General features: G+C 62.2%; 113 protein-coding genes and 1 other RNA gene (2 of these 114 running past the window's edge). 60 read left to right on the forward strand and 54 right to left on the reverse strand.

From position 1 onward, the window contains the following. The 3 genes from rbbA to F7R20_RS07830 form a co-directional block, all read right to left on the reverse strand. On the reverse strand, positions 1–406 hold the start of the coding sequence (gene rbbA, locus F7R20_RS07820) for a ribosome-associated ATPase/putative transporter RbbA (RefSeq protein WP_003206695.1). The gene continues 2,318 nt to the left of window position 1, outside the view; only the first 406 of its 2,724 coding nucleotides appear in the window; it begins with the start codon at positions 404–406; its stop codon lies beyond the left edge, outside the window. Next, entirely contained in the window at positions 403–1,368 is a 966-nt protein-coding gene (locus F7R20_RS07825; protein ID WP_003206693.1) for an HlyD family secretion protein, read from the reverse strand. Before F7R20_RS07825 ends, rbbA begins: the two co-directional genes overlap by 4 nt. 81 nt (positions 1,369–1,449) lie before the next feature. Then, complete coding sequence (locus F7R20_RS07830) at positions 1,450–1,899, reverse strand: EVE domain-containing protein (RefSeq protein WP_003206690.1); 450 nt, start codon at positions 1,897–1,899, stop codon at positions 1,450–1,452. 195 nt (positions 1,900–2,094) lie between these two features. Between F7R20_RS07830 and F7R20_RS31590 the strand changes: the two genes are divergently transcribed. After that, positions 2,095–2,241 (forward strand): hypothetical protein, encoded by a 147-nt coding sequence (locus F7R20_RS31590; protein ID WP_003206689.1) that lies wholly within the window; start codon positions 2,095–2,097, stop codon positions 2,239–2,241. Positions 2,242–2,276: 35 nt separating this feature from the next. Here F7R20_RS31590 and F7R20_RS07835 read toward each other — a convergent pair whose 3' ends face one another. The 4 genes from F7R20_RS07835 to F7R20_RS07850 all read right to left on the reverse strand — a co-directional run bounded on the left by F7R20_RS07835 (position 2,277) and on the right by F7R20_RS07850 (position 3,730). Continuing rightward, positions 2,277–2,882, reverse strand: a complete 606-nt coding sequence (locus tag F7R20_RS07835; RefSeq protein ID WP_003206687.1) for a 5-formyltetrahydrofolate cyclo-ligase — start codon at positions 2,880–2,882, stop codon at positions 2,277–2,279. A gap of 114 nt (positions 2,883–2,996) precedes the next feature. Continuing rightward, positions 2,997–3,176, reverse strand: a non-coding RNA gene (gene ssrS, locus F7R20_RS07840) — 6S RNA. A gap of 30 nt (positions 3,177–3,206) precedes the next feature. Further along, complete coding sequence (locus tag F7R20_RS07845) at positions 3,207–3,524, reverse strand: cell division protein ZapA (protein ID WP_003177364.1); 318 nt, start codon at positions 3,522–3,524, stop codon at positions 3,207–3,209. Continuing rightward, a complete protein-coding gene (locus tag F7R20_RS07850) occupies positions 3,521–3,730 on the reverse strand; it encodes a TIGR02449 family protein (protein ID WP_003177365.1) in 210 nt (69 codons plus the stop codon). Before F7R20_RS07850 ends, F7R20_RS07845 begins: the two co-directional genes overlap by 4 nt. 129 nt (positions 3,731–3,859) lie before the next feature. On the opposite strand from F7R20_RS07850, the gene F7R20_RS07855 reads away from it, so the two are divergent. The 8 genes from F7R20_RS07855 to gcvH all read left to right on the forward strand — a co-directional run bounded on the left by F7R20_RS07855 (position 3,860) and on the right by gcvH (position 12,871). Continuing rightward, positions 3,860–4,414, forward strand: a complete 555-nt coding sequence (locus F7R20_RS07855) for a YecA/YgfB family protein (protein WP_003206685.1) — start codon at positions 3,860–3,862, stop codon at positions 4,412–4,414. A 25-nt stretch (positions 4,415–4,439) separates the two neighbouring features. Then, on the forward strand, positions 4,440–5,774 hold the full coding sequence (pepP, locus tag F7R20_RS07860; RefSeq protein WP_003206684.1) for a Xaa-Pro aminopeptidase: 1,335 nt from the start codon (positions 4,440–4,442) through the stop codon (positions 5,772–5,774). Continuing rightward, entirely contained in the window at positions 5,771–6,958 is a 1,188-nt protein-coding gene (ubiH, locus tag F7R20_RS07865; protein ID WP_003206682.1) for a 2-octaprenyl-6-methoxyphenyl hydroxylase, read from the forward strand. The genes pepP and ubiH overlap by 4 nt, the downstream gene beginning before the upstream one ends. Positions 6,959–7,025: 67 nt before the next feature. Further along, positions 7,026–8,243 (forward strand): 2-octaprenyl-3-methyl-6-methoxy-1,4-benzoquinol hydroxylase, encoded by a 1,218-nt coding sequence (locus F7R20_RS07870; RefSeq protein WP_172681425.1) that lies wholly within the window; start codon positions 7,026–7,028, stop codon positions 8,241–8,243. A 246-nt stretch (positions 8,244–8,489) separates the two neighbouring features. Further along, positions 8,490–9,494 carry an extracellular solute-binding protein gene (locus F7R20_RS07875; protein ID WP_003206679.1) on the forward strand — a complete coding sequence of 335 codons (1,005 nt, stop codon included), beginning with the start codon at positions 8,490–8,492 and terminating at the stop codon, positions 9,492–9,494. Between the two features lie 87 nt (positions 9,495–9,581). Further along, positions 9,582–11,198 (forward strand): ABC transporter permease, encoded by a 1,617-nt coding sequence (locus tag F7R20_RS07880; protein ID WP_003206677.1) that lies wholly within the window; start codon positions 9,582–9,584, stop codon positions 11,196–11,198. Between the two features lie 155 nt (positions 11,199–11,353). Further along, positions 11,354–12,436 carry a glycine cleavage system aminomethyltransferase GcvT gene (gcvT, locus tag F7R20_RS07885; protein WP_003206676.1) on the forward strand — a complete coding sequence of 361 codons (1,083 nt, stop codon included), beginning with the start codon at positions 11,354–11,356 and terminating at the stop codon, positions 12,434–12,436. 51 nt (positions 12,437–12,487) lie between these two features. Then, entirely contained in the window at positions 12,488–12,871 is a 384-nt protein-coding gene (gene gcvH, locus F7R20_RS07890) for a glycine cleavage system protein GcvH (RefSeq protein ID WP_003206674.1), read from the forward strand. Positions 12,872–12,991: 120 nt separating this feature from the next. Here the strand turns inward: gcvH and F7R20_RS07895 are convergent, their stop codons facing one another. From F7R20_RS07895 to F7R20_RS07915, 5 genes are all read right to left on the reverse strand, one after another. After that, positions 12,992–13,312 (reverse strand): DUF2388 domain-containing protein, encoded by a 321-nt coding sequence (locus F7R20_RS07895; protein ID WP_170846005.1) that lies wholly within the window; start codon positions 13,310–13,312, stop codon positions 12,992–12,994. A 65-nt stretch (positions 13,313–13,377) separates the two neighbouring features. Beyond that, entirely contained in the window at positions 13,378–13,827 is a 450-nt protein-coding gene (locus F7R20_RS07900; RefSeq protein WP_003206671.1) for an NfeD family protein, read from the reverse strand. A 9-nt stretch (positions 13,828–13,836) separates the two neighbouring features. After that, complete coding sequence (locus tag F7R20_RS07905) at positions 13,837–14,757, reverse strand: SPFH domain-containing protein (RefSeq protein ID WP_003206668.1); 921 nt, start codon at positions 14,755–14,757, stop codon at positions 13,837–13,839. Between the two features lie 186 nt (positions 14,758–14,943). Further along, entirely contained in the window at positions 14,944–16,728 is a 1,785-nt protein-coding gene (locus F7R20_RS07910) for a GspE/PulE family protein (RefSeq protein WP_003206666.1), read from the reverse strand. A gap of 144 nt (positions 16,729–16,872) precedes the next feature. Next, entirely contained in the window at positions 16,873–17,211 is a 339-nt protein-coding gene (locus F7R20_RS07915) for a hypothetical protein (RefSeq protein ID WP_003206664.1), read from the reverse strand. A gap of 126 nt (positions 17,212–17,337) precedes the next feature. Here F7R20_RS07915 and F7R20_RS07920 point away from each other — a divergent pair, with 126 nt between their 5' ends. Next, the gene (locus tag F7R20_RS07920; protein WP_003206662.1) at positions 17,338–17,808 is read left to right on the forward strand and encodes an Lrp/AsnC family transcriptional regulator; all 471 of its coding nucleotides are present in this window, start codon (positions 17,338–17,340) and stop codon (positions 17,806–17,808) included. A gap of 128 nt (positions 17,809–17,936) precedes the next feature. On the opposite strand, the gene F7R20_RS07925 is transcribed toward F7R20_RS07920, so the two are convergent. Beyond that, positions 17,937–19,304, reverse strand: coding sequence for a CYTH domain-containing protein (locus F7R20_RS07925; RefSeq protein ID WP_003206660.1), 1,368 nt, complete (start codon positions 19,302–19,304; stop codon positions 17,937–17,939). Positions 19,305–19,450: 146 nt separating this feature from the next. Between F7R20_RS07925 and argE the strand changes: the two genes are divergently transcribed. From argE to F7R20_RS07940, 3 genes are all read left to right on the forward strand, one after another. Next, positions 19,451–20,608, forward strand: coding sequence for an acetylornithine deacetylase (gene argE / locus F7R20_RS07930; RefSeq protein WP_003206658.1), 1,158 nt, complete (start codon positions 19,451–19,453; stop codon positions 20,606–20,608). 137 nt (positions 20,609–20,745) lie between these two features. Continuing rightward, positions 20,746–22,044, forward strand: coding sequence for an amino-acid N-acetyltransferase (gene argA, locus F7R20_RS07935; protein ID WP_003206657.1), 1,299 nt, complete (start codon positions 20,746–20,748; stop codon positions 22,042–22,044). Between the two features lie 473 nt (positions 22,045–22,517). Beyond that, on the forward strand, positions 22,518–23,840 hold the full coding sequence (locus tag F7R20_RS07940) for an OprD family porin (protein ID WP_003206655.1): 1,323 nt from the start codon (positions 22,518–22,520) through the stop codon (positions 23,838–23,840). A 155-nt stretch (positions 23,841–23,995) separates the two neighbouring features. On the opposite strand, the gene mntA is transcribed toward F7R20_RS07940, so the two are convergent. Next, positions 23,996–24,382 carry a type VII toxin-antitoxin system MntA family adenylyltransferase antitoxin gene (gene mntA / locus F7R20_RS07950; protein WP_003206654.1) on the reverse strand — a complete coding sequence of 129 codons (387 nt, stop codon included), beginning with the start codon at positions 24,380–24,382 and terminating at the stop codon, positions 23,996–23,998. Between the two features lie 335 nt (positions 24,383–24,717). Here mntA and F7R20_RS07955 point away from each other — a divergent pair, with 335 nt between their 5' ends. From F7R20_RS07955 to F7R20_RS07985, 7 genes are all read left to right on the forward strand, one after another. Further along, on the forward strand, positions 24,718–25,356 hold the full coding sequence (locus tag F7R20_RS07955; RefSeq protein WP_003206652.1) for a peroxiredoxin: 639 nt from the start codon (positions 24,718–24,720) through the stop codon (positions 25,354–25,356). Between the two features lie 309 nt (positions 25,357–25,665). Further along, positions 25,666–26,259: an NADPH-dependent FMN reductase gene (gene ssuE, locus F7R20_RS07960; protein WP_003206651.1), complete on the forward strand. Its 594-nt coding sequence runs from the start codon at positions 25,666–25,668 to the stop codon at positions 26,257–26,259. A 90-nt stretch (positions 26,260–26,349) separates the two neighbouring features. Then, positions 26,350–27,315, forward strand: coding sequence for a sulfonate ABC transporter substrate-binding protein (locus tag F7R20_RS07965; RefSeq protein WP_003206649.1), 966 nt, complete (start codon positions 26,350–26,352; stop codon positions 27,313–27,315). 24 nt (positions 27,316–27,339) lie between these two features. Further along, the gene (gene ssuD, locus F7R20_RS07970) at positions 27,340–28,488 is read left to right on the forward strand and encodes an FMNH2-dependent alkanesulfonate monooxygenase (RefSeq protein ID WP_003206647.1); all 1,149 of its coding nucleotides are present in this window, start codon (positions 27,340–27,342) and stop codon (positions 28,486–28,488) included. Positions 28,489–28,495: 7 nt separating this feature from the next. After that, positions 28,496–29,278: an aliphatic sulfonate ABC transporter permease SsuC gene (gene ssuC, locus F7R20_RS07975; RefSeq protein WP_003206646.1), complete on the forward strand. Its 783-nt coding sequence runs from the start codon at positions 28,496–28,498 to the stop codon at positions 29,276–29,278. Next, complete coding sequence (gene ssuB, locus F7R20_RS07980) at positions 29,275–30,081, forward strand: aliphatic sulfonates ABC transporter ATP-binding protein (protein WP_003206644.1); 807 nt, start codon at positions 29,275–29,277, stop codon at positions 30,079–30,081. Before ssuC ends, ssuB begins: the two co-directional genes overlap by 4 nt. 25 nt (positions 30,082–30,106) lie before the next feature. Next, positions 30,107–30,322, forward strand: a complete 216-nt coding sequence (locus F7R20_RS07985; protein WP_003177394.1) for a TOBE domain-containing protein — start codon at positions 30,107–30,109, stop codon at positions 30,320–30,322. Positions 30,323–30,497: 175 nt separating this feature from the next. On the opposite strand, the gene F7R20_RS07990 is transcribed toward F7R20_RS07985, so the two are convergent. Both F7R20_RS07990 and F7R20_RS07995 read right to left on the reverse strand, forming a co-directional pair. Continuing rightward, entirely contained in the window at positions 30,498–31,130 is a 633-nt protein-coding gene (locus F7R20_RS07990) for a TetR/AcrR family transcriptional regulator (RefSeq protein WP_003206643.1), read from the reverse strand. 522 nt (positions 31,131–31,652) lie between these two features. After that, on the reverse strand, positions 31,653–33,029 hold the full coding sequence (locus F7R20_RS07995) for a glutamine synthetase family protein (protein WP_003177396.1): 1,377 nt from the start codon (positions 33,027–33,029) through the stop codon (positions 31,653–31,655). A 278-nt stretch (positions 33,030–33,307) separates the two neighbouring features. Here F7R20_RS07995 and F7R20_RS08000 point away from each other — a divergent pair, with 278 nt between their 5' ends. From F7R20_RS08000 to F7R20_RS08035, 8 genes are all read left to right on the forward strand, one after another. After that, positions 33,308–34,084 (forward strand): gamma-glutamyl-gamma-aminobutyrate hydrolase family protein, encoded by a 777-nt coding sequence (locus tag F7R20_RS08000; protein WP_003206641.1) that lies wholly within the window; start codon positions 33,308–33,310, stop codon positions 34,082–34,084. A 40-nt stretch (positions 34,085–34,124) separates the two neighbouring features. Continuing rightward, a complete protein-coding gene (locus F7R20_RS08005) occupies positions 34,125–35,483 on the forward strand; it encodes a glutamine synthetase family protein (RefSeq protein ID WP_003206640.1) in 1,359 nt (452 codons plus the stop codon). 58 nt (positions 35,484–35,541) lie between these two features. After that, positions 35,542–36,906 carry an aspartate aminotransferase family protein gene (locus F7R20_RS08010; protein ID WP_013694499.1) on the forward strand — a complete coding sequence of 455 codons (1,365 nt, stop codon included), beginning with the start codon at positions 35,542–35,544 and terminating at the stop codon, positions 36,904–36,906. 182 nt (positions 36,907–37,088) lie between these two features. Beyond that, positions 37,089–38,186 carry a polyamine ABC transporter substrate-binding protein gene (locus F7R20_RS08015; protein ID WP_013694498.1) on the forward strand — a complete coding sequence of 366 codons (1,098 nt, stop codon included), beginning with the start codon at positions 37,089–37,091 and terminating at the stop codon, positions 38,184–38,186. 184 nt (positions 38,187–38,370) lie between these two features. After that, positions 38,371–39,468 carry a polyamine ABC transporter substrate-binding protein gene (locus tag F7R20_RS08020; RefSeq protein ID WP_003206636.1) on the forward strand — a complete coding sequence of 366 codons (1,098 nt, stop codon included), beginning with the start codon at positions 38,371–38,373 and terminating at the stop codon, positions 39,466–39,468. A 61-nt stretch (positions 39,469–39,529) separates the two neighbouring features. Beyond that, on the forward strand, positions 39,530–40,672 hold the full coding sequence (locus tag F7R20_RS08025; protein ID WP_003206635.1) for an ABC transporter ATP-binding protein: 1,143 nt from the start codon (positions 39,530–39,532) through the stop codon (positions 40,670–40,672). Beyond that, the gene (locus F7R20_RS08030) at positions 40,669–41,589 is read left to right on the forward strand and encodes an ABC transporter permease subunit (RefSeq protein WP_003206634.1); all 921 of its coding nucleotides are present in this window, start codon (positions 40,669–40,671) and stop codon (positions 41,587–41,589) included. The genes F7R20_RS08025 and F7R20_RS08030 overlap by 4 nt, the downstream gene beginning before the upstream one ends. Continuing rightward, entirely contained in the window at positions 41,586–42,473 is an 888-nt protein-coding gene (locus F7R20_RS08035) for an ABC transporter permease subunit (protein WP_003206632.1), read from the forward strand. Before F7R20_RS08030 ends, F7R20_RS08035 begins: the two co-directional genes overlap by 4 nt. A gap of 186 nt (positions 42,474–42,659) precedes the next feature. Here the strand turns inward: F7R20_RS08035 and F7R20_RS08040 are convergent, their stop codons facing one another. The 4 genes from F7R20_RS08040 to F7R20_RS08055 form a co-directional block, all read right to left on the reverse strand. Next, positions 42,660–43,001, reverse strand: a complete 342-nt coding sequence (locus tag F7R20_RS08040) for a carboxymuconolactone decarboxylase family protein (protein WP_003206631.1) — start codon at positions 42,999–43,001, stop codon at positions 42,660–42,662. Positions 43,002–43,103: 102 nt separating this feature from the next. Continuing rightward, positions 43,104–45,509, reverse strand: coding sequence for a penicillin acylase family protein (locus F7R20_RS08045; protein ID WP_003206630.1), 2,406 nt, complete (start codon positions 45,507–45,509; stop codon positions 43,104–43,106). 355 nt (positions 45,510–45,864) lie between these two features. Further along, entirely contained in the window at positions 45,865–47,982 is a 2,118-nt protein-coding gene (locus tag F7R20_RS08050; RefSeq protein WP_003206627.1) for a hypothetical protein, read from the reverse strand. A gap of 11 nt (positions 47,983–47,993) precedes the next feature. Further along, positions 47,994–48,482, reverse strand: a complete 489-nt coding sequence (locus tag F7R20_RS08055; RefSeq protein WP_003206625.1) for a CesT family type III secretion system chaperone — start codon at positions 48,480–48,482, stop codon at positions 47,994–47,996. A 187-nt stretch (positions 48,483–48,669) separates the two neighbouring features. Between F7R20_RS08055 and F7R20_RS08060 the strand changes: the two genes are divergently transcribed. Continuing rightward, the gene (locus tag F7R20_RS08060; RefSeq protein ID WP_003206623.1) at positions 48,670–49,797 is read left to right on the forward strand and encodes a transglycosylase SLT domain-containing protein; all 1,128 of its coding nucleotides are present in this window, start codon (positions 48,670–48,672) and stop codon (positions 49,795–49,797) included. A gap of 135 nt (positions 49,798–49,932) precedes the next feature. Here F7R20_RS08060 and F7R20_RS08065 read toward each other — a convergent pair whose 3' ends face one another. Continuing rightward, complete coding sequence (locus tag F7R20_RS08065; protein ID WP_003206621.1) at positions 49,933–51,090, reverse strand: EstA family serine hydrolase; 1,158 nt, start codon at positions 51,088–51,090, stop codon at positions 49,933–49,935. Positions 51,091–51,318: 228 nt separating this feature from the next. Here F7R20_RS08065 and F7R20_RS08070 point away from each other — a divergent pair, with 228 nt between their 5' ends. Next, positions 51,319–52,533, forward strand: coding sequence for a cytochrome P450 family protein (locus F7R20_RS08070; RefSeq protein WP_003206620.1), 1,215 nt, complete (start codon positions 51,319–51,321; stop codon positions 52,531–52,533). A 184-nt stretch (positions 52,534–52,717) separates the two neighbouring features. On the opposite strand, the gene F7R20_RS08075 is transcribed toward F7R20_RS08070, so the two are convergent. Further along, positions 52,718–53,314 carry a GNAT family N-acetyltransferase gene (locus F7R20_RS08075; protein ID WP_003206619.1) on the reverse strand — a complete coding sequence of 199 codons (597 nt, stop codon included), beginning with the start codon at positions 53,312–53,314 and terminating at the stop codon, positions 52,718–52,720. After that, a complete protein-coding gene (locus F7R20_RS08080; protein WP_003206618.1) occupies positions 53,311–53,862 on the reverse strand; it encodes an RNA polymerase sigma factor in 552 nt (183 codons plus the stop codon). Before F7R20_RS08080 ends, F7R20_RS08075 begins: the two co-directional genes overlap by 4 nt. Positions 53,863–54,181: 319 nt before the next feature. Between F7R20_RS08080 and F7R20_RS08085 the strand changes: the two genes are divergently transcribed. The 12 genes from F7R20_RS08085 (at position 54,182) to F7R20_RS31595 (ending at position 65,318) form a co-directional block, all read left to right on the forward strand. Further along, positions 54,182–55,309, forward strand: coding sequence for a TyeA family type III secretion system gatekeeper subunit (locus F7R20_RS08085; RefSeq protein WP_003206617.1), 1,128 nt, complete (start codon positions 54,182–54,184; stop codon positions 55,307–55,309). Beyond that, a complete protein-coding gene (sctV, locus tag F7R20_RS08090) occupies positions 55,306–57,393 on the forward strand; it encodes a type III secretion system export apparatus subunit SctV (RefSeq protein WP_003206615.1) in 2,088 nt (695 codons plus the stop codon). Before F7R20_RS08085 ends, sctV begins: the two co-directional genes overlap by 4 nt. A 157-nt stretch (positions 57,394–57,550) precedes the next feature. Beyond that, positions 57,551–58,444, forward strand: coding sequence for an FHA domain-containing protein (locus F7R20_RS08095; protein ID WP_003206613.1), 894 nt, complete (start codon positions 57,551–57,553; stop codon positions 58,442–58,444). Further along, positions 58,444–59,802: a FliI/YscN family ATPase gene (locus F7R20_RS08100; protein ID WP_003206612.1), complete on the forward strand. Its 1,359-nt coding sequence runs from the start codon at positions 58,444–58,446 to the stop codon at positions 59,800–59,802. Before F7R20_RS08095 ends, F7R20_RS08100 begins: the two co-directional genes overlap by 1 nt. Continuing rightward, entirely contained in the window at positions 59,789–60,208 is a 420-nt protein-coding gene (locus F7R20_RS08105) for a YscO family type III secretion system apparatus protein (protein WP_003206611.1), read from the forward strand. The genes F7R20_RS08100 and F7R20_RS08105 overlap by 14 nt, the downstream gene beginning before the upstream one ends. Then, positions 60,201–60,770, forward strand: a complete 570-nt coding sequence (locus tag F7R20_RS08110; protein WP_003206609.1) for a hypothetical protein — start codon at positions 60,201–60,203, stop codon at positions 60,768–60,770. The genes F7R20_RS08105 and F7R20_RS08110 overlap by 8 nt, the downstream gene beginning before the upstream one ends. Next, positions 60,767–61,870: a type III secretion system cytoplasmic ring protein SctQ gene (sctQ, locus tag F7R20_RS08115; RefSeq protein WP_003206607.1), complete on the forward strand. Its 1,104-nt coding sequence runs from the start codon at positions 60,767–60,769 to the stop codon at positions 61,868–61,870. The genes F7R20_RS08110 and sctQ overlap by 4 nt, the downstream gene beginning before the upstream one ends. After that, entirely contained in the window at positions 61,867–62,520 is a 654-nt protein-coding gene (sctR, locus tag F7R20_RS08120; protein WP_003206605.1) for a type III secretion system export apparatus subunit SctR, read from the forward strand. Before sctQ ends, sctR begins: the two co-directional genes overlap by 4 nt. Positions 62,521–62,529: 9 nt before the next feature. Next, on the forward strand, positions 62,530–62,784 hold the full coding sequence (gene sctS / locus F7R20_RS08125) for a type III secretion system export apparatus subunit SctS (protein ID WP_003206603.1): 255 nt from the start codon (positions 62,530–62,532) through the stop codon (positions 62,782–62,784). Continuing rightward, a complete protein-coding gene (sctT, locus tag F7R20_RS08130) occupies positions 62,784–63,581 on the forward strand; it encodes a type III secretion system export apparatus subunit SctT (protein ID WP_003206600.1) in 798 nt (265 codons plus the stop codon). Before sctS ends, sctT begins: the two co-directional genes overlap by 1 nt. Before the next feature lie 15 nt (positions 63,582–63,596). Beyond that, positions 63,597–64,697, forward strand: coding sequence for a type III secretion system export apparatus subunit SctU (gene sctU, locus F7R20_RS08135; protein ID WP_003206599.1), 1,101 nt, complete (start codon positions 63,597–63,599; stop codon positions 64,695–64,697). Positions 64,698–64,814: 117 nt separating this feature from the next. Further along, a complete protein-coding gene (locus tag F7R20_RS31595) occupies positions 64,815–65,318 on the forward strand; it encodes a hypothetical protein (protein ID WP_003206597.1) in 504 nt (167 codons plus the stop codon). A gap of 155 nt (positions 65,319–65,473) precedes the next feature. Here F7R20_RS31595 and F7R20_RS08145 read toward each other — a convergent pair whose 3' ends face one another. The 14 genes from F7R20_RS08145 to F7R20_RS08210 all read right to left on the reverse strand — a co-directional run bounded on the left by F7R20_RS08145 (position 65,474) and on the right by F7R20_RS08210 (position 75,611). Beyond that, positions 65,474–65,923 carry a type III secretion system chaperone gene (locus F7R20_RS08145; RefSeq protein ID WP_003206595.1) on the reverse strand — a complete coding sequence of 150 codons (450 nt, stop codon included), beginning with the start codon at positions 65,921–65,923 and terminating at the stop codon, positions 65,474–65,476. A gap of 45 nt (positions 65,924–65,968) precedes the next feature. Next, positions 65,969–66,346 (reverse strand): hypothetical protein, encoded by a 378-nt coding sequence (locus F7R20_RS08150; RefSeq protein ID WP_003206593.1) that lies wholly within the window; start codon positions 66,344–66,346, stop codon positions 65,969–65,971. 6 nt (positions 66,347–66,352) lie between these two features. Beyond that, on the reverse strand, positions 66,353–66,562 hold the full coding sequence (gene hrpT / locus F7R20_RS08155; protein WP_003206591.1) for an HrpT family type III secretion system protein: 210 nt from the start codon (positions 66,560–66,562) through the stop codon (positions 66,353–66,355). After that, complete coding sequence (gene sctC / locus F7R20_RS08160) at positions 66,559–68,709, reverse strand: type III secretion system outer membrane ring subunit SctC (protein ID WP_003206589.1); 2,151 nt, start codon at positions 68,707–68,709, stop codon at positions 66,559–66,561. The genes hrpT and sctC overlap by 4 nt, the downstream gene beginning before the upstream one ends. Next, positions 68,702–69,139, reverse strand: coding sequence for a type III secretion system chaperone (locus tag F7R20_RS08165; protein ID WP_003206587.1), 438 nt, complete (start codon positions 69,137–69,139; stop codon positions 68,702–68,704). Before F7R20_RS08165 ends, sctC begins: the two co-directional genes overlap by 8 nt. Further along, a complete protein-coding gene (locus F7R20_RS08170) occupies positions 69,126–69,350 on the reverse strand; it encodes a type III secretion protein (protein ID WP_003206585.1) in 225 nt (74 codons plus the stop codon). The genes F7R20_RS08165 and F7R20_RS08170 overlap by 14 nt, the downstream gene beginning before the upstream one ends. Positions 69,351–69,920: 570 nt before the next feature. Further along, on the reverse strand, positions 69,921–70,514 hold the full coding sequence (gene sctL, locus F7R20_RS08175) for a type III secretion system stator protein SctL (RefSeq protein ID WP_003206583.1): 594 nt from the start codon (positions 70,512–70,514) through the stop codon (positions 69,921–69,923). Then, positions 70,492–71,082: a hypothetical protein gene (locus F7R20_RS08180; RefSeq protein ID WP_003206581.1), complete on the reverse strand. Its 591-nt coding sequence runs from the start codon at positions 71,080–71,082 to the stop codon at positions 70,492–70,494. Before F7R20_RS08180 ends, sctL begins: the two co-directional genes overlap by 23 nt. After that, positions 71,079–71,966, reverse strand: a complete 888-nt coding sequence (sctJ, locus tag F7R20_RS08185; protein WP_013694482.1) for a type III secretion system inner membrane ring lipoprotein SctJ — start codon at positions 71,964–71,966, stop codon at positions 71,079–71,081. The genes F7R20_RS08180 and sctJ overlap by 4 nt, the downstream gene beginning before the upstream one ends. 14 nt (positions 71,967–71,980) lie before the next feature. Continuing rightward, a complete protein-coding gene (gene sctI / locus F7R20_RS08190; protein ID WP_003206577.1) occupies positions 71,981–72,355 on the reverse strand; it encodes a type III secretion system inner rod subunit SctI in 375 nt (124 codons plus the stop codon). 59 nt (positions 72,356–72,414) lie between these two features. After that, entirely contained in the window at positions 72,415–73,344 is a 930-nt protein-coding gene (locus F7R20_RS08195) for a type III secretion protein (protein WP_003206575.1), read from the reverse strand. A gap of 60 nt (positions 73,345–73,404) precedes the next feature. Beyond that, positions 73,405–73,614: a hypothetical protein gene (locus F7R20_RS08200; protein ID WP_003206573.1), complete on the reverse strand. Its 210-nt coding sequence runs from the start codon at positions 73,612–73,614 to the stop codon at positions 73,405–73,407. A 93-nt stretch (positions 73,615–73,707) separates the two neighbouring features. Continuing rightward, positions 73,708–74,631: a sigma 54-interacting transcriptional regulator gene (locus F7R20_RS08205; RefSeq protein ID WP_003206571.1), complete on the reverse strand. Its 924-nt coding sequence runs from the start codon at positions 74,629–74,631 to the stop codon at positions 73,708–73,710. Positions 74,632–75,035: 404 nt separating this feature from the next. Beyond that, entirely contained in the window at positions 75,036–75,611 is a 576-nt protein-coding gene (locus F7R20_RS08210) for a DUF6436 domain-containing protein (RefSeq protein ID WP_003206570.1), read from the reverse strand. Between the two features lie 108 nt (positions 75,612–75,719). Here F7R20_RS08210 and F7R20_RS08215 point away from each other — a divergent pair, with 108 nt between their 5' ends. Continuing rightward, positions 75,720–76,667 (forward strand): alpha/beta hydrolase, encoded by a 948-nt coding sequence (locus tag F7R20_RS08215; RefSeq protein WP_003206568.1) that lies wholly within the window; start codon positions 75,720–75,722, stop codon positions 76,665–76,667. Between the two features lie 96 nt (positions 76,668–76,763). Here F7R20_RS08215 and F7R20_RS08220 read toward each other — a convergent pair whose 3' ends face one another. Continuing rightward, positions 76,764–77,507 carry a DUF2059 domain-containing protein gene (locus tag F7R20_RS08220; protein ID WP_003206565.1) on the reverse strand — a complete coding sequence of 248 codons (744 nt, stop codon included), beginning with the start codon at positions 77,505–77,507 and terminating at the stop codon, positions 76,764–76,766. A 140-nt stretch (positions 77,508–77,647) separates the two neighbouring features. On the opposite strand from F7R20_RS08220, the gene F7R20_RS08225 reads away from it, so the two are divergent. Both F7R20_RS08225 and F7R20_RS08230 read left to right on the forward strand, forming a co-directional pair. Continuing rightward, entirely contained in the window at positions 77,648–78,280 is a 633-nt protein-coding gene (locus tag F7R20_RS08225; protein ID WP_003206563.1) for a 2OG-Fe(II) oxygenase, read from the forward strand. A 1-nt stretch (position 78,281) separates the two neighbouring features. Next, a complete protein-coding gene (locus F7R20_RS08230) occupies positions 78,282–78,773 on the forward strand; it encodes a DUF523 domain-containing protein (protein ID WP_003206561.1) in 492 nt (163 codons plus the stop codon). Positions 78,774–78,915: 142 nt separating this feature from the next. Here F7R20_RS08230 and F7R20_RS08235 read toward each other — a convergent pair whose 3' ends face one another. Further along, the gene (locus F7R20_RS08235) at positions 78,916–80,289 is read right to left on the reverse strand and encodes a GTPase/DUF3482 domain-containing protein (protein WP_003206558.1); all 1,374 of its coding nucleotides are present in this window, start codon (positions 80,287–80,289) and stop codon (positions 78,916–78,918) included. Continuing rightward, the gene (locus F7R20_RS08240) at positions 80,282–81,649 is read right to left on the reverse strand and encodes a DUF2868 domain-containing protein (protein ID WP_027912909.1); all 1,368 of its coding nucleotides are present in this window, start codon (positions 81,647–81,649) and stop codon (positions 80,282–80,284) included. Before F7R20_RS08240 ends, F7R20_RS08235 begins: the two co-directional genes overlap by 8 nt. An 86-nt stretch (positions 81,650–81,735) precedes the next feature. Here F7R20_RS08240 and F7R20_RS08245 point away from each other — a divergent pair, with 86 nt between their 5' ends. After that, the gene (locus F7R20_RS08245; protein ID WP_003206554.1) at positions 81,736–82,248 is read left to right on the forward strand and encodes a dihydrofolate reductase; all 513 of its coding nucleotides are present in this window, start codon (positions 81,736–81,738) and stop codon (positions 82,246–82,248) included. 119 nt (positions 82,249–82,367) lie between these two features. Here the strand turns inward: F7R20_RS08245 and F7R20_RS08250 are convergent, their stop codons facing one another. Next, entirely contained in the window at positions 82,368–83,759 is a 1,392-nt protein-coding gene (locus F7R20_RS08250; protein ID WP_003206553.1) for an L-cystine transporter, read from the reverse strand. A gap of 243 nt (positions 83,760–84,002) precedes the next feature. On the opposite strand from F7R20_RS08250, the gene F7R20_RS08255 reads away from it, so the two are divergent. Beyond that, positions 84,003–85,058: an HAD family hydrolase gene (locus tag F7R20_RS08255; RefSeq protein WP_003206551.1), complete on the forward strand. Its 1,056-nt coding sequence runs from the start codon at positions 84,003–84,005 to the stop codon at positions 85,056–85,058. A gap of 181 nt (positions 85,059–85,239) precedes the next feature. Here the strand turns inward: F7R20_RS08255 and ilvD are convergent, their stop codons facing one another. The 3 genes from ilvD to F7R20_RS08275 all read right to left on the reverse strand — a co-directional run bounded on the left by ilvD (position 85,240) and on the right by F7R20_RS08275 (position 89,650). Beyond that, positions 85,240–87,081 carry a dihydroxy-acid dehydratase gene (gene ilvD / locus F7R20_RS08260; protein WP_003206549.1) on the reverse strand — a complete coding sequence of 614 codons (1,842 nt, stop codon included), beginning with the start codon at positions 87,079–87,081 and terminating at the stop codon, positions 85,240–85,242. Positions 87,082–87,802: 721 nt separating this feature from the next. Beyond that, positions 87,803–88,999, reverse strand: a complete 1,197-nt coding sequence (locus F7R20_RS08270; RefSeq protein WP_003206543.1) for a class I SAM-dependent rRNA methyltransferase — start codon at positions 88,997–88,999, stop codon at positions 87,803–87,805. 111 nt (positions 89,000–89,110) lie between these two features. Continuing rightward, positions 89,111–89,650, reverse strand: a complete 540-nt coding sequence (locus tag F7R20_RS08275; protein ID WP_003206541.1) for a type 1 glutamine amidotransferase domain-containing protein — start codon at positions 89,648–89,650, stop codon at positions 89,111–89,113. Positions 89,651–89,883: 233 nt separating this feature from the next. Here F7R20_RS08275 and F7R20_RS08280 point away from each other — a divergent pair, with 233 nt between their 5' ends. The 3 genes from F7R20_RS08280 to F7R20_RS08290 all read left to right on the forward strand — a co-directional run bounded on the left by F7R20_RS08280 (position 89,884) and on the right by F7R20_RS08290 (position 92,075). Continuing rightward, positions 89,884–90,699: an HDOD domain-containing protein gene (locus F7R20_RS08280; protein WP_172681424.1), complete on the forward strand. Its 816-nt coding sequence runs from the start codon at positions 89,884–89,886 to the stop codon at positions 90,697–90,699. Between the two features lie 30 nt (positions 90,700–90,729). Beyond that, entirely contained in the window at positions 90,730–91,542 is an 813-nt protein-coding gene (mutM, locus tag F7R20_RS08285; RefSeq protein ID WP_003206537.1) for a bifunctional DNA-formamidopyrimidine glycosylase/DNA-(apurinic or apyrimidinic site) lyase, read from the forward strand. Between the two features lie 212 nt (positions 91,543–91,754). Then, on the forward strand, positions 91,755–92,075 hold the full coding sequence (locus tag F7R20_RS08290) for a hypothetical protein (protein WP_003206536.1): 321 nt from the start codon (positions 91,755–91,757) through the stop codon (positions 92,073–92,075). A 164-nt stretch (positions 92,076–92,239) separates the two neighbouring features. Here the strand turns inward: F7R20_RS08290 and F7R20_RS08295 are convergent, their stop codons facing one another. The 5 genes from F7R20_RS08295 to F7R20_RS08315 form a co-directional block, all read right to left on the reverse strand. Then, positions 92,240–92,491: a YfhL family 4Fe-4S dicluster ferredoxin gene (locus tag F7R20_RS08295; RefSeq protein WP_003206534.1), complete on the reverse strand. Its 252-nt coding sequence runs from the start codon at positions 92,489–92,491 to the stop codon at positions 92,240–92,242. A gap of 137 nt (positions 92,492–92,628) precedes the next feature. Continuing rightward, positions 92,629–93,108 (reverse strand): pantetheine-phosphate adenylyltransferase, encoded by a 480-nt coding sequence (coaD, locus tag F7R20_RS08300; RefSeq protein WP_003177462.1) that lies wholly within the window; start codon positions 93,106–93,108, stop codon positions 92,629–92,631. A 115-nt stretch (positions 93,109–93,223) separates the two neighbouring features. After that, complete coding sequence (locus F7R20_RS08305; RefSeq protein ID WP_003206532.1) at positions 93,224–94,819, reverse strand: GMC family oxidoreductase; 1,596 nt, start codon at positions 94,817–94,819, stop codon at positions 93,224–93,226. Between the two features lie 143 nt (positions 94,820–94,962). Further along, positions 94,963–95,508 carry a hypothetical protein gene (locus F7R20_RS08310; RefSeq protein ID WP_003206530.1) on the reverse strand — a complete coding sequence of 182 codons (546 nt, stop codon included), beginning with the start codon at positions 95,506–95,508 and terminating at the stop codon, positions 94,963–94,965. Positions 95,509–95,535: 27 nt separating this feature from the next. Then, on the reverse strand, positions 95,536–96,966 hold the full coding sequence (locus F7R20_RS08315) for a coniferyl aldehyde dehydrogenase (RefSeq protein ID WP_081352593.1): 1,431 nt from the start codon (positions 96,964–96,966) through the stop codon (positions 95,536–95,538). 148 nt (positions 96,967–97,114) lie between these two features. Here F7R20_RS08315 and F7R20_RS08320 point away from each other — a divergent pair, with 148 nt between their 5' ends. Both F7R20_RS08320 and F7R20_RS08325 read left to right on the forward strand, forming a co-directional pair. After that, complete coding sequence (locus F7R20_RS08320; protein WP_003206524.1) at positions 97,115–97,786, forward strand: TetR/AcrR family transcriptional regulator; 672 nt, start codon at positions 97,115–97,117, stop codon at positions 97,784–97,786. Positions 97,787–97,819: 33 nt separating this feature from the next. Further along, complete coding sequence (locus F7R20_RS08325; protein ID WP_003206522.1) at positions 97,820–98,674, forward strand: sulfurtransferase; 855 nt, start codon at positions 97,820–97,822, stop codon at positions 98,672–98,674. A gap of 137 nt (positions 98,675–98,811) precedes the next feature. Here the strand turns inward: F7R20_RS08325 and F7R20_RS08330 are convergent, their stop codons facing one another. From F7R20_RS08330 to F7R20_RS08345, 4 genes are read right to left on the reverse strand one after another with little or no spacing between them, the layout of a single operon-like run. Continuing rightward, on the reverse strand, positions 98,812–99,810 hold the full coding sequence (locus tag F7R20_RS08330; RefSeq protein WP_003206520.1) for a hydrolase: 999 nt from the start codon (positions 99,808–99,810) through the stop codon (positions 98,812–98,814). Positions 99,811–99,841: 31 nt separating this feature from the next. Continuing rightward, the gene (gene rsmD, locus F7R20_RS08335) at positions 99,842–100,453 is read right to left on the reverse strand and encodes a 16S rRNA (guanine(966)-N(2))-methyltransferase RsmD (RefSeq protein ID WP_003206517.1); all 612 of its coding nucleotides are present in this window, start codon (positions 100,451–100,453) and stop codon (positions 99,842–99,844) included. After that, a complete protein-coding gene (locus tag F7R20_RS08340) occupies positions 100,453–101,943 on the reverse strand; it encodes a M16 family metallopeptidase (protein WP_003206515.1) in 1,491 nt (496 codons plus the stop codon). Before F7R20_RS08340 ends, rsmD begins: the two co-directional genes overlap by 1 nt. After that, the gene (locus F7R20_RS08345) at positions 101,936–103,291 is read right to left on the reverse strand and encodes a M16 family metallopeptidase (RefSeq protein ID WP_003206513.1); all 1,356 of its coding nucleotides are present in this window, start codon (positions 103,289–103,291) and stop codon (positions 101,936–101,938) included. Before F7R20_RS08345 ends, F7R20_RS08340 begins: the two co-directional genes overlap by 8 nt. Before the next feature lie 344 nt (positions 103,292–103,635). On the opposite strand from F7R20_RS08345, the gene ftsY reads away from it, so the two are divergent. The 4 genes from ftsY (at position 103,636) to rpoH (ending at position 107,725) form a co-directional block, all read left to right on the forward strand. Continuing rightward, positions 103,636–105,069, forward strand: a complete 1,434-nt coding sequence (gene ftsY / locus F7R20_RS08355) for a signal recognition particle-docking protein FtsY (RefSeq protein WP_003206511.1) — start codon at positions 103,636–103,638, stop codon at positions 105,067–105,069. Continuing rightward, a complete protein-coding gene (gene ftsE / locus F7R20_RS08360) occupies positions 105,066–105,737 on the forward strand; it encodes a cell division ATP-binding protein FtsE (protein ID WP_003177474.1) in 672 nt (223 codons plus the stop codon). Before ftsY ends, ftsE begins: the two co-directional genes overlap by 4 nt. Next, on the forward strand, positions 105,734–106,756 hold the full coding sequence (gene ftsX / locus F7R20_RS08365) for a permease-like cell division protein FtsX (RefSeq protein ID WP_003206508.1): 1,023 nt from the start codon (positions 105,734–105,736) through the stop codon (positions 106,754–106,756). Before ftsE ends, ftsX begins: the two co-directional genes overlap by 4 nt. Before the next feature lie 114 nt (positions 106,757–106,870). Further along, complete coding sequence (gene rpoH / locus F7R20_RS08370; protein WP_003177476.1) at positions 106,871–107,725, forward strand: RNA polymerase sigma factor RpoH; 855 nt, start codon at positions 106,871–106,873, stop codon at positions 107,723–107,725. Between the two features lie 183 nt (positions 107,726–107,908). Here rpoH and mtgA read toward each other — a convergent pair whose 3' ends face one another. After that, positions 107,909–108,631, reverse strand: coding sequence for a monofunctional biosynthetic peptidoglycan transglycosylase (gene mtgA / locus F7R20_RS08375; RefSeq protein ID WP_003206505.1), 723 nt, complete (start codon positions 108,629–108,631; stop codon positions 107,909–107,911). A gap of 73 nt (positions 108,632–108,704) precedes the next feature. Between mtgA and F7R20_RS08380 the strand changes: the two genes are divergently transcribed. The 4 genes from F7R20_RS08380 to trmB all read left to right on the forward strand — a co-directional run. Next, complete coding sequence (locus F7R20_RS08380) at positions 108,705–109,076, forward strand: DUF423 domain-containing protein (RefSeq protein ID WP_003206503.1); 372 nt, start codon at positions 108,705–108,707, stop codon at positions 109,074–109,076. Positions 109,077–109,166: 90 nt separating this feature from the next. Beyond that, on the forward strand, positions 109,167–109,367 hold the full coding sequence (thiS, locus tag F7R20_RS08385) for a sulfur carrier protein ThiS (protein ID WP_018609493.1): 201 nt from the start codon (positions 109,167–109,169) through the stop codon (positions 109,365–109,367). Between the two features lie 54 nt (positions 109,368–109,421). Then, positions 109,422–110,216, forward strand: a complete 795-nt coding sequence (locus F7R20_RS08390) for a thiazole synthase (protein WP_003177480.1) — start codon at positions 109,422–109,424, stop codon at positions 110,214–110,216. A 9-nt stretch (positions 110,217–110,225) separates the two neighbouring features. Further along, positions 110,226–110,482, forward strand: partial view of a tRNA (guanosine(46)-N7)-methyltransferase TrmB gene (gene trmB, locus F7R20_RS08395; protein ID WP_003206499.1) — the start only. It continues 469 nt past the right edge of the window; 257 of the gene's 726 nt are visible here — the first part of the coding sequence; the start codon lies at positions 110,226–110,228; its stop codon lies beyond the right edge, outside the window.

Below are 110,482 nucleotides of genomic sequence, written 5' to 3' on the forward strand. Positions count from 1 at the left end.
AACGCTGCAGATCGGTGGCCAGCAGCAAAGTGCCCATGCGTTGTTCGCAGTCTGCCCGCGATAACCCGAACAGCGTGCCGAAGAAGCGAATGTTCTCGCGTATCGACAGGTCCGGGTAAAGGTTGCCCCCAAGCCCTTGGGGCATGAAGGCAATGCGTCGGTAGAGGGTGTTGCGATGGCGTCGGTCGTCGATCGAGGCGCCGAGCACGTCCAGTTGGCCGTGCTGGAGTTTCTTCACTCCGGCAATCAGCCCCAGCAGGCTCGACTTGCCGGCGCCGTCCGGGCCGATCAGGCCGCAGCGAGTGCCGACGGGCAGGCTGAAGGCGATATCGCTCAACGCCACCTGCTGGCCGTAGCGATGCTCGATGCCCGAGGCGTGCAATGCCTCGTCGAGGGCGGTGCTCATTGCAGGTTGGCCGGCCAGTCGATGGGGGCGGTGCGTACATAGCCGGCACCGGGCATGCCGGGTTTGGCCTGGGGCACTTCGCCGGGTTGGGTCAGGCGTACTTTGACGCGGAACACCAGTTTCTGGCGTTCATCACGGGTCTCGACTTCTTTCGGGGTGAACTGGGATTTGGCCGCGACGAAGCTGACCTTGGCCGGCAGCGGTCGCTCGGGCAGGGCGTCGAGCAGCAGGCGCGCTTCATTGCCCACCGCCAGTTTTCCGGCCACCGAGGCCGGCAGGTAGAGGTTCATGTATTGGTCGTTCGGATCGATCATCAGCAACACCCGGCCGCCGGCGCCCAGCACTTCACCCGGCTCGGCCAGGCGCAACTGGATCACGCCGTCGAGTGGCGCCCGCAACGTACTGTCATCTATTTCACTGGTGAGCTGCGCCACTTGGGCCAGGGTCGCGCCGATGGCCGCATTCGCCGCCGATACCTGGGCCCGAGCGGCGTTGACCGCAGCGTTGGCGGTGTCGACGCGGGCTTGTTGCTGGTCGATGACCTGGCCGCTGGCGTAACCGCGCTTGAACAGTTCCTGGGTCCGCTTGAGTTCCTGGTGAGCGAGCAATTGTTCGCTCTGGCGCAACTGTACGTTGGCTTCGGTGGCGGCAAGGTTCTGTCGGGCACGCACGACTTCGGCCTCGGCCTGATTGCGCTGGGCCTCCAGGGTGCGGGTGTCCATGCGCGCCAGCACTTGGCCCTTGATGACGTTGTCGCCTTCGTCGACATGAACTTCGGCCAGGCGTCCGGGCGTCTTGCTGGCGATCTGGACCTCGGTGGCCTCCAGGCGGCCGTTGCCCATGCTCAAGCCTTCCGGCAGGCGATCGTGGCGTGACTTCCAGTAGCCGAAACCGCCGGCGGCCAGCAACACGGTCATCAAGGCAAAGGCAAAAAAACGCGAGGTACGATGGTTCGTCGACATGTCCGGCATCCTGCGGCTATAGCATCGAAGTCTGCGGGATCAATGACCGATCCAGCTTGATATCCATCAACTCATCGGCGATCAGCGCAGGGCAATCACTGCGGCCCACTGTTCGGCCGTGACAGGCATCACCGACAGTCGCGAGCCTTTCTGCACCAGTGGCATTTCAGCCAGCGCGGTCTGTTGCTTGAGGTAGTCGAGCTTCAGCACGTGGGGAAACGTTTCGACGTGGGCTACGTCGATCGCGGTCCAGGGGTTTTTGTCCGGGCCGGCCTTGGGGTCGAAGTAATGGCTATCGGGTTCCAGCGCTGTCGGATCGGGGTAGGCCGCGCGGACGATCCGGCCGATCCCGGCAATGCCTGGCTCGGGGCAACTGGAGTGGTAGAAAAAGAACGCGTCGCCCACCGCCATGGTCCGCAGGAAATTACGCGCCTGGTAGTTGCGAACCCCGTCCCAGCGTGCCTGGCCGAGCTTTTCCAAGCCTTGGATGGATAATTCGTCGGGCTCGGACTTCATCAGCCAATAGGCCATGATTGCTACTCCTTGGCGGTGTTGAAAAAAATAGTTCAGCGATTTTATGACAAACCGACAGTCGGTTGACGCCAGAGTTTGCGTGTCGGGGCCGGTTGCCGCAAAATGCCGGCCTTCCAAGCTTGACGCTGCTGCACGGCCAATAAGAAAACCGCTGCTGTCATCGTGTGTGATATGCCTTGAGGGGGGCAATCGATGAAACGCAAACCGGATTTGTTGTGGATCTTGGTCATTCTGTTCGGTCTAGGTGTCGTGACCACGGGTTACGCTCAAAGCCTGTGGGCCAACAAGACCGACGCGCCGGTGGAAATCACCCAACCCGCGTCATCGTTCAAACGCTGAACCCGCTTTCCTGGCGCCGCTGATGACCGCGGCGTCTACCCCGCGATATACCATTGCCTGTCGCTGACCGTTCCCTGCAGCGGCACGTCCCAGCTTGCCTGCGCCAATCGTTCGACTTTCTGGCATTCATGGGCCAGCCCCAATAGCGTCGGCTTGCGCCACTGCTTGCGTCGCGCCAGATACGCCAGGCTGCGGTCATAAAAGCCGCCGCCCATGCCCAATCGACCTCCCGCATCGTCAAACCCCACCAGTGGCAACAGCACCAGGTCCAGCGTCCAGACCTTGCGTTGCCGGGCGAGGTTCTTGCGCGGTTCAGGAATACGAAACCGGTTGGGCTGCATTTTTTCGCCGGGGTGGATGCGCTGGAACACCATCTTGGTCTGCGGCCACGGGCTGAGCACCGGCAGGTAAGTAGCCTTGCCCCGGCGTTGGGCTGCGCGCAGCAGCAGGCGCGGATCGATCTCGCCGTCGTTGGGCAGGTACAGGGCGATGTGCCGCGCACGGCGAAACAGCGGATGCTGGGCCAGTTGCTTGTACAGCCCGCGGGCGGCTTGCCGTTGCTGGGCGGGCGTCAGGGCGCGACGGACCTGGCGCAGCAGGCGTCGAAGTTGCGGGCGGGGCAGCAGCGCAGGTTCGGTCATATCAGTGCTTCACGCAGTGGCGATGTCACAGCGTAACCGCAAAACAGGCTGCCCAGAAATGCCGGCGCCAGAAACGACAATGCCAGTCCGCATGGACTGGCATTGTCTGGAATCAGGCTCCCCGGATGAACCGCTGTCGGCTTAGCCCTTGAACCCGAAAGTTCAAGGTGGAAGTTGCAGGGGGCGTTAAGGCTTTCCGTCAAGCGGACATGCACACCGGCCCCAACGTGCAACCCCCGTGGTTGTGCGTATCGGCTCAGGGACATCACCAACTGGCAAGCACCCCAGGGAGTGATGCGAGTATACCCCAGGCAGCCTCGCGAATCAGCCCTTGCTGACGTCTGGATCGGTGGCGAGCACCAGATCCACCCGATCGAGCAGGTCGCGCACCTGTTCACGGGTCGAGCCGCTGACCTGCAGGTCCGGTGTATCCTGGCGATGCAGCAGGTCGTGGGTGATGTTCAAGGCGGCCATCACGGCGATGCGGTCGGCACCGATGACTTTGCCGCTGCTGCGGATCTCGCGCATCTTGCCATCCAGGTAACGGGCGGCGCTCACCAGGTTGCTACGCTCTTCCTGGGGGCAGATGATCGAATATTCTTTGTCGAGGATCTGCACGGTAACGCTATTGCTTGAACTCATGAGTCTTGCTCCAGGGCCTTGAGGCGCGAAATCATCGATTCGACCTTACGCCGGGCGATTTCGTTTTTTTCAATGAGGTGCGCGCGTTCCTCGCGCCAGGTTTTTTCCTGAGCTAATAGGAGTCCGTTTTGGCTCTTAAGTTGCTCGACCCGGTCAATTAGCAGTTCGAGTCTGGCCATCAGCGCTTGCAGGTCGGTGTCTTCCATTGTGTCCACTGAAGATTGTGTCTGATGGAGGGTATGGGTCGCACAGCCTCTGATAGTCTTGGCGAGTCTGTCGATGTAGGATACAAGGCCTCCATTCTAGACATAGCGCCGTCTGGCGCCTAGCTGCCCATGCCCATTCAGAATTCCCCGTATCAAGCATTCGCCACCCTGCTGAGCACCAGCGGTCATCCTGTCTCGCCTGCCGAACTGCATGGCCTGCTGCTCGGTCGCAGCTGCGCCGGTGCCGGCTTCGATGCCGACGGCTGGTTGGCCGACGCCGCCGAACTGCTGGAAGGCGAGCCGGCGGACAACGTCCGCAACGCGCTCATCGGCCTGCAGGAAATGGTCAAGGGCGAGCTGACCAGCGACGACATGACCGTCGTCCTGCTGCTGCCCACTGACGACGCCCCCTTGGCCGACCGCGCCGCTGCGCTGGGCCAATGGTGCCAGGGCTTCCTCGCCGGCTTCGGCCTGACCCGTCGCGAATACGCCTTGAGCGAAGAGGCCAAGGAAGTGTTGCAGGACTTGGCCGCGATCTCCCAGGTCCAGGATGCCCTGGAAGAGTCCGATGACGGCGAAAGCGACTACATGGAAGTGATGGAGTACCTGCGGGTCGCGCCATTGCTGCTGTTCACCGAGACCAAGAAAACCGATGCAGCGGCCCCCAAGCCGTCCTTGCATTAATTTTTAGAGGGAACACCGTCTGCCCATGATTCATATCCCGAAATCGGAATACAGCCGTCGCCGCAAGGCCCTGATGGCGCAGATGGAACCCAACAGCATCGCAATCCTGCCCGCCGCCGCCGTTGCGATCCGCAACCGCGACGTCGAGCACGTCTACCGCCAGGACAGCGACTTCCAGTACCTCAGCGGCTTTCCCGAGCCGCAGGCGGTGCTGGTGCTGATGCCGGGCCGCGCCCATGGCGAATACATCCTCTTTTGCCGCGAACGCAACGCCGAACGTGAGTTGTGGGATGGCCTGCGCGCCGGCCAGGAAGGGGCGATCCGTGACTACGCCGCCGACGACGCGTTTCCCATCACCGACATCGACGACATCCTGCCGGGCCTGATCGAAGGCCGCGACCGGGTGTATTCGGCCATGGGCAGCAACCCGGAATTCGACCGGCACCTGATGGAGTGGATCAACGTGATTCGCTCCAAGGCCCACCTCGGCGCCCAGCCGCCGAACGAATTCGTTGCCCTGGATCATCTGCTGCATGACATGCGCCTGTATAAATCGGCGGCAGAAGTGAAAGTGATGCGCGAAGCGGCGCGGATTTCCGCCCAGGCGCACATTCGGGCGATGCAGGCGGCGCGTCCGGGGCTGCATGAGTTCAGCCTGGAAGCCGAGCTGGACTATGAGTTCCGCAAGGGCGGGGCGAAGATGCCGGCCTATGGTTCGATCGTCGCGGCGGGGCGCAATAGCTGCATCCTGCACTACCAGCAGAATGACGCGCTGCTCAAGGACGGCGACCTGGTACTGATCGACGCAGGCTGTGAAATCGACTGCTACGCCAGCGATATCACCCGAACCTGGCCGGTCAGTGGCAAGTTCTCACCCGAGCAGAAGGCGATCTACGAAGTGGTGCTGGCTGCCCAGGAAGCCGCGTTCGCCCAGATTGCGCCGGACAAACACTGGAACCAGGCTCACGAAGCGACGGTGCGGGTGATTACCGAAGGATTGGTGCGCCTTGGCCTGCTGGAGGGTGAGGTGGAAGCGTTGATCGCCAGCGAGGCCTACCGGGCGTTCTACATGCACCGCGCTGGCCACTGGCTGGGCATGGACGTGCATGACGTGGGCGAATATCGGGTCGGCGGCGAGTGGCGGGTACTTGAGGTCGGCATGACGCTGACGGTGGAGCCGGGCATCTACATCGGCCCGAACAACCGCAGCGTAGCGAAAAAATGGCGCGGCATTGGCGTGCGCATCGAGGATGACGTGGTAGTGACCAAAACCGGTTGTGAAATCCTGAGCCACGGCGTACCGAAGACGGTCGCCGACATCGAGGCCCTGATGGCCGCTGCCCGGACGCAAGTGGCATGAGCCGGGTCAATCTGGCGATCGTCGGCGGCGGCCTGGTCGGCGCGAGCCTGGCGCTGGCCCTGCAGGCCGGTGCCAAGGCCCGGGGCTGGAAGATCATGCTGATCGAGCCCTTTGCCCCCGGCGATGCCTGGCAGCCAAGCTACGACGCCCGGTCCTCGGCATTGTCCTACGGTGCCCGGCAGATTTATCAACGCCTGGGTGTCTGGCAGGAGATTTCCCGCCGCGCCGAACCGATCAAACAGATCCATGTGTCCGACCGCGGGCGGTTTTCCACGGCGCGGTTGTCGGCCATGGAAGAGGGCGTGCCGGCGCTGGGCTACGTGGTGGAAAACGCCTGGCTCGGCCAGTGCCTGTGGCAAGGCCTGGACCCGGAGGTGGTGAGTTGGCGCTGCCCGGCGCAGGTCACCCGCATGGAGCCGCTGGTCGGCGGTTATCGCTTGACCCTGGACGACGAAACCACCCTGGAATGCGACCTTGCCGTACTGGCTGATGGCGGCCGCTCCAGCCTGCGCGAGCAGTTGGGTATCGGCGTGCGCAGTCGACCCTACGACCAGAGCGCCTTGATCGCCAACATCACCCCCAGCGAAGCCCACAACGGCATGGCCTTCGAACGTTTCACCGATGACGGCCCGATGGCCTTGTTGCCACTGCCGGAGAATCGTTGCGCGCTGGTCTGGACCCGTCAGGGCATGGACGCACAACGGCTGGCGGCCCTCGACGAGCGCAGTTTTCTAAGTGAATTGCAGGGCGTGTTCGGCTATCGCCTGGGCACCCTGAAACAGGTGGGCGTACGACATCTGTACCCGCTGGCGCTGGTGGAGGCCGAAGAACAGGTCCGTCCGCACCTGGCGATCCTGGGCAACGCCGCCCACAGCCTGCACCCGATTGCCGGGCAGGGGTTCAATCTGTCCCTGCGCGACGCCCAGGCCCTGGCCGATGCCCTGCTCGACAGCGAAAGCGAGCCTGGGGATTTTGCCGTGTTGCAAGCCTATCGCGAGCGCCAGCGAATGGATCAGGTCCTGACCGTGGGCTTCTCCGACCAGGTCACGCGCCTGTTCGCCAGCAACCTGCCATTGGTGTCCCTGGGCCGTAACCTCGGCCTGTTGGGCCTCGACTTGCTGCCGCCGGCCAAGCGCTGGTTCGCCCGTCAGGCCATGGGGCTGGGGACGCGTCCCGATGCTTGAGGCCGGGGCTGTCATTTCTTTTCATGGGCGACCGATGTCGCCAGCAAAACAGGCTTAGAGCATGGAATTGCGTGCAGATCTGCTGATTGTCGGCGCCGGTATGGTCGGCAGCGCCCTGGCGCTGGCGTTGCAGGGCAGTGGCCTGCAAGTGCTGCTGCTCGACGGCAGCCCGATGAGTGTCAAACCCTTCGACCCCCAGGCCGCGTTCGAGCCCCGAGTCAGTGCCTTGTCGACGGCCAGCCAGCGGATCCTCGAGCGCCTGGGCGTCTGGGACGGCATCACCGCCCGGCGCGCCAGCCCCTATACCGACATGCACGTCTGGGACGGCAGCGGCACCGGGCAGATCCATTTCTCGGCCGCCAGCCTGCACGCCGAGGCGCTTGGGCACATCGTTGAAAACCGCGTTGTGCAGGACGCCTTGCTGGATCGACTGCATGACTGCGACCTGGGCCTGTTGGCCAATGCCCGGCTGGAACAGATGCGTCGTTCCGGTGACGACTGGCTGCTGACCCTGGCCGATGGCCGTACGTTGCGCGCGCCCCTGGTCATCGCGGCTGACGGCGCGAATTCCGCCGTGCGTCGCCTGACCGGCGTTGCCACGCGGGAATGGGATTACCTGCACCACGCCATCGTCACCAGCGTGCGCAGCGCCCGGCCGCATCGAATGACGGCCTGGCAGCGTTTCACCGACAACGGTCCGCTGGCGTTCCTGCCACTTGAGCGTGACGGCCGGCACGACTGGTGCTCGATCGTCTGGTCCACCACCCCCGGTGAAGCGCAGCGCTTGATGGCGCTCGATGAAACTCAATTCTGCAGCGAACTGGAACGGGCCTTTGAAGGCCAGCTCGGCACGGTACTGAGTGCCGACCCACGCCTGTGCGTGCCGCTGCGCCAACGACATGCCAAGCGCTATGTGGCCGAAGGGCTGGCATTGATCGGCGACGCGGCCCATACCATTCATCCGTTGGCCGGGCAGGGCGTGAACCTGGGCTTCCTCGACGCCGCCGTGCTGGCCGAAGTGCTGTTGCAGGCGGCCGGGCGTGGCGAACGACTGGCGGACGTGAAGGTGCTGAGCCGCTACGAGCGGCGACGCATGCCCCATAACCTGGCGTTGATGGCGGCGATGGAAGGTTTCGAGCGCTTGTTCCAGGCCGATCCATTGCCGGTGCGCTGGTTGCGTAATACCGGGTTGAAGCTGGTGGACCGCATGCCCGAGGCCAAGGCGTTGTTTGTGCGCGAGGCGCTGGGGTTGATTGGGGATTTGCCGGATCTGGCCAAGGCCTGAGAGGTGGGTTGGGGCTTATGGCCTCATCGCGGGCAAGCCTTGCTCCCACACAAGCTCTTGCTCCCACAGGTGTGCAATGTGGGACGAGCTTTTGTGGGAGCAAGGCTTGCCCGCGATGGCAGACGCAAAAACACTGCGCATCTCAAAGTTGCAACATTTGGAAATGTGTCCAGCCATTGTTCGATTGAGATGCCAAATGTGAGTCCTTATCATTTGCGCTTCGTTCACAATCCAGAGACCGCTACCATGTCGGCACCCAAGCGCCTGCTGTCCGCCCTCGCCTTGACCCTGATCGGTGCCACTGCCGCCCAGGCCGCCGATGAGGTGGTGGTCTACTCTTCGCGCATAGACGAACTGATCAAACCGGTCTTCGATGCCTACACCAGGAAGACCGGCGTGTCGGTGAAGTTCATCACCGACAAGGAAGCGCCGCTGATGCAGCGGATCAAGGCCGAGGGTGAGAACGCCACCGCCGACCTGCTGCTCACCGTCGACGCCGGCAACCTCTGGCAGGCCGAGCAGATGGGCATCCTCCAACCGTTCACCTCGCCGGTGATCGACGCCAACATCCCGTCCCAATATCGCGCCTCTTCCCACGCCTGGACCGGCTTGAGCCTGCGGGCGCGGACCATCGTCTACTCCACTGATCGGGTCAAACCCAGTGAGCTGAGCACCTACGAGGCCTTGGCGGGTGACGAGTGGGAGGGCCGCCTGTGCCTGCGCACGTCGAAGAAGGTCTATAACCAGTCGCTGACCGCCACCCTGATCGAAACCCACGGTGCGGAAAAAACCGAGGAGATCCTCAAGGGTTGGGTCCGGAACCTGTCCACCGACGTCTTCTCCGATGACACCGCGCTGCTTGAGGCGATCAACGCCGGGCAGTGCGACGTCGGCATCGTCAATACCTACTACTACGGCCGCCTGCACCAGCAGAAGCCGGACCTGAAGGTGAAGCTGTTCTGGCCGAACCAGGCCGACCGTGGCGTGCACATCAACCTCTCGGGGATTGGCTTGACCAAGCATGCACCGCATCCGGACGCTGCGAAGAAGCTGGTGGAGTGGATGACCACGCCAGAAGCGCAAAGCATCTTCGCCGACGTGAACCAGGAATTCCCGGCCAACCCGAAAGTCGAGCCGTCCAAGGAAGTGGCGGCCTGGGGCAAGTTCAAGGCCGATACCCTGCCGGTGGAAGTCGCGGGTAGACGCCAGGCCGAAGCCATACGCATGATGGATCGCGCTGGCTGGAATTAATCCAACTCAGGCACGGCTCCCTGTGGCGGTTGTAAGATAGGTGCCCGCGCGAATGCGCGGGCATCATCATTTAAACGAGAGCACCCCTTGGCCCACCCCGCCCAACGCCGTTGGTACCCCCTGGTCTTTGCCATTGCCGCGCTGGTCCTGTTGCCCTTGAGCGTCTTGCTGCTGTCCTGGCAGAGCATCGACCAACAGATCTGGTCCCACTTGTGGGACACGCAAATGCCGCGCTTGCTGGGCAACACCCTCACGTTGATCCTTGGCGTGGGTGTGGGGGTGACGTTGCTGGGTGTCAGTCTCGCCTGGCTCACCAGCCTGTGTGAATTCCCCGGGCGACGCTGGCTCGACTGGGCGTTGATGCTGCCGTTTGCGATTCCGGCCTACGTGTTGGCGTTTGTCTTCGTTGGCCTGCTGGACTTTGCAGGCCCCGTGCAGACACTCATGCGTGAATGGTTCGGCAGCGGCCTGCGCCTGCCCCGGGTCCGTTCCACCGGTGGGGTGATCCTGGTGCTGGTGCTGGTCTTTTACCCTTACGTCTATCTGCTGGCGCGCAGTGCATTCCTGGCCCAGGGCAAGGGCTTGATGGAAGCCGCACGGGTGCTCGGGCAGTCGCCGTGGCAGGCGTTCTGGCGCGTGGCGCTGCCGATGGCCCGGCCGGCCATCGGTGCGGGCGTGGCGTTGGCGCTGATGGAGACACTGGCGGATTTCGGCGCGGTATCGGTGTTCAACTTCGACACCTTTACCACCGCGATCTACAAGACCTGGTACGGCTTCTTCAGTCTCTCCAGCGCAGCCCAACTGGCCAGCCTGCTGTTACTGGCGGTGATGCTGGTGCTCTACGGCGAACGCCGGGCCCGCGGTGCCCACCGAGCCAGCAACGAGCGTCCCCGAGCCAAGGCTTTGTATACGTTGCGCGGTCTCAAGGCCGTGGCAGCCAGCTGTTGGTGTTTCCTGGTGTTCGCCTGTGCCTTTGTCATTCCGGTGCTTCAGTTGGTGGTGTGGTTCTGGCAACGCGGTCGTTTCGACCTGGACGAACGTTATGCCGGGCTGATCGTCCACACCCTCTACCTGGGCGGCCTGGCCGCGCTGATCACCGTTTGCGTGGCCTTGCTGCTGGCGTTCGCCCGACGGCTGGCGCCAACCCGTCCGATTCGTGCCGGCGTCGGCCTGGCGAACCTGGGCTATGCCTTGCCCGGTTCGGTGCTCGCGGTATCGATCATGCTTGCATTCAGCTACCTGGACCGTGAGCTGGTCATCCCGCTGTCGAGCTGGCTCGGTGGGGCAGGCAAGCCGTTGTTGCTGGGTAGCCTGTCGGCGCTGTTGCTGGCATATCTGGTGCGCTTCCTGGCCGTGGCCTACGGTCCGTTGGAGAGCAGCCTGGCGCGAATTCGTCCGTCCTTGCCCGAGGCTGCACGCAGCCTAGGGGTCAGTGGGCCACGACTGTTTTTCAAAGTGTATCTGCCGTTGCTGTTGCCCGGCACCTTGAGCGCGGCGTTGCTGGTGTTCGTCGACGTGCTCAAGGAAATGCCCGCGACCCTGCTGATGCGCCCGTTCGGCTGGGATACGCTGGCGGTGCGGATCTTCGAGATGACCAGCGAAGGGGAGTGGGCCCGGGCCGCGCTGCCGGCGCTGACGTTGGTACTGGTGGGGTTGTTGCCAGTCATCGGATTGATACGACGTTCGGCCCATCAAAACAGCTAGGTGTCAGTCCCACCTCATGCGGCTACAATGCGCGGCATTCGGTGCGGTCCGTCTGTCGGACCGGGCAACTGAGAACGTCAGAAAACTCCTTTTTTCAGACGTTCGCGTTATGCAGTGCCCGTCCGCACCTTCGCCAAGCCCGGAAGGAGAAACCCATGGGACAGCGTACGCCTCTGTATGACCTTCATCTCGCCCTTGGCGCGAAGATGGTCGATTTTGGCGGTTGGGATATGCCTTTGCACTACGGCTCGCAAGTCGAAGAACACCATCAGGTGCGTCGCGACTGCGGAGTGTTCGATGTATCCCACATGACCGTGATCGATGTCGCCGGCCCCCAGGCCAAGGTTTGGTTGCAGCGTTTGCTGGCCAATGACGTCGATCGTTTGCAGGACACAGGCAGTGCCTTGTACAGCGCGATGCTCAACGAGCGCGGCGGCATCGTCGACGACATGATCATCTATCGTGTCGAGGACGGTTATCGGTTGGTCTTCAACGCCTCGACCCGCGATCAGGATCTGGCCTGGATGCAGGCACAGCTCGGTGGCTACGACGTGCAGTTGCATGAGCGCCCCGAACTGGCGATGCTGGCGATCCAGGGCCCCCAGGCCCGGCAGAAGATTGCCGAACTGGTGACGCAACCGCGTGGGCAGATCATCCAGCAACTCAAGCCTTTCGAAGGTCGCGCCGACGGCGAATGGTTCATCGCCCGGACCGGCTACACCGGCGAAGATGGCCTGGAAATCGTCCTGCCCGCCCAGGAAGCCCCGAGTTTCTTCAACGACCTGGTAGGGGCCGGTATTTCGCCCATTGGCCTCGGCGCCCGCGATACCTTGCGCCTGGAGGCCGGCATGAACCTCTACGGCCAGGACATCAACCAGGACGTTTCGCCCCTGGCCTCGAACATGGCCTGGAGCATCGCCTGGGAACCGGCGAGCCGTCAGTTCATCGGGCGCAGTGCGCTGCAAGCCGAGCTTGCCAGCGGTGTGCAGCACAAATTGGTCGGGCTGGTGCTGGAAGAGCGGGGTGTCTTGCGCGCCCATCAGGTGGTCCGCATCGCCAATGTTGGCGAAGGGGAGATCACCAGTGGTAGTTTTTCTCCTACGCTTAGCAAGTCGATTGCCCTGGCACGTGTTCCGATGGCTACCGCCGACCGTGCCGAGGTAGAAATTCGCGGCAAGTGGTATCCGGTACGGGTGGTCAAACCGACCTTCGTCCGCCATGGCAAAACCCTGATCTAACCTTTTGCGGCGGGCCGCTGGCCGCTGACACTTCTCTTGAGGACACAGAATATGAGTGATATCCCTGCCGAACTGCGTTTTGCCGAAAGCCATGAGTGGGCACGCCTGGAAGCTGACGGTACCGTCACCGTGGGCATCAGTGATCATGCGCAGGAAGCCTTGGGCGATGTGGTATTTGTCGAGCTGACTGAAGTCGGTAAGGTCTTTGGCGCAGGTGACCAGGCCGGTGTGGTCGAGTCGGTCAAAGCGGCTTCCGATATCTATTCCCCGATTGCAGGTGAAGTGATCGCGGTCAATGAAGAGCTGAGCGGTTCGCCGGAGCTGCTGAACTCCGATCCGTATGGCGCCTGGATCTTCAAGCTCAAGCCAAGCGACAAGGCCGAGGTGGGCAAGTTGCTTGATGCGGCAGGCTACAAGTCCGCTATCGGCGAATAAGGACGACTGCACTTGTGGGAGTGAGCAAGCTCGCTCCCACAAGGGTTGGGACAGCCTTGGGGTGTTCACCGGGCAAAAAAAATGCCGCTCGATCGAGCGGCATTTTGTATTGGCCGGGAATCAGTCCTGGGCGACGGCGTTTTTCGCCAGGATAGCGTTGGCCAGTTCCATGTCGGTGGCTTGCAGGCCTGGGTTGTCGGCGCGCACTTTCTGCATCGCCGCTTCCAGGTAAGGGCCCCGAATACCGCCATCACTGGCGACGAAGCTGCCGGCGTCGTCCTGGGCGGCGACGATCAGCTTGTGATCCTTGAAGGTCAGGTAGGTGGAACCGGTGGTCGCACCGGATGAGATGACGTTACGCCAAAACGTGTCGGCCATTGCCGAGCCAACAGGAAGAGACAGCAAGGCTAGGGTAGCGACAGCAAGTTTGAGACGCATGATAGGTGACTCCACTGGGTTAACTATGACGTTGGATTACCTGCGCCTCTATTCAGTTCCATGACCTCTCAGTCAGCCCGCTCCACCTGCAGCACCGCGCCTTCCTGCGCCACCACCCTGACCCGCGTGCCCACGGACGACTCGGGGCCCTTGGCCAGCCAGACGCTGTCGGCCACCTTGATCTTGCCGCGGCCATCGACAATCGCTTCATGAACCTGGAAGACCTTGCCTATCAGCTCTTGCCCGCGCAGGTTCAGGTGCGGTTGATCACTTTGGCGCACCGCGCTGCGCTGGCGTCGCCACCAGTACAGTGCCGTCGCGATGGCGAACAGGCCGAACAACAGGAACTGCAGCTCCCACGGCATCTGCGGCAGGATGAACGTGAGCACGCCGACTGCCGCGGCGGCCATGCCGATCCACAGCAAGTAGCCGCCGGCACCGAACACTTCGAGGATCAGCAGGATGACGCCCAGCGCCAGCCAGTCCCAGTACGACATGTGTTGCAGGAACATCCACATACGCGCGCCTCAGGCTTTCTTGCTGTCGAAGGTGGCCTTGACGATCTCGCCAATGCCGCCGACCGCACCGATGACCTGGCTGGCTTCCAGTGGCATCAGGATTACCTTGCTGTTGTTGGCCGAAGCCAGTTTGCCCAGCGCATCGATGTATTTCTGCGCGACGAAGTAGTTCACCGCCTGGACGTTACCGTCGGCAATCGCCTGGGACACCACCTGGGTGGCCAGCGCTTCGGCTTGTGCCTGGCGCTCGCGGGCCTCGGACTCCAGGAACGCGGCCTGGCGGCTGCCCTCGGCCTCGAGGATTTGCGCCTGCTTCTTGCCTTCGGCGGTGAGAATCGCCGACGCTCGCAGGCCCTCGGCTTCGAGGATCTGGGCACGCTTGATGCGTTCGGCTTTCATCTGCCCCGACATGGCGGCCATCAGGTCGGCCGGCGGGCTGATGTCCTTGATCTCGATCCGGGTGATCTTGATGCCCCACGGCGCTGTGGCTTCATCGACGGTGCGCAGCAGTTTTTCGTTGATACCGTCGCGCTGGCTCAGCATCGCGTCCAGCTCCATGGACCCCAGCACGGTACGGATATTGGTTTGCAGCAGGTTGCGAATGGCGTGCTCGAGGTTGTTGACCTCGTAGGCAGCCTGGGCGGTGTTGACCACCTGGAAGAAGCACACGGCGTCGATCTGCACCGTGGCGTTGTCGGCGGTAATGACTTCCTGGGGCGGGATGTCCAGTACGCTTTCCATGACATTGATCTTGCGCCCGATGCGATCCATCACCGGGATGATGATATTCAGGCCGGGCTTGAGCGTGTTGGTGTAGCGGCCGAACCGCTCGACGGTCCATTGGTAGCCTTGGGGCACGACCTTGAACCCCATGAACAGGATGGCGACCACGAGGCCGATGAAAAGTAAAAGTACACTACCGATCTGCATGACGGTTCCCTGTGCGAATTGAGATGGACCTGCGAGCCCTGAGTGTAGGGCACGCGGCCAGTATCTTCGCTATGTGGGAGCAAAGCTTGCTCGCGATGCAGGCGCCTTGCTTCCCCGGGAGACCGCGTCATTTTCATCGCGGGCAAGCCTTGCTCCCAGAACCTCTCGCCACAGGTGCCGCCACAACTACTTCTGCTCGCTCTGCGGCGTCACCCGCAGCACTTCCTCGACCGTGGTCAAGCCCGCCGCCACCTTTTGCGCCCCCGACAGTCGCAGGCTGCGCATGCCTTCCTTGAATGCCTGGCGGCGTACCGCCAGCAGGTCGGTGTCGGGGTGGATCAAGGCTTTGACGCTGTCGGTCAGTTGCATGATTTCGTAGACGCCGGCGCGGCCGCGGTAACCGGTGTCGCGGCACTCCAGGCAACCGACGGCCTGTTGGGCATTGCTCGGCAGCGGCGCCTGCCAGGGCCGCGTCAGGGTTTGCCAGTCGTCTTCATCCAGGGTCAGGGGGGCCTTGCATTGAGGGCACAGCGTGCGCACCAGCCGCTGGGCCATGACCCCGAGCACGGTGGCCTTGATCAGGTAATGGGGCACACCCAGCTCCAGCAGGCGACTGATGGCGCTCGGCGCGTCGTTGGTGTGCAGCGTCGACAGCACAAGGTGCCCGGTGAGCGCCGCCTGGATCGCCATCTCGGCAGTCTCCAGGTCGCGGATCTCACCGATCATGATGATGTCCGGGTCTTGTCGCATCAGCGCCCGCACCCCGGCGGCGAAGGACAGGTCGATGTTGTGCTGGACCTGCATCTGGTTGAAGGAGGCCTCGACCATTTCAATCGGGTCCTCGATGGTGCAGAGGTTCACTTCCGGCGTCGCCAGTTTCTTGAGGGTGGTGTAGAGGGTGGTGGTCTTGCCGGAACCGGTGGGCCCGGTCACCAGGATGATGCCGTTGGGCTGGCGGGTCATGTCCTGCCAGCGACGCAGGTCGTCGGCGGAGAAGCCGAGTTGGTCGAAGTCCTTGAGCAACACTTCCGGGTCGAAGATCCGCATGACCATTTTTTCGCCGAACGCGGTGGGCAAGGTCGACAGGCGCAACTCCACTTCGCCACCGTCCGGGGTCTTGGTCTTGACCCGGCCGTCCTGGGGTTTGCGTTTTTCCGCGACGTTCATCCGCCCCAGGCTCTTGAGACGGCTGACGATTGCCATCGTGACCTGCGGCGGGAACTGATAAACGGTGTGCAGCACCCCGTCGATGCGAAACCGCACGGTGCCCTGCTCGCGGCGCGGTTCGATGTGGATATCACTGGCGCGCTGCTGGAAGGCGTACTGGAACAGCCAGTCGACAATGTTGACGATGTGGGCGTCGTTGGCGTCCGGCTCCTGGTCGCTGGCCCCCAGGTTGAGCAACTGTTCGAAATTGCTCAGGTTGCTCGGCTGCTGATCGACCGCGGTGGCGCCGCTGACCGATTTGGCCAGGCGATAGAACTCCACGCTCAAGCGCTGGATGTCCACCGGGTTGGCGATCACCCGCTTGATCGGCAGCTTGAGCACGTGGGTCAGGTCGGCTTCCCAGCTGTTGACGTAGGGCTGTGCGCTGGCGACGGTGACGGCGTCACGATCGACCGCCACCGCAAGGATCTTGTGGCGCTGGGCAAAGGCATAGGACATCAAGGGCGTCACGGCCGCGACGTTGATTTTCAACGGGTCGATGCGCATGTAGGGCTGGTCGGCCTGCTGGGACAGCCACAGGGTCAGGTTCTCCAGGTCCAGGCGCTTGCCGGGCCGGCTGAGGTCGTCCAGATGCTGGTTGGCGATGAACTCCAGCGGATGCAACTGGCTATTGGCGCTGTGGCGTCGGCGGGCGTTCAGCGCGGTTTCGGCTGAATCCTGGCTGATGAGGCCCTGGGTGACCAGTTGGCGCAGCAGATCGTTGAGGTCCAGCCAGCGGTCCTGAGTGGCGTGTTTGGTGGACATGCGGGTTCCTATTGGACAATTGCAGCAAAGCCGCGATACAGACGCTTCGGCGTCCTCGCTCGGTCTGCAAAAGAATAGTCCCGACCCCGTAAACCGTTGGGCCACTACCCGACCAATGCGTTACCAGTTCTTGCCCATGGGCGTTCAAAAGACGGCTTGGGCCGACCCAACGTGCGCAATATCAGCGTCTTGCAGGTCCACCGAACAGACGCTGATCAGGTTACGTAATTTTTCAGCGATGACCTGGGCACGGTGCCAGCTCAGCCCATCCATGACGATGTCCAGCGCCAGCACATCGCCGAGGCGCTCGACATGAACCTGCTGCGGCGTCAGGCCCTGCAAGGCAAACAGGTTCAACGCCCGACACAGCAAGTCCGGCTCGGCTTCGGCCACTATCTGGTACTGCACCCGGCAATGGGTATTGGCGGCGTGCCAGACGTCGGCGCGGGGCGGGGCTATGGCAACGGCTTCGAGTGGGGGCATGTTCGGTCTCCTTGGTGGCGGGAGAAATATTTACATGCGAGCTGGGGTATTTCTTATCTAAGATGAGTGATTATGGCGATGTTTTGAATCGCTTGATTCTCTAAATCAATCATTTCGGGTTTGATCATGCACAGCGAACTGGATAGCTACGACCGCAGGATACTGGCGCTGCTGCAGGAGGATGCCTCGCTGTCCAGTGCGCAGATCGCCGAACAGGTCGGCTTGTCTCAATCGCCGTGCTGGCGGCGGATCCAGCGGATGAAGGAGGAGGGCATCATTCGCGGCCAGGTAACTCTGCTGGATCGCAAGAAAATCGGCCTTAACACGCAGATCTTCGCCGAAATCAAACTCAACGCCCACGGTCGTTCGAACTTCACCGAATTCACCGAGGCGATCCGCGGCTTCCCCGAAGTGCTGGAGTGTTACGTGCTGATGGGGTCGGTGGATTTTCTGCTGCGCATCGTCACCGCCGATATCGAGGCGTATGAGCGATTCTTTTTCGAAAAGCTGTCGATGGTGCCGGGGATCCAGGAAGTGAACTCGATCGTGGCGCTGTCGGAGATCAAGTCGACGACGAGTTTGCCTGTGGTGCGTTGAGCTTGTTTCTGCGGTGTTTTTGCTGGCCTCATCGCGAGCGAGCTCGCACACAGTTGATCTTCAGTGGCCACAACATGTGTGTACAACACTGAACCTCTGTGGGAGCGAGCTTGCTCGCGATGGCGGCATCACAGACGCAGTAAAGTCTTCCAGGCCCGATTCTGGTAAACCGCAATCGCCTGCTGCTTGCGCGCATCCAGCGTTTCATCAGTGATCGGTTGGTTGGCCAGTTGCACCAGTTTGTTCAGTTCACCATAGAGGCGATCCATTTCCGGGATCTCCAGTACATGGCGGGCGTGGTGCAGCCAGGCCTGGATGCGTTCGATGCGCGGCAGTTGCTCGGCCAGGTCTTCCGGCTGTTGCTGATAGCGTTGCAATTGCAGGGACGAGGATTCTTCGCCCAGCAGGCGCGGCAGCCAGCTGCCCAGTTGCGCCGCGCCCTGGCGATTGCCACGGGTGTTGCGCTCGGCGGCCCAGCTGCGCGCCAGCAGCCAGCGGGAAGTGTTGAGGGAAAACAGGCCCCAGCGCGGGTCTTGCAGCTCTTCAAGGAACTGTTCCGGTGCCGCCTTGCGCACGTCTTCGTCATCCAGGCCGGCCTGGACCAGTGGGCGCCAGTCTTCCAGCAACGCGTCCAGGGCCAGGCGCAAGTCGTGGGTCGATTGGCGCGGCGCGGCCTGGCCGAGGCTGCTGAGCAGGGCGCGCAGTTCGGCGAGGTTTTCCACCCAGTCCTGCAGCAAGCGCCAGTGGCCGTTGAAACGGTATTGCTCGGCCAGGCGTTGGCTGCTGCCGAGCAGATGCCAGCTCAGCGCGGCGAAGGCGTCATCCAGCGGCGTTTCGGCGGTCAGTTGCGGGGCCGGCAGGCTCAGGGCGTAGCTGCCTGCGTCATACAGGCGATAGCCACGCTCGGCCTTGCTGATGTCGCAAGGCATCAGGGGCAGGGTCGCGGCCAGCTCGGCGGCCAGTTCCAGCAGGGCGGTGGGTTCGCCTTCGCGCAGTTCCAGCTCCAGTTCGCAGATTTCTTCCTTCTGCTTGCCGACTACCACATGGCCCAGGTCCAGGGCGGCTTCGATGACCACCTTGCTTTTGCCACGGCCCCAGGCGATTTCAGCGCGTTCGCGAACGAAATCGGTGGTGAAGATGGCCTTGAGGGTTTTCTTGTCCAGTTCGGCCAAGGCCTCGGGCCAGCATTCGCCGTCGAGCTTCTTCAGGTCGAGCTTGGCCTTGGGCAGGTGCCAATCGTACTCGTTGCGCTCGGACAGGCCGGCGACGCTCTGGCCGCGGGTCTTGAGGGTCTGGATCACCTCTTCGCCGTCGCGACGCAGGCGCAGGGCGACCTTGGCCTGGGCCAGGTCACGCTCCGGCGTGTCGAAATACTGGTTCATCAGTTCGTGGCGTTCCCAGCCACTCTTGTTGCGTTTTTTCAGCAGCGGATGCTCGCGCAAGGCTGCCAGGGTCTCGCGGCTGACGCGGAGTTTGATTTCGGTTTCTTTCTGCATGGCCGGAAAATCCAGGGATCGGGTGTGCAGCCGGGGAAGGTGTGGCTGCCAAGGCCGTGCAGTGTACAGGACTCACTCGCCCTAGGTTTATTCCTGGGTCCAGATGGTTCTATGATGAACGTCAATCTGTAAGCCCGGAGTCAGCGATGCCTTTGCCGTCCATGAAAGATCAATTCGCTGCCCTGATCGCCGCACCTTCGGTCAGTTGTACCCAGCCTGGGCTGGACCAGTCCAACAGTGCCGTGATCGAGCTGCTGGCAGGCTGGCTCACTGAGCTGGGGTTCTGCTGTGATATCCAGCAGGTCAGCCCTGGCAAATTCAACCTGCTGGCCAGTTTTGGCAGCGGCCCCGGCGGCCTGGTGCTGGCTGGTCACAGCGACACGGTGCCGTTCGACGGCGCGTTGTGGCAGACCGATCCGCTGAAGCTCACCGAGGTCGATGGCCGCTGGGTGGGCCTGGGCAGCTGTGACATGAAGGGCTTTTTCGCCCTGGTCATTGAAGCGGTCAAGCCGCTGCTGGACCAACCGTTCAAGCAACCGCTGCTGATCCTCGCGACCTGCGACGAGGAAAGCTCCATGGCCGGCGCCCGGGCCCTGGCCGATGCCGGGCGACCATTGGGGCGTGCGGCGGTGATCGGTGAGCCGACCGGCCTGCGGCCGATTCGCCTGCACAAGGGCGTGATGATGGAGCGCATCGACATTCTCGGGCGCAGCGGCCATTCCTCCGATCCGAGCCTGGGCCACAGCGCGCTGGAAGCCATGCACGATGCCATGGGCGAATTGCGCGGGCTGCGCCTGCAATGGCAACGTGAGTTCCGTAACCCGCAGTTCACCGTTCCACAACCGACCCTGAACTTCGGCTGCATCCATGGCGGCGACAATCCCAACCGCATCTGTGGCCAATGCTCCATGGAATTCGACCTGCGCCCCTTGCCGGGCATGGACCCGCAAGTGCTGCGGGCGGCGATCCAACAGAAGCTGAACCCTATCGCCGAACGCCATAAAGTCAAGATCGACTACGCACCGCTGTTCCCCGAAGTGCCACCCTTCGAGCAGGCCGAAGACTGCGAGCTGGTACGGGTGGCCGAGCGACTCACCGGCCATCGTGCCGAAGCAGTGGCGTTTGGCACCGAAGCGCCTTATCTTCAGCGCCTTGGCTGTGAAACCCTGGTGCTCGGCCCTGGCGATATCGCCTGCGCTCACCAGCCGGGCGAGTACCTTGAAATGTCACGTTTGCAACCTACCGTACAGCTGTTGCAACAATTGATTGGTCATTACTGCCTGACACCGGCCACGGTCGGTTAAATTGCCCCCTTGCGGGGCCGTATTCATCACATGAGGAGAGCGCGCGTGTCGCCAAGCCTGTTCCGACGATAACCACCAGCCCGTTGTGCGTTCTGTTTCGTCTTTTTTTGGCTGTTATTTATTACAGGTCCAGGTTCATGCCCGAGTACGTCAATTGGCTTCGTCACGCTTCGCCCTACATCAACGCCCACCGCGATTGCACCTTCATCGTCATGCTGCCCGGCGACGGGGTGGAACACCCTAATTTCGGCAACATCGTCCACGATCTGGTGCTGTTGCACAGCCTCGGCGTGCGCCTGGTGCTGGTCCATGGTTCGCGTCCGCAGATCGAGACCCGCCTCGCTACACGGGGCCTCACTCCCCATTACCACCACGGCATGCGCATCACCGATGCCGCGACCCTGGAGTGTGTGATCGATGCGGTCGGCCAGTTGCGCATCGCCATCGAGGCCCGCCTGTCCATGGACATGGCGTCCTCGCCCATGCAGGGCTCGCGGCTGCGGGTCGCCAGCGGCAACCTGGTCACCGCGCGTCCCATCGGTGTGCTCGAGGGCGTGGATTATCACCACACCGGTGAAGTGCGCCGGGTCGATCGCAAGGGTATCAATCGCCTGCTGGACGAACGCTCCATCGTGCTGCTGTCGCCGTTGGGTTATTCGCCCACCGGCGAGATCTTCAACCTCGCCTGCGAGGACGTTGCCACCCGGGCAGCCATCGACCTGGCGGCCGACAAGCTGCTGCTGTTCGGTGCCGAGCAGGGGCTTATCGGTGAGGACGGGCGGCTGGTTCGCGAATTGCGCCCGCAACAGGTTCCGGGCCATATGCAACGCCTGGGCAGCGACTATCAGGCCGAACTGCTGGACGCGGCGGCCCAGGCCTGTCGTGGCGGGGTGGCGCGCAGCCATATCGTCAGCTATGCCGAGAACGGTGCGCTGCTGACCGAACTGTTCACCCGCGATGGCAGCGGTACGTTGGTGGCCCAGGAGCAATTCGAGGTGGTACGCGAAGCGGCCATTGAGGATGTTGGCGGCCTGCTGGACCTGATCAGCCCGCTGGAAGAGCAGGGGATCCTGGTGCGTCGCTCCCGCGAAGTGCTGGAGCGCGAGATCGAGCAGTTCAGCGTGGTCGAGCGCGAAGGCATGATCATCGCCTGCGCGGCGTTGTACCAGATCGCCGATTCGGACGCCGGGGAGCTGGCCTGCCTGGCCGTGAACCCGGAATACCGCCACGGTGGCCGTGGCGATGAACTGCTGGAGCGGATCGAAACCCGGGCCCGCGCCCAGGGGCTCAAGACGCTGTTCGTGCTGACGACCCGGACTGCCCACTGGTTCCGTGAACGTGGCTTTGAACCCAGCAGTGTCGAGCGCCTGCCGGCGGCGCGGGCTTCGCTCTACAACTACCAGCGCAATTCGAAAATCTTCGAAAAATCCTTGTAGGCCGCCGTCGGAAAACTTGCTCTGCCGCGATCTTCTTGATTTCAGACAATGAGCAGCTAGTCTGGAACGCGTCAAGATCGCGGCATGCGCGAGCGGTCGTGAACAGGAATCGAAGGCGCAGGAGGCGCGCAAACACAGCTCGTCACCAAGAATTCGCGGGCCTCGTAAATCCCCGACGAATCATCGTTCAGTAATTTCCTGCGTCGCCGATAAGTCATGTCACGGCCTGATGGTGCTGTGATGGCACTCATATGTCGAAACGAGCTGAAAACTGTTGAAACAATTCTTTTTGGAATTATAAAGAATCCATTATCCTGCGGTCCGGTGTAGAGGGGTTAGACCATAGTCGTAGTCATAAATGGTTACGATTGACTTGTCAGTCACGGTCTGGCGCTAATCGCGCATCCGCGGGATCCGGGCGTTCGATCCGGAACCAAAGACACACAAGAATTAGAAAACGAGAGGAGCGAAGCATGAACAAGTCCACCTTGGCCCTGGCCGTGGCTGTTGGGGTTCTGGCGCAGCAGGCAGGCGCCGCTGGTTTTATCGAGGACAGCAAGGCGTCTGTCAGTTCTCGTACGTTGTATTTCAATAACGATAACCGTGAGACGGGCAAAGAGGACCTGCGCGAAACGGGTACCGGCCTCAAGTTCGACTACAAGTCCGGCTTCACGCAAGGTGTTGTTGGCTTCGGTATCGACGCTCAGGCGCTGGTGGGTATTCGTCTCGATGGGGGGGACGGGCGTAACAACGGTTCCTATATGCCAGCCGATACTGATGGTTCGGCGGTACATGATTGGAGCCGTTTGTCCGGCAACGTAAAGGCGCTGTTCTCCAAGACCGAGGCCCACCTGGGTGGCGCCCTGGCGCCTAACCTGCCGATCCTGGTTGCCAACGACAGCCGTCTGCTGCCACAGACCTTTGAAGGTGGCACCATCACCTCCAAGGAAATCGACAACGTCACTTTCAACGCTGGTCAGTTGGAACACGCAACAGGCCGTGCATCGAGCAACAGCACCGGCCTGGCAGTGGCGGGCGGTACCCAGGACAGCAACCAGTTCCGTTTTGGCGGTGCAGACTGGAAGGTCACCAAAGACCTGACCCTGCAGTACTACTACGCCAACCTGCAGGATTACTACAAGCAGCACTTCCTGGGCGCGGTACACGTTTTCCCGATCAGCGAAGGTCAATCCTTCAAGACCGACCTGCGCTACTTCGACAGCAGCTCGGACGGCCGTAACGGCGACGCGGGTTATCAGTTCAACAACAACGGCGGTTATGCCAAGCATGCGGGCGAGGTCGATAACAAGACCTGGAGCGCCATGTTCACTTACACCTTGGGCGGCAGCGCCTTCCTGCTGGGTCACCAGCAAGTCGGTGATGACGGTGGCTTCGTATACCTGAACCAGGGCAACGTGGTGAACGGCAACGGTCGTCCCGAAGGTGCCGGTGGTGCGAGTTTCTACCTGTTCACCGACAGCATGATCAACGGGTTTGTCCGTGCCGGTGAAAACACCACGTTCGGTCAATACTCCTACGACTTCGCTTCCCTGGGCGTTCCAGGCCTGAAAGCCTCGGTTGCCTACCTGCGTGGTGACGACGTCAAATCCGCCACTGCTGGTGGAAGCGATTACTCCGAGTGGGAACGCGACATGCGTGTGGATTACGTAATCCAGCAAGGTGCGTTGAAAGGCTTCGGCACTACCCTGCGTCAGGGTACTTACCGCAGCAGTGGTGCAGGCGACAGCCAGGATCAGACCCGCCTGATCTTCAACTACACTTACAACTTCATGTAAGACGTAGCGAAGTAAAAAAAGCCCCGCCCGGCAGCACGCCGGGCGGGGCTTTTACGTTTTGGGTCAGGTAGTGGGATCCGTCTTGTATTCCTCCCGTATCCGGGGGATGCAACGCTCAATACACGCCGCTTTATTGAATCAGTACATCATCGACCCTACACGATGCCTTTTTCGTGAATGTCCTTGAACAGGCCTGCCCGAGCTTCGTCGAGAGCGGTTTTTTCGCTGAGGATAAAACATTCGAACAACCCCGCCTGTACGTCTCTAGCCCAGAGCCTCCGACCACGGGTCAGGATCTGATACTGCATCACCGTCGTTGCCGCACGTAAATCAAGCAGATCCACTGGGCATCCGGCTATATCCGCCAAGTCCCCGGAAAGCTGCCATAACAACACGGGGTCGACCTGACCGGTCCAGAGCACAGCTATATCGACATCACTGCCAGGCCCGGCGGTTCCCTGTGCATGGCTACCAAACAGGTAAACCGCCAGCAGACCAGAGAGTTGGTTTTGCAGATGAGTCAACAAGGCTTGAGTGTTCATGTTGCCTATCGTAGCCGCTCGTCCTGAAATCGCGTCAATAATTCCGTAATGTGAACACAAAGCAAAAAAAGCCCCACCCGGCTACACGCCGGGTGGGGCTTTTGCGTTTTCGAGTCAGGCCCACCCCTGTAGCCCTCCTCGAAACTTCTCCTCTTTTCAGCAACTCGAGGCCTTCTCGAACCTCGCTGGCGATCTTGTGCCGGTATGCGGAATCGCGCCAGTGAACAGTTTTTTATATTCACTATCGATCTAGATAAATGGATATTTATTCTTTTTAAAGCAAACGAAACCGGTGCAAAGTTGGGCTCACAACAACCTCATCCAGGAGCCGCACCATGAGCCTCAGACTCGGCGACATCGCCCCCGACTTCGAACAGGATTCCAGCGCCGGCAAGATTCGCTTCCACGAATGGCTCGGCGACAGCTGGGGCGTGCTGTTTTCCCACCCGGCAGACTTCACCCCGGTGTGCACCACCGAGTTGGGCCTGACCGCCAAGCTCAAGGACGAGTTCGCAAAGCGCGGCGTCAAGGCCATTGCCCTCTCGGTCGACCCGGTGGACTCGCACCACAAGTGGATCGAGGACATCAACGAGACCCAGAACGCCGTGGTCAATTTTCCGATCCTGGCTGATGCCGATCGTAAGGTGTCGGATCTGTACGACCTGATCCATCCCAACGCCAGCGACACTTTGACTGTACGCTCCTTGTTCGTGATCGACCCGAACAAGAAGATCCGCCTGACCATCACCTACCCAGCCAGCACCGGGCGCAATTTCAATGAGATCCTGCGGGTGATCGACTCCCTCCAATTGACCGACAACTACAAAGTCGCCACCCCGGCCAACTGGCAGGACGGTGATGAAGTGGTGATCGTGCCGTCGCTCAAGGATGAAGAGGAACTCAAGCAGCGTTTTCCCAAGGGCTATCGCGCTGTGAAACCTTACCTGCGCCTGACCCCGCAGCCCAACCGCTGACGCACACCCGACCTGAACCTGTGGGAGCGAGCTTGCTCGCGATGGCGTCGGATCTGCCAACGTCGATGTCGACTGATACACCGCTATCGCGAGCAAGCTCGCTCCCACAGGGGATTTCTGTGCACCAAGGGTTTTGGCCGTTTCGACGGCCTTTTTTTATTGCTTAAAGAGAGTGAACTTCATATCTCTAAACTGCATAACCAAATGAATAAATATGATTTAAAGATATATTGATCCCCTGTTATGGTTTGACCCATACAGCGAGATCGCCCACCGCGAATCGCACGTGACAGTTAAGGAATAGCAGGCATGTTGGTCGTCTCACTCGGTGGCAGTCCCAGCCAACGCTCCCGCTCCGGGGTGCTGCTGGAGCGGTCGCAACGCTGGTTGCAGCAGCAAGGTGTGGAAGTGGTGAGCTATCAGGTGCGCGATTTTCCGGCCGAAGATCTGCTCCATGCCCGTTTCGACAGCCCGAAGGTGATCGACCTGCTCCAGCAGATCGAAAATGCCGACGGCCTGTTGATTGCCACGCCGGTGTACAAGGCGTCTTTTTCCGGTGCGCTGAAGACCGTGCTGGACCTGCTGCCTGAACGCGCCCTGGCTCATAAAGTGGTGTTGCCGATGGCAACCGGCGGCAGCATCGCCCACATGCTGGCGGTGGATTACGCCCTCAAGCCAGTGTTGTCGGCGCTCAAGGCCCAGGAAATGCTCCACGGGATCTTTGCCGAAGACAGCCAGATCGCTTATGGCGAAGGCAACGCCCAGGCGCAATTGGCACCGGCTCTGCAGCAGCGTCTGGACGAGGCGCTGGAACAGTTTCTCAGCGCCATGGCCCGTCGGCCCAGGCCGCTGGACCCCAGTGTATTGAACGAACGTTTGTTGAGTGCTCGCTGGAGCATTTGACCCCCGAACACCCTGATTCAACTCACCTTACTCAGCCGCCAACGGCCCAGCAGGTGCAGCCAAAACCCCACAGCAAAAAGGAGAGGCGCCATGCGCACTGTCATTTTGCGTCGCGGGCTGGTCGCTCTGTTTGCTGCGGCTGTGTCCCTCGGCGTCATTACTCAAGCTCAAGCCGAGACCTTGCGGATCGGTTATCAGAAATACGGCACCCTGGTGCTGCTCAAGGCCAAGGGAACATTGGAAAAACGCCTCGCGGCCCAAGGCGTGGACGTGCAATGGACCGAGTTCCCCGGCGGCCCGCAGCTGCTTGAAGGCTTGAACGTCGGCTCCATCGACTTTGGCGTGACCGGTGAAACCCCACCGGTGTTTGCCCAGGCTGCAGGCGCCGACCTGCTTTATGTCGCCTACGAACCGCCGGCGCCCACCAGCGAGGCGATCCTGGTGCCCAAAGGCTCGGCGATCCAGTCGGTGCAAGACCTCAAGGGCAAGAAAGTCGTGCTGAACAAAGGCTCCAATGTCCACTACCTGTTGGTACGGGCGCTGGAGGATGCTGGCCTGAAGTATTCCGATATCCAGACCGTTTTCCTGCCTCCGGCCGACGCCCGCGCCGCGTTCGAGCGGGGCAGCGTCGACGCCTGGGTGATCTGGGATCCGTACCAGGCTGCCGCCGAACAGCAGTTGCAGGCGCGCACCCTGCGTGACGGCAAAGGCATCGTCGACAACCACCAGTTCTACCTCGCCACCAAACCCTATGCGCAAAAAAATCCCCAGGTCATCGCGACGCTGGTGGAAGAAGTGCGCGCAGTGGGGGAGTGGTCCAAGGCCAATCCTGACGACGTGACCAAGCAAGTCTCGCCGCTGCTTGGCCTACCGGCGGACATCACCCTGACGGCGGTGAAGCGCCAAGGCTACGGGGCGTTGTTCCTCACGCCGGAGGTGGTGGCGGCGCAGCAGAAAATCGCCGACAGCTTCTATCAGCTCAAATTGATTCCCAAACCCTTGAGCATCAAGGACGTGATCTGGACGCCGCCGGCGGCCGTTGCGAACGCGCAGTAATTCGATCCCTTAGGAGACCACTCCATGAGCCTCAATATTTTCTGGTTCCTGCCTACCCACGGCGACGGCCATTACCTTGGCACTGCCGAAGGCGCCCGCGCCGTCGATCACGGTTACCTGCAACAAGTCGCCCAGGCGGCGGATCGACTGGGTTTCGGCGGTGTGCTTATCCCCACCGGGCGTTCCTGCGAAGACTCCTGGCTGGTGGCCGCTTCGTTGATTCCGGTGACCCAGCGCCTGAAATTCCTCGTTGCCCTGCGCCCCGGGATCATTTCTCCGACGGTGGCGGCGCGCCAGGCTGCGACCCTCGACCGGTTGTCCGGCGGACGTGCGTTGTTCAACCTGGTGACCGGTGGCGACCCGGATGAGTTGGCCGGCGATGGCCTGTTCCTCGACCACGAGCAACGCTACCAGGCGTCGGTGGAATTCACCCGCATCTGGCGCCGGGTGCTGGAAGGCGAAACCGTGGATTACGATGGTGAGCACATCAGTGTGAAGGGCGCCAAGCTGCTCTATCCACCGATCCAGCAACCGCGTCCGCCGCTGTATTTCGGTGGCTCGTCGGAAGCCGCCCAGGACTTGGCAGCCGAGCAGGTGGAAATGGTGCTGACCTGGGGCGAGCCGCCCGCAGCCGTGGCGGAAAAGATCGAACAAGTACGGGCCAAGGCTGCGAAATTGGGGCGCACGGTACGTTTCGGCATCCGCCTGCATGTGATCGTGCGGGAAACCAACGCCGAAGCCTGGCAAGCGGCCGACCGGCTGATTTCCCACCTGGACGACGACACCATTGCCCGTGCCCAGGCGTCCCTGGCGCGCTTTGACTCGGTGGGTCAGCAACGCATGGCCGCCCTGCACGGTGGCCGTCGCGACAAGCTGGAAGTCAGCCCCAACCTCTGGGCCGGCGTCGGCCTGGTTCGTGGCGGTGCCGGTACGGCGCTGGTGGGCGATGGCCCGACCGTGGCGGCGCGGGTCAAGGAATACGCCGATCTTGGCATCGACACCTTTATCTTCTCCGGTTATCCACACCTGGAAGAGTCCTACCGCGTGGCGGAACTGCTGTTCCCCCACCTGGACGTGGAGCGCCCGGAGTTGCCCAAGAGCCAGGGCTATGTGAGCCCGTTCGGTGAAATGGTCGCCAACGATATTCTTCCCAAAGCCGCGTCCCAGAGCTGAGGCGGCCATGAAGAAAATCATCCATACCCTCGCGCCCTGGGCGGTGCCGCTGCTGTTGCTGGCGGTATGGCAACTGTCGGTATCGGCCGGTTGGTTATCCACGCGGATCCTGCCGGCACCCGTGGCCGTGATCGAGGCCGGGGTCAATCTGGTGCGCAGCGGCGAGATCTGGACGCACCTGGCGATCAGCGGTTGGCGCGCAGCGGTGGGTTTTCTGATCGGCGGTGGCATCGGCCTGGCCCTGGGCTTCATCACCGGCTTGTCGAAATGGGGCGAACGCCTGTTGGACAGTTCCGTGCAAATGCTCCGGAACATCCCGCACCTGGCGCTGATTCCGTTGGTGATCCTGTGGTTTGGCATCGATGAGTCGGCGAAGATTTTCCTGGTGGCGCTGGGCACGTTGTTCCCGATCTACCTCAACACCTACCACGGCATTCGCAACGTCGACCCGGCGCTGGTGGAAATGTCCCGCAGCTACGGTTTGTCTGGCTTGCGCCTGTTTCGCCAGGTGATCCTGCCGGGCGCCTTGCCTTCGATCCTGGTGGGCGTGCGCTTTGCCCTGGGGTTCATGTGGCTGACGCTGATCGTGGCGGAAACCATCTCGGCCAGCGCCGGCATCGGTTATCTGGCAATGAATGCCCGGGAGTTCCTGCAGACCGATGTGGTGGTGCTGGCGATTCTCCTGTACGCCGTGCTGGGCAAATTGGCCGACCTTGCCGCCCGTGGGCTTGAGCGGGTCTGGCTGCGCTGGCACCCGGCCTACCAAGTGAACAAGGGAGGTGCCGCATGACCGCCCAACAACCTCCGCGCCTGCTGCGTGGCATCCCGCTGGCAGTGCGCAAGCTGCAAAAAACCTTCGGCACGCGCCAGGTGTTGCGCGACATCGACCTGCATATCCCGGCCGGGCAGTTCGTAGCCGTGGTCGGTCGCAGTGGCTGTGGCAAAAGTACCTTGCTGCGGTTGCTGGCCGGTCTCGATCAGCCTACCGATGGTCAACTGTTGGCGGGCTCGGCGCCGCTGAGTGCTGCGCAACAGGACACGCGTTTGATGTTTCAGGAAGCGCGTTTGCTGCCCTGGAAAAAAGTCATCGACAACGTCGGCCTTGGACTAAAGGGCAACTGGCGCCCGCAGGCGTTGCAGGCACTGGAAGCCGTCGGCTTGGCCGACCGTGCCCATGAGTGGCCGGCGGCGCTGTCCGGCGGGCAGAAACAACGAGTGGCCCTGGCCCGCGCGCTGATTCATCAGCCACGCCTGCTGCTGCTCGACGAACCCTTGGGGGCGCTGGACGCACTGACCCGCATCGAGATGCAGCAACTGATCGAAAACCTCTGGCAGCAGCACGGCTTCACGGTGTTGCTGGTGACCCACGACGTCAGCGAGGCGGTAGCGATTGCCGATCGGGTGATCCTGATCGAGGACGGCCAGATCGGTCTCGACCTGCCCATCGACCTGCCACGCCCACGGGTTCGCGGCTCTCATCGCCTGGCGAGCCTGGAAACCGAAGTCCTCAACCGTGTGCTGTCCTTGCCCGGCCAACCGCCGGAACCGGAACCCGTTTCACCCTTGCCCACGCAATTGCGTTGGGCGCAATAACCTCATCCAGACAGGAATCGACACCATGACTATCAAAGCCATCAACGTACGCAACCAGTTCAAAGGCACCATCAAGGAAATCGTCGAAGGCGACGTGTTGTCGGAAATCGACGTGCAGACCGCGTCGGGCATCGTCACTTCGGTCATCACCACCCGCTCGGTCAAGGAGCTGGAACTGGCGATCGGCAGCGAAGTGATCGCCTTCGTCAAATCCACCGAGGTGTCTATCGCCAAGTTGTGAGCGATGCTTGACCCACAGCCCCGGACGGCGTGAGCCCTTCGGGGCTTATCGTTCCCACGCTCTGCGTGGGAATGCCTCTACGGACGCACCGCGTTCGGCTCTTGGGGACGCGGAGCGTCCCTGGCTGCATGCCCACGCAGAGCGTGGGAACGATCAACACTAGGCGTGGGAACGATCAAGCGGAGCGCTTGGGCAGATACGGTGGCAGATACAGCCCCAGGTACGCATCGAACACCCGCATGCCTTCCTCGGCCATGCGCGGGGTGATCTGGCCGTGTTGTTGTACCGAGCGGGCGTAGACGCGGTCGCCCAGTTCCATGGCCAGGGCGAACACGTCGACGTCGCTGGGCAAGGTCGGCAGTTCGAAATGGTGGTTGAACACCTTATGCATCAGGTCGCCCAGCTCGAGGTCGTGCTGGCGGTCGGCCTGGGTGACTTCGGTCAGGCCGTGCTGGGCCAGGATCAGTTGGCGGGCGGCGGCGTCCTGGCTATAGATGGTGAGCATGCGCTGCTCCACCAGCCGTGACAGGTCGTGCCAGTGGTTCAGCGCCGCATGATCGATCGGTGCTTGCAGGCAGGCGCGAAAGGCGGCGTGGACGTCGGCGGTCAGGGCTTCGAGCAGGGCCGGGACACTGGCGAAGAAGTGGTACACGGAAGAAGGTGGGATCCCGGCACGTTCGGCGACGCTGTAGATCGACAGGCTGGCCACGCCTTCGGCGGCAAGCAGCGTACGGGCGGCATCAAGAATGGTGTCGATCCGGGCCTGACTGCGTGCGCGGGGTTTGCGGGGGGTGGCGATGCGCGTCATGGACGTCTCCTGCGGGGCTGCCGGGCATTGTACGAGTCGGGTCCTGTGTTGTCTGCCAGGTCGTCATCGCGGGCAAGCCTTGCTCCCACAGGGAACTGTGATAAATCTGGCTCAGGTGGTTCACCAAAACTCCCACAGGGAACTGTGATAAGTCTGGCTCAGGTGGTTCACCAAAACTCTCACAGGAACTGTGATGAACCTGGCTCAGGTGGTTCACCAAAACTCCCACAGGAACTGTGGTGAACCTGGCTCAGGTGGTTCACCAAAACTCTCACAGGAACTGTGATGAACCTGGCTCAGGTGGTTCACCAAAACTCCCACAGGAACTGTGATGAACCTGGCTCAGGTGATTCACCAAAACTCCCATAGGAACTGTGATGAACCTGGCTCAGGTGGTTACCACAGATCCAATGTGGGAGCTGAGCTTGCTCGCGATCCGCCGAAGGCGGCCATCCAACCAGCATCCATAAAAAACGCCGCACCCCTTTAAGGGCCGCGGCGTTATTTTTTACTGCAACCCGCTTACACGGTATGCAGGTACCAGTTGTACTCGAGGTCGGAGATGGAGTGTTCGAACTCCTCCAGCTCGCTCTCCTTGCAGGCTACGAAGATATCGATGTATTTCGGGTCGATGTACTTGGCCATGACTTCGCTGTCGTCCAGCTCGCGCAGGGCATCGCGCAAGTTGTTCGGCAGGCTTTGCTCGTTCTGCTCGTAGCTGTTGCCTTCCACCGGCGCACCGGGCTCGATCTTGTTGGTCAGGCCATGGTGTACGCCCGCCAGCACGGCGGCCATCAGCAGATAGGGGTTGGCATCGGCGCCGGCGACGCGGTGTTCCAGGCGCACGGCATCGGCCGAACCGGTAGGGACGCGCAAGGCCACGGTGCGGTTGTCCAGGCCCCAGGTCGGCGAGTTCGGCACGTAGAACTGTGCGCCGAAACGACGGTAGGAGTTGACGTTCGGGCAGAGGAAAGCCATCTGCGCGGGCAGGGTCTCGAGCACACCGCCGATCGCGTGACGCAGTGCGGCGTTCTGCTCGGGATCCTCGCTGGCAAAAATATTCTTGCCATCTTTATCAAGAATCGAGATGTGGACGTGCAGACCATTACCCGCCTGGCCCGGATAAGGCTTGGCCATGAAGGTGGTGTCCATTTCATGGTCGTAGGCGATGTTCTTGATCAGACGCTTGAGCAGGACCGCATAGTCGCAGGCCTTGATCGGGTCGGCCACGTGGTGCAGGTTCACTTCGAACTGCGCCGGGGCACTTTCCTTGACGATGGCGTCGGCGGGAATGCCTTGCTCCTTGGCCCCTTCCAGAATGTCCTGGAGGCAATCGACGTATTCGTCGAGGTCATCGATCAGGTAGACCTGGGTCGAGTGCGGGCGTTTGCCGGAGATCGGCGAGCGGGGCGGTTGTGGGCGTCCATTCACGTTCTCCTGGTCGATCAGGTAGAACTCCAGCTCGAATGCGGCGCAGATGGTCAGGCCCAGTTCATCGAACTTGGTCACGACTTGGCGCAGGACTTCACGCGGGTCGGCGAAGAAAGGCTCGCCTTCGAGTTCGTGCATGGTCATCAACAGTTGCGCAGTGGGGCGCTTCTGCCAAGGCTCGTTGCACAGGGTGTCAGGGATTGGATAGCAGATCCGGTCGGCATCGCCGATGTCCAGACCCAGGCCGGTGCTTTCCACCGTAGAGCCATTGATATCCAGGGCAAATAAAGAGGCCGGCAGGTTGATGCCTTTCTCGTAAACCTTGTGGAGGCTGGTGCGTTCTATGCGCTTGCCGCGCACCACACCATTCATATCCGCAATCAGAAGGTCAACGTACAGAACCTCAGGATGTTCCTTAAGGAACGCGTTCGCTTCGTTAAGCTGAACGGCACGCGGGGGTACCGACATGATGCAACACCTTTGTTGTTAAAAATATCAATCATTGATCTCTTCGAAAGCCAGTCAACCCGAACGGCATGCCGAAGTCAAGCAGGGCCTTTTTTGCCCTAAAAAAGCACCTTCAGGGCTTTTTTGAGGCAATTTAGGGCGTTTTTTTCCCTTTAAGGGTCTTGGCGCCCGCGGGCTTGAGCGGGCCGTGTTGTATTTTTTACGGGGGTGTTGTGTAAAAAAATGAACAAGGCTAAGCTCGATTCAAACCCATAACAGCAATAATACCGGGGTGCTTCATGTCTCGCCTGCCGTTAATCGGCGTCACCACCTGCTCCAGGCAGATTGGTCTGCATGCTTATCACATCAGTGGCGATAAATATTCCCGGGCTGTCGCGACAGCCGCCAAGGGCCTGCCCGTGCTGCTCCCGTCCCTGGCGGATCTGCTCCCACCGTCCGATATTCTGGACGCTCTGGACGGCATTCTCTTTACCGGCTCTCCTTCCAATGTAGAACCTTTTCATTACCAGGGCCCGCCCAGTGCGCCAGGCACTGCTCATGATCCTGCACGGGACGCCACCACCTTGCCGCTGATCCGCGCCGCTGTCGAGGCGGGCATCCCGGTGCTGGGCATTTGCCGAGGTTTCCAGGAGATGAACGTAGCCTTTGGCGGCAGCCTGCATCAGAAAGTTCATGAAGTCGGAACGTTCATCGATCATCGTGAAGACGATACTCAAGCGGTGGATGTTCAATACGGCCCTGCCCACGCCGTGCATATCCAGTCTGGCGGCGTATTGGCAGGCCTGGGGCTGCCCCAGCTGATAGAGGTCAATTCGATCCACAGCCAAGGCATCGAGCGCCTGGCACCTGGGTTGCGGGCCGAAGCGGTGGCCCCCGATGGGCTGATCGAGGCTATTTCAGTGCCAGAAGGCAAGGCTTTTGCTTTAGGTGTGCAATGGCACCCCGAATGGGAGGTAAGCTCTAACCCGCGCTACCTTGCGATTTTCCAGGCATTTGGCGATGCCTGCCGAGCAAGGGCAACACAACGCGACGCCGATGCGTCAAACAACGCCTGACGACTAATAGCAGTCAGGAAACTCACGCCTAGAGGCATTTATGAGTAACAACCTCGACCAGCTCACCGATTGGTTGAAAGACCACAAGATCACAGAAGTCGAATGCATGATTGGCGACCTCACCGGTATCACCCGGGGCAAGATCTCGCCGACCAACAAGTTCATTGCCGAGAAAGGCATGCGCCTGCCCGAGAGCGTTCTGCTCCAGACCGTTACGGGCGACTATGTCGAAGACGACATCTATTACGAACTGCTCGACCCCGCCGACATCGACATGATCTGTCGCCCGGACGAGAACGCAGTCTTCCTTGTGCCCTGGGCCATCGAGCCCACTGCCCAGGTCATCCACGACGCCTACGACAAGCAGGGCAACCCCATCGAGCTGTCGCCGCGCAACGTGCTCAAGAAAGTACTCAAGCTCTACGCCGACAAGGGTTGGCAGCCGATCGTCGCGCCGGAAATGGAGTTCTACCTGACCAAGCGCAGCGACGACCCGGACTTTCCGCTGCAACCGCCCATTGGCCGCTCCGGGCGCCCGGAAACCGGCCGCCAGTCATTCTCGATCGAAGCGGCCAACGAATTCGACCCGCTGTTCGAAGACGTCTACGACTGGTGCGAACTGCAGGAACTGGACCTCGATACCCTGATCCACGAGGACGGCACGGCGCAGATGGAAATCAATTTCCGTCATGGCGATGCCCTGTCCCTGGCCGACCAGATCCTGGTGTTCAAGCGCACCATGCGCGAAGCGGCACTCAAGCACGACGTGGCTGCCACCTTCATGGCCAAGCCCATGACCGGCGAGCCGGGCAGTGCGATGCACCTGCACCAGAGCATCATCGACAAGGAAACCGGCAAGAACGTCTTCTCCAATGAAGACGGGACCATGAGCGATCTGTTCCTGCACCACATCGGTGGCCTGCAGAAATTCATCCCCGAGCTGTTGCCGCTGTTCGCCCCCAACGTCAACTCGTTCCGCCGCTTCCTGCCGGACACGTCGGCGCCGGTGAACGTGGAGTGGGGCGAAGAGAACCGCACCGTGGGCCTGCGTGTGCCGGATGCCGGGCCGCAGAACCGGCGGGTGGAAAACCGCTTGCCGGGCGCCGACGCCAACCCGTACCTGGCGATTGCCGCCAGCCTGCTGTGTGGCTTCATCGGCATGGTCGAAGGCATCAACCCGAGCGCGCCGGTGGTGGGCCGAGGCTACGAACGCCGCAACCTGCGTTTGCCGCTGACCATCGAAGACGCCCTGGAACGCATGGAAAACAGCACCACCATCGAGAAATACCTGGGCAAGAAATTCATCACAGGCTACGTCGCGGTCAAGCGGGCCGAGCATGAAAACTTCAAGCGCGTCATCAGTTCGTGGGAGCGGGAATTCCTGCTCTTCGCCGTCTGAAGCGCCGGGCGAGGCTGCTTCAGGCAGCTTCGCCCTCACCGATAAAAGGAGAATTGGCATGACCCGCAACAACCCGCAAACCCGTGAATGGCAGGCCCTGAGCAACGATCACCACCTGGCGCCGTTCAGTGACTTCAAGCAGCTCAAAGAGAAAGGCCCGCGCATCATCACCCACGCCAAGGGTGTCTACCTCTGGGACAGTGAAGGCAACAAGATCCTCGACGGCATGGCCGGCCTCTGGTGTGTGGCCGTCGGTTATGGCCGCGAGGAACTGGCCGATGCCGCCAGCCAACAGATGCGCGAGCTGCCGTACTACAACCTGTTCTTCCAGACCGCCCACCCGCCGGTGCTGGAATTGTCCAAAGCCATCGCCGACATCGCCCCTGAAGGCATGAACCACGTGTTCTTCACCGGTTCCGGCTCCGAGGGCAACGACACCATGCTGCGGATGGTCCGCCACTATTGGGCGATCAAGGGCCAGCCGAACAAGAAAGTCATCATCAGCCGCAAGAACGGTTATCACGGTTCGACCGTGGCCGGCGCGAGCCTGGGCGGCATGACCTATATGCACGAGCAGGGCGACCTGCCGATCCCGGGCATTGTCCACATCGCCCAACCTTACTGGTTCGGCGAAGGCGGCGACATGAGCCCCGAAGAGTTCGGCGTGTGGGCGGCCAACCAGTTGGAAGAAAAGATCCTGGAGCTCGGCGTGGACAACGTCGGTGCCTTCATCGCCGAGCCGATCCAGGGCGCTGGCGGCGTGATCGTGCCGCCGGACAGCTACTGGCCGCGCATGAAGGAAATCCTCGCCAAGTACGACATCCTGTTCGTGGCCGACGAAGTGATCTGTGGCTTCGGTCGTACCGGTGAGTGGTTCGGTACCGACTATTACGGGTTGAAACCGCACATGATGACCATCGCCAAGGGCCTGACCTCCGGCTACATCCCCATGGGCGGGCTGATCGTGCGTGACGACGTGGTCGCGGTGCTCAATGAAGGCGGCGACTTCAACCACGGGTTTACCTATTCCGGTCACCCGGTGGCCGCGGCAGTGGCCCTGGAAAACATCCGCATCCTGCGCGACGAAAAGATCATCGAGCGCGTCCATGCTGAAACGGCACCCTATTTGCAGAAGCGTTTGCGGGAACTGAACGATCATCCGCTGGTGGGTGAAGTGCGCGGTGTCGGTTTGCTGGGGGCGATCGAGCTGGTTCAGGACAAGGCCACGCGCAAGCGCTACGAAGGCAAGGGCGTGGGCATGATCTGCCGGCAGTTCTGCTTCGATAACGGGCTGATCATGCGCGCGGTGGGCGACACCATGATCATTGCGCCGCCGCTGGTGATCAGCAAGGCCGAGATTGATGAATTGGTGACCAAGGCGCGGCAGTGCCTGGACCTGACGCTCAGTGCGTTGCAAGGCTAAGTGCTAGGCTCTGAGCGAGGTGCCTGCAAGGGCCTCGCCCAGCGAGAATAAAAGGCTGGGCTTGTGTTGAAAGCCTGGCCTGTAACTTGCCAGACTACCGGCTGTTCAAGTTGCCCGCGAGCCGGCTACTGAACTGTGGCTAAGAAGAATAACTGGAGCATTTTTTCATGAAGGCATTAGGTATGAAGATAGCTGGCAAGACCCTCCTCGCCATGTCCCTGATGGGCGTGATGGCGGGCGCTGTTCAGGCGGACGACAAAGTGCTGCACGTCTATAACTGGTCCGACTACATTGCGCCGGATACCGTCGCCAAGTTCGAGAAAGAGTCGGGGATCAAGGTCGTCTACGACGTGTTCGACAGCAACGAAACCCTGGAAGCCAAGTTGCTGGCCGGCAAGTCCGGTTATGACATCGTGGTGCCGTCGAACAACTTCCTGGCCAAGCAGATCAAGGCCGGGGTCTACCAGAAACTCGACAAGTCCAAGTTGCCCAACTGGAAAAACCTGAACACCGACCTGCTCAAGGCCGTTTCGGTGAGCGACCCGGGCAACGAACATGCCTTCCCGTACATGTGGGGTTCGATCGGCATTGGTTTCAACGCCGAGAAGGTCAAGGCGGCCCTGGGTGCCGACGCGCCGACCAACTCGTGGGACCTGCTGTTCAAGCCGGAAAACGCGGCCAAGCTGAAATCCTGCGGCATCAGCTTCCTCGATTCGCCGACCGAGATGATCCCGGTGGCGCTGCACTACCTGGGCTACCCGACCGACAGCCAGGACAAGAAACAACTGGCTGAAGCCGAGGCGCTGTTCCTCAAGATCCGTCCTTCGATCGGCTACTTCCACTCCTCCAAGTACATCTCCGACCTGGCCAACGGCAACATCTGCGTAGCGGTCGGCTACTCGGGCGACATCTACCAGGCCAAGTCCCGTGCTGCCGAAGCCGGCGGCAAGGTTAAAGTCAGCTACAACATTCCGAAGGAAGGTGCTGGCAGCTTCTTCGACATGGTCGCCATCCCCAAGGATGCCGAGAACGTCGAGGGTGCCTACAAGTTCATGACCTTCCTGCAGAAGCCGGAAATCATGGCTGAAATCACCGACACCGTGAGCTTCCCGAACGGCAACGCGGCCTCCACGCCGCTGGTCAACAAGGAAATCACCAGCGACCCGGGCATCTACCCGCCGGCAGACGTGCAAGCCAAGCTTTACGCGATTGCCGACCTGCCCGCCGCGACCCAGCGGATCATGACCCGCAGCTGGACCAAGATCAAATCCGGTAAATAAGCCGGCCTGAAGCATCTTCCTGTTGTCGCTGCCATCGCGGCGGCGGCAACAGGAGCAATTAAATAACTAAAAGTTTTGCTGGATCGGTTTATCGAGGGTAAGTTGCGCGCCGGTTTTGTTGCAGGGCCTCTCTTGGCCAAGTAACGGGGGCAACTTGGGCCCAACTATTTAAGAGGACCTCCACGTGCCAGTCTTTTCTTTGTTACGTAACGCCTTGCTGGTCGGCGCCGGTCTGACGCTCGCCGTCAGCGTCCAGGCCGCCTCCACCGTGCATATTTATAATTGGTCGGACTACATCGGCGAGACCACCCTGGCGGATTTCGAAAAAGCCACTGGCATCAAGCCGGTGTATGACGTGTTCGATTCCAACGAAACCCTGGAAGGCAAGTTGCTGGCCGGGCGTACCGGTTACGACGTGGTGGTGCCGTCCAACCACTTCCTGGGCAAGCAGATCAAGGCCGGGGCGTTCCAGAAGCTCGACAAGGCGCAGTTGCCCAACTACGCCAACCTCGACCCTGCGCTGCTCAAGCGCCTGGAAAAGAACGACCCAGGCAACCAGTACGCCGTGCCTTACCTGTGGGGCACCAACGGCATCGGCTACAACGTCGAGAAGATCAAGGCAGTCCTGGGCGTCGAGAAGATCGATTCGTGGGCCATGCTGTTCGAGCCGGAAAACATCAAAAAGCTGTCCAGCTGCGGTGTTTCGTTCCTCGACTCGGGCGACGAGATGATCCCGGCGATGCTCAATTACCTGGGCCTGAATCCCAACAGCGAAGACCCTGAAGACTACAAGAAGGCCGAAGCCCAGCTCCTCAAGATCCGGCCTTACGTGACCTACTTCAACTCCTCCAAGTACATCTCCGATCTGGCCAATGGCGAGATCTGCGTGGCCGCCGGTTTCTCCGGCGACATCTTCCAGGCCCGCGCCCGTGCCAGTGAAGCCGGCAAGGGCGTCGAAATCGCCTATGTGATCCCCAAGGAAGGCGGCAATCTCTGGTTCGACATGCTGGCGATCCCGCGTGACGCCACCAACGTCAAGCAAGCGCATGCCTTCATCAACTATGTGCTCAAGCCTGAGGTCATCGCCCAGGTCAGCGATGTTGTCGGTTATGCCAACCCGAACCCGAAGGCTGGCGAACTGATGGACCAGAAAGTGCGCACCGATGAAGCGGTGTACCCACCGCAAGCGGTCGTCGACAAGCTCTACGTCAACTCCGAGTTGCCGCCCAAGATCCAACGACTCATGACCCGCAGCTGGACCAAGGTCAAGTCGGGTAAATAACGTCAACACTCTTAGGTTCGTCCGCGTGGGGCGAACTGCAAATTCTGTGGGAGTTTCGTAAATGGCAGTTGCCTCCGGCGCCTATAAGAAAGCCCTCGAGGGCGACCAGACACCCAAGCAGGTGTTGGTCAAAATCGACCGGGTCACGAAGAAGTTCGACGAGACGATTGCCGTGGACGATGTGTCCCTGGAAATCAAGAAAGGCGAGATCTTCGCCTTGCTCGGCGGTTCGGGATCGGGCAAATCCACCTTGCTGCGCATGCTGGCCGGTTTCGAGCGGCCCACCGAAGGGCGGATTTACCTCGACGGTGTGGACATCACCGACATGCCGCCCTACGAGCGGCCGATCAACATGATGTTCCAGTCCTACGCCTTGTTCCCCCACATGACCGTGGCGCAGAACATTGCCTTCGGCTTGCAGCAGGACAAGATCCCGAAAGCCGAGGTCGATGCCCGCGTGGCTGAAATGCTCAAGCTGGTGCAGATGAGCCAGTACGCCAAGCGCAAGCCACACCAGCTCTCCGGCGGCCAGCGCCAGCGCGTGGCCCTGGCCCGTTCCCTGGCCAAGCGGCCGAAGCTGTTGTTGCTCGACGAGCCGATGGGGGCCCTGGACAAGAAGCTGCGCTCGCAAATGCAACTTGAGCTGGTGGAGATCATCGAGCGGGTTGGCGTGACTTGCGTCATGGTGACCCACGATCAGGAAGAGGCCATGACCATGGCCGAGCGCATCGCGATCATGCACCTGGGCTGGATCGCCCAGATCGGCAGCCCGATCGACATCTACGAAACCCCGACCAGCCGGCTGGTCTGCGAGTTCATCGGCAACGTCAACATCTTCGAGACTGAAGTGGTGGACGACGCCGAAGGCCACGCGGTGCTGACCTGCAAGGACCTGGACCGCAACATCTACGTGGGCCACGGCATCAGCACCTCGGTGCAGGACAAGTCGGTGACCTACGCCATCCGCCCGGAAAAGCTGCTGGTCACCGCCGAACAACCGACCTGCGAGAACAACTGGTCCAGCGGCAAGGTCCATGACATCGCGTACCTGGGTGGCCACTCGGTGTTCTACGTCGAGTTGCCGAGCGGCAAGCTGGTGCAGTCCTTCGTCGCCAACGCCGAACGCCGCGGCCAGCGTCCGACTTGGGGCGACCAGGTATTCGTCTGGTGGGAAGACGACAGCGGCGTGGTGCTTCGCTCATGAACCTGCGCAAACTCAAACGCCGACTCGATCGAATAACGCCCGGTGGCCGCCAACTGGTCATCGGGGTGCCCTTCATCTGGCTGTTCCTGTTCTTCATGTTGCCGTTCTTCATTGTCCTGAAGATCAGCTTCGCCGAAGCCGACGTGGCCATCCCGCCGTACACCGAGATCTACAGCTACGTCGACCAGAAGCTGCAGGTGCTGCTCAACCTCGCCAACTACGCGATGCTGAGCGAGGACGAGCTGTACATTGCCGCCTACCTTGGCTCGCTGAAGATGGCGCTGATCAGCACCGTCTTGTGCCTGCTGATCGGTTATCCGATGGCCTATGGCATCGCCAATGCCCGCAAAGAGATGCAGACAGTGCTGGTGCTGCTGATCATGATGCCGACCTGGACCGCGATCCTGATCCGCGTCTACGCGTGGATGGGCATCCTCAGCAACAACGGTTTGCTCAACGGTTTTTTGCTGAGCATGGGTTGGATCAGCGAACCGCTGCAAATCCTCAACACCAACCTGGCGGTCTATATCGGGGTCGTCTACTCCTATCTGCCGTTCATGATCCTGCCGTTGTACGCCAACCTGGTGAAGCATGACCCCAGCCTGTTGGAAGCCGCGTCGGACCTGGGTTCGAGCACCTTCAACAGCTTCTGGAAAATCACCGTGCCGCTGTCCAAGAACGGCATCGTCGCCGGTTGCATGCTGGTGTTCATCCCCGTGGTGGGTGAGTTCGTGATCCCGGAACTGCTGGGCGGCCCCGAAACCCTGATGATCGGCAAAGTGCTGTGGCAGGAATTCTTCAACAACCGTGACTGGCCGGTGGCATCCGCCCTGGCGGTGGTGATGCTGGCGATCCTGATCGTGCCCATCATCCTGTTCAACCGCAGTCAGGCCAAAGAAATGGAGGGCAAGGAATGAAGCGCTTCAGTTTTTCAAGCCTGATGCTGGTGCTGGGTTTGCTGTTCATCTACGCACCGATGCTGATTCTGGTGATCTACTCGTTCAACGCCTCGAAGCTGGTGACGGTGTGGGGCGGTTGGTCGATCAAGTGGTACGTCGGCCTGCTGGACAACAGCCAGCTGATGGGTTCGGTGTTGCGCTCGCTGGAAATCGCCTGCTACACGGCGATTGCCGCGGTGGCCCTGGGTACGCTGGCGGCTTTCGTGCTGACTCGCATCACCCACTTCAAGGGCCGCACGCTGTTCGGCGGCCTGGTCACCGCGCCGTTGGTGATGCCGGAAGTCATCACTGGCCTGTCGCTGTTGCTGCTGTTCGTGGCCATGGCCCAGATGATTGGCTGGCCTCAGGAGCGTGGCATCGTCACGATCTGGATCGCCCACACCACGTTCTGCGCGGCCTATGTGGCGGTGGTGGTCTCGGCGCGCTTGCGTGAGCTGGACCTGTCCATCGAAGAAGCGGCGATGGACCTCGGTGCGCGGCCTTGGAAGGTGTTCTTTTTGATCACCATCCCGATGATCGCACCGTCACTGGCGGCGGGGGGAATGATGTCGTTCGCGCTGTCCCTGGATGACCTGGTACTGGCGAGCTTCGTCTCCGGCCCTGGCTCGACGACCTTGCCGATGGAAGTGTTCTCGGCGGTACGCCTGGGGGTAAAACCGGAAATCAACGCCGTGGCGAGCCTGATCCTGCTGGCGGTGTCGCTGGTGACTTTCCTGGTCTGGTACTTCAGCCGCCGCGCCGAAGAAAGCCGTAAGCGGGCGATCCAGCAAGCGATCGAAGAAAGCGCCGCCGACTCCTGGAAACAACCGGAAGTACGCAGGGCAGAGACCGCACCGGTCTAAACCTGTGGGAGCGGGCTTGCTCGCGAAAGCGGTGTGGCAGTCAATGAAAGTGTTGAATGTCAGGCCGCCATCGCGAGCAAGCTTGGCTCCCACAGGGTTTTTGGGTTGCCTATAAATCCGCGGCCAAACGCAGATCCAATGTGGGAGCGGGCTTGCTCGCGAAAGCGGTGGGCAGGTATTGGCCCTTCACTTCTTCAACGCGTCATGGGCCTCCAGCGCGCGCAGGGAGTAGATGTAGGCCGCGCCCGCGTTCAGGGACACCGCGGTGGCGAGGGTGGCGGCGATTTCTTCGCGGGTGGCGCCGGCCTTGATGGCGGCGTCGGTGTGTACGCCGATGCAACCGTCACAGCGCGTGGTGATGGCGACGGCGATGGAGATCAGCTCACGGGTCTTGGCGTCGAGCACGTCGTTTTCAGCCGCGGCTTCGTCCAGGGCCATGTAGGCCTTGACCATCTTCGGATTGCTTTTGCCCAGGGCGCCAAAGGCGCTCTTGATGGTAGGCAGCAGCTCGGACCAGTTATTGAACATAGCGTTGACTCCTAGTGGGAAAGGCGGGATTGCGCCCTTGTAGTCTTGACCATCAATGACGATCAAGCCCGGGTGGCGATGAAAAAGACTTGCGCGCCCGCTTCAGGGCGCCCGTGCCGGCAACAGTTTCAAGGTGCCATGGGTATTGGCCGTCACTTCTTCCTCGGCCAGGTGCGCCTGGTGATATAGCCCTTCTATGTACGCCTCGGCCTGGTCCTCGTAATGCTTGTCGAACGGCACGCCGCTCTGGCCGACGGGGTTGATGGTGACGCTGTGGGTCGGGTCGGCGAAGTCGATGATGCGCCGCGTCGAAGGCCCGTAGGTCACCGGCCAGGGCGCCGGACCGATTTTGGCGGAGAGGTTGTTGGGCACCTCGTGGGTACCCGGTGCGGCGAACGGGCCGACGTTGAAGATCCGGTCCAGCGGCTTTTGCAGGCCCAGCGGGTGGCCGTGGGTCAGGGTGTGGGCCTTGCCCCATTGCCATTGCGTGGCATCGTCGCCGAAGGTGACCTTCAGGTGCGCCAGGCTCTTGTCCCAGGCCTTTTTCACGGTATCGGCACGGGTCTCCGTGCCAAGGGTTGTGCGGTCATCCCACCACGGTGAATCCTTTGAAGCCGCCAGGCGTGGAAGGGCTGCGTCGATCACCCGGGTCGACAGCGCGGTTTCGAAGAGGCCATCGCCCAGTTCATCGTGCAGGGCCGCGTCGGCCAGATTGAACAGGAACTGGTTGAACAGCGTGGCACTGGTGGAGTCCAGGGGGTAATCGCCCGGCCATTGAGCCAGTTGTTCCACCCATTTTTGTTCCTGTGGGTCGCTGACCACTTCACGCAGCACCGGCAGCAAAGGCGCGAGCAGGCGAGGGCCGTAGGCGGTGGTGGTGCCCAGTTGCAGTTTCTGGGTGGTTTCGATGTCCCACTTCGCCTGCTTGTCGCTGAGTTGGTGGTTGAGTTGCTGGCCGCGGTCGGCGAGGTTGTAGTAACCCGGGATCTCGATGCCGCTGGCCGGCACCGGCTGGAAATTGGCCGAGACGATGTAGCCCCGCGCCGGGTTCTCTTCCTGCGGGTTGCTGGTGAACGGATAGAAGCCTTCCTTTTCCGCCTCCGGGCTGCTGCCATCGAGAATAAAGCCGGACTTCACGCCGGCCGGCCGCTTGGGTAATTGCGCGGCGGCCCACCAGCCGATGTCCCCCTTGGCGTTGGCCCACACCACGTTCAGCCCCGGTGCGTGGATCTTGGCCGAAGCGCCACGGGCCTTGGCGAGGGTGTCGGCGCGGTTGAGCTGGTAAAAAGCCTCGAGGATCGGGTTGCGGCTTTCCAGGAATCCCCACCACATGGCGACCGGGGTCTTGCCGGCATTCGCACCGAGGGCGTCGTTGACGATCGGACCGTGGGGCGACTGGCGCAGCACCAGCGTCACTGGCGCCTGGCCCTTGACCGCGATCTGCTGTTCGCTGCGGGTCATGTCCACCCATTTGTCGCGATACCAGACCTGTTCGGGATTGTCCGGGTTGACCTTCTCGGCGATCAGGTCCAGGTCGTCGTTCTGGAACATGGTGATGCTCCAGCCAAAATCCCGGTTCATGCCCAGCGTCGCGAAGGGCAGCAGCGCCTGGTACTGCCCGTAGAGTTCGAACCCCGGGGCCGACAAGTGCGCCTCGTACCACACCGAAGGTGTGGAAAAACGGATGTGCGGGTCACCCGCCAGCAACGGCTTGCCGCTGTGGGTGCGGTTGCCGGAAACCGCCCAGGCATTGCTGCCCTCGAACTGCGGCAGGCCGTTATCAGCCAGGGCCTGCTCGCTCAGGCGGGCCAGGGCATTGAGGTCTTTCCAGTCGGCGGCCGCCAGCGGCAGGCCGCCCTTGCGACCTTCGGCCAGCACGCCCTGAGGCTGCCAGTCGAGGTCGAAAATGTTCAGGTAGTTGGCACCCAGCACATCGCGCACGTAGGTCAGCAGGGGTTCGGTGCGAAAGGCCGCGGCGAAGCTGTAGGCCATGTAGCCGGTAATGCTCACGGTGTCTTCGGCGGTGAAGGGGCGCTTGGGAATGCCTAGCACATCGAATTCCACGGGCCGGGTGTGGCTGTCCTGATAGGCGTTGATGCCGTCCAGGTAGGCTTGCATGGCGATCCAGGCCGGGGATTGTGGGTCCTGCTCGGTCACATAGGCCGCGGCACGCTCGCGGATGCGCAGGCTGCGCATCAGCTTGTCGGTGTCGAGCAGTTTCGGCCCCAGCACCTCGGCCAGCTCACCACGGGCGAGGCGGCGCATGATCTCCATCTGGAATAGCCGATCCTGGGCATGGACATAACCGAGGGCGCGGTACAGGTCGGTTTCGTTCTCGGCACGGATATGCGGCACACCGCGTTCGTCGTAGCGCACCGTCACCGAGCCATGCAGCCCTTGCAGCTGCACCGTGCCCTGGCGGGTGGGCTGCTTGCTGTAGAGGTAGCCGCCCGCGACGATGATCGCGGTGACGATCAATGACAGGAAGGCGATGAGGGTGCGTTTCATGGTGATTCCTTATTCTGGTGACAGCGGCTCCATGGTCCCGCTGTTGATTCCCTGTTTAGCATATGGCTGCTTCCCGGTGCATCGTCCGTCGGAGGGATTTTCTCCAAGTCGCTTCGCGGGCGGGAGTATAGGCGGTGGACGATCTCGGGCAGTGGCTGGGCTTTGGAGGCCGGCGCCTTGAATCGGAAGGCTATCGTCGATCGGCACGGCAATCACGTCGGCCGTCGTCGAAGCGCAAAGGGATATGAGTCGGCGTGTGTCGCGAGGGCCGGCCACAGGAGGTTCCTGCGACCGGCGTAGGAGGGCGTTTCAACCGGTGATCGTCAAGCCATCGAACGATGGCCCGGCGGTTTCATCAGCTTGGCCGGGTAGTGGGTGCAGGTTCGTTGGACGGTCCGCCCTGGGGCCGCGCTTCGCCGCGTTCCGCCAGCTCCATATTGTCGCCAGCGCCTGGGTCTTTAGGCCTCGTGGCCAAGCTCTGAATCCACTCGGCTCCTACGTTGAGCCCCGCGACAGTGGCTTGCGTAGCCAGCTGGCTAGCGCCGCGAGCGGCGGTATAGAGGTTCTCGCCAGCGCGTCCCACACCTGGGGGTTGGGTATGGGGCAGGCTGTCCCGGTTTGGATTGGTGATGTTCTGCCACGGTACGTTTGCGCGTGCGGTCAGGTCGTCCTTGCCGTCGTTCAGCGCTTTGTTTTCCAGCGGTGCCGCCACGCTGTTGGCGAAGAACGGAAGCAGCGTCAGGCCCGAGGAGAAGAAGGTCGTGATGATCTGCTGCATTTTTTCCAGCGTCTCGGCATCTTCCCCTACCGCGGCGGCGTCTCCCACTGCGGTACGCATGGTAATACCTGCGCTTACGCCAACGATCCGGTTGGCATAGTCACTGATATTGGTCATGTTGGTCGGTAGCACTTTGCTTGATTCGGCCAGCGCCTTGGGCAGCAGCTCCTTCCATTCGCGTGTTTCGTTTTTGACCCGATAGGTTGGAATCTTCTCGTCACCGTGGGTTTGAGAGTATTTGGCCACTGCCTGGCCGCCGGCCATGAAGGCGCCACCGACGGCGGAGGCGAGGCTGCGAGCGCCGATGCCCGAGGCACTCACGCTCGTGAACTGATTCAGGGTCTCTCGTACCGCGTGAGCCGCGCCGAAAGCCAGGTAACCGGTGAAGTCGCCGCTGATGGTGCCAAAGTTATTGGCATTCTGTTTAAGCAGGAAACCGGTGCGCTTGTCTTCCTGCGTCTTGTCGATGGCCGCGCGTTGAGGATTAGCGACCCGACGTCCACCCACCGTAATGTCCTGCAGGGCCTTGGGGTATACCGACAGCGGATCAACCTTCTCCAGGCCACTGCCGATGGTTTTGTCGACGATGGTCTGGATTATGGGACGGGCGCTGTCGCTGACCACCTTATGGGCTGCACCCAGGACCGCCGATGTTCCTGCAGCATGTCCGGCGAGGTGCGTACCCGCCAGCTTCTCGTCGATCGCCGCGGTGGCGGCACCGAAGTGAGCCGAGGAAGCGAGGCCCTGCGGGATGCCTGCGTCGGCAAATACCGCCAGGCCCGTCAGGAATCCACTGTGGGTCTTGAGGTCAGCGACATAGTCCTGGCGTCCGACGTTCTTCAGCGCGGTGTCCAAAGTGTCGTTTTTCTTCGTCGCCTTTGCCAGTTCGCTAGGGCTGTTGTCTTCCTGTTCCTGGAAATCGTCAAACTCCTCCTGAACCGTGATCAGTTGGTTCAGTTCAGCAGTCGCCTGGTCTCGTTCGGGCTGGGAAAGGCTCTGATTGGTCATTGCACTGCGCGCATGCTCGATTCGGCTTTCCATGAAGGTATTCAAGCGCGTGGGCATGTCTTGCGTCATGGCTTGCATGATGCCTTTGGCATAACCGCGGAAGGCTTCATGGCTGTTTTGCAGAGGCGCAAGGTCCTTCTCTTCCGTGGTGCTATCGATGACTTCCTGGCACAACGAATGATAGGCGCCAAGGGTATTACCCATGCGCTCGCAGTGTTTGTCCCAGACGGCTTTGAAACCGCCGTCCTCTTTCCTGGCGTCCTCGTTCTTGCCCAGGTACTCGTTGAAGTCCTTGACGAATGCTTCGGTTTCTTCGTGGCCCGACAGCATCGGGTGAGGCGTGCCGCCGAGTTCGGTCAGGTGCTTCTGTACGTCTTGATAGCTTGTGCCTGGCGCGAAGTCCAAGACTGTACCTTCCAGGCTCATATGCGCTCGTGCGTAGCCAATGGGGTCGCTGTTGGGGTTTATGTCACTGAGGTTTCTGAGCTGTCCCGTCAGGCGATGTTGCCTGGTCTTGAGCGTTTGCTGGGTCTGCTCGGTCGGTTTTCCTTCGAAGTGATAAGGCACCAGGGGATTCGTGGAGGGCCGAACCTGCCCCGAGAGGCTGGTTCCCACCGGCGTGATCCGATCGTCCTGCTGGTGCAACGCCGCCGAGCTGGTGCTTCGTCCTACTGATAAATCTGGCATGTCGTGCTCTCCTAGATTGACAGGGCGCTGTTGAGCCCGGTGCTACGGGGGGTGGGTTTGTGCTGGGCGGTCTTGGCGGTGTCGTTTGGGTTGGCGCCGTCGAAGAAGTAGCCATCGCGCCAAATCAGCGCCATGTCGGCGGCACCGCCCATCAGCCCGAGCAGGCGCTCGGCCGTGAGGGTTTCCAGGGGGACGTGGCCGATCAGGATCACCTGTTCGCTGTCGCGGTTGTAGGACAGGGAAGGGCAGAACGCGCCGCTCAGCAGGTACAGGTTGGTTTCCAGCAGCCGTTGCAGGACCGCTTCCCGATTCGCCACCGGCAATGGCCCGAAGCTGCAGTAGATAAAGACGTCTCCCTCACCCACGCCAGGGGTGTGCTTCAGGGAAAAGTCCACATCCTTGACCGACAGGTTCGCCTGCTCGTAGAACGCTGACGGGGTAGGAATCATTGTGAGTTCGCAGAGCTGATCGATCAGCTTGCAATAGGTGGGTGACGCCATGAGTGACCTCGCATTGTCATCCAGGCGCCGACGAGCGCCTGCTGCCCATGGTGAGTGACACCTGCGGCATTTCGGTTCCAACTGCACGCCGCTGCCGTCCGATGGCGATGATCGAGGTGATCGGCGTGGAACCGCTGTCCGGTGATCTGCCACCCAATGGCGCCACCTCATTCAAGGTTGACCGCCCATGCCCCGATCACTTGCACCTTTGCCGGCCCTTCGATTCGTCCCTAAAGGGTTGTCCATGCTGGCCATGGGGACCTTGCTGTATGGCTGCCAGCACCTCGAACCGCAGTTGACCATCGGCGATCCGTTCGCCAACGAGCCTTACCGCTCGCAACTGCGCTGGCTTGAACCGGCGCCTACGGACACGATCATCCAGATCAGCGAGTCATCCCCGCAAAACGGTGGCGGCAGCCTGTGGACGCGCATGCGCCAGGGTTTTTCCTTGCAGGCCAAGACCCAGGGTGTGGCGCGCATCGATGAGCAGCGCCGCTGGCTGATGGATCGCCCGGCTTTTCTCACCCAGACCGGGCGCGCCGGCAGCCGTTACTTGCACTTCATCGTGGGTGAACTGAACAAGCGCAACATGCCGCTGGAACTGGCGCTGTTGCCAGCCATCGAGAGCGGGTTCAATCCGAACGCCCAATCGCCTGCCCAGGCCCTGGGCCTCTGGCAATTCATTCCCGCCACGGGGCGCCGTTATCAATTGCAGCAGCGGGGGGACTATGACGAGCGCCGGGACATTCCGTCATCGACGCGGGCCGCCCTGGATTATTTGTCCTACCTGCACGATTACTTCGACGGCGACTGGCTGCTGGCGCTGGCCGCCTACAACGCCGGGGAGGGGCGCGTACGCGACGCGATCACGCGCAATCGCGCCCGCGGCCTGGCGACCAACTATTGGAACCTGTCGTTGCCCGGCGAGACCCAGAACTATGTGCCGCGGCTGCTGGCGCTGTCGCAGTTGGTGAATACGCCCGCCGACTATGGCGTGAGCCTGGCGCCCATCGCCGACCAGCCGTATTTCCAGATGGTCGCCTTGGCGCAGCCCGTGGACCTGGCGCACCTGGCACAGTTGTCCGGTGTTCATGAGCGAGAGTTGCGCATGCTCAACCCTGCCGTGCGTGGCCGGGCCAGGGGACGCTTGCTGATGCCCCTGGATGCGTCGCACAGGTTGCTGGCCCAGCCGGACATGATCGCCAAGGCCGCGCTGCCCCGCGTGGCCGGTAGCGAAGAACAAGTGGTTGCCTCACCCGATACCGATACGGCCGAGCCGCAAGTGGCGGAGGTGGTAGTGCCGCCAGGGGTGTGAGCCGTTGCTTCCAGAAGCGGAACGCGGAGCGTCCCTGGCGGCATTCCCACGCGGAGCGTGAGGAACGATCTTCCACAACTCCCCACAACCTGATCTTTCGCTTAAATGAATAGCATTGAGCTGATCATCCAGGGCCTACAGGCAGCCCATCGCGACATTGGCCAGGCCGCGTGCGCGTGGGTCCATCAAGACGTAGGAGCCAATGGTGTTGCAGGCGAAGCCGAATGCCACGCCGCGTTCAGGGTCGGCAAACCCGATGGTGCCACCGGCGCCCATGTGGCCGAACGCCTCGTTGCCCATGCCATAACTGCCGTTCGCCACGTCTGGCTGGTTGAGCATGATGCCCAGGCCGAAACGCGTTCGGGTCTGGATGGTCGGGTCGTATTCGGCGCTGTGCTCGCGCAACATTTCGTTGAGCAGCGGTGACTCCAGCAGTTGCCCATCGAGCAGGCCGGTGTAGAACGCCGCCAGGCTGCGAGCATTGCCGTGCCCGTTGGCCGCCGGTTGGGTCATGCGTTTCCAGCCCGCCTCGTTACTGCGCCCCAGCACCATGGGTGGGTTGGCGAAGGCCAGTGTGCTCATGGCGGTCGGCTCGTTGAGCACGTCCGTCAGCACCCGGCCAAACGCTTCGTCGTCGATCTCGTCTTTGGTCCGTGCCATGTAGGCGCAGCGTGCGATGGTCGCGTCGTCCAGGCCGAGGTGGAAGTCCAGCCCGAGCGGCACCGCCACTCGCTGGTGAATGCTTTGCGCCGGCGTCAGGCCATCCACCCGGCGAAGCAGTTCACCGAGGATCCAGCCGAACAGCAAGGGTGAATAGGTTTGCTGTTCTCCGGCTGCGGCCCAGGGAGTTTCCTCGGCGATCAGGTCGGTCATGGTGTGCCAGTCGTAGAGGGTTTCCGGTGCCAGGGGCGTGCGCAGCGCCGGCAGCCCGGCGCGGTGGCAAAGCACCTGGCGCACAGTGATGGATGCTTTGCCGGCGTTGGCGAATTCGGGCCAGTACTGGCAGACCGGCGTGTCCAGGTCCAGGCGTCCTTCGCCGACCAGTTGCATGATCGCCACCGCCGTGAAGGGCTTGGTGCAGGAAAACAGATTGAGCAGCGTGTCGCGCTGCCAATGGCTGTCCGGCTCCGGCCCGGCAATGCCGGCCCACAGGTCGATAACGATTTCGCCGTCAATCTGGATGCAAAGGGCGGCGCCGCGTTCGAAGGGGCTTTGCATCAGCTGGATAAACGCCGCTTTGACCGGTTCGAAACGGGTGTCGCATTGGCCATGGATAGCAAGTGCACGCGTCATGTCAGCTCCACATACGGGTTGGTGTTTCCTTTGAGTGACCGTGGCCGTGCAAACGGTTCACCGACAGGTAGACCCCATGTGGGAGCGAGCTTGCTCGCGATAGCGGTGCGTCAGCCAACATTGAAGTGACTGATACACCGCCATCGCGAGCAAGCTCGCTTCCACAGGGATCTTTTTTGGCGAGCCCTGCCACTCAGGAGCAATGATTGATGCCCCTGGAGAGTGTTCATGGCTTACGAACGTACCCTTGATTTGAATAGCGACGCGTTTCGCGGCGAGGCTTACCGGCATTATGCGGCGCTGCGCCAAGCGTCCCCGGTGTTCTTCAGCCAGGCCGAAGGGCAGCTACCGATGTGGTACGTCACCGGCGCTCGGGAAGTCGAGGAGGTGCTGCTGGACAACGAGCGCTTCGCCCGTGACCCGTCGCGGATCGATGCGCAGTTCGCTGCGATGCTCGGCGGTGAGCAATCCATCGCATTTCTTAACGACCACATGCTCAACCGCGATGGCGACAGTCATCGCCGCTTGCGTCGCCTGGTCAACAAGGCGTTCACCTTGAAGGCGGTGAACGCCCTGCGGCCGCGTATCGAACAGATCGCCGAGACCTTGCTGGAGCCCGTGCGGTCGAGCGGGCAAATGGACGTGGTGGGCCAATATGCATTCCCCTTATCGATCACCGTCATCGCTGAGCTGCTCGGCGTCCCCGCACAAGATCGTGACGATTTCCGCCGTTGGTCCCACATGATCGTCCAGCAGGTGGGGCACGACCTGAGCGAGTTGCAGCGTTGCTACAACGAATTCGCGGGCTACATGCTCGCGCTGATCGACCGGCGTCGAGCACAGCCGGGCGATGACCTGGTTTCGGCGCTGGCGCAGGTCGAGGAAGAGGGCAGCATGCTCAGCCAAAGTGAGCTGTGCAGCATGATCGCGCTGCTGATCATCGCCGGGCACGAAACGTCGGCATCGATGATCGCCAATGCGGTGCACATGCTCGTGCAGCATCCGAAGGCGCTGGCGCGATTGCGTGACGAGCCGGCGTTGATGCCTGGCGCGGTCGAGGAGTTTCTGCGCTATGACTCCTCGGTGGAGCGGGCCATGGTCCGCTTCGTTACCCGGGACACCGAACTGGCGGGACAACGTTTGCTGCGCGGGCAACTGCTGATCGCGGTGGTGGGTTCGGCCAATCGTGACGAAGCGCTGTGTGCAAATCCTGACACGCTCGACATCACTCGCCCGGCCTGCCCGCACATGTCGTTCGGTAAAGGCACGCACTATTGCCTGGGCGCCTCGTTGGCCCGGCAGGAATTGGAAATTGCATTGAACACACTTCTTCGGTGCTGCCCTGGGCTGCAATTGGCGGTCGATCCCGGCGCCGTACGCTGGCGCTATGTGCCCAACTTCAGGGGGCCGGAGGCGTTGCCGGTGTGTTGGTCGGTGGGCTGAGGTGTTCATGAAAAAGGGGCTGCTGCGCAGCCCGGCGGGAGCAAGCTCCCTCGTCACGGGTTTATCGATTGAACAGCGGGGGCTGTGAGGGCTGTGCAAAAAATGGCATCGGCTCGAATGAGCGCAGGCCCATGCCGAAAAAAGAGGCGGCTCGCCCGACTGTCCAGCCGGACGAGCCGTGGATTTACACCAGGCTGGTCTCCTTGTTTTGCGCTGGCGCTGAAAGGGTGGTGGATGCCGTGTCGCCTGGCGTCAGGTGCAGTCCATAGAGCACGACGTCCGCACGGTTATCAGCGAACCGGGCAATCCCTGGAAAGCGTCCCCATTGGGTCGCGCCAAGCCCTTGTACGCCGCGTTTGCTGGCCTCATTGTGCTCGATGATCCAGGCCACCAGCGTCTCGAAACCATACTGCCTGGCCAACACCACCGCAGCTTGGCCAAGGCGGATGCCGACGCCGCTGCCAATGTGGTCGCCGCGTACGTAGATCGACACTTCACCGGTCAATCGGCAGGCCTGGGCGCCCCAACAGAAGCGGTTGACGATCAACCAGGCAACGACTTCGCCAGCGCGTTCGAGCACGTAGATCGGATCACCCTCTTTGACGAAGCAGTCGACGAAAAACGTCATTTCCTTCAGGGAAAACGCTCTGAGCACGGGGGAGCTGGTACCTCCCAGAGCGCTTTCGTTGAAGATATCTGTCATCACCGGCAAGTCGTCGGGGGTGTAGCGGCGCACGCCACGTGGCAGGTCGGGCCGGCTGTTCAAGCGATTATTGGTCATGGCCGGGCTTCTCCATAGACGCTTCGTTTGAGTTGTTCACGCGCACGAAACAACCTTGAGCGTACGGTGCCAATGGGGACGCCCAGACGTTCGGCGGCATCGCGGTAGCTGCTCTCGGTATCGACGGCGGTCCACAGAGTATCGCGCATGTCCTTGGACAGCGCGTCCATGGCTAACAGCGTACGGTCCAACAGCCGACGGTTGTCGCACAGTTCACTCAGGTCAATGTCGTCACTGGACTCGTGGAACTCGCTTTCGTCGAAAGTAGTCAGCGGCGGCTGCGCGTAGAAGCGGCGGAAATGGTTGCGGATCAGGTTGAGGGCGATGCCGCACAACCAGGTGTCCTGCTTTGCCAGCCCTTTGAACTTCTGCTGGTTGCGCCAGGCTTCCAGGTACGTGAGCTGGATGATGTCATCGGCGTCGTCTTGATTGAGTACACGTTTTTGCACAAACAGACGCAGCTTGCGTTCCTCGCCGAAGCAGATGCCTGGCGCACCGGTGGGTGCCGGGGAGGTTTGCGGTGGGGCCATGAGATTCAGGCTGTTCATCAATAAATCCCTCTGGGTAGGTTCCATAGCGTCGATCCACATGTCGACGTTCCTCCCATCAGCAGGACCTGTGCCAAGCCCGTTTAACGAGTTATCTAATTGATAAACAAGCATTTTTATCTAGTGCTTTTGCTCTATTTGTGCAAGGTCATGCACAGGCGTCCCAAGTCCCACTGCATGAAATTGCACCGAGCAAACGCTCGGGAAGAGGCCTGTGGCCAACCCACTGGAATCGGCCAGAAAAGGTCATCACCGTGATGGAACTGAATGCTGAATCGCCGCCACCCACTGAGCGTCCGAAACCACGCTCACGGCCATCATGAAAGTAGAAGCCCCGACAAATGCGCATATTGCCGCCAACCTTGCCCAGGCCGTTTCGGCCGTCGTGGGCATAGGCACGCCTGTCGAGTCGTTCCAGGCCGTGCAGTCCAATTCGATGGAGGAGGTCGGCATGACCTTCAGCCATCACGTGGAGCGCAATACCAAGGCGCTGAGCCAGCGGCGCATCCGCAATGCTCGTAGCGAAGTGGGTCAGACGCGGGTCGAGACGCGTGAGCAATTGGAGGAGTGGTACGACCAACTTGGCCACCCAGGCAAGCAGAGCCTGGGGGCAATGGCCGCCCAGGCTGGTTTGTTGCTGCGTGGCGAGCCAGTGCTTGAAGAGGTGGTGCAGTCCACCGGTGGTGACCCGGCCCGTACCGACCTGATCCTGCAGCAAGCGTTGCGCGAGGCCGAAGTGCAAGGTCGTCTCGTCGAGGCCAAGCGTGCTCGCGACTACCTGCAGCTGTTGCGCGAGCGTTATGGCGCGCAGATCCAGGCGGGCATGAACATCGCCGAGGCCTTGCGCGCTGCGGGGGGCGATCCTGAACTGCGCCAGGCGGTACGGCGACTCTATTACGACACCGTGGTGCTCAAGCAGTCGTTGCCCACCATGATGCAGGCGTTGCTTGGTCTGTTCGGCGAGGCGGCATTCGTGCCGGGGCTGGACATGATGCGCCGGGCACTGGCTGACGACATCGCTGCGCACACACCATCACGTCCTACCGCCTTGTTGCGCACGCTGTTGATCGGCCTGGCCGCCTCGACGCAACTGGGCAGTGTCCTGCACAGCTGCCGCCGTTTGCTCGAGCAACTGGCCTACAGTTGCCCGGCCAGCCAGCTCACGGCCGTGCTGTTGCTCCAGCGCATGCTGGGGTTTGTCAGCAGTGGCCTGTCGGCGGCGGAAGTACGGCGTATCGGGCGTGAATTGGGTGGAGAAGAGGAGCGGGACCAACTGGTCTCCCTGAACGGCCTGTACCCCTTGCTCAAGCGTTTGCCGCTGCCCCTCTGGCGCGATAGCAAAAGCCGACAGACAGCGCTGAAGAACCTGCTGGTGCTGCTCGATGAGCGCTCCCGTGGCGAGCCCCGATGCCAGACCGCTGCCCCGGTGATTGGAGCGCGCTCATGATCGCCCTGTTGAACAAAGTCGCCAACGAAGCGGTGCGGCGCATCGAGGTGGTCGGGGCGTTCGTGGTGCTCGGCATCGTGTTCATGCTGATCCTGCCCTTGCCGACCCCGGTGGTCGATGCGCTGATCGCGATCAACATCTGTATCTCCTGCCTGCTGATCGTGATCTCGCTGTACCTGCCGCGGCCGTTGGCATTTTCCTCGTTTCCCGCGGTGCTGCTGCTGACCACGCTGTTCCGGTTGGCATTGTCGGTGGCGACCACCCGATTGATCCTGCTCCAGGGCGACGCCGGTCATATCGTCCAGGCGTTCGGCAATTTTGTGGTGGGAGGCAACCTGGCGGTCGGGTTGGTCATCTTCCTCATTCTGACGGTGGTCAACTTCCTGGTGATCACCAAAGGCTCGGAGCGGGTCGCCGAAGTGGCGGCGCGATTCACGCTGGATGCGCTGCCGGGCAAGCAGATGTCCATCGACAGCGACCTGCGCGCCAACCTGATCGATGTCACTGAAGCTCGGCGGCGCCGCGAGGAGCTGAACAAGGAAAGCCAGCTGTTCGGTGCGATGGACGGGGCGATGAAATTCGTCAAGGGCGACGCCATCGCAGGCTTGGTGATCGTGGTGATCAACCTCATCGGCGGCTTTACGGTCGGCATGATGCAGCACGACATGGGCGCGTCCGAATCGATGCACTTGTATGCCGTGTTGACCATCGGTGACGGTCTGATCGCGCAGATTCCGGCACTGCTGATTTCCCTTACTGCGGGCATGATCATCACCCGGGTGTCGCCGGAAGGGCAGCCAGCGGGTAGCAGCGTCGGCAAGGAAATCGCCCAGCAATTGACCGCCGAACCCAAGGCCTGGGTGATCGCTTCGGTGGGGATGCTCGGTTTTGCGGCCTTGCCCGGCATGCCCACGCTGGTGTTCATCGTCATCGCCTTGATCACCGGCACCGCCGGCATCGTTCAGCTGTACTCGCGCGCACGGCAGGTACGCCAGGGCAAACAACCAGCGGAGGTCGTGGCTCCCGCACACAATGGTGCTGAAGACCTGCGCAGCTTCGACCCGACCCGCGCCTTTCTTTTGCAGTTTTCCAAAGCCATGGAAGGCAATGCGGCCGCCGAGGAAGTCATCCAGGCGATCCGCAAGAAGCGTAACGCGCTGGTGGCCGGCTTTGGCCTGACCTTGCCGCCCTTTGAGATCGAATACAGCGTGCTGCTGGAAGACGACGAGTTCCGCTTCTGTGTGCATGAGGTGCCGATGTTGCGGGCAACCTTCGGTGAGCGTATTGCCGTGGCGCGCGGGCCGCTGCCGTTCGAACCGCGCGACGGGCTGGTCGGCAACGAGGTGCGTGACGAGCAGCAGTGGCTATGGCTGACGCCTGACGATCCGCTGCTGGCGGACGAACGCGTGGAGGCGGTGCCGGCTGCCGAGTTGCTGGTGGAGCGGATGAGCCGCGCCATGTTCGCCACGGGCCCGCAATTCTTGGGGCTTCAGGAAAGCAAGTCGATTCTCAGTTGGCTCGAAGCAGGTCAGCCAGAGCTGGTGCAGGAGCTGCAGCGGACCATGCCACTGGCGCGGTTTGCCGCCGTGCTCCAGCGCCTGGCCGGCGAAGGCGTCCCGCTGCGTGCAGTGCGCCTGATCGCCGAGTCGTTGATCGAGCATGGGCAGCATGAGCGTGACGTCGGTGCGCTGACCGACTACGCGCGCATCGCCCTGAAGTCGCAGATCTATCACCAGTACCGCGACGAAAACGGCCTGCACGTGTGGTTGTTGACGCCGGAAACCGAAGGCCTGCTGCGCGACGCGTTGCGCCAGACCCAGACGGAAACCTTCTTTGCCCTGGAAAGCCTGCATACCCGCGCCCTGGTGATGCAGTTGCGCGAAGGTTTCCCGTTGCGCGCCAAGCGCGTGGCCGTGCTGTTGGTGGCGCAAGACTTGCGGGCGCCGCTGCGCGATCTGTTGCGCGACGAGTTCAATCACGTGCCTGTACTCGCCTTCAGCGAGTTGCACAGCAACGCCCAGGTCACCGTGCTGGGGCGCTTTGACCTCGAGCAGGAAAAACTACGGATGGAGGATGCCGCGTGAGGGGCTTGTCTTGGCACGCCAGCAGCGGTGTCTCCACGTAACGATGCAAATCCAGGTGCGTTCGATGGCCTGGCTGTGACAGAGGACGGGGGCCGCCGGTGCCCCGTCGTACAACCGGACCGTGGGCGAGCATCTGTCGCCCCTTGAGGAATTGACCATGTTCGAACTGCGAGTCTTGAGTGGTCTGCACCGAGGTGCGGCGTTGCCGCTGGTTGGCGAGCAATGGGTGGTCGGGGCGGCCGAGGATGCCGACCTGGCGCTTTACGATCCGGGCATCTGTGGGCGTCACGTGGGCCTGCGGCAGGTGCAGGGCCAGTGGCTGCTGGAACTGCTGGAGGGCACGGTTTGCGATGGACAAGGCCAGCCCTGGGCTGCGGCCGAGCCCTTGCAGAGCAATGCCCCATTTGCCGTGGCAGGCGTCTGGCTGTGCCTGGCCCCGGCCGATCAGCCTTGGCCCGAAGAGGCGGCGCTGGATGACGCCGCGCACTTGGCGGCGGAACGGGAAACCCTGAAGCCCGCGACACGGCCGTCGTGGCCCAAGCGCCTGGCCATTGCCGCAGCGGTGATCACCGTTGCCTCCAGCGCCTGGGCCTTTACCAGCCAGCCGGCGCAAACCGTGGCGCGCAGCCCGGCCCAGCAGCTCAAGCAGAGCAAGGTGGCCTTGGACAATGTCGAGGCGGTCCGCCTGGAGCTTGATCGCATGCTCCAGGAACGTGATTTGGGCGCCGGTGTGCGGGTCGAGAGCCAGGGCGACCGGCTGGTCCTGGTGGGCGAGTTGCCGCGTCAACGCCTGGCGATGGTCGAACGGCTGATCGAGCGCTTCCACGACCGCTACGAAACGCCGGTCGGGATCACGGCCAACGTCAAGGAACGGCTGACGAAGCTGCCGTTTCAGATCGCCCAGATCGTGGGCGGCAAGCATGGTCATGTGGTCACGGCCGATGGACGTCGGTTGTTCCTGGGTGACCAGATCGATGGCCTGCGCTTGACTGCCATCGACAGCGGCAAAGTCACCTTCGAGGGCGACCAACGCTACGAGGTCACTTGGTGATGACGCAGGCGGCCATCGCGCGACTGGAGGCCTGGGAGGCCGGGCAATTGGCGCACTTGCGTCGCTTCGCGCCGGTCATGGTGCGCGGGCGGGTGCAGCGGGTCAGCGGCATCTTGCTACAGTGCCGACTGCCGGGGGCGCAGATCGGCGACCTCTGCCGGGTCGAGCGCGACACACGCGAGCCGCTGCTCGCCGAGATTGTCGGCTTCGACCAGCACGATGCCCTGCTCAGCGCCCTGGGCGGCCTGGAGGGGATCCGGGTCGGTGCGGCGGTGGAGCCGCTGGGCATGCCGCATCGGGTGTGCGTGGGACCGGAGCTGCTGGGTCAGGTGCTGGATGGCTTCGGCCGGCCCCTGTTGGACGGCGGGACGGGGGCGTTCGCCGGCCCGCATGTACTGCATGCCTCGGAAGTGATTGGCGAGGCGCCTGCACCCACCGCACGACCGCGTATCCAACGGCCCTTGAGGACCGGCGTACGGGCCATCGACGGCCCGCTGACGCTCGGTGAAGGCCAGCGTGTGGGGCTGTTCGCCGGCGCCGGTTGTGGCAAGACCACGCTGTTGGCGGAGATTGCCCGGAACGTTGACTGCGATGTCATCGTGTTCGGCCTGATCGGCGAGCGTGGGCGCGAACTGCGCGAATTTCTCGATCATGAGCTGGATGATGAACTGCGGGCCCGCGCGGTGCTGGTGTGCGCCACCTCTGACCGCTCCAGCATGGAACGCGCCCGCGCGGCATTCACCGCCACGGCATTGGCCGAGGGTTTCCGGGCCCGGGGCCAACGCGTGCTGCTGCTCATCGATTCGCTGACCCGATTCGCCCGGGCCCAGCGTGAGATCGGCCTGGCCGCTGGCGAGCCGTTGGGGCGCGGTGGCTTGCCGCCGTCGGTCTACGGCTTGCTGCCGCGTCTGGTCGAGCGGGCCGGCCTGACCAACGAGGGCGCTATCACCGCTTTTTATACGGTGCTCATCGAGCAGGACTCCATGAACGATCCCGTGGCGGATGAAGTGCGTTCGCTGCTCGACGGTCACATCGTGCTGTCACGCAAGCTCGCGGAACGCGGCCACTACCCGGCAATCGATGTGCTGGCCAGCCTGTCGCGAACCCTGGCCAACGTGGCCGAGGCGGAGCACCTGCGGGCGGGCATCAATCTGCGTCGATTGCTGTCGGCCTATGAGCAAATCGAATTGATGTTGCGCCTGGGCGAATACCAGGCCGGCGCCGACCCCTTGACCGACCTGGCGGTGGAGTCGCGAGGGGCCCTGGACGCCTTTCTGCGCCAGGACCTGCGTGAGCCGGAGCCGTTTGCGTCCACGCTCGCCCACCTGCAGCAGTTGACCGCTTATGTCCCGGGCTGATCTGGACGCCCTGGCGCCGATACGCCGCCACCGCGAAGCGCAAGCCGAGCGGGCGTGGCGCCAGCAGCGTGAGCTTTTGCGTGAGCGCGAAGCCGCGGTTGCCGCCGCGCGCGCGCAGATGCAGTCGACTCGTGAGCAGCAGGTGGTGCAGCGCGAGGCGTTGTACGGCGAGCACCGTGGCCGGGCGTTGAGCGTGTGCGAACTGAATGCCTGGAGTACCCAGGAACGTCGTTTGATCGGCGAGCTGGCCGAGCAAGCGCGGGCAGTGCAGGCACTGGACGATGAACAGGCGCAACAGGCACAGCACACGGCCGCTGCCCAGCAGCAGCTACAAGGGCGCCGGCGAGATCTGGAAAAGCTCAGCGCAATGATGGAGTGCCTGGTGGAGACCCCCAGCGATGAATGAACGCAGCGTGCGCGGTGCGCCGACACCGCACGGCAATCCCTCGGCGACCCCCGTCCGGCATCCGCCGCGGGCGTATGAGCAACCGCCTGCCCAGGTGAGCCGGGCAAGCCGTCCGGCGGCACGCGAGTCCGCCCCTGCCACCGGGCGTGACCCCGACATGACGGCAGGAAGCAGTGACGGTTACTGGTTCCGCCAATGGGTCGATGCGCCACGGGGCGGCACGCAGGATGACAGCGCCGGCACCGGTTCGCTGTCGGGCCTGGTGAATCTTCCGGGCGGTGAAGAGGAGGCGTTTGTCGACCAGCTCACGCCACGCTTGCGTGCCACGCTCGACCAGCAATTGGACCTGTTGCTGCATCTTCCCAACCTGGGCCGCATAAAGGTATCCGCCCGGCGGCTAGGCGAGGCGTGCGGGTGGGACATCGGCCTGAGCAGCGAAAGTGTCGACGTACAGGCGCGGCTGTCGAGTCGATCCGGGCGTCTCGAAGAGGCACTGACCCAAAGCCTGGGCCAGCCGGTGAGCGTGCGTGTGGCGCGGGAAGAAGAGGTTAGCGCGACATGACAGTCCATGCATTGGCGCTGCCGACTGTAGGCAGCGAGGACGCCACCGCCCGGCGACTATTAGGCATTGGCGTCCGGTTGCCCTTCGAGGTGGCGGGCGAGGCGGGCCTGCTGGAACTGACCCCGGGTGGCACCGCTGGGGGGACGCCGTGTGTGCTGGCGTGTGCCCATGGTGTCTTTACCCTGGACGAGCCCGGCGCGGTGCTCAGTCTGTTCGGTGAATGCCCGGTGGTCCTGCCTGCCGAACCCGGACCGGATGACGCGTGGTTCTGGTCGCTGTTCCAGCAAACCCTGGGCGAGCCCCTGCGCCAGGCATTCGGTTTTATCAAACCAGCGGCCGGGCCCGCGGTGCAGGGCATTGCCTGCCGGCTCGACGTGAGGGTGGGCGCGGCCCGCGTCACGAGCCATCTGGAAATGACCGGTGCGACCCTGCTGGGGCTGCTTCGCGCTACGCCTTGGCAGCGGCCGGCAGCGCCAGGGATCGCGGGCTTCGTGCTGCATGTTCCGTTGGAACTGGGACACCTGGCGCTGGCCGCCGGGCAGTTGGCGACGTTGCGCCCCGGTGATGTGTTGGTGCCGCAAACCGCTCTGTTCGATTCATCCGGCCAAGGGCTGATTCGCCTGGGCCGGCATTGTTTGCAGGTGCGGGTTCACAGCCGTGCCGCGCCGTTGCGCCTGACCTTGCTCGCTCTGGAGGAGACCGTTATGAGCACCACCGCCGACACCGACATCCTGACGCCGGACTGGGACGATAGCACCGGCTACGAACCTGACGCCCAAGCCGCCGAGGCGGCTGAGCACCCGGAGTCGGCCTATGCCGCCGCTGACACCGAGGAAGCGCCGATGACGGAGCCGGTCGCGGCCGAAGTCCCCGAGCGCTTCGACGACCTGCCGCTGGCGCTGACGATACGCTGCGGTCATTTGCAGCTGACCTTGGGCGAGCTGCGCAATCTGGCGCCCGGCGCGGTGCTGCAAGTGCAAGGCGTGGCACCGGGGACAGCGGCGCTGTTCTATGGCGAACGTGCCCTGGCCCATGGTGAGCTGGTCGAGGTCGATGGCCGGTTGGGCCTGCAAATCGCTCACGTGGATGTGGCTGGATGAGCTTCCAGGGGGTCGACCCCTTTCTGTTGGCGCTGTTCATTGGTGGGATTTCGCTGGTCCCCTTGCTGCTGATCATCTGCAGCGCCTTTCTCAAGATAGCCATTGTGTTGACCATCACCCGTAACGCCATCGGCGTGCAGCAGGTGCCACCCAATATGGCCTTGTATGCCATTGCCCTGGCCGCGACGCTGTTCATCATGGCGCCGGTGGGCCACAACATCGCCGAACAGGTGAAAGAACGGCCGTTGGATTTCAGCAATACCGAGGCGTTGCAAGGCTCTGCCTTGAACGCGATAAAACCGTTGCAGGCCTTCATGTCGCGCAATACCAACCCGGACATCCTCGCCCACTTGCTGGAAAACACCCAGCGGATGTGGCCCAAGGAACGCGCCGAGCAGGCCAGCCGCGATGACCTGATGCTGCTCATCCCGGCCTTCATGTTGTCGGAGCTCGAGGCCGGTTTCCAGATGGGATTCCTGATCTATATCCCGTTCATTGTCATCGACCTGATCGTGTCCAACCTGCTGCTGGCGCTCGGCATGCAGATGGTCGCGCCCATGACCATTTCGTTGCCGCTCAAGCTGCTGATTTTTGTCCTCGTGCAGGGCTGGACGCAATTGCTCGACAGCCTCTTCTATTCCTATCTTTGAGGATGTGCGATGGACGCGCTGACGTTGTTTAAGGAAGGCATGTTGCTGGTGGTCCTGCTCTCCGCGCCGCCCTTGATCGTGGCGGTGATTGTCGGTGTGCTGACCTCCCTGGTGCAGGCCTTGATGCAGATCCAGGACCAGACCTTGCCCTTCGGCATCAAGCTGGTGGCGGTCGGGTTGACCTTGCTGGTCACGGGGCGCTGGATCGGCGTGGAGTTGCTGGGACTGCTGCGCCGGGCATTCGAAATGATGGCCAACACCTGATGACGGCCCAGGCTTTCGGCCCGTATTTCGACTTGCTGCTGTCGATCGCGCTTGGCATGGCGCGCATTTACCCGGTCGCATACCTGGTCCCGGTATTTTGCTTCCAGCACCTGCGAGGCTTGCCGCGCCATGCCGTTGTGTTTGCCCTGGGCATGTTGCCGGCACCGGGTATTCGCCAGGCGCTGATCGACGCCCAGGTCAATTGGCTGTCGCTGGCCGGGTTGATGTTCAAGGAGCTGGTGCTGGGCTTCTTGCTCGGGGTGCTGCTGGCGATGCCGTTCTGGTTGTACGAGTCGGTGGGTGCCTTGCTGGACAACCAGCGCGGTGCGCTCATTGGTGGCCAGTTGAACCCGGCGCTCGGCAGCGACACCACGCCCCTGGGCCTGCTGTTCAAGGAGATGACGATTTTGCTGCTGGTCACCACCCTGGGCATTGGCACTTTGACCCAGGTGATCTGGGACAGCTACCTGGTGTGGTCGCCAACCGTTTGGTTTCCATTGCCTGGCGCGGACGGCTTCGGCGTGTTTCTCGGGCTGCTCGGCGAAATGTTCATGCACATGATGCTCTATGCGGCGCCCTTTATCGGCTTGCTGTTGCTGGTGGAGTTCAGCCTGGCGTTGCTCAGCCTGTATAGCCCGCAATTGCAGGTGTTCGTCCTCGCCATGCCGGCCAAGAGCCTGATCGGCCTGGGCTTCCTGCTGTTCTACCTGCCCACGCTGTGGGATGCGATGACGGGCCGTCTTGGTCGCTATGGCGAAATCCGGCATCTGCTGCACCTGTTGTTGCCGTCACCCTGAAGGAGGGCTTCGGGCATGAGCGAAGACAGTGGAGAAAAGACCAAGCGGGCGACGCCGAAGAAGATTCGCGACGCGCGCAACAAGGGCCAGGTCGGCCAAAGCCAGGACTTGAGCAGCCTGCTGGTGCTTGCGGCGATCACCGAAGTGGCGTTGACCCAGGCCGACGACAGCATGCAGGCCTTGGGAGACATGGTGACATTCCCGCTGCATCGGCTGGATGTCGATTTCGTGCGTGCCTTCGAGGAGACCTTGGCTCATGCCGGTGGCGTGTTGCTCAATTTCACCTTGATGACCGTGGGGTTGGCGATCGTCACGCGCCTGGTGGCCGGTTGGATACAGTTCGGTTTCCTGTTTGCCCCCGAGGCCCTTCAGCCCGACCCGAACCGCTTGAACCCGATGAACCAGGCCAAGCAGATGTTCTCCGGCCAGGCGCTGATCAACCTGTTCATGGGGCTGGTCAAGGCCGTGTTTATCGGCACCGTGATTTATCTGGTGACCCTGCCTGCACTCGGGTCGTTGATCAATCTGGTCAACGGCGACCTGAACAGCTATTGGCGCGGGCTGGCCAGCCTGTTTCGGCACATCATGCACATCTGCCTGGGCGTGTTGCTGGTGCTGGCGCTTCTCGACTTCGGCCTGCAGAAATATTTCTTCGCCAAGCGCCTGCGCATGAGCGAGGAAGAGGTGCGCAAGGAGTTCAAGGAAATGGAAGGCGACCCCCACGTAAAAATGCATCGCCGCAGCCTGGCCCGGCAATTGGTCGACCAGCCCGTCAACAAAGAGACCAAACCGGTGGAAGACGCCGACATGCTGGTGGTCAACCCCACCCACTTTGCCGTCGCGCTGTTGTATCGCCCCGAGGAAACGCCGCTGCCGCAGTTGATCGTCAAAGGTGTCGATGCCGAGGCCCGGGCGCTGATCGAGCGGGCCAAGGTGGCGCGGGTTCCGGTTATCCAGTGCATCTGGCTGGCGCGCACGATCTACCGTGAAGACGTCGGCGCCTATATCCCTCGGGAAACGCTCCAGGCGGTTGCCCACATTTATCGGGTGTTGCGCGAACTGGATGACGAGGCCAAGGGCGAGGTCATCGAGATTCCGGAGTTGAACCAGCGTTGAGGTCGATGGAACCGATGCGCACGCGCTTGCCACTCAGGGAATGAGCCAGGCTCGTCCGGAGGATACCGGCCTGCCGACAGTGCCCACCACACAGACATCGACTCGTGGAGGATTCCCATGCCCGAACCCAGACCCCTGACGAGCCCCTTAGGGGGCACAGGTGCCCTGCGGGGCACCGACAGCTTATCGCCATCGCGCTCACCCTCGCTGAGCCAACGACCCCGTGAGGCGCAGCAGCGCGAAGGCACCCAGAGCCTGCATGATCGGGGACGTTCTTCCTCGACACCACCGGCGGTGCATCAGCGCGGCCGCACCCGAACGCGAGACACCAACCACACGGCGGCACCGAATGACACGCAACCGCTGGATGACGCGCAAACGCCCAGCCGCACACCGGACTCTTTCATGAGCGAGATGGAAACCCGTCAGAAGCAGTTGATGGAAAAGCAGTTCCAGCTGCAAATGGGCATGGAGGAACGCCAGAGCGCCATGTTGCTCGTTAAAAGCTCCGCCGACATGGCCAAGCTGATGAGCGATACGGTGACGGAGGTCACCAAGGGCTTCATGGACAGCGCAAGGAAAGTCATGCAGGAGGGTGGCGAGGCGATGAAGCTTCGATAAAGCGATGAGCCTGCATAACCCTGTGTAGGAGCTGTCGAGTGCAACGAGGCTGCGATCTTTTCAAAGACACTTGAATCTCAAGCGAAAGATCAAAAGATCGCAGGCTTCGCCAGCTCCTACAGAGTCCCGCGGTAGTAATTCCAGGCCACGGGTGCCTATCCCAATCGGGTGCGGCTCATGTTGAGCGACGCCGGACGCGGACCGCCCGGCGTTGCAGGCACCGCCAAGCGCGCCCGAACGTCGCCGACCTGGGCGATGAAGCCCACGACCCAATGGCAGAACTGCACCTCATCGAGCATCGCCAGTGGGCAATGGGCACACAAGCGAACGCTGCTCTTGTCATCCAGGGCCAGCCAACTGCCGCCGAGCAGATCCAAGCGAAAGTTGAGTTCCAGCAAGCGCTTGTGCAAACCGGGCGCGTGGGCAGGTACATCGATCGAGCTATGGAGGATGGCGACATCGCCGTGACCGGGCAGCTCGATGACCACGGCTTCGCGGTTGCTCGCGTCATACAGCGCGCACACGCCACCTTCCAACTGCAAGTCCGCATGCAAATGTTCCGCGAGGGCCGAGATCAAGCGCTGGGCAAGCGGTGCGACGGTCATGGGAAACCTCCCTGAATAAAGCCTGTATGAATCACTGTGTTTTCCTCAATACGTGGCTGAGTAGTCGTCGAGGTCTTCCAGGCCCAGCAGTGACAATTGCCGGGACTGGATTTCATCGAGCAGTTCAATGGATATCGACGAGTCCGGCAGCGCCTGCCAGACCACGAGTGCTCGCTGCGGATCAAGAAATACGAACAACTGCGCGTAGTCGGTCGGGTGGGCGAAACGCCGTTCGAGGGCATGCTGGATCTGGTTTGCACGCAGCGCCTGGCTTTGTATTTGTAAGGCAAGCCCCACGCTGTGAGGCTCGCGTCGCAGACAGAACTCAATGCCTGGGGCTATTTCCCAATACGTTGCGATGCCGGCGATGATGTTCTTCTGGAAGGCCTGGCGAGTGCTTACGCTGTGTACCGAAAAAGACATAGCGTTTCAGTTCTCCAATGGGACGACCGAATGGTCCAGTGGGTGTTCGGGGGAGCCAAGGCCGCCGCGCATACCGGGTGACCACCAGATCACCAGCCGACCGTTGTCCGGTTCGGCGCGGCTGCAGGCATCGCCCTGGCAACCCGAGCGGTTCGCGCAGCCGGCGAACACCGGCAGGCTCAGCAATAAAACGAGCAGCAGTGGCGTGCGACTCATGGCAGGGTCCTCGCGCTGGTTTGCAGAAGAGAAGGGCGCTCGCCGCCTGGCGTGTGCGTGGGTTGTTTCATGACCACGAACACTTCCGTTTCCTCGCCGGGCTCAAGCCACACCTTCGGCCAGGCGGAGGTGGCCAGGGTCCAGCGACTGCCGCAGCTTGCCTCGTCGAAACGCAAGCGCCGCTGATCGTCGTTGCGTATCACGCCCACGGCGATGCCGTAATCGGGGCCGGCGAACCATTGGGCCCGGGCGGCGTCCAGCGATAGCCCGGGTTGCAACGCGCACAATGTGTCGGGCGAATAGGGAATCGATGGGGCTTGCTTGAACGTGGCCGGAATGTTGCCGTCGGCGAGTTGGGCGAGCACGTCGCTGACCTCGATACGACCGACGGGGCGGGTGCCGTTGCGACGCTCTTCCAGGCGGGCCATGGCGCTGTCGACCTGTTCGCGGTCAAGGGCGGAGATGTAGCGGGCCGGGTCGACCTGGTCACCGATCAGGCGCGGCGTCAGGATGAACACCCGCTCGCGGCGACTGGTTTCGCGGGTGGTCGAGGAAAACAGCAGCGGCCCGATCAGCGGGATGCGACCCAGCCATGGCACCCGTTCGAGGTTGTCGCCGGTCTCTTCGGTATGAAAACCGCCTACCACCAATGACCGGCTTTCCCCCATGACAGCCTGAGTGCTGACTACGCCCCGGCGCACGCTGGGCGTCTGCTGGCCGACCTCCGAGGGTTCGATACGGCCGTCCTCGATTTCCAGGGACATCTGGATCTGGTTGCGGCCCCCGGTCTCGATGGCATGGGGCACGACCTGCAAGCTGGTGCCTGCCGTGATGGGTTCGACAGTGGCTACACGCTCGCCGATGGCCGAGATGTACTCGGTCCGGCTGAAGTCGATGACCGCCGGCTGGTTCTCCAGGGTCAGTACCGACGGGTTCGCCACCACCGAGGCCAGGCCACGGCCCTCCAGGGCCCTCAGTTGCGCGGAAAAATCGCCGTAGTCCTGAATGAACACCGTCGAGCTGGCGCCAGGTCGAATCATCGAGGCGCCGCCGATCAGGTCGCCGCTCTCGACGTTCCAGTTCGAGGCCAGCTCGGCCAGTTGGGTGCGGTCGATGTCGAGGATGATCGCGTCGATTTCCACCAGCTTGCGCGGCACGTCCACATCGCGAATCAGCGGCGTGTAGATTTCCCGTCGCTTGGGGGCGTCGTAGATGAGCACCGCGTTGTTGCGCACGTCGGCTTCGACGCGGATCTTGCCCCGGCCGCCTGCACCGCTGTTCGCGCCGGATGGTACGCGGCTGGTGTTCGGACGACCCATGCCGTTCATTGCCAACTGTTCGATATTGCCCATGGTCATGGACTGCTGGTTCTGCATGTTCTGGAACGACGCCTGTGGAGAGGCCGTCTGCATGCCCCCCGACACGGCGCTGCGACTTTCCAGCAAACCTTTCAGGATGCTGGCGACCCCGGGAATGACCAGCGTTTCGCCGCGGTACTTGACGTTGCGGTCGGCGGCGGTGGCATAGCGCAGCGGGAAACTGATCACTTCCTGCTTCTCTTCGGGTGTCTTGCGCACTTCGGCAAACTGCGCCACCAGGCGCACGTAGCGCTCCGGGCCGGAGACCAGGACCACGCCTTCGTCGGGCAATTCACCCCAGCCGAAACGCGGATCCAGCAGGCCGATGTCGGTCAAGGCCTGCTTCATGTCCGGGACGGCATCGGCGGATACTTCCAGGCGCGTGGAGTCTTGGTTCTGCAAGGGGCTGACGTACAAGGTGTTGCCGTACATGAACCACTGGAAGCGATTTTCCAGGCCGAGCCTGTCGAGGAACGCCTGGGGACTTTCGGCGCGCATCCGGCCGTCGACGGTGCCTTTCACGGTGCCATCGATCACCAACTGCACCGCGAAGGTATTGGCGAAGTCGCCGAGTACCTTGGCCAGCGGCGTGCTTTGGGCGTCATAGGCGTAAGGCGTGTTCTTCCAGTCGGTCGGGACTGCCGCCTGTGCCGGCAGGCTAGCACCCAGTGCACCGGTCAGCGCCAGCGCGATCAGCGAAGGTCCCGTCCAGCGGTGTGCGATCAACTGGCGAAGGTGTACTTTGCCTGCGGTCATCAAGCGGTACGGTGCAAGCCACCTGTTAGGCATGACGGATTCCTGTTCCGAGCAAGTGAGAGTGCGAGAGGCGTCGCGCCACTGGCGCGGCAACGGCTCGTTGGTCTTTATTGAGAATCGATTGCCAGGTGTCACGCTGGTTGAGCAGTGCTTCGAGCACCTCGATCAAGTCGTCGATGTGCCTGTCCGGCGGCAGTTGCGCCAGTAGCCACAACCGGCCGTCTTGTGGCGAACGGGCCAGCGCGCCGGGAAATCGCGAGAGGCTTGGGTGCGCCAGCCGAAGCAGGTCTTCCAGAGCCACCTCGCGTGTCGCCGGGACGCTCAGCTCGACCGATACCAGCAGGCCCTCTTCGAGCTTGCTGAACGTTGCGTCGCCATCGTCGATGACAACGGTGAAGTGCTCCGGGCCATCGACGCTGGCGCTCCAGCGGGTGAGCTGTGTGCGCAGCTCATGGCATTGCATCGATGATCGCCTTGGCGAGGTTGTGATGGGCCGTGGTCTGTTGAGTGGCTGCGTTCACCGCGACGGACATGCCGTTCATGCTGGTCACGAATGAGTGCATGTCGTCGAGTGACTGACTTTCTGCTGCGTTCATCGCAGCGTTGTTGACGTTGTCGGTCGCGCGTTGGAAGTAGGTGTCGAGGCGGCGCTGGACGGCATCGGCGGAAGACATGGGCGGTTCCTCTGGGCTAGGCATGTTCACGGTGTGAGTGGTGGGTATGCCGTTGGCGGTTCCGCGCGGATGAGGAAAAAAACTGACGGGGTGATGGTGGCCTTAGTATCCGGACAGGATTTCTTTGACCGGGTACATATCCTTTGCTGCGGTAACGGCTGCTTAGGGTTCCGCCCTTACGGCGGGTCACTTTTTTCAGACGCCAAAAAAGTAACCAAAAAGGCTTTGCCCCACCACTCGGTGCCTCGCCTAGGCTCGGCATGCCCGAACGAAGGCATTGCTCCGTGGGCCCGCCGCGAAGGGCCATCCATGGCCCAGCGCGGCTACCTCGGCATCCATGCCGAGGTGCCCACTACGCAATGCCTGCGTTCGGCCATCGTGGTTAACCGGGCGCCGAGATCAACGTCCGCCGCGAGGCGGCCTAGTAGCCGACCTGGCTCTCCCGGTCGTACTTCGATCCATTTGTGGGAGCGAGCAAGCTCGCTCCCACAGTTTTTTCCGGGGTGTTCACAGGCATCGCAGTCACCCCAAATCCCCTGTGGGAGCGAGCTTGCTCGCGATGGCGGAGGGTCAGCTTGCGGTGATGTTTTGTGGTTCGGGCAGACGCAGGGCCTCGACGGCGGTGGGCCAGTCGAGCTGGTATGTACCGCCTGGTGTTTCCAGCTTCAGTTGATGTCGTTCCATGTCGGCATCGGCCACTGGCGTCCAGGGGCGTCGGCTGTCGGTGCCCAGGCTCCGGGTCAGGCTTGCCAGGTCTTCAGGATGACAGCGAAGGGTGGCGCTGATCGGGTCGTCCTGACGCGACGCCAGTTGGCGGACGAGCGCATCGATGCGTGCCTGCTGCGGGACCTCGTTCAACAGCGTCCCCAGGGCCTCGTTGACCAAATGTGCAGCACTGCTCTCGATCCGCTCCCACATGGCTTGACGCTGGGTGTCCCATGCGGCGAGCAAGGTTTCGGCCTTTTCCCAGAATTGCGCTTGAGCCTCGAGCACGGTCGCGTCCGCCTCTGCGTTGGCGCGTTCAAGCAATTGCCCCGCCTGCGCCTGGGCCTGTTCGAGGACGACCTGTGCGCGGGCACAATCAACCAGGGTTTCGCGCGCGATGTAGGGCTGCGACAGGCCCTGGCCATCGGGGCGCAGTTCAAGCGAACGCCGAGCGAGCATCGTGTCTCTCCGTTTGGATAGGGGCCGAGGGTGCCAGGCTTTGCTCAGCTTTCCAGCAGGCGGACTGCCAAAGCGTGTTCAGCTTGGCGGCTGGCGGTTGAGGGGCTGGCGCCGATTCGATGGCGATGATTCTGTCGCGTGGGAACGCCAGGCGCGCGCGTTCCCAGGCCCGTTCGTCCAGCCATGCGCGCAGCAGGGCGAGTGGATCCTGGTCTTGTTCGAGCCAGTGCCCCGGGCGCAGGGCTCTGGCGGTGCGCTCGCACCAGGCCCGGTCCTGCGCCGAAAGTGCCTGTGTTGCCGTTAACGGTGCGCAAGTGTTCGCCACCAATTCGCAGGCAAGGGCCAAGGTCCGGGGCGTGCCGCAGAACAGCGATTGCAGCGCCGGGCTGGGTGGTGGTGGCGTGCATGGCGTCATACCGAAGCTGTGGGCAAGCGCGGCATGTTGCCCTCGGGCGAGGACGTCGATCTGTGGCGCGGTCAGCAGGCCAAGCGCCGGCGAATACCAGCCCCGGTCTGCTTCGCGCCACGCGAGGCTCCACCAGCGAACCCATGCAATTTCCGCCGTCATGCGGCGGTCCCGTTACTGTCGGGTTTGGTCCCCGGGTTTTTCACGGCGAACAGCCCAGGTGTCGCGCTGCTTTGGGGGGCGGCGGGCGTCCTGGCTGGTTTGCTGAACTTGCGATCGAGAAGTCGTGGCAGCACTAACACGCCTTGGCGCCATAGCCGGTAGAGGCCATACAAGACGCCCATCAGGATGGCAAGCAAGGTGATGCTTGCCGTCACGGTCACCGCCCGCCAATAGCCGATGTCGTCGGCCTGCATGAGGAACGGGCCGAAATACGCCATCTTGCGCCGCTCCTGATACGGTGCGGCGGGAACGAAGACCACCGATAATTTGGTCGGGTTCTGGGTAGCATCGGCCATGCCGGGGATCCCGCTGGCGACCAGGTTGCGCACGCGCGGGGTAATGCTGTCGGGGTCCAGGGCATTGGTGTGCTTGATAAACACCGAGGCCGATGCGGGTTGGACCGGCTCACCCGGGGCCACCCGTTCCGGCAGGACCACATGGACCCGGGCGAGCACCACGCCGTCTATTTGTGAAAGCGTCGATTCGAGCTCCTGGGACAGCGCATAGATGTAGCGGGCACGTTCTTCCATCGGCGTGGAAATGACCCCTTCCTTGCGGAAGATCTCCCCCAGGCTGGAGCGTGAGCGACGCGGCAGGCCGGCGGCCTCGAGTACCTGGACGGCGCTGTTCATGTCGGCAGGCTCGACCAGTACGGTCAGCCCGTCTTTATCGACCTGCTTGCTCGCTTCCACGTTCTTGTTCGCCAATTCGGCGATCACTTCGTTGGCATCCTGCTCGGAAAGATGGCTGTGCAGCGCCGTCCGTTCATCGCAACCGGTGAGCAGCAGACACAGCAACAGTGTTGAGAATGCGCGCATGGACATGACCGGCTTTCCCTTTACTGAAGATTGGTGAGCTTCTCGATTGCCTGGGAGCCCTTGCTGACGATTTTCGCGGTCATCAGGCTTTCCAGGTGGAAGGATGACAACGAGCGGTTCGACTGCAGCATGTCTTTCGGGTCGGCGGTGCGGATGGCCTTGAGCATGTCCCGGTTGGCGCGATCGTCCAGTCGCTGCAATTCGCCGGAGCGGCTCGACAACGAATCGATGATTCTTGCGGCGACATTGTTTTCACTGTCCGGGGCGGGGGCTTTGTCGCGCATTTGCGCGTTGAACCAACTGACATCGCTGGTCTCGGCGCTCGCGTGTGGCTTGGCGCTGGTTTTGGCAGCGGTGGAGGCGAGGTTGCTGGGGTCGATGGCTTGTACGTCCATGGCGTTTCTCCTGTTTCAAAGGCTTGCTTCAAAGTGTCAGTTTCAAAGGGCGGGTGCCTTCAGGCGCACATCAGCCTCAAGACGTTGCGAGCGCTACCGGTGACGCTCAGGTGAAACTCGATTTCCTCCCGGTTGCGCCGGGTACGCTGGCGCAGCAGGGGCTGCTGGCCGGCCAGGCGGGCAAGGGCGAAGTCCAGCTCTTCCAGGGCAAGCTGGAACAACCGGGTTTCGCGAGCATCCAGCGCTGTGCCGCGGGCAATGCGTTCGGTCCATGTCCAGCGTTCTGCGTCGGGGGGCGTCGGTGGGGGATAGCGCGCCGGGTGCTGGTCCATGAACGCGGCGATCTCGAACAACAGGTCCTGATCGTCTGGTTCATACCGCGCCTGGCCGTCACCTTCCTCGATGTCCAGCAGCGTCAGCAGTTTCCTGCGGCCCAGGACCGCGATGATCTTGAGCAGCAGCGACAGGCTCGCGTCATGACGACTGCGCCGCGTGGCGTGATCACCCTCCATCTCCCAGGCGCCGAACAGCGCGCCACAGAAGGGGTTGTTGGCATTGCCGAAATCACTTTGGCTGTCGACATCGTTGTCACCGATGGGCTGCCGGCGATGGGCGAACATCTGCGCCAGATCGTTGAACAGGTCTTCATTGGAATAGGCATCATCGATGTCGACGTCGAGATTGGAACCGGTGCCACCGTTGATCTCCTCCAGGATGTCTTCCAGGACCAGTCGCAAAGGGTCGTCGGTCTCTGCGGCCAATCTGTCCTGGGGGCTGGGCCAGCCGAACCGCGACTGTCCGCCCGTCGAACCGTGTTCGGCGCCCCACTGGACGAGCGACTCCCTCAATCGGTCGCCGGTCCCGTGCAGTGCCAGATGCTCGGCGACCACGTTCGCCAGGCCCGGCGGGGTAGGGGCGGGGCGCCGCGTGGACTCGTCATGGGGCAGGTCTCTCTGGGCACGAAGGCTGTCTGGCAAGTCGATGTGCATAGGGGCCTCCTCGCATCGCGCTTGAAGTTACCCCGCCGGAGCGGGGCTGAAGCGAGAGGGTCAGAATCGTATGTTTTTCGAGGCCTCCCCCATGGCGGTGATGGCTTTGGTTGCGGTGTCCATCGACCCTGCCGCGATTGCGTTCATGGTGTCGGCGACCAGTTTTTTCTGGTCGAATTGGGATTTCATGGTTGTCATCGCAGCCGAGGTCGCGTCCATCTGCTGCATGGCAGCCGTGGAAGCGGCGAGAGAAGCTCCACCAAAACTCATAGTCGTATCTCCGGGTTGTGGAATGGCAAGACGATCGTGAACGTCTCGATGGTTAAGTGGCGACCGTTGTGTAAACGGTTCCACCGATCCCACTCAACTCGTCGATATTTGCAGGCACTTCATCCGGTAATACAGCGTGCGCCGGGCGATACCCAGTTCGGCGATGACCTTGTCGATGCAATGATGGTGGCGGCGCATGCAGTCCTCGATGAGGATTTTTTCGAACTGCTGCAGGTGCTCTTTCAACTTGAGCGTCGAGCTGTTGTGTTCCAGTTGCTCGGCGCGGGGCAGTGCCGGCAAGCCGAGCACGTATCGTTTGGCGGCGGATTGCAGCTCGCGGATGTTGCCAGGCCAGGCGTAGCCGAGCAGTTGGCGCAACAGCGCTGGCGACGGTGCGACGTAGGGCCGGTCAAGTGCCTGGGCCTCCCGGCGCACCAGCGACTGGAACAGCGGCACGATGCGCTCCTTGCGGCTGCGCAGTGGAGGCAGCTTGAGGCTGATGATGTTCAGGCGAAAATAAAGGTCCCTGCGAAACTCACCACGTTCGACCATTTCTCCCAGCGGGCACTGGGCGGAGGCGATCACTCGCATGTTCACCGGGATGCTCTGGGTCGAGCCCAGGCGCTGGACCGTCCTGGATTCCAGGACTCGCAGCAGCTTGGCTTGCAGGCCCAACGGCATGCTGTCGATTTCGTCCAGGTACAGCGTGCCGTTATGCGCGGCTTCGACGAACCCCGCGCGATTTTGGTTGGCCCCGGTAAACGCGCCGGTGTTGGCCCCGAAAAGCTGGCTCTCGGCGAGGGTTTCGGGAATGGCGGCGCAGTTGATGGCAACGAACTTGCCGGAGCAGCCGGACATGCGATGGATCTTTTCTGCCAGCGTGTCTTTACCGGTACCCGTCTCGCCGCGCAGCAACACGTCGATCATGAGCGGAGCGACGCTTTGGACGAACGCCTCAAGGTTGAGGGCATCTTCTTTATAGGGATTGGAAAGTGCAGCGCATAGCAGCTTTTGCATCACTGACGATTCCATTTCTTGTTTGGTTAGGAGGGTCGACAAGTTGAACGATGAAAAGGCGTGTGAAACTTCCTCTAGTTAGCGCCGCCGCGCGACTGCACTGGTAATGAACATTTTGCTGGTCACGAGGTTTAGAGAAGAGATTAAAAAAAAGTTCATGCTGGCACGGCCGCTGTTAATCGATTCAGCTAAACGGTCAACGGAGCTCAATTGCCCTGCACAACCCGTCTGGCATGGGGCACAGGCCGAAAAGGATCGGTAATGGCGCCGTTTGGAAAAATTGGATCCGACAAACGGTTCAGCCCAGACCCTTACTTTGAGCAAGAGCTCTAAAAGCAAACACTAGGCATAACTTAGTGGCGTCAGCCTAGAGGCGGCTGACAATACGTGTTGTAGTTAATTCGTCAGTTCGAAACCGACCATGGGCAATAACAGCCGACCGCCAACGTGTGAGTCGCACTAACTTCCCGGCCGACACTCAACGCCTCGAGAATCGGCTCGATGAAGCTGTTGCTCGAGTTGCAGGTCAGGCCTTCGCTGTAGGGGCCGAAGTACGCCAGTTTGCCGCTGCGATCCCAGATCGCTACGGCCGGGCTTGCAGGAATCTGGCTTGAACCGGGGAGCGTCGGGAGGGTTTTGAAGTGGCTCAATGTGGCTGGCAACTGACCTTGGCTGCCGGCTTTTTGTACCGCATAAAACTCGACGCCTTGCGGTACATATTTATCGACCAGCTCGGAAAGGTGTTGCTGGTTGCCGACGTTGCACGGGCACGCCGGGTCCCAGAAATGTACCAGACGTATCGCACCGGGACCGGCCAGATCGGCAGGCAGGCGCAGCGGATCGCCGGAAAACACCGCGGTGTGTTGGCTGAAAGCCCGCAGGAAACGGCCCTGGAACCAGTCGTAGGCCATCCACAATACGACGGCGCATCCGAGGGCGAGCAGGCTGGCGAGCAAGGTCGTGCGGTGGGACGGGCGCATGGAGTCGATCCTCTGAAGCCGCGTAGCTTGCCATGCCTGCCGCGACAGATGAATATCGCAGGCTTACAAAGTCTGTTTCGCGCGATGCGCCTATGCCTGGAAATCTTGATGCCTGCCACTTTCGACCCCGATCTCCTGCGTGCCAGCCTGCAACCGCTGGCCCAGTGGCAAGCCCTGTCCGAGCAAGCCCAGGCCTACCAGCGGTTCTATGGCCTGGACTTTCCCCAGCGCAGCGTGCGCAAGGGGTTGGGGCGTTTCGAGGTGGCTGGGTATGAGCTGGTCAGCCAGGTCTGGTGGCCGGAAAAGGCCGTGGCGACCTTGTTTGTGTTCCACGGTTACTACGATCACATGGGGCTGTATCGCCATTTGATCGAGTGGGCCCTGGAGCAGAAGTTCGCGGTGATCGCCTGCGACCTGCCGGGCCACGGGCTATCCAATGGCGAGCGCGCCAGCATCGGGGATTTTGCCGAATACCAGGCCGCGTTGCAGGGCCTGTTGGCCGAGGCCGGGACGCTGGACCTGCCGCAACCCTGGCATCTGTGCGGGCAAAGCACCGGCGGGGCCATCGTCGTCGATCACGTGCTCAACCAGGGTGCGCAGAGCCCGGCGCAGGGCCAGGTCATCCTGCTGTCGCCCCTGGTGCGGCCGCGGGCCTGGGGATGGTCGCGCCTGAGTTATTACCTGCTCAAGCCCTTCGTGAAGGGGATTGCCCGACGCTTCAGCGAGAACTCCACCGACCCGGACTTCCTGCCGTTCCTGCAAGCCGACCCGCTGCAACCACTGCGCCTGCCCACCGCCTGGGTGGGTGCATTGGGGCAATGGATCAAGCGTATCGAAGCCGCCCCGAGCAGCCCGCGCCAACCATTGATCGTGCAGGGCCAGGCGGACATGACGGTGGATTGGGCGCACAACCTGCAAGTGCTGCGCAGCAAGTTCGATCGGCCGCAGGTGTTGATGTTGCCCGAGGGACGCCATCATTTGGCGAATGAGGCGCTGGCGTTGCGGCAGGAGATGTTTGGTTTTCTGACGAAGCGGATGAGCCGGGTTCGGCGGTGACTGGGTTATTGCTATCGCGAGCAAGCTCGCTCCCACAGGGTATTGAGCTGCTAGATCCAATGTGGGAGCGAGCTTGCTCGCGATGGCGGCGCTGAACTACTGCCCGAGATTCTGCCCCACCGCCAACCCCGCCCGAATCGCCGCCAAAGCCGCCTGATAATAAGCCTGGCCCTCTGTCGATTCGGCGAAGGTGGCGAACTCTTCCAGCTCGGTATCCGTCAGGTCACGGTAGACGTACAGCAGCGTGTTGTTCAGGTCCGCGCCGATCTGTTCCATTAACCGCTGGCGCTGGCCGTTGAGCATGCCCTGGGCCTGGCCGCCGCCCAAGAGTCCCGGGATCATCGAACTCAGGCTGTCGGCCGCCACGCCGGCGATCGCCAGGCTGACTTCGGCGCCGGCCTCGCGGGCGGGCAGGGCCTGGGCCAGGTGGCCGATGATCAACAGGCGGTTGTCGCTGGCTGGCATCTTCGGCAGGCCCTTGGCGTTTTTCGCCAATTGATCACGCCGGGTCGCCAGCAACTCGGCCGCCACGACCTTGCGACCCAGGGGTGATTGGAAAAAGCTCAGGGCCGGGCTGGGGTCACGCAGATTCTTGCGCATCTGCGCCTCGGCCCGCTGGTCCATGGCCTGGGAGGCGAAACGTTGATTGCTGTTGTTCACCAGGGCCTGGAACACCGCCGGCGGCAGGCTGCTCTGATAGCGCTGCTGGGCGGCGCTCAAGGCGTCATTGAAATGCGCCCGCTGTTCCGGCCAGCCGGCGACCTTGTACAACTGGTCGTAGCTGTCTGCCCAGGCGGGCAAAACGCAGAACATCAACAGTGAGAAAAGCAAACGGCGCATAGGGACTCCTGTCAGCAGCCGACTATTCTCCGTGGGGTGTGGGGTCTTGTCGAGAATTCGTATCAAGTTCGTACTGCGGTGCTATTTGACGCAGCGAACCCGCTGCGTGGCGCTGTCGGTTTTGCAGGCACAGGCATACTATGCGCGCCATGCAAATACCTTCTGATCACCCGCTGCTGTTACGTATCGTCGACGATCTGGCTGAGCACGGCTGGTCGCAGCAGAACCTCTTCCTGCCGGATGCGCTGACCCGCGCCCTGGCGGCCGAATGCCGCCAGCGGGCCGCCGAGGGCGAACTGGCCCCGGCAGCGGTCGGGCGCGGGCCGTTCTCGGAGATCCGCGAAGGGATCCGGGGTGATCACATCCAGTGGATCGAACCCGGCCAGGCGCAAGCCTGCGACCATTACCTGGCGCTGATGGACAGCCTGCGCGAGGCGATGAATCGCGGGTTGTTCCTGGGCCTGGAAGACTTCGAAAGTCACTTTGCCCTCTATCCACCCGGCGCGTTCTACCTCAGGCACGTCGACCGCTTCCGCGATGACGACCGGCGCATGGTGTCGGCGGTGCTCTACCTCAATGACGAATGGTTGCCGGAACACGGCGGCCAGTTGCGCATGTACCTGGACGAAAGCCTCGAACAGGACGTGGTGCCCATTGGCGGTTGCCTGGTGGTGTTCCTGTCGGGGGACATTCCCCATGAAGTACTGCCGGCCACGCGCGATCGCCTGTCCTTGACCGGTTGGTTCCGCCGTCGCGGCAACGAGTTGTTCTGAGATGGAAAAGATCCTGGTCAGTCGCTGCCTGCTCGGGCATCGCGTGCGCTACGACGGCGGCGCCAGCGGGCCGTTCGATCAACTTCAGCAATGGCTCGACGAAGGCCGGATCGTACCGCTGTGCCCGGAAGTCGCCGGCGGCTTGCCTACGCCTCGGGCGGCGGCGGAGATTCCTGGCGGGCAGGGCGGGCAAGTGCTCGACGGTCAGGCGGCGGTGATTACTACCGACGGCGAGAATGTGAGTGCGCAGTTCCTGTCGGGCGCGTATCAAGCGCTGGAACGGGTGCGTGAACACGGCATCCGCATCGCCGTGCTCAAGGCCAACAGCCCGTCGTGCGGCAACCTGTTGACCTATGACGGAACGTTCAGCGGTGTGAAAGTCAGCGGCGAAGGCGTGACGGCGGCGTTGCTCAAGCGGCATGGCGTGAAGGTGTTCAGTGAGCTGGAGTTGCCTGAAGCGGCGGCGGCCCTCAAGGCCCTGAACAACGAGTAACCTTGAGCCGCGCAGTTCTCAGCGGCAAGGAACTCTCTGTGGGAGCAAGGCTTGCCCGCGATACAGGCGCCTCGGTCTCTGAAAGACCGCATCGATTTCATCGCGGGCAAGCCTTGCTCCCACAAAATCGCTTGCTACTGGGTTATAGCTGCTCAGCCAACTGCTCAATCAGCTCCTGGCGCTCTGCCTGGCTCAATCGCGGTTGAGTATTCAGGGATGACCATTGCGGATGCGCCCGCGCCTTGTTCAAGGTTTCGGGTAGCTTGCCCTCGCGCCAGGTCTTGTCCTGGGGCGTGGCGATGCGGATGCTGTCCATTGCCGCATGGCCGCGCTGGTTGAGGGCTTGCAGCAGTTGGCGTTGGCGCAGGGCCAACAGGCGCAGCACGCTGTCGTCCACCGTCAATTCCCGTTGCCCCTTGAGCTTGCCCATCAGCCGGTTGCCATAGCTGCGGGCCGTTTGCAGGGTGCCGCCGACAATGGCCCCGGCCAGGGCAGCGGCGCCAAGGGTCAGGCCGCCCACCAGCAAATCGACGCCGGCCCCGGCCGCTGCGCCCGCCGCGATCCCGCCACCGACGCGTACGCCCAGTTGCTTGAGGGTCTCGGGGTTGAACAGGTCATCGCCCCAGCGCCCGTCGAGCAGCGGCAGATCGCTGGCGGCGGCGTCCTGGGGACGAAAAGCGTAAAGCTTGAGCAGAGCCTCGACGCAGCGCTGCTCGCGCTGACGCACCGCGTTGCGCAGTTCACTGATGGCCTCGCGTTCCAGTTCGGCGTCGCTGGCGACGCTGCGTCGGCAGGCGGCGCAGTCGATCAGCAGTTCGGCGATCAAGCGCGCCGCGCTCTGCTGGCGGGCCAGGCGTTGGGCCTGTTGATCGGCGACCAGGCGTTCCAGTTGCCCACGGGCGCTTTCCAGCAACAGCGCGAGGCTCTCATACAGACGTCGCTCGCCGTCCTCGGGCGGGGCGACGCTGTCAAAACGTACCAGGGCGTGCAGCCCCAGTCGTGCCAGGGCTTCGCGCCAGTCGAGCTCGCGATGGTGGGCGCTGCTGACGAAATTCAACACCGGCAGCAGCGGCTTGCCACAACTGGCAAGGACTTCCAATTCATCGCGGTACTTGGCCAGCACCGGCTCCCGGGCGTCGATCACATAAAGCCCGGCGTCGCTGGCGAGCAGTTGCCGCAGCACTTTGGCTTCCTGTTCGAAGCGTTGCCGCGCCTCGCTGCCCTCAAGGAAGCGGGCCAGGCGCGCCGGACCGTCGAGGCGTTCGCCAGGTCGCTCAAGGCGCTCGAGGTAATCGAGCAGGGCGATGGCGTCCTCCAGGCCCGGCGTGTCGTACAGCTCCAGCAGCGCTTCGCCGTCCACCGACAGGCGCGCACCTTCGACATGCCGGGTGGTGCTCGGGCGATGGGACACTTCGCCGAAGCCGACGTCGCGGGTCAAGGTACGCAGCAGCGAGGTCTTGCCGACATTGGTGTGGCCGACCACGGCCAGCTTCAGCGGCTTCATGGGCTCAGTCATGGCCGGTCTCCAGCCAGTTCAAGGGCATGCAGTCGGCGAAGGGCAACTGTAACTGTTGCAGTGCGGTGTGCCAGTCGCCCAGGCGCTCGGCGTCCAGCGCTTCGCCGGGCGGCGCCTGCAACAGCCAGACGCGGGTGGCGCTGGCGCTGCGGGCCAGCTCGGCGATCAGCGCCAGGCTGCCGCGGTCCGGCGAACGGCGTGGGTCGCAGGCAATAGCCAGGCGTGCCGGCGGAAAGCGCGACAGCTGTTCGAGGAGTTTGTGGCGCGACTCGCGGCTGTCGAGAATGCCGGCGCTTTTCACGGTTTCGGGCAGCTTGGGCGGCCAGGGCCGGTCGTCCAACTCGATTGCCACCAGCAGTGCGCCGTCGCTATTTATTGCACTGACAGCATTTTCGATGGGATGCAGTTGCGCGGGGGCGGTGTCGTTGACGCCCAGTCGCTCGCTGCTGGGCATCAGCCGTTCACGCAATTGGGCGTAGCCCGGCAGGTTCAGGTCCAGGCGCAGGGTGGCGCGGCCGCGACGCCAGCGCCACAGGCACAGCAGTGCCAGGCCCAGGCGCGGCAACAGGCCATAGACCAGCAGCACACCGACCAGCCAGCCAGCCCAGGCCTGGCGCGCGCTCTCGATGTTCAGGGCGGAATCGCCACTGGCGCGGATCATTTCCACCGTCGGCACGCTGAAGCCCAGCAGGGCGGGCAGCGCGCCGAGGGCCTGGGTCATGGCGACGAAGGTCTCGCCGCCGAGGATGGTGGTTTCCCAGACGAAGCCATAGCGCCGGGTCGCCATCAGCAGCAGGACGATGACCAGCGCGCTGAGCATCGCCAGCAGCCACAGGCCATTGACCAGCACGCCGAGGGCCCAGCGATTGAGTTTGTGCCGTTGCAGCAACAGCAGCAGGGCCGGCGCCAGTTGGGCGGCCTTGGCGTCGCGGGCGAGTTTTTCGCTGAGCCACAACCACAGGCGTCCCAGCGTGGCACCTTGCTCGCCAGCGAATATCAGGCCCAGGGCCCAGCCGATGAGCAGGATCAGGTTCAGCCCCAGCAGACTGCCCAAGGCCCAGAACACATTGACCGCTGCCTGCCCGTTGCCAAGTGCGGCAAAGCCCAGGCCGGCGCCGCTGATGACGGCGAGCAGCGCCAATGCGATCAGCGCCAGGCGCGCCCCTTGCAGCCAATGGCGCAGGGCCTCGGTGAGGCCATCGCGCTCGGCCAGCCAGCGGGCACGGTGGCGGATGCGAGTGGCTAAGTCGCCGCCGGCTGCACGGGCCAGGCGATTGGCTTCCTGGTCCTCGAGCGGGCCGGCGTGTTCTTCACGCAGGCGTATCGTCTCGGTCAACCAGAGGTTTTGCAGTACTGTCACGAGTGCTTCCGTTGCTCGAATGAGGGTTGAGCATAACCGCTGTGATGCCTGTCGGGGTACGCCGAGCCTCTGGTATCCTCGCGGCCATGAACAAAACTCTCCCTTTAAGCCTGATCGCAGCCCTCGGTGAAAACCGTGTGATCGGCATCGACAACAGCATGCCCTGGCACCTGCCGGGGGATTTCAAATACTTCAAGGCCACCACTCTGGGCAAGCCGATCATCATGGGGCGCAAGACCTGGGATTCCCTCGGTCGACCGCTGCCGGGACGCCTGAACATCGTGGTCAGCCGCCAGTCGGGCCTGGTGTTGGAGGGCGCGCAAGTGTTCTCCACCCTGGAAGCTGCGGTGGCGCGGGCCGAGGCGTGGGCACTGGAGCAGGGCGTCGACGAGTTGATGTTGATCGGCGGTGCCCAACTGTACGCCCAGGCCCTGGAACAGGCGGATCGACTGTACCTGACCCGCGTGGCGCTGAGCCCGGAAGGGGATGCGTGGTTTCCGGCATTTGATGCGAGCCAGTGGACGCTGGTTTCGAACCAGCCGAATCCGGCCGAAGGGGACAAACCAGCCTATAGCTTTGAGGTGTGGGAGAAGCTGTAAGCCCTGTGTGAGCAATGCCTGTGGGAGCAAGGCTTGCCCGCGATCCGGGCGCCTCGATCCATGGAATACCGCGTCGCTTTCATCGCGGGCAAGCCTTGCTCCCACAGGTATCAGGGCAATCAAGCGTGCACCAACTCCCCATGCTCCTCGGCATCGAGCAACGCCTTGTCAGTCTGCTGCATCACCTGGCTGGTAATCGCCCCGGCGGTGATCGAGCCGCTGACGTTCAACGCCGTACGGCCCATGTCGATCAGCGGTTCGACGGAAATCAGCAAGGCGACCAGCGAGACCGGCAAGCCCATGGCCGGCAGCACGATCAGCGCGGCGAATGTCGCGCCGCCACCGACCCCGGCCACCCCGGCCGAACTCAACGTCACGATCGCCACCAGCGTCGCGATCCACACCGGATCCAACGGGTTGATGCCCACAGTCGGCGCGACCATCACCGCCAGCATGGCCGGATAAAGGCCGGCACAACCGTTCTGGCCGATGGTGGCGCCGAACGAGGCGCTGAAGCTGGCAATCGCCCGTGGAATGCCGAGGCGGCTGGTCTGGGCTTCGATGCTCAACGGGATGGTGGCCGCGCTGGAGCGGCTGGTGAAGGCGAAGGTCAGCACCGGCCAGATCTTGCGGAAAAAGCGCAACGGGTTGATCCCGGCAGCGGACACCAGCAGGCCATGGACCACGAACATCAGGCCCAGCCCCAGGTACGACACCACGACAAAACTGCCGAGCTTGATGATGTCCTGCAGGTTGGAACCGGCCACCACCTTGGTCATCAGCGCCAGCACACCGTACGGCGTCAGCTTCATCACCAGGCGCACCAGGCGCGTCACCCAGCTTTGCAGGGTGTCGATGGCGTTGATCACTTTCTGGCCTTTCTCCACGTCGTCCTTGAGCAACTGCAACGCCGCGACCCCGAGGAACGCGGCGAAGATCACCACGCTGATGATCGAGGTCGGCTTGGCCCGTGCCAGGTCGGCAAAGGGGTTCTGTGGGATGAATGAAAGCAGTAATTGCGGGATGTTCAGGTCGGCGACCTTGCCGGCGTAGTCGCTCTGGATCACTTGCAGGCGCGCCAGTTCCTGGGTGCCGGCCACCAGGCCTTCGGCGGTGAGGCCGAACAGGTTGGTCAGGCCAATGCCGATCAGCGCGGCGATGGCGGTGGTGAACAGCAGCGTGCCGATGGTCAGGAAGCTGATCTTGCCCAGGGACGAGGCGTTATGCAGGCGGGCCACGGCGCTGAGGATCGAGGCAAAGACCAGCGGGATCACGATCATTTGCAGCAACTGCACGTAGCCGTTGCCCACCAGGTCGAACCAACCGATCGAGGCCTTGAGCACCGGGTTGCCGGCGCCATAAATCGTGTGCAGAGCGAGACCGAACACCACGCCCAGCACCAGTGCCAGCAGCACTTTTTTCGCCAGGCTCCAGGTGCGGTGACGGGTTTGTGCCAGGCCGAACAGCAAGGCGAGGAACACCAGAAGATTGAGGATCAACGGCAGATTCATCAAAAGAGACTCCGATAAGACGTGCCAGTCGCCCGAAGCCGCGACTGTGAGCCGGGAAGCCTAACAGCCTGATAACTAATGAATTAATACTAAAAACGCATGTAGATTGTCGTTTATGGAATAAGGCAGCGACGTTTACGGATATGTCGCTGGCGCAATCAAGACGCAAGCGGTCGCGGGTAGGCGAGGACTGTCACAAGCATTTGTTAGCGTCGAGTTCTTTTGAACCCGGGAGAAATGCCGATGAAACTCGCACCTCGTTTTCTCGCTGTCGCCTTGAGCCTTGGTCTCGCCGGCCAGGCACTCGCCACCGATCTCAAACACTGGCCGGCGGAACAAGCCAAGGCCCTGGAGACGATGATCGCGGCCAACGCCAACAAGGGTAACTACGCGGTGTTCGACATGGACAACACCAGTTACCGCTACGACCTTGAGGAGTCGTTGCTGCCGTTCATGGAAAACAAGGGCCTCATCACCCGGGAAACCCTGGACCCGTCCTTGAAGCTGATGCCGTTCAAGGACACCGCCGACCACAAGGAAAGCCTGTTCAGCTACTACTACCGCCTGTGCGAAGTCGATGACATGGTCTGCTACCCATGGGTGGCCCAGGTGTTTTCCGGCTTTACCCTCAAGGAGCTCAAGGGCTATGTCGACGAGTTGATGGCGTCCGGCAAGCCAGTGCCGACCACGTATTACGACGGCGACAAGGTGGTCCAGTACAACGTCAACCCGCCGAAAGTCTTTACCGGCCAGGCCGAGCTGTACAACAAGCTGATGGAAAACGGCATCGAGGTCTATGTCATGACCGCCGCTTCCGAAGAACTGGTGCGCATGGTCGCCTCCGATCCGAAGTACGGCTACAACCTCAAGCCGCAGAACGTGATCGGCGTGACCACCCTGCTCAAGGACCGCAAGACCGGCGAGCTGACCACCGCGCGCAAGCAGATCACTGCCGGCAAATATGACGAGAAGGCCAACCTCGATCTGGAGTACACGCCTTACCTGTGGACCCCGGCGACCTGGATGGCCGGCAAGCACGCAGCGATCCTGACGTACATCGACGAATGGAAAAAGCCGGTACTGGTGGGCGGCGACACACCCAGCAGCGATGGTTACATGCTGTTCCACGATGTGGACGTAGCCAAGGGCGGTATCCACCTGTGGGTCAACCGCAAGGACAAATACATGACCCAGATTAACGGCATGATGGCCAAGCACGCTGCCGCCCAGGCCAAGGAAGGACTGCCGGTGACCGCGGACAAGAACTGGGTGATCGTCAAGCCCGAAGACATCCAGTAAGACCCACACCCCCCTGTGGGAGCGAGCTTGAACTCGCGATGAGGGCGTCACATTCAACCTCACTGTTGATTGATACGCCGCCATCGCGAGCAAGCTCGCTCCCACATGTGGTGGTTGGTGTGTTTCCCGTAATAAAAATGCCCCGCACTTGGCGGGGCATTTTTATTGTCGCTGTAGACGCTTACAAGCCGTCGAGCATTGCCTTGTTACGCACCGCGCCCTTGTCGGCGCTGGTGGCGAGCAGGGCGTAGGCCTTGAGGGCCGTGGTGACTTTGCGTGGACGCACTTCCACCGGTTTCCAGCCCTTGTTGTCCTGTTCGACGCGGCGCCCGGCCAGTTCTTCGTCGCTGATCAACAGGTTGATCGAGCGGTTCGGAATGTCGATCAGGACCTTGTCACCGTCCCGCACCAGACCGATGGCGCCGCCAGCGGCTGCCTCCGGCGAAGCGTGGCCGATGGACAGGCCCGAGGTGCCGCCGGAGAACCGGCCATCGGTCAGCAAGGCGCAGGCTTTGCCCAGGCCCTTGGACTTCAGGTAGGAGGTTGGGTAGAGCATTTCCTGCATGCCCGGGCCGCCTTTCGGGCCTTCGTAGCGAATGATCACGATGTCGCCGGCCTTCACTTCGTCAGCGAGGATGCCGCGCACGGCGCTGTCCTGGCTTTCGAAAATCTTCGCGTTGCCTTCGAACACATGGATCGACTCGTCGACGCCGGCGGTTTTCACCACGCAGCCATCCAGGGCGATGTTGCCGTACAGCACGGCCAGGCCACCTTCCTTGGAATACGCGTGTTCGACGCTGCGGATGCAGCCGTTTTCACGGTCGTCGTCCAGGGTTTCCCAACGGGTCGACTGGCTGAACGCGGTTTGCGTCGGAATGCCCGCCGGGCCGGCCTTGAAGAAGTGATGCACGGCCTCGTCGGTGGTCTGGGTGATGTCCCACTTGGCGATGCCTTCGGCCATGGTCTTGCTGTGCACGGTCGGCAGGTCGGTGTGCAACAGGCCGCCACGGGCCAGGGAGCCGAGGATGCTGAAGATCCCGCCGGCACGGTGCACGTCTTCCATATGGTACTTTTGGATGTTCGGCGCGACCTTGCACAGTTGCGGCACGTGACGGGACAGGCGGTCGATGTCGCGCAGGTCGAAATCGATCTCGGCTTCCTGGGCAGCGGCCAGCAAGTGCAGGATGGTGTTGGTGGAACCGCCCATGGCGATGTCCAGGGTCATGGCGTTTTCGAACGCCTTGAAGTTGGCGATGTTACGCGGCAACACCGACTCGTCGTTATCAAAGTAGTAGCGCTTGCACAGCTCAACGATGGTCCGGCCGGCCTGCAGGAACAGCTGTTCGCGGTCGCTGTGGGTGGCGAGGGTCGAACCGTTGCCCGGCAGGGCCAGGCCCAGTGCTTCGGTCAGGCAGTTCATCGAGTTGGCGGTGAACATGCCGGAGCACGAACCGCAGGTCGGGCAGGCGCTGCGCTCGTACTCGGCAACCTTCTCGTCAGAGGCGCTGGAGTCGGCGGCGATGACCATGGCGTCGACCAGGTCGAGGCCGTGGCTGGCGAGCTTGGTCTTGCCGGCTTCCATCGGGCCGCCGGAGACGAAGATCACCGGGATGTTCAGGCGCAGGGCGGCCATGAGCATGCCCGGGGTGATCTTGTCGCAGTTGGAAATGCACACGATGGCGTCGGCGCAGTGGGCGTTGACCATGTATTCGACGGAGTCGGCGATGATCTCGCGGCTCGGCAGCGAATAGAGCATGCCGTCGTGACCCATGGCGATGCCGTCGTCCACGGCGATGGTGTTGAATTCCTTGGCAACGCCGCCGGCGCGCTCGATTTCCCGGGCAACCAGCTGGCCGAGGTCCTTGAGGTGGACGTGACCCGGTACGAACTGGGTGAAGGAGTTGGCAATGGCGATGATCGGCTTCTTGAAGTCGTCATCCTTCATCCCCGTGGCGCGCCACAAGGCACGAGCGCCGGCCATGTTGCGGCCATGGGTGGATGTTTTCGAGCGGTAATCAGGCATGGAGCACTCCGGGCGGCTAATCAGGTACTTATCAGGTATCAATGGGGAAGTGAGCTTCTGTCGACGTCTGGAACACCCGGGTTTGGCCGTGTGTCCGGAAGTGGCTGATGACTTTGCAGGATCGCTGCGCGCCTCAGCATGAGCTCATAAACCCGCCGGGGATGAATGGCGATGAATGACGCGATTCTACACCGCTGGCGCCAGGATGAAATGACGCAAAACGCTGATCGGGCGCCAATGTCGTGTGCGGGATGACGACTGGCAGGGTTCAGTCGGCCAACAACCCGCGGTAGCGATGCCGGACCAGGGCATTGAGTGCCAGCCCCAGCAGGCTGAGCAGGATCAGGCAGAGGGCCAGGGTGAACTGCAAGTCCAGAGGGGTGAGGCTGATCGCGGCGCTGGTTAGCCCGCCGACAATAAAGAAAGACGCCGAGCAATGTCAGGGTTAGCAATAGGCCGACGGTGGCAGGTTTGCGGGCGGCCAGGTGGTTTTGCGGATCAGTCATCGAACAGTTCCAAGACGTACCTGAGGGTCGCTTTCAATCCTAATGCGTCATGCCGGCCAGGCGCGGGGGAGATGGAGTAGGAAGGCTCTGGTAATTGCGTGGGGAGGCTCCTACAGACTTATTCAGACGCGCAAAAAAAATCGCAGCCAAGGCTGCGATCAGGATGCAATTGGAGTGTGCGGGGCACAGCGCTATGGCCCTGGCCCCGCCTGGCCTCAGCTGTTGGGCAACAACCGGCAGGTGATGCTCTTGATGTAGCGGGTTTCGGCAATGGCCGGGTGTACCGGATGGTCTGGCCCCTGGCCGCCGCGTTCGAGCAGTTGAATGTTGCGGTCCAGGTGGCGGGCGCTGGTCAGCAGGATGTTTTGCAGGTCGTCTTCGGGCAGGTGCATCGAGCACGACGCGCTGACCAGGATGCCGTCCTTGCTGAGCAGGCGCATGGCTTGTTCGTTGAGGCGGCGATAGGCGCCTTCACCGTTTTTCAGGTCTTTCTTGCGCTTGATGAAAGCGGGTGGGTCGGCCACGATCACGTCGAAACGTTCTTCGCTGGCCTTGAGCTCTTTCAGGGCTTCGAACACGTCGCCTTCGATGCAGGTCAGCTTCTCGGCGAAGCCGTTCAACGCCGCGTTGCGCTCGACACCGTCGAGGGCAAAGGCCGAGGCATCGACGCAGAACACTTCGCTGGCGCCGAACGCTGCGGCTTGCACACCCCAGCCGCCGATGTAGCTGAACAGGTCCAGTACACGCTTGCCCTTGGCGTACGGGGCCAGGCGTGCGCGGTTCATGCGGTGGTCGTAGAACCAGCCGGTTTTCTGGCCTTCCATGACCGGCGCTTCGAACTTCACACCGTTCTCTTCCAGGGCGACCCATTCCGGCACCAGGCCGAACACGGTCTCGACGTAGCGGTTCAGGCCTTCGGCGTCACGGGCCGCGGAGTCGTTCTTGAACAGGATGCCGCTGGGCTTGAGCACCTGGGTCAGGGCGGCGATCACGTCGTCCTTGTGGGCTTCCATGGTGGCAGAGGCGATCTGCACCACCAGGATGTCGCCGAAACGGTCGACCACCAGGCCTGGCAACAGGTCGGAATCACCGTAGACCAGGCGATAGAACGGTTTGTCGAACAGTCGCTCGCGCAGGGACAACGCCACGTTGAGGCGATGCACCAGCAGGGACTTGTCCAGCGGCAGCTTCACGTCACGGGACAGCAGCCGGGCGCAGATCAGGTTGTTGGGGCTCATCGCAACGATGCCCAGCGGCTTGCCGCCGGCAGCTTCGAGGATGGCCTGGTCGCCGGCCTTGAAGCCGTGCAGCGGGGTGGCGGCTACATCGATTTCGTTACTGTAGACCCACAGGTGGCCGGCGCGCAGGCGACGGTCGGCGTTGGCTTTGAGGCGCAGGCTAGGCAGGGACATGACGTCGCTCCGGAAAAAAGAGCGGGAGTATACCGTGTTGCAACCTTGGCGGGGCTTGTGGTGGACATGTGGTGGGGGAGCGTGCTCCCTCACCACGGTATCGGGCAGGCTTCAGGCGGACAACGCGCTGATCAGCTCGCGGTTGAACGCCGGAATGTCATCGGGCTGACGGCTGCTGATCAACGTGCCGTCCTTGACCACTTCCTTATCGACCCAGTTCGCGCCAGCGTTGACCAGGTCATCCTTGAGGGTCTTGTAGCTGGTCATGGTCTTGCCCTTGACCAACCCGCTCGACACCAGCAGCCAGCCGCCATGGCAAATCACCGCGATGGGCTTGCCCGCCGCCTCGAAGCCCTTGACCAGTTTCTGGGCATCGACGTCGATACGGATGGTGTCGGAGTTCTGCACGCCACCGGGCAGCACCACGGCGTCGTACTGTTCGACATTGGCGGCCTTGAAGGTCAGGTCGATCCGGAAGTCGTCGGCTGGCTGGTCATGGTTCCAACCTTTGACCTGGCCTTCGCGGGCCGAAACGATGTCAACCTTGACGCCGGCCTGTTCCAGCGCCTGTTGGGGGCCGGTCAGTTCGGCCTGTTCAAAACCGTCGGTCACGAGGATGGCGACACGTTTGTTGTTCAGGGAGCCAGGCATGAAAAATCTCCTCAAGCTGAGTGGCGGGGTTGCCGACTCAAGCCTTAATGCAGGCTTGGCTGTCGGCCCTGTAAAGTCCGAAGCCGATGCCTGAAGGAAAGTTCCGCCGATCTACCCGGCGGTGTATCGGATCCATCTTTAAGGGTTAGAATCCCCGCCTGACACCGGAGTGTGTACTCATGTCCAAAGAACTTTCCGCCGAACAGATCCAGCAGTCCTTGCAAGGCATCAGCGTGCCGCCCCAACCGCAGATCATGGTGGATCTGCAGATGGAACAGTACATGCCCGACCCGGACCTGGAGACCATCGCCAAGCTGATTTCCCACGACCCGGGCCTTTCCGGGGCCTTGCTCAAGATCGTCAACTCGCCGTACTACGGCCTGCGCAACAAGATCACTTCGATCCAGCGTGCGGTGAACCTGTTGGGCAGCCGTTCGATCATCAACCTGATCAATGCGCAGTCGATCAAGGGCGAACTGCACGACGACGCCATCGTTACCCTGAACCGCTTCTGGGATACCGCCCAGGATGTGGCGATGACTTGCCTGACCCTGGCCAAGCGCGTCGGCCTGGAGAACGGTGACGAAGCCTATGCGCTGGGGCTGTTCCACGATTGCGGCGTGCCGTTGATGCTCAAGCAGTTCCCCAACTACATGGGCGTGCTGGAAGAGGCCTACGCCAATGCCAGCGCCGAGTGCCGGGTGGTGGACACCGAGAATCGTGAGTTCAACACCAACCATGCCGTGGTCGGTTACTACACCTCCAAATCCTGGCGCCTGCCGGATCACGTCAGCCAGGCCATCGCCAACCACCACAATGCCCTGGCGATCTTCAGCGACGAGTCTTCACGCAACAACAGCCAGTTGAAGAACCTGCTGGCGATCCTGAAGATGTCCGAGAACATCTGTGCGTCCCACCGGGTGCTCGGCAATCAGGCCGAAGATCACGAGTGGGATAGTGTCGGGAGCCTTGTGCTCGATTACATCGGGTTGTCGGAATACGACTTCCAGACCCAGAAACAGGAAATTCGCGACCTCGCCACTCGTTGAGTGCGGGGCTTCGCCTGACTCGAGAACCTCATGCCAGAACTGCCGGAAGTCGAAACCACCCGTCGCGGAATCGCGCCCCATCTTGAAGGCCAGCGGGTCAGCCGCGTGGTGGTCCGCGACCGCCGCCTGCGCTGGCCGATCCCGGAAGATCTCGACGTGCGGCTTTCGGGCCAGCGCATCGTGCAGGTGGAGCGGCGGGCCAAGTACCTGTTGATCAATGCCGAGGTCGGCACGTTGATCAGCCACCTGGGCATGTCCGGCAATCTGCGCTTGGTGGAGGTCGGCATGCCGGCCGCCAAGCACGAGCACGTGGACATCGAGCTGGAATCCGGCCTGGCCTTGCGCTACACCGACCCTCGGCGCTTTGGCGCGATGCTCTGGAGCCTTGACCCGTTCAATCACGAGCTGTTGATTCGCCTGGGTCCCGAGCCGTTGACCGACCTGTTCGATGGCGAACGGTTGTTCCAGCTTTCGCGAGGGCGTTCCATGGCGGTCAAGCCGTTCATCATGGACAACGCGGTGGTGGTGGGGGTGGGCAATATCTACGCGACCGAGGCCCTGTTCGCCGCCGGGATCGACCCACGCCGGGCCGCCGGAGGCATTTCCCGGGCGCGTTACCTGAAGCTGGCGATCGAGATCAAGCGCATCCTCGCCCATGCCATCGAGCGCGGTGGCACCACGCTGCGGGACTTTATCGGCGGGGACGGCCAACCTGGCTATTTCCAGCAGGAACTGTTCGTCTACGGACGGGGCGGGGAGCTGTGCAAAGTCTGTGGCACGGGGCTGCGGGAAATCCGCCTGGGCCAGCGTGCGAGCGTCTGGTGTCCACGCTGTCAGAGCTGATTTGTCCTACGGTCTATAGTCAAGTGGCCTGTGTGGCTAGTTCGTTAGCTCAAATTCGGATGCCAGAAGTCCATAGCCAAGGCGCTGTGACGAGTCATAGCCCGCTATGGCGAGGAACAGCAACGCAGGATATGGACTTCTGGCGCCGAAGTTGACTAACAGAACTAGCCACACAGGCCACTTTCGTACTGATTTAGCCGAAGGATCGCCCGATGAAGCTGTTTCGACCTGTTGTTCTCGCGCTGCTGCTGAGTGTCGGTTTGCCTGCCTTGGCAAGCGACGGCAGCGGCGACCCGCGCTACACCATCCAGAACCCGCCGGCCTTCGCCATGATCGGCGACCTGCTGATCGCCCGTCCGTTGCTGCTGGCCGCCACAGTGATTGGCGCCGGAGCATTCGTGGTGTCGTTGCCCTTTACCGCGCTGGGCGGCGGGGTCGGCGATGCGGGCAAGGCGCTGGTGGTGGACCCGGCGAAGGCCACGTTTATGCGGTGCCTGGGGTGTATTGGAGAGGGGTTTGAGCGGCAGGAGTAGTCGTCAGGTATGTGCATTTATGGTGTAGCTGCTGGCCCTATCGCGAGCAGGCTCGCTCCCACAGGGATCTACTGAGTTCACATGGTCTGTGTCCTAAGCAAATCCCTTGTGGGAGCGAGCCTGCTCGCGATAAGGCCGGTACAGACGCTAAAGAACTACCTGGCTCAAGCCTTGCCAGTAATCTTGCGATACTTCGCCATCAACTGTTCTTCAGTTTCCGGATGAGCCTCGTCCAGAGGGATGCAATCCACCGGGCAGACCTGCTGGCACTGGGGTTCGTCGTAATGGCCGACGCACTGGGTGCACAAGTTCGGGTCGATGACGTAGATCTCTTCGCCTTGGGAAATGGCCTCGTTCGGGCATTCAGGTTCGCAGACGTCGCAATTGATGCAGTCGTCGGTGATGATCAGGGACATGCAGGCTCCTGCCGGGGCGTTGGGCCCGGGCATATGAAAAACGTATGGGCGCAATTGTGCCGCATTGGCGAGCGCAGTGCACGCGGGCGCGATGGACTGCGCTGTGCCGGGCTGCGAAGCGGGTCGCAGCCCGCGGGTTATTTCTTGAAGCGCAGGGTCAGCGCATCGGCCACGGCCGGGTGGACGAACTTGGTGATATCTCCGCCCAACGCCGCGATTTCCCGGACCAGGGTCGAGGAAATGAAGGAATAGCGCTCCGACGGCGTCAGGAACAGGCTCTCGACGTCCGGTGCCAGTTGGCGGTTCATGTTGGCCAGTTGGAACTCGTACTCGAAGTCCGAGACCGCACGCAGGCCGCGCAGGAACACATTGGCGTTCTTTTCCTTGGCAAAGTGCGCCAAAAGCGTCGAGAAGCCGACCACTTCCACGTTGGGCAGGTGCTTGGTGACCTCGCGGGCCAGTTCCACACGTTGCTCCAGCGGGAACAGCGGGTTTTTCTTCGGGCTGGCGGCGACGGCAATGATCACATGGTCGAACAGGCGCGCGGCGCGTTCGACCAGATCGCCATGGCCCTTGGTAATAGGGTCGAAGGTACCTGGGTACAACACTCGGTTCATCGCGTCGTCCTGGCGGGAGTCCGTTGGGGAGTCGGATGGTATCGCAGCCTTCTCGGTCGGCCAAGTCGGCTGTTGCGTAAGAAAGCACTATAGACGGTGCGAATAATCCGGATATTCATGGATTTTTCAGGCGTTCGGCCAGGGCCGTCGCCAATTGCGCGGTCAGCCCGTACACCGATAATTGCGGGTTGGCGCCGATACTGGTGGGGAACAGCGAGCCGTCATGGATCGACAGATTGCCCAGTTGGTGATGGCGGCCAAGGCTGTCGGTGACGGCGGTTTTCGGATCTTCACCCATGGCGCAACCGCCCATCACGTGGGCGCTGCCCAGGCGTGTGCGGTACAAGGCCAGGTCGAGTCCGTCGATCAGTGTGCGGGCTTCGGCCAGGGTCTTTACGTAGCGGGCATCGTTGTGCAAAGGCATGACCGCCTTGGCGCCGCCGGCAAACTGGATCTCGGCCATGCTGTGGAAGGCCCGGCGCAAGCCATCCCAGGCATACGGCGTAACGGGATAATCGAGCACGGGCGTGCCGTCGTTGCGCAATTGGACGCTGCCGCCGGGGCTGTCCGGATGAAAACCGTCGCGCAACAGCGCCAGCATGGCGTGGGTATGGGGCAGCCGGGACATGTGCAAGGCATTCTCGGGGCCGAACCCGCCCAATAGCGTGGTGGCCAGGGCCGGGTGCAAGGGCGGGACTTCAAGCTTGTAGGACATTTTGCCGGTGGTGCCGTCCTGCCATTGGAAATGATCCGAATAAATCGATTGCGGCGCGCCGTAGAACGGGTTGATGACCTCGTCGAATTGCCCGGCGGACATGTTCACCAAGTGCAGGAAGGTGCGCTTGCCCACGCGTTCGTGCGGGTCTGGCGCATCGGAGCGCAGCAGCAACGCGGGTGTATTGATGCCGCCGCCCGCCAGCACGTAATGCCGCGCCTTGACGGTTATGCGCTGGCCGGTCGGTGCCACGCAACGTTCGTCCATGGCTTGGCACTCGAGGCCTATGACGGCATCGTTTTTGATTGTCAGACGCTCGGCCCGCGCCAGGTAAAGCAGCGCGCCGCCCTTGTCCAGGGTGGCCGGGATGGTGGTGACCAGCATCGACTGCTTGGCGTTGGTCGGGCAGCCCATGCCGCAATAGCCCAGGTTCCAGCAGCCGCGTACGTTGCGCGGGATGACGTGCCAGGCGTAGCCCAATTGTTCACAACCTTTGCGGATCACGTCGTTGTTGGCATTGGGCGGAATCAGCCACGGCGCCACGCCCAGGCGTTTTTCCATCTGCGCAAACCAGGGCAGCATTTCAGCGCGGCCGTGGCCTTTTACGTTGTGCTCGGCGGCCCAGTGGTCGAGGGTCTGGTCGGGCGTGCGGAAGCTGGAGGTCCAATTGATCAGCGTCGTGCCACCGACGGCCCGGCCCTGGAGAATGGTGATGGCGCCGTCCTTGCTCATGCGCCCGAGGCCTTCCTGATACAGGCTGCTGTAGGCCTGGTCTTCGAGCAGCGTGAAGTCATGACTGGTCTTGAGCGGACCTTCCTCGATCAGCAACACGCGGTAGCCTGCGGCGCTGAGAATTTCTGCAGTGGTGCCGCCGCCAGCACCGCTGCCGACGATGGCCACGTCCGCTTCCAGGGTCAGGTCCTGGGTCAGCTGCGCGCCGTTGTAGGTGGTCCAGCCACGGGCCAGGCCTTCGCGGAAGGGATCGGGTACGGGCATGTTCAGGGCTCTCTTATTGTTATGAGTTTGCGGTACCCCTGTGGGAGCGAGCTTGCTCGCGATGGCATCGGATCATCAGCAACTGTATTGACTGACACACCGCAATCGCGAGCAAGCTCGCTCCCACAGGATCTCACTGGCGTTCAAATCTTGGGCGGTCCTGGATAGCCGCAATGCGCCCAGGCTTCGGATTGGGTGTACCAGGCCATCATCACCAGTTGCAGCAATGAGCTATGGCCCTGTCGCAGCAGGTCCAGCGAGCTGTTTTCCCACCGCGCAAGGAACTGGCGGATGTCATCGGCGCTGGCGTTTTCCCACGAGCCCCAGACACCGGTCAGCGGCCCGCGGGTAATGCCCAGCGTGAGCACGTCGAACAGCTGGCGTGTGAGCTTGAGCATGGCGGGGGACAGGTGGGCCAGGCTGCTGTCCAGGCTTCGCAGGGTCGCGTCAGTGGCGGCAGTAATCTGTCCGACGGCCACTGCGCCATCCAGCATCACGGGGATGACGCTGCGTAAAAATGGCAGGTCGCTGTCGCGCAGGGCCGCCAGGCCATTGGCCGGTTGGCTTGGCGAGCAACCGCTCAGGCTGGCGCCCACACCGACGGTGGCCAGGAAGGCGCTGGCGCCGAGGCTGAACTTCAGCAGGCCGCGCCGTGACAGCGCGGGTGTATCGGTGAGGCTTGGGTTCATTATTTTGATTACCCGGGAAGAGACGCGTCAGCGGACAAACAGTTTCTGGATCAGTTTCTGCAAAGGCTTGCCGTAGGGCGGATAAATCAGCTTCGCGGCGTTGAATCGCTGTTTGGTCAGCACGCACTTGGCCTTGCTGAAGGTCAGGAAGCCCTCATGCCCGTGGTAATGCCCCATTCCCGAGGGACCAATGCCGCCAAACGGCAAGTCGTCCTGGGCGACATGCAGCAGCGTGTCGTTCAAGCAGACGCCTCCGGAATGGGTTTCGTGGAGCACGCGATTCTGTTCGGCCTTGTTGTAGCCGAAGTAGTAGAGCGCCAGCGGGCGGGGTCGCTGATTGATGTAGGCAAACGCCTGGTCCAGATGCTCGTAGGGCACGATGGGCAGCAACGGGCCGAAGATCTCGTCCTGCATGACGGTCATTTCATCGCTGACGTTGAGCAGCAGGCTGTGGGCCATGCGGCGGTCCTGGCCCTGGTCGAACAGTTCGATCAGCAGCGCGCCCTTGCTGGTGGCGTCGCTGATGTAGCCGTTGAGTCGCGCCAGCTGTCGTTCGTTGATGATTGCGGTGTAGTCCGGGTTGTTCGCCAGGGTCGGATAAAACCCGCGAACCGCCTCGCGATACGCCTCAACGAACTCGCCGACGCGATTCTGTGGCACCAGCACGTAGTCCGGGGCGACACAGGTTTGCCCTGCATTCAGGGTCTTGCCGAAAGCGATGCGTTCGGCGGCGTCCTTGAGCGGCACATCGGTCGACACGATGGCCGGCGACTTTCCACCCAGCTCGAGGGTGACCGGGGTCAGGTTTTCGGCAGCGGCGCGCATGACATGCTTGCCGATGCTGGTGGCGCCGGTGAACAGCAGGTGATCGAAGGGCAGCTTGGAAAACGCCATGCCGACCTCAGCCTCGCCAAGCACCACGCAGACCAGGTCCTGGGGAAAGACCCGGGCCAGCAGTTGCTTGAGCAGCAAGCCGGTCGCCGGTGTCGATTCGCTGAGCTTGAGCATCACCCGGTTGCCCGCCGCCAGCGCTCCCGTCAGCGGCCCGATGGCCAGGAACAGCGGGTAGTTCCACGGAACGATGACCCCGACCACGCCCAGCGGCTGGTACACCACTTTGGCCGATGCCGGCTGGAAGGCCATGCCCACCTTGCGCCGGGAGGGTTTCATCCAACCCTGGAGATGTCGGCTGGCGTAATGGATCCCGTGCAGGCTCGGCATCAACTCGGCCAGCAGTGTTTCGTCGGCGCTGCGGTGGCTGAAATCCTGGCTGATGGCGTCGATCAAGGCTTGTCGTTCGTTGCTCAATACCTCGCGCAGTGCCTTGAGCCATTGTCGGCGCTGTTCGGCCGGGGGCATTGGATGGGCGGCGTAGGCCTGGCGCTGGGCATCGAAGAGCGACCGCAGCTCGTCCAGTTGTTGTTGAGACTCGTGCAGGTAGGCAACGTCGGCAGGCATCGTCGGGCACCGGATATTATTAGAGTGGATGTTTTCTAGAGCTTATACTCTAGAAAGTCAATGGCATCCGTAACGGCGATGGGTTTTTCCTGTGACCGATAGGTCGTAAGATGCCGATCAATGCCTTCGTCGAATTAAAGCCCAAACCATGGCCCCACGAATGAAAACCAGCGAGCGCATCGTGCAAAACAGCCTCGAGCTGTTCAACCAGCAAGGCGAGCGCAGCGTCAGCACCAACCACATTGCCGCCCACATGGACATGTCCCCAGGCAACCTCTATTACCACTTCCCCAACAAGCAGGCGATCATCGCCGTGTTGTTCAGTGAATACGAGAACCTGGTGGACAGCTTCTTGCGCCCGCCCCAGGGCCGTGCGGCCACGGTGGAGGACAAGCGCTTCTATTTGCAGGAGCTGCTGGCAGCCATGTGGCGCTACCGTTTCCTGCACCGGGACCTGGAACATCTGCTCGACAGCGATCCGGACCTTGCGGCGCGCTATCGACGGTTTTCCCAGCGCAGCCTGATCCACGGTACCGCGATTTATGAAGGCTTCGTTGCCGCCGGCATCCTGAAGATGGACCGGGTGCAGATCGAGTCCCTGACCCTCAATGCCTGGATCATCCTCACGTCCTGGGTGCGGTTCCTGTGCACCACGCGGGAAAACTTCAGCCACCTGAGCGAGCAGGCCATCAAGCGTGGCGTGTATCAGGTGCTGGTGTTGGAGGCCGGTTTCGTGACCGATCAGGCCCGCGAAGAAGTGGATGCACTGTTCAAAGAGTATTACGTCCCCCTGGCCCAGACCCTGGAGGAAGGGCAGTAGGACCGATCCCCGACTTAGCCACAGGAGCTCATCATGCCCATTGCGCGACTCATCAGCCCTCAAGCCCTCGAACAGCGGCGATCACAGCCTGGGCTGGTCATCCTCGATTGCCGTTTTGCCCTGGAAGACCCCGATTACGGTCAGCGCAGTTATGCCGAGGGCCACATCGCCGGTGCAGCGTTCGCGGACCTTGAGCGCGACCTGAGCGGGCCGGTGACCAAAGGTGTGACCGGACGTCATCCGCTGCCGGAGTCGGGGGCATTGATCGAGCGCCTCAAGGCCTGGGGGATCGATAACGATAGCGATGTCGTGCTGTACGACGACGGCCCCGGCGCCTATGCCGCGCGGGCCTGGTGGTTGCTGGCCTGGCTGGGCAAGCGCGATGGCGTGTACATCCTCGACGGCGGGCTCAAGGCCTGGCACGCCGCTGGCTTGCCTTTGAGCCTGGATCCGCCGCAGAACAGTCGCGGGACCTTCAGCGGGGCACCGGATGCGAGCTTGGTGCTCAGCGCCCAAGCGCTGCACCAACGCCTTGGCCAAGCGGACATGACCCTGCTGGATGCCCGGGCGTTGCCGCGTTTCAAAGGTGAAGTCGAGCCCATCGACCCGATAGCCGGGCATATCCCGGGCGCCCAGTGCGCGGCGTTCACCGACAACCTGGGCGCCGATGGCCGCTTCTTGCCGGCCGATCAGCTCAAGCAGCGCTTCGCCGAAAAACTGGGCGAGCGCTCGCCCACTGACCTGGTGGCCTATTGCGGCTCAGGCGTGACGGCGTGTCATAACCTGTTTGCCTTGTGCCTGGCAGGCTACCCGTTGGGGCGGCTGTATGCTGGCTCGTGGAGTGAGTGGATCAATGATCCCCAGCGGGGCGTGGCGAAGGGCGAATAACAAACACCCGGAACCAATGTGGGAGCGGGCTTGCTCGCGAAGACGGTGTGACAGTCAACTTCAATGTTGCTGACCCACCGCTATCGCGAGCAAGCTAGCTCCCACAGGGGATGTGTATTGGTCATGAACCATCACGCTCAGTCGTGCGCCAGGTTGGCCAGCCAATCGGGAATCCGCCGCTCCAGGTAGTACCCCGGGCGCCGCAGGGTTCCGTCGACAAACCCCACATGCCCGCCCTGGGCGTGCAGTTCAATCCGGGTCGAGGCGGATAATTCGCCCGGCTCTGGCAGGCTGTGAGGAAACACAAAAGGATCGTCGGCGGCCTGGATAACCAGGGTCGGCGTGCTGATACCGGCCATGAAATAACGGCTGGAGGCACGGCGGTAGTAATCCGCTGCATCGGAGAACCCGTGCAGCGGCGCGGTCACCCGGCCGTCAAAGTCCCAGAAGGTGCGCATGTTTTCCAACGGGCCAAGCGCCGCGAGAGTCGCCAGGCCTTCGTGGCGTCCGTCGTGCTGGAACTGGCGTTGCTTGTTGCGCACATAGGCCACGAGCTGGCGCATGAAATGCGCCTGGTAGAACCTGGAGAATCCCTGGCCGATGCGATCGGCACACTGGTCGAGGCGAAACGGCACCGAGACCGCCACCGCCCCTTGCAACTGGCTGTCGCGGCCGGTTTCCCCCAAGTGCTTGAGCAGCACATTGCCGCCCAGTGAATAACCCACCGCAAACAGCGGCGCCAAGGGCCGGCGGGCGCGCAAGTGAGCGATGGCGGCGGCCAGGTCTTCGCTGACGCCCGAGTGGTAGCTGCGGGGCAGAAGGTTCGGCTCACCCGAGCAGCCACGCCAGTTCAAGGCCGCACTGGCCCAGCCCTGGCGACCGAGCGCTTGCTGCAGCCCGGCCACGTAAGGCGAGTTGGAAGAACCGGTCAGCCCGTGCAGCACCAGCACCAGTGGTGCCTCGGCGCTGTGGGGGCCGTGCCAGTCAAGGTCGAGGAAATCACCGTCCTCCAGCCACAAGCGCTCGCGTTGGCGCTCGATGTGGGTGGTCTGGCGCCATAACGGGCCCCACAGGGTTTGCAAGTGCGGGTTGCCAAGGCCCGGGGCAGGGACGAAACGCTCAGATGCGGCGGACATCATTATTATTCTCGATGCACTGGTCAGCCGTTCAGTCAATGTCCTTTGCCAAACGCTGCCACAACGCGTAATACACCCGTCCGGATTTCTGCTCGCGATGCAAGCGCCAATTGCCCGGCAAGCCCAGGGTGGACGGGGCGGTTTCGCTTTCAGTGTAGACCCAGGCATCCTCGGACAACCACTGACGTTCCTCGAGCAAGGCGCAGACCGTCGGCAACAGGTTCTGGTTGAAAGGTGGGTCGAGGAACACCAGGTCGAAAGGTGTCGCCGGTTGGCTGTCCAGGTAGCGCAGTGCGTCGGCGGTCTGCACCTGGCCGACGGTGCAGCGCAGGGTGCCCAAGTGTTCTTTCAGGCTGGAGACCGCCAGGTTGCTGGCGTCCAGCGCCTGGCCCATGGCGGCGCCACGGGACAGGGCCTCGAGAAACAGCGCGCCGCTGCCGGCGAACGGGTCGAGCACCCGGGCACCCGCTACGTAGGGTGCGAGCCAGTTGAACAGGGTTTCGCGCACGCGGTCGGGAGTGGGGCGCAGGCCCGGGGCGTCAGGGAAGCTCAAGCGCCGGCTACGCCATTCGCCGCCGATGATGCGCAACTGGTTCACACCGTTGTGCACGGGTTTCTTGCTGGAATTCGATGGGCGGGCCATTAGTGCTCCGGAACCCCGAGCGGCTGCTCGGCAGGTTTGTCAGTGGGGGGCGGCAGCGGTTTTTGCGGCACGCTCGGGCCGGCGGTGACGATGACCATTTTGTCGGTGCTCAGGTGCTTGTTCAGTGCGGCCTTGACCTGCTCGACGGTCAGTTCCTGGGACTGACGCATGAAGTCCTCCAGGTAGCTCAGCGGCAAGTCATAGAAACCCATGGCGCCGAGCTGGCTGACGATGTCGGCATTGCTGGCGGTGGACAGCGGGAAACTGCCGGCCAACTCACGCTTGGCATCATCGAGTTCTTTCTGGGTGGGACCATTCTTGAGGTAGTCGGCGAACACGTCCTGCACCAGTTTCAAGGTGCCTTCGCTCATTTCCGCACGGGTTTGCAGATTGATCATGAACGGGCCGCGGGCTTGCATCGCCGTGAAACCAGAGTACACGCCGTAGGTCAGGCCGCGCTTTTCCCGAACCTCGGTCATCAGCCGAGTACCGAAGCCGCCACCGCCGAGGATCTGGTTGCCCAGGGACACGGCGGCATAGTCCGGATCGTCGCGGTCGATGCCCAGTTGCGCGAGCATCAGGTTGGTCTGCTTGGACGGGAATTCGATGTGGCCAATGCTCGCCTTGGGTTCCACCGGTGGCGGGGTTTTCGCCAGCGCCGGGCCTTTGGGCAGCGCGGCGGACACCTGGTTGGCAACCGCTTCGGCTTCGGCGCGGGACAAATCCCCCACCAGCGCGATCACTGCGTTGCCGGCGGCATAGGCCTTGGCGTGGAACGCCCGGGCCTGGGCCAGGGTGATTGGCGGAATGCTGTCGGCGGTGCCGTCGCTGGAGTGGGCATAAGGATGATCGCCGTACAAGCGCTTCATCAGTTCCAGTCCGGCCAGTTTGCCTGGGTTCTGTTTCTGGTATTCGAAACCGGCGAGCATCTGGTTCTTGATGCGGGCGAAGGAGTCGGCAGGGAAGGTCGGTTTGCCGACGACCTCGGCGAACAGCTTCAATGCCGGCTCACGCTTGTCGGCTGCGCTGAGGCTGCGCAGGGACGCCACGGCCATGTCCCGGTAGGCGCCGTTACCGAAATCGGCACCGAGGCTTTCGAAGCCTTGGGCAATGGCGCTGACGTCCTTGCCGGCCACGCCCTCGTTGAGCATGGCGTTGGTCAGCAGTGCGAGGCCGGGAGCGTCGCCGTCCTGGCTGCTGCCGGCGGCGAAGGTCAGGCGCAGGTCGAACATTGGCAATTCGCGGGCTTCGACGAACAGCACCTTGGCGCCGTCGGCGGTTTTCCAGGTTTGCACGTCGAGCTGGCGGTGGCTGGGGGCTTTACCGTCCAGTTCCGCCAATGATTGCAGCTTGTTGCCGGACTTGGCGTTATCCAATGCCTGGCTGGCGGTGACGTCGGTGGTCGGCGACAGATAGAACGCCAGGGAGCCGGCCAGGGCGATGAGCGCCAGGCCGATCAATACCGGGCGCCGTGATTTGCGCTCACTCATGAGCTTTCTCCTCGGGCAGGACATGCGCAACGCTCAGGCGCGAGCGGGTGAAATACAGTTGGGCTGCCTTCTGGATATCTTGCGGGGTCACGCTTTGCAGTTCAGCGAGTTCGGTGTCCATCAGCTTCCAGGACAAACCGACGGTCTCCAGCTGGCCGATGGCGGTGGCCTGGCTGGTGATCGAGTCGCGTTCATAGACCAGGCCGGCGATGACCTGGGCGCGCACGCGTTCCAGCTCTTCGGCAGTCGGCGCGGTGGTTTTCAACTGTTCAAGCAAGCGCCACAGGCCGGCTTCGGCTTGGGCGATGGTTTTGTTTTTCTGGGTGTTGGGCGTCGCCGACAACGTGAACAGCGTGTCGCCACGGGTGTAGGCGTCGTAGCTCGACGAACCACCAGACACCAGCTCTTCGCCGCGCTCCAGCTGCGTCGGGATCCGCCCGCTGTAGCCACCGTCCAACAGGGCCGAGATCAGCCGCAGCGCGTTGACTGAACCCTTGTCCGTCGCGGTGGCGATGCTGGGCACATTGAAGGCCAGCATCACGCTGGGCAGTTGGGTTTGCACATGCAAGGTGATCTGGCGCTCGCCGGGTTCGCCGAGCTCCAGGGGGATTTTCGCGACCGGCACCGCGCGCCGTGCAATCGGGCCGAAATATCGCTGGGCCAGGGACTTGACCTCGTCCGGCGTCACGTCGCCGACCACCACCAGGGTCGCGTTGTTCGGGGTGTACCAGGACTCGTACCAGTGACGCAGCTCCTCGACGGTCATCCGGTCCAGGTCGGCCATCCAGCCGATGGTCGGCGTGTGGTAGCCGCTGGCCGGGTAAGCCATGGCCTTGAAGCGCTCATAGGCCTTGGACATGGGCTTGTCGTCGGTGCGCATGCGGCGTTCTTCCTTGATCACTTCGATCTCGCGGCTGAACTCCTCCGGCGGCAGGCGCAGGCTGGCCATGCGGTCGGCTTCCAGTTCGAAAGCCACGCCCAGGCGATCGCGGGCCAATACCTGGTAATAGGCGGTGAAGTCATCGCTGGTGAAGGCGTTCTCTTCGGCACCGAGGTCGCGCAGGATCAGCGACGCTTCGCCGGGGCCGACTTTTTCACTGCCCTTGAACATCATGTGCTCAAGGGCGTGGGACAAACCGGTCTGGCCTGGCGTTTCGTAGCTGGAGCCAACCTTGTACCAGACCTGGGAGACCACCACCGGCGCACGATGGTCTTCGCGCACGACGACCTTCAGGCCGTTGTCGAGGGTAAATTCGTGGGTGGGTTGTGGGTCGGCAGCCAAGGCTGAAAAGGGCAGACAAACTGTGCTGAGCAGCAGGCCTGCGGCGCGGCGGGCAAGAGCATTCATTCGTGTTTAAACCTGTTGGGTTGCCCGCTAGGTCTTAGCGTCGGCGGGCGAGAGGGTGCTAGGATAACGGTCCGTTTTACTGGCGGCCACGCCTATCGGGCCTTTTATCGGCCCGGGGTTGTCTGGGTTCCCCGGAGAAATGTCGGGTTTGCCCGTTGATCCCGGCGTTTTCGCCGATGATGCCGTACCAGTCCTTCGAAAAAATCGACTTTGGGGTGTCCTTGGGACGTCTCGACAAAATGTTGCGCGTGAACAAGCTGGATGAAACGCAGTCTGTTCAGCATTGAATATTTATCACCGAGGCGCCCTTGTGGCGCTTCGCTACCGTGAGATAGCCGTCCTCCATGTTTGGTTCCAACGACGACAAGAAGACCCCAGCTGCGGCTGGCGAGAAAAAAGGCCTGTTCGGATGGCTGCGCAAGAAGCCGCAGGAAACCGTCGTCGAACAGCCACAACCGCTGCCTGAGCCCGCCGCCGAGGCAGTGGTCGAAGAAACCGCGCCCATCGTCCTGCCGATTGCCGAGCCGGTGCTGCAACCGGTCGAGCCTGAGACCGTTGCTGAGCCGGTGGCCGAGCAACCGCTGACCCCGCCCGTCGAGCAAACCCCCTGGTTGACCTTGCCGGTGGCGGAAGAGCCGGTCGCGCTGGTCGAGGAAACGACGCCCCATATCACCCCGCCGATTCCAGCGCCGACGCAGGTTGTCGAGGCGCCAGTCGTCGACGCTGTCATTGAGCCGCCGGTCGCCGTCGTTGCACCCGTGGTTGCGCAAGCCGCGCCCGAGCCAGCACCTGCCCTGTTGGAAACCATCGCCCCCGTCGAGCCCGTCCGTAACGCCGAGGAAAACAAGGTCGGCTTCTTCGCCCGCCTCAAGCAGGGCCTGTCCAAGACCAGCGCCAGCATCGGCGAAGGCATGGCCAGCCTGTTCCTGGGCAAGAAAGTCATCGACGACGAATTGCTGGAAGATATCGAGACTCGCCTGCTGACCGCCGACGTCGGTGTCGAGGCCACCTCGGTGATCATCCAGAGCCTGACCCAGAAGGTCGCGCGCAAGCAGCTGACCGACGCCGATGCGCTGTACAAATCCCTGCAAGGCGAGCTGACCAGTCTGCTCAAGCCGGTTGAAAAGCCGCTGGTGATCGCCTCGCAGAACAAGCCGTTCGTGATCCTGGTCGTCGGCGTCAACGGTGCTGGCAAGACCACCACCATCGGCAAGCTGGCCAAGAAGCTGCAGCTCGAAGGCAAGAAAGTCATGCTGGCGGCGGGCGACACCTTCCGCGCGGCTGCGGTCGAACAGCTGCAAGTGTGGGGCGAGCGCAACAAGATCCCGGTGATTGCCCAGCACACCGGCGCCGACTCCGCTTCGGTGATCTTCGACGCCGTGCAGGCCGCCAAGGCCCGTGGCATCGATGTGTTGATCGCCGACACGGCCGGTCGCCTGCACACCAAAGACAACCTGATGGAAGAGTTGAAGAAGGTGCGCCGGGTGATCGGCAAGCTCGACGCCGACGCACCCCACGAAGTGCTGCTGGTGCTGGACGCCGGTACCGGCCAGAACGCCATCAACCAGGCCAAGCAATTCAACCAGACCGTCGAACTGACCGGGCTGGCCTTGACCAAGCTCGACGGCACCGCCAAGGGCGGGGTGATTTTCGCCCTGGCCAAGCAGTTCGGTCTGCCCATTCGCTATATCGGTGTGGGTGAAGGCATCGACGACTTGCGCACCTTTGAAGCCGAGCCCTTTGTCCAGGCACTGTTTGCCGAACGGGAGCATTCATGATTCGTTTCGAGCAGGTCGGTAAACGCTATCCGAACGGTCACGTCGGCTTGCATGAGCTGAGCTTTCGGGTCCGTCGGGGCGAGTTTCTGTTTGTCACCGGCCATTCCGGCGCCGGTAAAAGTACCTTGCTACGCCTGCTGCTGGCGATGGAGCGGCCCTCCACCGGCAAACTGCTGCTGGCCGGCCAGGACCTGAGCACCATCAGCAATGCCCAGATTCCCTACCTGCGACGGCAGATCGGCGTGGTGTTCCAGAATCACCAATTGCTGTTCGATCGCACGGTGTTCAACAACGTGGCGTTGCCGTTGCAGATCCTCGGGTTGTCCAAGGCCGAGATCATCAAGCGCGTGGACTCGGCCCTGGAGCGCGTGGCCCTGTCGGACAAGACCGACCTGTACCCGGGCGACCTGTCCACCGGTCAACAGCAGCGCGTCGGCATCGCCCGCGCCATCGTCCATCGTCCGGCCTTGCTGCTGGCGGACGAACCTACCGGTAACCTCGACCCGCGCCTGGCTGCGGAGATCATGGGCGTATTCGAAGACATCAACCGCCTGGGCACCAGTGTGCTGATTGCCAGTCACGACCTGGCATTGATCGCACGTATGCGTCACCGCATGCTCACATTGCAGCGCGGACGCCTGATTGGTGACGGGGAGGCGGGTGTATGAGTGCTACTCGCAGCCCGAAAGTGGCCGAACGCGTGGCCCCGAAGGCCTCCGATCCGCAGCCGCAAAAGAAAAAACGCGACGATGATGACGGCCCGGACTTTTCCACGCTGCTGCGCGCCTGGATCGAAAGCCATCGCGCCAGCCTGCTGGACAGCCTGCGGCGCCTGGGCAAGCAACCCATTGGCAGCTTCTTTACCTGCATGGTGATGGCGGTTGCCCTGAGCCTGCCCATGGGCCTGTCATTATTGCTAAGCAATGTGGAGCGCCTGGGCGGCTCCTGGCAGCGCGCGGCGCAGATTTCCCTGTATCTGCAGATGGACGCGAGCCCCGGCGAGGGCCAGGCGTTGCGCGAGCAGATCAAGGCCATGCCGGGCGTGGCCGATGCCGAATACATCGGGCGCGAGCAGGCGCTTGAAGAATTCCAGCAGCAGTCCGGCCTGGGCGAAGCCCTCAAGGAACTGCCGGAGAACCCGCTGCCGGGCGTGGTGCTGGTGACGCCGAATGAGGTCGACAAACCGACCCTTGAAGCATTAAGACAAAGACTTTCCGAGTTGCCGAAGGTACAACAGGCGCAACTTGATCTAGTCTGGGTCGAGCGTCTTGCGGCGATCCTCAAGCTCGGCGACCGGTTTGTCTTCGGTCTGACGGTGCTGCTGGTTTCTGCATTACTTTTGGTGATAGGCAATACCATTCGTCTTCATATTGAAAACCGCCGCACCGAGATAGAAGTGATTAAACTCGTCGGCGGTACGGACAGTTATGTACGCAGGCCCTTCCTTTATATGGGCGCGCTGTATGGCTTCGGTGCCGGGATTCTGTCCTGGGGTGTATTGGCGTTCGGCCTGGACTGGCTGAACGATGCGGTAACAGGGTTGGCCGGTTTGTACGGCAGTGATTTCTCGCTGGCCGGCGTGCCAGTCGCCGACGGTCTGTCGCTCTTGCTTGGCGCGGTGCTGTTGGGTTATATCGGTGCATGGATTGCGGTCGCACGCCACTTGCGTGAGCTTGCGCCAAAATAAGTGTTTTTTTGCGTGTATTGACCTTTCAGTTTTTGTGGGAACTTGTCCTAGGGTTCCCGGTCAATTTTCGCAGTGCTGAACTGCACGAGTTATGTGAGTCGGAGGTTTTTTCGTATGACCACTTCTTTGCAACCTGCTTATGCTCTGGTCCCGGGTGCGAACCTGGAGGCCTATGTGCACACGGTCAACAGCATTCCATTGCTGACCCCCGAGCAGGAGCGTGAACTGGCCGAGAGTCTCTATTATGAGCAGGATCTTGAGGCGGCTCGGCAGATGGTGCTCGCCCACCTGCGTTTTGTCGTACATATCGCCCGCAGCTATTCCGGCTACGGGCTGGCCCAGGCCGACCTGATCCAGGAAGGCAACGTCGGCCTGATGAAGGCGGTCAAGCGTTTCAACCCGGAAATGGGTGTGCGCCTGGTGTCGTTTGCGGTGCACTGGATCAAGGCGGAAATCCACGAGTTCATCCTGCGCAACTGGCGCATCGTGAAAGTCGCGACCACCAAGGCCCAGCGCAAGCTGTTCTTCAACCTGCGCAGCCAGAAGAAGCGCCTGGCCTGGCTGAACAACGAAGAAGTCCACCGTGTCGCCGAAAGCCTGGGCGTAGAGCCTCGGGAAGTGCGCGAGATGGAAAGTCGCCTGACCGGCCATGACATGGCCTTCGACCCGGCCGCCGAAGCGGACGACGACAGCGCTTTCCAATCGCCGGCCAACTACCTGGAAGACCACCGGTACGACCCGGCGCGTCAACTGGAAGACGCCGACTGGAGTGACAACTCCAACACCAACCTGCACGAAGCCCTGGAAGTGCTGGACGAGCGCAGCCGCGACATCCTCTACCAGCGCTGGCTGGCTGAGGAAAAAGCCACGCTGCACGACCTGGCGCAGAAGTACAACGTGTCGGCCGAGCGGATTCGTCAGCTTGAGAAGAGCGCGATGAACAAGCTCAAGGTGTCGATCGCCGCCTGACTGCGATAGCGGCCATAAAAAACGCCCCGATCAGTGATGATCGGGGCGTTTTTGTTTGTGCGCTGCAATCCCCTGTGGGAGCGAGCTTGCTCGCGATAGCGGTAGATCAGTCAACTTCAATGTGGCTGACCCGCCGCTATCGCGAGCAAGCTCGCTCCCACAGGTGGGGCTTCAGTGTTGCAGCTACTGGGCCCAAGGCGCTCGCCGCGAATTGTTGAGTTCCAGCAAATAACTGTCGCCCCCCAACTGGCTCATCTGCTGACGAATCCAGCCAGCCCGCCGCAGCACATAGGGGCTCGGTCGGCCGGCGCTCCATTTGCGCGGGTTAGGCAAGACCGCCGCCAGCAGGCTGGCCTGTTGCCGGGACAAGGCGTCGGCGCCTACGCGAAAATGATGTCGTGCTGCGGCTTCGGCCCCGAACACGCCGTCATCCCACTCGACACTGTTGAGGTACACCTCAAGGATCCGCTGCTTGGGCCAGAACACTTCGATCAGTGCGGTGAACCAGGCCTCCAGCCCCTTGCGCAGCCAGCTGCGGCCCGACCACAGGAACAGGTTCTTGGACACTTGCTGGCTGAGGGTACTGGCGCCGCGAATTGAACCGCCACGCCCATTGTGGGCGAACGCGGCCTGGATCGCGCCGATGTCGAAGCCCCAGTGCTCGGGGAATTTCTGGTCTTCGCCAGCAATCACCGCCACTTTCAGGCTATCGGAGATCTGGTCCCAAGGCTGCCAGGTGCGTTGCAGGTCGATGGGGTCGCCGCCGAACCAGGATTCAACCTTGCGCTCGATCATCAGCGCCGTGAACGGCGGCGGTACCACCCGAAACAACAGCACGAGCACAACGCTGCCAACGGCGAACCAGAGCAGGGCTTTAAGGAATCGTCGAAATAATAAACGCAGCATAGAGATGGCTTGGCCGAACCCGTCGAGCGGGCCATTATACAGACCCTGTCCATCGAGTCTGACTGGAGTTCTCATGCTGCGTAGCTTTCTGATGCTGGCCGCTTTTTTCGGCTTCACAGGCGTGGCGCTGGGGGCATTTGCCGCCCATGCCCTGAAAAGCCGCCTGAGCGCCGAATACCTGGCGATTTTCCACACCGGCGTCACCTACCAACTGGTGCACACCCTGGCGTTGCTGGGCGTTGCGCTGCTGGCCACACACATTCCCGGCCGCATCGTCACCTGGGCCGGGGTTTCATTTGTGGTCGGCATCCTGTTGTTCTCCGGCAGCCTGTACCTGCTGACCCTCACGGGCATCAGCAAGCTGGGCATCATCACGCCGTTGGGCGGTGTGGCGTTCCTGATCGGCTGGGTGTGCCTGGGGCTTGCCGCCTGGCGGCTGGGCTGACCGGGCGGTCCATTTCATGACGAATGGCTTGGGTCGCCCAGACTGATCGGGCTAGAATGCCAGCCCCTAAAAATGATGGCGGCATCCGGCATGCGCATTCAGTTGAACGGCGAACCCCTTGATCTGCCCGACGGTGAAACCGTCGCGGCCCTGCTGACCCGTCTGGAACTCACCGGACGCCGCGTCGCGGTGGAACTCAATCTGGATATCGTCCCGCGCAGCCAGCACGCCGAAACCACGTTGAACGATGGCGACAGCGTCGAAGTGGTTCATGCCATTGGCGGCGGCTAGTCGCCTCGGTTTCGCAGCATTTCGCAAGAACCTCACCCCAACAGAGGATTTCCCATGAGCATCGTTCGTAGCGACAAGCCCTTCGTCCTGGCCGGTCGTACCTACCAGTCGCGTTTGCTGGTAGGCACCGGCAAATATCGCGACATGGAAGAAACCCGCCTGGCCATCGAGGCCTCGGGCGCCGAAATCGTGACCGTCGCCGTGCGCCGGACCAACATCGGCCAGAACCCGGGCGAACCGAACCTGCTGGATATCCTGCCGCCGGACCGCTACACCATCCTGCCGAACACCGCCGGTTGCTTCGACGCTATCGAGGCCGTGCGCACCTGCCGCCTGGCCCGTGAGCTGCTCGACGGCCACAACCTGGTGAAGCTGGAAGTGCTGGCGGACCAGAAAACCCTGTTCCCCAACGTGATCGAAACCCTCAAGGCCGCTGAAACCCTGGTCAAGGAAGGCTTCGACGTGATGGTCTACACCAGCGATGACCCGATCATCGCCCGTCAATTGGCGGAAATCGGCTGCATCGCGGTCATGCCGCTGGCCGGCCTGATCGGCACAGGCCTGGGGATCTGCAACCCGTACAACCTGCAGATCATCCTGGAAGAAGCCAAGATCCCGGTGTTGGTGGATGCCGGTGTCGGTACCGCTTCCGACGCCACCATCGCCATGGAACTGGGTTGCGAAGCGGTGCTGATGAACTCGGCCATCGCCCACGCCCAGCAGCCGATCCTCATGGCCGAAGCCATGAAGCACGCCATCGTCGCCGGTCGCCTGGCGTACCTGGCTGGCCGCATGCCGAAAAAACTTTACGCCAGCGCCTCCTCGCCGCTGGATGGTCTGATCAAGTAAGAGCCATTGATGACTGAATCGAACGACACGCCGGTCCTGCCGGAAGAAGGCGAAGAGCGCCAGCACCGCCGCATCAAGAGTTTCGTGATGCGCGCCGGGCGCATGACTGAAGGCCAGCAGCGCGGCCTGGAGCAGGGCGCGCCGCTGTTTGTCCTGCCGCTGGCCGATGCGCCGGTGGATTTTGACCAGGTCTTCGGCCGCTCGGCCCCGCGCTCGCTGGAAATCGGCTTCGGCATGGGCCATTCGTTGCTGGAAATGGCCGCCGC

Source organism: Pseudomonas brassicacearum subsp. brassicacearum, assembly GCF_008801605.1.
GTDB classification, from domain to species: domain Bacteria; phylum Pseudomonadota; class Gammaproteobacteria; order Pseudomonadales; family Pseudomonadaceae; genus Aquipseudomonas; species Aquipseudomonas brassicacearum.

Coding starts and splice junctions, on each gene's coding strand:
- F7R20_RS07825 (WP_003206693.1), bottom strand. CDS start 1,368: ATGTCGACGAACCATCGTACCTCGCGTTTTTTTGCCTTTGCCTTGATG.
- F7R20_RS07830 (WP_003206690.1), bottom strand. CDS start 1,899: ATGGCCTATTGGCTGATGAAGTCCGAGCCCGACGAATTATCCATCCAA.
- F7R20_RS31590 (WP_003206689.1), top strand. CDS start 2,095: ATGAAACGCAAACCGGATTTGTTGTGGATCTTGGTCATTCTGTTCGGT.
- F7R20_RS07835 (WP_003206687.1), bottom strand. CDS start 2,882: ATGACCGAACCTGCGCTGCTGCCCCGCCCGCAACTTCGACGCCTGCTG.
- F7R20_RS07845 (WP_003177364.1), bottom strand. CDS start 3,524: ATGAGTTCAAGCAATAGCGTTACCGTGCAGATCCTCGACAAAGAATAT.
- F7R20_RS07850 (WP_003177365.1), bottom strand. CDS start 3,730: ATGGAAGACACCGACCTGCAAGCGCTGATGGCCAGACTCGAACTGCTA.
- F7R20_RS07855 (WP_003206685.1), top strand. CDS start 3,860: ATGCCCATTCAGAATTCCCCGTATCAAGCATTCGCCACCCTGCTGAGC.
- pepP (WP_003206684.1), top strand. CDS start 4,440: ATGATTCATATCCCGAAATCGGAATACAGCCGTCGCCGCAAGGCCCTG.
- ubiH (WP_003206682.1), top strand. CDS start 5,771: ATGAGCCGGGTCAATCTGGCGATCGTCGGCGGCGGCCTGGTCGGCGCG.
- F7R20_RS07875 (WP_003206679.1), top strand. CDS start 8,490: ATGTCGGCACCCAAGCGCCTGCTGTCCGCCCTCGCCTTGACCCTGATC.
- gcvT (WP_003206676.1), top strand. CDS start 11,354: ATGGGACAGCGTACGCCTCTGTATGACCTTCATCTCGCCCTTGGCGCG.
- gcvH (WP_003206674.1), top strand. CDS start 12,488: ATGAGTGATATCCCTGCCGAACTGCGTTTTGCCGAAAGCCATGAGTGG.
- F7R20_RS07900 (WP_003206671.1), bottom strand. CDS start 13,827: ATGTGGATGTTCCTGCAACACATGTCGTACTGGGACTGGCTGGCGCTG.
- F7R20_RS07905 (WP_003206668.1), bottom strand. CDS start 14,757: ATGCAGATCGGTAGTGTACTTTTACTTTTCATCGGCCTCGTGGTCGCC.
- F7R20_RS07910 (WP_003206666.1), bottom strand. CDS start 16,728: ATGTCCACCAAACACGCCACTCAGGACCGCTGGCTGGACCTCAACGAT.
- F7R20_RS07915 (WP_003206664.1), bottom strand. CDS start 17,211: ATGCCCCCACTCGAAGCCGTTGCCATAGCCCCGCCCCGCGCCGACGTC.
- F7R20_RS07920 (WP_003206662.1), top strand. CDS start 17,338: ATGCACAGCGAACTGGATAGCTACGACCGCAGGATACTGGCGCTGCTG.
- F7R20_RS07925 (WP_003206660.1), bottom strand. CDS start 19,304: ATGCAGAAAGAAACCGAAATCAAACTCCGCGTCAGCCGCGAGACCCTG.
- argE (WP_003206658.1), top strand. CDS start 19,451: ATGCCTTTGCCGTCCATGAAAGATCAATTCGCTGCCCTGATCGCCGCA.
- argA (WP_003206657.1), top strand. CDS start 20,746: ATGCCCGAGTACGTCAATTGGCTTCGTCACGCTTCGCCCTACATCAAC.
- F7R20_RS07940 (WP_003206655.1), top strand. CDS start 22,518: ATGAACAAGTCCACCTTGGCCCTGGCCGTGGCTGTTGGGGTTCTGGCG.
- mntA (WP_003206654.1), bottom strand. CDS start 24,382: ATGAACACTCAAGCCTTGTTGACTCATCTGCAAAACCAACTCTCTGGT.
- F7R20_RS07955 (WP_003206652.1), top strand. CDS start 24,718: ATGAGCCTCAGACTCGGCGACATCGCCCCCGACTTCGAACAGGATTCC.
- ssuE (WP_003206651.1), top strand. CDS start 25,666: ATGTTGGTCGTCTCACTCGGTGGCAGTCCCAGCCAACGCTCCCGCTCC.
- F7R20_RS07965 (WP_003206649.1), top strand. CDS start 26,350: ATGCGCACTGTCATTTTGCGTCGCGGGCTGGTCGCTCTGTTTGCTGCG.
- ssuD (WP_003206647.1), top strand. CDS start 27,340: ATGAGCCTCAATATTTTCTGGTTCCTGCCTACCCACGGCGACGGCCAT.
- ssuC (WP_003206646.1), top strand. CDS start 28,496: ATGAAGAAAATCATCCATACCCTCGCGCCCTGGGCGGTGCCGCTGCTG.
- ssuB (WP_003206644.1), top strand. CDS start 29,275: ATGACCGCCCAACAACCTCCGCGCCTGCTGCGTGGCATCCCGCTGGCA.
- F7R20_RS07985 (WP_003177394.1), top strand. CDS start 30,107: ATGACTATCAAAGCCATCAACGTACGCAACCAGTTCAAAGGCACCATC.
- F7R20_RS07990 (WP_003206643.1), bottom strand. CDS start 31,130: ATGACGCGCATCGCCACCCCCCGCAAACCCCGCGCACGCAGTCAGGCC.
- F7R20_RS07995 (WP_003177396.1), bottom strand. CDS start 33,029: ATGTCGGTACCCCCGCGTGCCGTTCAGCTTAACGAAGCGAACGCGTTC.
- F7R20_RS08000 (WP_003206641.1), top strand. CDS start 33,308: ATGTCTCGCCTGCCGTTAATCGGCGTCACCACCTGCTCCAGGCAGATT.
- F7R20_RS08005 (WP_003206640.1), top strand. CDS start 34,125: ATGAGTAACAACCTCGACCAGCTCACCGATTGGTTGAAAGACCACAAG.
- F7R20_RS08010 (WP_013694499.1), top strand. CDS start 35,542: ATGACCCGCAACAACCCGCAAACCCGTGAATGGCAGGCCCTGAGCAAC.
- F7R20_RS08015 (WP_013694498.1), top strand. CDS start 37,089: ATGAAGATAGCTGGCAAGACCCTCCTCGCCATGTCCCTGATGGGCGTG.
- F7R20_RS08025 (WP_003206635.1), top strand. CDS start 39,530: ATGGCAGTTGCCTCCGGCGCCTATAAGAAAGCCCTCGAGGGCGACCAG.
- F7R20_RS08030 (WP_003206634.1), top strand. CDS start 40,669: ATGAACCTGCGCAAACTCAAACGCCGACTCGATCGAATAACGCCCGGT.
- F7R20_RS08035 (WP_003206632.1), top strand. CDS start 41,586: ATGAAGCGCTTCAGTTTTTCAAGCCTGATGCTGGTGCTGGGTTTGCTG.
- F7R20_RS08040 (WP_003206631.1), bottom strand. CDS start 43,001: ATGTTCAATAACTGGTCCGAGCTGCTGCCTACCATCAAGAGCGCCTTT.
- F7R20_RS08045 (WP_003206630.1), bottom strand. CDS start 45,509: ATGAAACGCACCCTCATCGCCTTCCTGTCATTGATCGTCACCGCGATC.
- F7R20_RS08050 (WP_003206627.1), bottom strand. CDS start 47,982: ATGCCAGATTTATCAGTAGGACGAAGCACCAGCTCGGCGGCGTTGCAC.
- F7R20_RS08055 (WP_003206625.1), bottom strand. CDS start 48,482: ATGGCGTCACCCACCTATTGCAAGCTGATCGATCAGCTCTGCGAACTC.
- F7R20_RS08060 (WP_003206623.1), top strand. CDS start 48,670: ATGCCCCGATCACTTGCACCTTTGCCGGCCCTTCGATTCGTCCCTAAA.
- F7R20_RS08065 (WP_003206621.1), bottom strand. CDS start 51,090: ATGACGCGTGCACTTGCTATCCATGGCCAATGCGACACCCGTTTCGAA.
- F7R20_RS08070 (WP_003206620.1), top strand. CDS start 51,319: ATGGCTTACGAACGTACCCTTGATTTGAATAGCGACGCGTTTCGCGGC.
- F7R20_RS08075 (WP_003206619.1), bottom strand. CDS start 53,314: ATGACCAATAATCGCTTGAACAGCCGGCCCGACCTGCCACGTGGCGTG.
- F7R20_RS08080 (WP_003206618.1), bottom strand. CDS start 53,862: ATGAACAGCCTGAATCTCATGGCCCCACCGCAAACCTCCCCGGCACCC.
- F7R20_RS08085 (WP_003206617.1), top strand. CDS start 54,182: ATGAAAGTAGAAGCCCCGACAAATGCGCATATTGCCGCCAACCTTGCC.
- sctV (WP_003206615.1), top strand. CDS start 55,306: ATGATCGCCCTGTTGAACAAAGTCGCCAACGAAGCGGTGCGGCGCATC.
- F7R20_RS08095 (WP_003206613.1), top strand. CDS start 57,551: ATGTTCGAACTGCGAGTCTTGAGTGGTCTGCACCGAGGTGCGGCGTTG.
- F7R20_RS08100 (WP_003206612.1), top strand. CDS start 58,444: ATGACGCAGGCGGCCATCGCGCGACTGGAGGCCTGGGAGGCCGGGCAA.
- F7R20_RS08105 (WP_003206611.1), top strand. CDS start 59,789: ATGTCCCGGGCTGATCTGGACGCCCTGGCGCCGATACGCCGCCACCGC.
- F7R20_RS08110 (WP_003206609.1), top strand. CDS start 60,201: ATGAATGAACGCAGCGTGCGCGGTGCGCCGACACCGCACGGCAATCCC.
- sctQ (WP_003206607.1), top strand. CDS start 60,767: ATGACAGTCCATGCATTGGCGCTGCCGACTGTAGGCAGCGAGGACGCC.
- sctR (WP_003206605.1), top strand. CDS start 61,867: ATGAGCTTCCAGGGGGTCGACCCCTTTCTGTTGGCGCTGTTCATTGGT.
- sctS (WP_003206603.1), top strand. CDS start 62,530: ATGGACGCGCTGACGTTGTTTAAGGAAGGCATGTTGCTGGTGGTCCTG.
- sctT (WP_003206600.1), top strand. CDS start 62,784: ATGACGGCCCAGGCTTTCGGCCCGTATTTCGACTTGCTGCTGTCGATC.
- sctU (WP_003206599.1), top strand. CDS start 63,597: ATGAGCGAAGACAGTGGAGAAAAGACCAAGCGGGCGACGCCGAAGAAG.
- F7R20_RS31595 (WP_003206597.1), top strand. CDS start 64,815: ATGCCCGAACCCAGACCCCTGACGAGCCCCTTAGGGGGCACAGGTGCC.
- F7R20_RS08145 (WP_003206595.1), bottom strand. CDS start 65,923: ATGACCGTCGCACCGCTTGCCCAGCGCTTGATCTCGGCCCTCGCGGAA.
- F7R20_RS08150 (WP_003206593.1), bottom strand. CDS start 66,346: ATGTCTTTTTCGGTACACAGCGTAAGCACTCGCCAGGCCTTCCAGAAG.
- hrpT (WP_003206591.1), bottom strand. CDS start 66,562: ATGAGTCGCACGCCACTGCTGCTCGTTTTATTGCTGAGCCTGCCGGTG.
- sctC (WP_003206589.1), bottom strand. CDS start 68,709: ATGCCTAACAGGTGGCTTGCACCGTACCGCTTGATGACCGCAGGCAAA.
- F7R20_RS08165 (WP_003206587.1), bottom strand. CDS start 69,139: ATGCAATGCCATGAGCTGCGCACACAGCTCACCCGCTGGAGCGCCAGC.
- F7R20_RS08170 (WP_003206585.1), bottom strand. CDS start 69,350: ATGTCTTCCGCCGATGCCGTCCAGCGCCGCCTCGACACCTACTTCCAA.
- sctL (WP_003206583.1), bottom strand. CDS start 70,514: ATGCTCGCTCGGCGTTCGCTTGAACTGCGCCCCGATGGCCAGGGCCTG.
- F7R20_RS08180 (WP_003206581.1), bottom strand. CDS start 71,082: ATGACGGCGGAAATTGCATGGGTTCGCTGGTGGAGCCTCGCGTGGCGC.
- sctJ (WP_013694482.1), bottom strand. CDS start 71,966: ATGTCCATGCGCGCATTCTCAACACTGTTGCTGTGTCTGCTGCTCACC.
- sctI (WP_003206577.1), bottom strand. CDS start 72,355: ATGGACGTACAAGCCATCGACCCCAGCAACCTCGCCTCCACCGCTGCC.
- F7R20_RS08195 (WP_003206575.1), bottom strand. CDS start 73,344: ATGCACATCGACTTGCCAGACAGCCTTCGTGCCCAGAGAGACCTGCCC.
- F7R20_RS08200 (WP_003206573.1), bottom strand. CDS start 73,614: ATGAGTTTTGGTGGAGCTTCTCTCGCCGCTTCCACGGCTGCCATGCAG.
- F7R20_RS08205 (WP_003206571.1), bottom strand. CDS start 74,631: ATGCAAAAGCTGCTATGCGCTGCACTTTCCAATCCCTATAAAGAAGAT.
- F7R20_RS08210 (WP_003206570.1), bottom strand. CDS start 75,611: ATGCGCCCGTCCCACCGCACGACCTTGCTCGCCAGCCTGCTCGCCCTC.
- F7R20_RS08215 (WP_003206568.1), top strand. CDS start 75,720: ATGCCTGCCACTTTCGACCCCGATCTCCTGCGTGCCAGCCTGCAACCG.
- F7R20_RS08220 (WP_003206565.1), bottom strand. CDS start 77,507: ATGCGCCGTTTGCTTTTCTCACTGTTGATGTTCTGCGTTTTGCCCGCC.
- F7R20_RS08225 (WP_003206563.1), top strand. CDS start 77,648: ATGCGCGCCATGCAAATACCTTCTGATCACCCGCTGCTGTTACGTATC.
- F7R20_RS08230 (WP_003206561.1), top strand. CDS start 78,282: ATGGAAAAGATCCTGGTCAGTCGCTGCCTGCTCGGGCATCGCGTGCGC.
- F7R20_RS08235 (WP_003206558.1), bottom strand. CDS start 80,289: ATGACTGAGCCCATGAAGCCGCTGAAGCTGGCCGTGGTCGGCCACACC.
- F7R20_RS08245 (WP_003206554.1), top strand. CDS start 81,736: ATGAACAAAACTCTCCCTTTAAGCCTGATCGCAGCCCTCGGTGAAAAC.
- F7R20_RS08250 (WP_003206553.1), bottom strand. CDS start 83,759: ATGAATCTGCCGTTGATCCTCAATCTTCTGGTGTTCCTCGCCTTGCTG.
- F7R20_RS08255 (WP_003206551.1), top strand. CDS start 84,003: ATGAAACTCGCACCTCGTTTTCTCGCTGTCGCCTTGAGCCTTGGTCTC.
- ilvD (WP_003206549.1), bottom strand. CDS start 87,081: ATGCCTGATTACCGCTCGAAAACATCCACCCATGGCCGCAACATGGCC.
- F7R20_RS08270 (WP_003206543.1), bottom strand. CDS start 88,999: ATGTCCCTGCCTAGCCTGCGCCTCAAAGCCAACGCCGACCGTCGCCTG.
- F7R20_RS08275 (WP_003206541.1), bottom strand. CDS start 89,650: ATGCCTGGCTCCCTGAACAACAAACGTGTCGCCATCCTCGTGACCGAC.
- mutM (WP_003206537.1), top strand. CDS start 90,730: ATGCCAGAACTGCCGGAAGTCGAAACCACCCGTCGCGGAATCGCGCCC.
- F7R20_RS08290 (WP_003206536.1), top strand. CDS start 91,755: ATGAAGCTGTTTCGACCTGTTGTTCTCGCGCTGCTGCTGAGTGTCGGT.
- F7R20_RS08295 (WP_003206534.1), bottom strand. CDS start 92,491: ATGTCCCTGATCATCACCGACGACTGCATCAATTGCGACGTCTGCGAA.
- coaD (WP_003177462.1), bottom strand. CDS start 93,108: ATGAACCGAGTGTTGTACCCAGGTACCTTCGACCCTATTACCAAGGGC.
- F7R20_RS08305 (WP_003206532.1), bottom strand. CDS start 94,819: ATGCCCGTACCCGATCCCTTCCGCGAAGGCCTGGCCCGTGGCTGGACC.
- F7R20_RS08310 (WP_003206530.1), bottom strand. CDS start 95,508: ATGAACCCAAGCCTCACCGATACACCCGCGCTGTCACGGCGCGGCCTG.
- F7R20_RS08315 (WP_081352593.1), bottom strand. CDS start 96,966: ATGCCTGCCGACGTTGCCTACCTGCACGAGTCTCAACAACAACTGGAC.
- F7R20_RS08320 (WP_003206524.1), top strand. CDS start 97,115: ATGGCCCCACGAATGAAAACCAGCGAGCGCATCGTGCAAAACAGCCTC.
- F7R20_RS08325 (WP_003206522.1), top strand. CDS start 97,820: ATGCCCATTGCGCGACTCATCAGCCCTCAAGCCCTCGAACAGCGGCGA.
- F7R20_RS08330 (WP_003206520.1), bottom strand. CDS start 99,810: ATGTCCGCCGCATCTGAGCGTTTCGTCCCTGCCCCGGGCCTTGGCAAC.
- rsmD (WP_003206517.1), bottom strand. CDS start 100,453: ATGGCCCGCCCATCGAATTCCAGCAAGAAACCCGTGCACAACGGTGTG.
- F7R20_RS08340 (WP_003206515.1), bottom strand. CDS start 101,943: ATGAGTGAGCGCAAATCACGGCGCCCGGTATTGATCGGCCTGGCGCTC.
- F7R20_RS08345 (WP_003206513.1), bottom strand. CDS start 103,291: ATGAATGCTCTTGCCCGCCGCGCCGCAGGCCTGCTGCTCAGCACAGTT.
- ftsY (WP_003206511.1), top strand. CDS start 103,636: ATGTTTGGTTCCAACGACGACAAGAAGACCCCAGCTGCGGCTGGCGAG.
- ftsE (WP_003177474.1), top strand. CDS start 105,066: ATGATTCGTTTCGAGCAGGTCGGTAAACGCTATCCGAACGGTCACGTC.
- ftsX (WP_003206508.1), top strand. CDS start 105,734: ATGAGTGCTACTCGCAGCCCGAAAGTGGCCGAACGCGTGGCCCCGAAG.
- rpoH (WP_003177476.1), top strand. CDS start 106,871: ATGACCACTTCTTTGCAACCTGCTTATGCTCTGGTCCCGGGTGCGAAC.
- mtgA (WP_003206505.1), bottom strand. CDS start 108,631: ATGCTGCGTTTATTATTTCGACGATTCCTTAAAGCCCTGCTCTGGTTC.
- F7R20_RS08380 (WP_003206503.1), top strand. CDS start 108,705: ATGCTGCGTAGCTTTCTGATGCTGGCCGCTTTTTTCGGCTTCACAGGC.
- thiS (WP_018609493.1), top strand. CDS start 109,167: ATGCGCATTCAGTTGAACGGCGAACCCCTTGATCTGCCCGACGGTGAA.
- F7R20_RS08390 (WP_003177480.1), top strand. CDS start 109,422: ATGAGCATCGTTCGTAGCGACAAGCCCTTCGTCCTGGCCGGTCGTACC.